This is a genomic window from Actinokineospora diospyrosa (assembly GCF_024171925.1).
In the GTDB taxonomy this organism is placed as follows: Bacteria; Actinomycetota; Actinomycetes; order Mycobacteriales; family Pseudonocardiaceae; genus Actinokineospora; species Actinokineospora diospyrosa.
This window is the reverse complement of the sequence record NZ_JAMTCO010000017.1, coordinates 1-115,343: the sequence shown is the minus strand read 5'-3', so window position 1 is coordinate 115,343 and position 115,343 is coordinate 1. Positions and strand designations below refer to the sequence as shown.

At 69.7% G+C, this 115,343-nt stretch carries 96 protein-coding genes and 1 pseudogene (1 of these 97 running past the window's edge); 46 read left to right on the top strand and 51 right to left on the bottom strand.

Going from position 1 to position 115,343, the window contains the following annotated elements:
• Both LV75_RS30270 and LV75_RS30265 read left to right on the top strand, forming a co-directional pair.
• Nucleotides 1–7,015: the 3' portion of a non-ribosomal peptide synthetase gene (locus LV75_RS30270; RefSeq protein ID WP_253890773.1), read on the top strand. 7,040 nt of this gene lie to the left of the window's left edge; the window shows 7,015 of its 14,055 coding nt (coding positions 7,041–14,055); the start codon falls outside the window, past its left edge; it ends in the stop codon at nt 7,013–7,015.
• 127 nt (nt 7,016–7,142) lie between these two features.
• Entirely contained in the window at nt 7,143–8,195 is a 1,053-nt protein-coding gene (locus LV75_RS30265) for a sporulation protein (RefSeq protein WP_253890772.1), read from the top strand.
• 98 nt (nt 8,196–8,293) lie between these two features.
• Here LV75_RS30265 and LV75_RS30260 read toward each other — a convergent pair whose 3' ends face one another.
• From LV75_RS30260 to LV75_RS30245, 4 genes and pseudogenes are all read right to left on the bottom strand, one after another.
• Nucleotides 8,294–9,145 (bottom strand): LLM class flavin-dependent oxidoreductase, encoded by an 852-nt coding sequence (locus LV75_RS30260; RefSeq protein WP_253890771.1) that lies wholly within the window; start codon nt 9,143–9,145, stop codon nt 8,294–8,296.
• Between the two features lie 40 nt (nt 9,146–9,185).
• Complete coding sequence (locus tag LV75_RS30255) at nt 9,186–9,581, bottom strand: DUF5313 family protein (RefSeq protein ID WP_253890770.1); 396 nt, start codon at nt 9,579–9,581, stop codon at nt 9,186–9,188.
• A gap of 110 nt (nt 9,582–9,691) precedes the next feature.
• Nucleotides 9,692–10,129: pseudogene (locus LV75_RS30250) on the bottom strand (MarR family winged helix-turn-helix transcriptional regulator); the annotation flags it as partial.
• A gap of 108 nt (nt 10,130–10,237) precedes the next feature.
• Nucleotides 10,238–11,200 (bottom strand): ABC transporter substrate-binding protein, encoded by a 963-nt coding sequence (locus LV75_RS30245; protein ID WP_253890769.1) that lies wholly within the window; start codon nt 11,198–11,200, stop codon nt 10,238–10,240.
• Between the two features lie 116 nt (nt 11,201–11,316).
• Between LV75_RS30245 and LV75_RS30240 the strand changes: the two genes are divergently transcribed.
• The 9 genes from LV75_RS30240 (at nt 11,317) to LV75_RS30200 (ending at nt 19,188) form a co-directional block, all read left to right on the top strand.
• Complete coding sequence (locus tag LV75_RS30240; RefSeq protein ID WP_253890768.1) at nt 11,317–12,120, top strand: siderophore-interacting protein; 804 nt, start codon at nt 11,317–11,319, stop codon at nt 12,118–12,120.
• Nucleotides 12,117–12,920, top strand: a complete 804-nt coding sequence (locus LV75_RS30235) for an ABC transporter ATP-binding protein (protein WP_253890767.1) — start codon at nt 12,117–12,119, stop codon at nt 12,918–12,920. Before LV75_RS30240 ends, LV75_RS30235 begins: the two co-directional genes overlap by 4 nt.
• A 332-nt stretch (nt 12,921–13,252) precedes the next feature.
• Complete coding sequence (locus LV75_RS30230) at nt 13,253–14,041, top strand: 2,3-dihydro-2,3-dihydroxybenzoate dehydrogenase (RefSeq protein ID WP_253890766.1); 789 nt, start codon at nt 13,253–13,255, stop codon at nt 14,039–14,041.
• Between the two features lie 53 nt (nt 14,042–14,094).
• On the top strand, nt 14,095–15,219 hold the full coding sequence (locus LV75_RS30225; protein ID WP_253890765.1) for an isochorismate synthase: 1,125 nt from the start codon (nt 14,095–14,097) through the stop codon (nt 15,217–15,219).
• Complete coding sequence (locus tag LV75_RS30220) at nt 15,216–16,793, top strand: (2,3-dihydroxybenzoyl)adenylate synthase (RefSeq protein WP_253890764.1); 1,578 nt, start codon at nt 15,216–15,218, stop codon at nt 16,791–16,793. The genes LV75_RS30225 and LV75_RS30220 overlap by 4 nt, the downstream gene beginning before the upstream one ends.
• Complete coding sequence (locus LV75_RS30215) at nt 16,793–17,428, top strand: isochorismatase family protein (RefSeq protein ID WP_301320073.1); 636 nt, start codon at nt 16,793–16,795, stop codon at nt 17,426–17,428. The genes LV75_RS30220 and LV75_RS30215 overlap by 1 nt, the downstream gene beginning before the upstream one ends.
• Nucleotides 17,425–17,649 carry a phosphopantetheine-binding protein gene (locus tag LV75_RS30210; protein WP_253890762.1) on the top strand — a complete coding sequence of 75 codons (225 nt, stop codon included), beginning with the start codon at nt 17,425–17,427 and terminating at the stop codon, nt 17,647–17,649. Before LV75_RS30215 ends, LV75_RS30210 begins: the two co-directional genes overlap by 4 nt.
• A 39-nt stretch (nt 17,650–17,688) precedes the next feature.
• On the top strand, nt 17,689–18,612 hold the full coding sequence (locus LV75_RS30205) for an HNH endonuclease signature motif containing protein (protein ID WP_253890761.1): 924 nt from the start codon (nt 17,689–17,691) through the stop codon (nt 18,610–18,612).
• Between the two features lie 102 nt (nt 18,613–18,714).
• Nucleotides 18,715–19,188, top strand: coding sequence for a ricin-type beta-trefoil lectin domain protein (locus LV75_RS30200; protein ID WP_253890760.1), 474 nt, complete (start codon nt 18,715–18,717; stop codon nt 19,186–19,188).
• 77 nt (nt 19,189–19,265) lie between these two features.
• Here the strand turns inward: LV75_RS30200 and LV75_RS30195 are convergent, their stop codons facing one another.
• Nucleotides 19,266–19,700: a hypothetical protein gene (locus tag LV75_RS30195; RefSeq protein ID WP_253890759.1), complete on the bottom strand. Its 435-nt coding sequence runs from the start codon at nt 19,698–19,700 to the stop codon at nt 19,266–19,268.
• Between the two features lie 167 nt (nt 19,701–19,867).
• Between LV75_RS30195 and LV75_RS30190 the strand changes: the two genes are divergently transcribed.
• Complete coding sequence (locus tag LV75_RS30190; RefSeq protein WP_253890758.1) at nt 19,868–21,079, top strand: helix-turn-helix domain-containing protein; 1,212 nt, start codon at nt 19,868–19,870, stop codon at nt 21,077–21,079.
• A gap of 77 nt (nt 21,080–21,156) precedes the next feature.
• Here LV75_RS30190 and LV75_RS30185 read toward each other — a convergent pair whose 3' ends face one another.
• Nucleotides 21,157–22,074, bottom strand: coding sequence for a TauD/TfdA dioxygenase family protein (locus LV75_RS30185; protein WP_308211068.1), 918 nt, complete (start codon nt 22,072–22,074; stop codon nt 21,157–21,159).
• Nucleotides 22,075–22,349: 275 nt separating this feature from the next.
• On the opposite strand from LV75_RS30185, the gene LV75_RS30180 reads away from it, so the two are divergent.
• From LV75_RS30180 to LV75_RS35215, 6 genes are all read left to right on the top strand, one after another.
• Complete coding sequence (locus LV75_RS30180; protein ID WP_253890757.1) at nt 22,350–23,582, top strand: ROK family transcriptional regulator; 1,233 nt, start codon at nt 22,350–22,352, stop codon at nt 23,580–23,582.
• 85 nt (nt 23,583–23,667) lie between these two features.
• On the top strand, nt 23,668–25,236 hold the full coding sequence (locus LV75_RS30175) for an ABC transporter substrate-binding protein (protein ID WP_253890756.1): 1,569 nt from the start codon (nt 23,668–23,670) through the stop codon (nt 25,234–25,236).
• The gene (locus tag LV75_RS30170; protein WP_253890755.1) at nt 25,233–26,192 is read left to right on the top strand and encodes an ABC transporter permease; all 960 of its coding nucleotides are present in this window, start codon (nt 25,233–25,235) and stop codon (nt 26,190–26,192) included. Before LV75_RS30175 ends, LV75_RS30170 begins: the two co-directional genes overlap by 4 nt.
• Complete coding sequence (locus LV75_RS30165; RefSeq protein ID WP_253890754.1) at nt 26,189–27,043, top strand: ABC transporter permease; 855 nt, start codon at nt 26,189–26,191, stop codon at nt 27,041–27,043. Before LV75_RS30170 ends, LV75_RS30165 begins: the two co-directional genes overlap by 4 nt.
• A 16-nt stretch (nt 27,044–27,059) precedes the next feature.
• Entirely contained in the window at nt 27,060–29,360 is a 2,301-nt protein-coding gene (locus LV75_RS30160) for an arylsulfatase (protein WP_253890753.1), read from the top strand.
• Nucleotides 29,347–30,891 carry a dipeptide ABC transporter ATP-binding protein gene (locus LV75_RS35215; RefSeq protein WP_308211067.1) on the top strand — a complete coding sequence of 515 codons (1,545 nt, stop codon included), beginning with the start codon at nt 29,347–29,349 and terminating at the stop codon, nt 30,889–30,891. Before LV75_RS30160 ends, LV75_RS35215 begins: the two co-directional genes overlap by 14 nt.
• A gap of 1,557 nt (nt 30,892–32,448) precedes the next feature.
• On the opposite strand, the gene LV75_RS30145 is transcribed toward LV75_RS35215, so the two are convergent.
• The 4 genes from LV75_RS30145 to LV75_RS30130 all read right to left on the bottom strand — a co-directional run bounded on the left by LV75_RS30145 (nt 32,449) and on the right by LV75_RS30130 (nt 36,113).
• Entirely contained in the window at nt 32,449–33,279 is an 831-nt protein-coding gene (locus tag LV75_RS30145) for a LamG-like jellyroll fold domain-containing protein (protein ID WP_253890752.1), read from the bottom strand.
• A complete protein-coding gene (locus LV75_RS30140) occupies nt 33,276–34,127 on the bottom strand; it encodes a S24/S26 family peptidase (protein ID WP_253890751.1) in 852 nt (283 codons plus the stop codon). The genes LV75_RS30145 and LV75_RS30140 overlap by 4 nt, the downstream gene beginning before the upstream one ends.
• A gap of 4 nt (nt 34,128–34,131) precedes the next feature.
• Complete coding sequence (locus LV75_RS30135) at nt 34,132–34,779, bottom strand: hypothetical protein (RefSeq protein WP_253890750.1); 648 nt, start codon at nt 34,777–34,779, stop codon at nt 34,132–34,134.
• Nucleotides 34,780–35,228: 449 nt separating this feature from the next.
• Nucleotides 35,229–36,113 (bottom strand): ArsR/SmtB family transcription factor, encoded by an 885-nt coding sequence (locus LV75_RS30130; protein ID WP_253890749.1) that lies wholly within the window; start codon nt 36,111–36,113, stop codon nt 35,229–35,231.
• A 146-nt stretch (nt 36,114–36,259) separates the two neighbouring features.
• Between LV75_RS30130 and LV75_RS30125 the strand changes: the two genes are divergently transcribed.
• On the top strand, nt 36,260–38,041 hold the full coding sequence (locus LV75_RS30125; protein WP_253890748.1) for a PLP-dependent aminotransferase family protein: 1,782 nt from the start codon (nt 36,260–36,262) through the stop codon (nt 38,039–38,041).
• Between the two features lie 56 nt (nt 38,042–38,097).
• Here LV75_RS30125 and LV75_RS30120 read toward each other — a convergent pair whose 3' ends face one another.
• The 4 genes from LV75_RS30120 to LV75_RS30105 form a co-directional block, all read right to left on the bottom strand.
• Nucleotides 38,098–38,694 (bottom strand): hypothetical protein, encoded by a 597-nt coding sequence (locus tag LV75_RS30120; protein WP_253890747.1) that lies wholly within the window; start codon nt 38,692–38,694, stop codon nt 38,098–38,100.
• A 14-nt stretch (nt 38,695–38,708) separates the two neighbouring features.
• Complete coding sequence (locus LV75_RS30115) at nt 38,709–39,410, bottom strand: hypothetical protein (RefSeq protein ID WP_253890746.1); 702 nt, start codon at nt 39,408–39,410, stop codon at nt 38,709–38,711.
• Between the two features lie 302 nt (nt 39,411–39,712).
• The gene (locus tag LV75_RS30110) at nt 39,713–40,528 is read right to left on the bottom strand and encodes a glycosyltransferase family 2 protein (RefSeq protein WP_253890745.1); all 816 of its coding nucleotides are present in this window, start codon (nt 40,526–40,528) and stop codon (nt 39,713–39,715) included.
• A 396-nt stretch (nt 40,529–40,924) separates the two neighbouring features.
• Entirely contained in the window at nt 40,925–41,461 is a 537-nt protein-coding gene (locus LV75_RS30105) for a DUF11 domain-containing protein (RefSeq protein WP_253890744.1), read from the bottom strand.
• 175 nt (nt 41,462–41,636) lie between these two features.
• Here LV75_RS30105 and LV75_RS30100 point away from each other — a divergent pair, with 175 nt between their 5' ends.
• Nucleotides 41,637–42,323: a type II toxin-antitoxin system CcdA family antitoxin gene (locus LV75_RS30100; protein WP_253890743.1), complete on the top strand. Its 687-nt coding sequence runs from the start codon at nt 41,637–41,639 to the stop codon at nt 42,321–42,323.
• A 1,119-nt stretch (nt 42,324–43,442) separates the two neighbouring features.
• Here LV75_RS30100 and LV75_RS30095 read toward each other — a convergent pair.
• Nucleotides 43,443–44,561, bottom strand: a complete 1,119-nt coding sequence (locus LV75_RS30095) for a substrate-binding domain-containing protein (RefSeq protein ID WP_253890742.1) — start codon at nt 44,559–44,561, stop codon at nt 43,443–43,445.
• Between the two features lie 47 nt (nt 44,562–44,608).
• Here LV75_RS30095 and LV75_RS30090 point away from each other — a divergent pair, with 47 nt between their 5' ends.
• Nucleotides 44,609–45,034 (top strand): MarR family winged helix-turn-helix transcriptional regulator, encoded by a 426-nt coding sequence (locus LV75_RS30090; protein WP_253890741.1) that lies wholly within the window; start codon nt 44,609–44,611, stop codon nt 45,032–45,034.
• A 355-nt stretch (nt 45,035–45,389) separates the two neighbouring features.
• Here LV75_RS30090 and LV75_RS35210 read toward each other — a convergent pair whose 3' ends face one another.
• Nucleotides 45,390–45,512 (bottom strand): hypothetical protein, encoded by a 123-nt coding sequence (locus LV75_RS35210; protein ID WP_301320071.1) that lies wholly within the window; start codon nt 45,510–45,512, stop codon nt 45,390–45,392.
• Nucleotides 45,513–45,736: 224 nt separating this feature from the next.
• Between LV75_RS35210 and LV75_RS30085 the strand changes: the two genes are divergently transcribed.
• A complete protein-coding gene (locus LV75_RS30085) occupies nt 45,737–47,122 on the top strand; it encodes an APC family permease (RefSeq protein ID WP_253890740.1) in 1,386 nt (461 codons plus the stop codon).
• Entirely contained in the window at nt 47,119–48,117 is a 999-nt protein-coding gene (locus LV75_RS30080; protein ID WP_253890739.1) for an acetamidase/formamidase family protein, read from the top strand. The genes LV75_RS30085 and LV75_RS30080 overlap by 4 nt, the downstream gene beginning before the upstream one ends.
• A 206-nt stretch (nt 48,118–48,323) precedes the next feature.
• Here LV75_RS30080 and LV75_RS30075 read toward each other — a convergent pair whose 3' ends face one another.
• Together LV75_RS30075 and LV75_RS30070 are read right to left on the bottom strand one after the other, a co-directional pair.
• Nucleotides 48,324–48,662: a DMT family transporter gene (locus LV75_RS30075; protein WP_253890738.1), complete on the bottom strand. Its 339-nt coding sequence runs from the start codon at nt 48,660–48,662 to the stop codon at nt 48,324–48,326.
• Nucleotide 48,663: 1 nt separating this feature from the next.
• Nucleotides 48,664–48,978, bottom strand: coding sequence for a DMT family transporter (locus LV75_RS30070; protein WP_253890737.1), 315 nt, complete (start codon nt 48,976–48,978; stop codon nt 48,664–48,666).
• A 78-nt stretch (nt 48,979–49,056) separates the two neighbouring features.
• On the opposite strand from LV75_RS30070, the gene LV75_RS30065 reads away from it, so the two are divergent.
• Entirely contained in the window at nt 49,057–49,662 is a 606-nt protein-coding gene (locus LV75_RS30065) for a TetR/AcrR family transcriptional regulator (protein WP_253890736.1), read from the top strand.
• A gap of 1,231 nt (nt 49,663–50,893) precedes the next feature.
• Here LV75_RS30065 and LV75_RS30060 read toward each other — a convergent pair.
• The 3 genes from LV75_RS30060 to LV75_RS30050 are packed head-to-tail and all read right to left on the bottom strand — an operon-like array spanning nt 50,894 to nt 54,559.
• Nucleotides 50,894–51,421, bottom strand: a complete 528-nt coding sequence (locus tag LV75_RS30060; RefSeq protein WP_253890735.1) for a hypothetical protein — start codon at nt 51,419–51,421, stop codon at nt 50,894–50,896.
• A gap of 43 nt (nt 51,422–51,464) precedes the next feature.
• Entirely contained in the window at nt 51,465–52,874 is a 1,410-nt protein-coding gene (locus LV75_RS30055; RefSeq protein ID WP_253890734.1) for an ATP-binding protein, read from the bottom strand.
• Nucleotides 52,871–54,559 (bottom strand): NAD(P)/FAD-dependent oxidoreductase, encoded by a 1,689-nt coding sequence (locus tag LV75_RS30050; protein ID WP_253890733.1) that lies wholly within the window; start codon nt 54,557–54,559, stop codon nt 52,871–52,873. The genes LV75_RS30055 and LV75_RS30050 overlap by 4 nt, the downstream gene beginning before the upstream one ends.
• A gap of 370 nt (nt 54,560–54,929) precedes the next feature.
• On the opposite strand from LV75_RS30050, the gene LV75_RS30045 reads away from it, so the two are divergent.
• On the top strand, nt 54,930–55,442 hold the full coding sequence (locus tag LV75_RS30045) for a helix-turn-helix domain-containing protein (protein WP_253890732.1): 513 nt from the start codon (nt 54,930–54,932) through the stop codon (nt 55,440–55,442).
• A gap of 431 nt (nt 55,443–55,873) precedes the next feature.
• On the opposite strand, the gene LV75_RS30040 is transcribed toward LV75_RS30045, so the two are convergent.
• A complete protein-coding gene (locus tag LV75_RS30040) occupies nt 55,874–58,774 on the bottom strand; it encodes an AfsR/SARP family transcriptional regulator (protein WP_253890731.1) in 2,901 nt (966 codons plus the stop codon).
• Nucleotides 58,775–59,293: 519 nt separating this feature from the next.
• Here LV75_RS30040 and LV75_RS30035 point away from each other — a divergent pair.
• Nucleotides 59,294–60,940 (top strand): MFS transporter, encoded by a 1,647-nt coding sequence (locus LV75_RS30035; protein ID WP_253890831.1) that lies wholly within the window; start codon nt 59,294–59,296, stop codon nt 60,938–60,940.
• Nucleotides 60,941–61,093: 153 nt separating this feature from the next.
• Nucleotides 61,094–62,683: a proprotein convertase P-domain-containing protein gene (locus LV75_RS30030; RefSeq protein WP_308211066.1), complete on the top strand. Its 1,590-nt coding sequence runs from the start codon at nt 61,094–61,096 to the stop codon at nt 62,681–62,683.
• Nucleotides 62,684–62,773: 90 nt separating this feature from the next.
• On the opposite strand, the gene LV75_RS30025 is transcribed toward LV75_RS30030, so the two are convergent.
• A complete protein-coding gene (locus LV75_RS30025; RefSeq protein WP_253890730.1) occupies nt 62,774–63,967 on the bottom strand; it encodes a helix-turn-helix domain-containing protein in 1,194 nt (397 codons plus the stop codon).
• Nucleotides 63,968–64,117: 150 nt separating this feature from the next.
• Between LV75_RS30025 and LV75_RS30020 the strand changes: the two genes are divergently transcribed.
• Nucleotides 64,118–64,435 carry a DUF6191 domain-containing protein gene (locus LV75_RS30020; protein ID WP_253890729.1) on the top strand — a complete coding sequence of 106 codons (318 nt, stop codon included), beginning with the start codon at nt 64,118–64,120 and terminating at the stop codon, nt 64,433–64,435.
• Here the strand turns inward: LV75_RS30020 and LV75_RS35695 are convergent.
• Both LV75_RS35695 and LV75_RS30010 read right to left on the bottom strand, forming a co-directional pair.
• Nucleotides 64,432–64,965, bottom strand: coding sequence for a M15 family metallopeptidase (locus LV75_RS35695; protein WP_253890728.1), 534 nt, complete (start codon nt 64,963–64,965; stop codon nt 64,432–64,434). The genes LV75_RS30020 and LV75_RS35695 overlap by 4 nt on opposite strands.
• Nucleotides 64,966–65,162: 197 nt before the next feature.
• The gene (locus tag LV75_RS30010) at nt 65,163–65,798 is read right to left on the bottom strand and encodes a DinB family protein (protein ID WP_253890727.1); all 636 of its coding nucleotides are present in this window, start codon (nt 65,796–65,798) and stop codon (nt 65,163–65,165) included.
• A 114-nt stretch (nt 65,799–65,912) separates the two neighbouring features.
• Here LV75_RS30010 and LV75_RS30005 point away from each other — a divergent pair, with 114 nt between their 5' ends.
• A complete protein-coding gene (locus LV75_RS30005; RefSeq protein WP_253890726.1) occupies nt 65,913–66,701 on the top strand; it encodes an META domain-containing protein in 789 nt (262 codons plus the stop codon).
• On the opposite strand, the gene LV75_RS30000 is transcribed toward LV75_RS30005, so the two are convergent.
• Nucleotides 66,694–67,221: a TetR/AcrR family transcriptional regulator gene (locus LV75_RS30000; protein WP_253890725.1), complete on the bottom strand. Its 528-nt coding sequence runs from the start codon at nt 67,219–67,221 to the stop codon at nt 66,694–66,696. The two genes, LV75_RS30005 and LV75_RS30000, sit on opposite strands and share 8 nt — an antisense overlap.
• Before the next feature lie 73 nt (nt 67,222–67,294).
• Here LV75_RS30000 and LV75_RS29995 point away from each other — a divergent pair, with 73 nt between their 5' ends.
• A complete protein-coding gene (locus tag LV75_RS29995; protein WP_253890724.1) occupies nt 67,295–67,744 on the top strand; it encodes a nuclear transport factor 2 family protein in 450 nt (149 codons plus the stop codon).
• 168 nt (nt 67,745–67,912) lie between these two features.
• Nucleotides 67,913–69,097 carry an MFS transporter gene (locus tag LV75_RS29990; RefSeq protein WP_253890723.1) on the top strand — a complete coding sequence of 395 codons (1,185 nt, stop codon included), beginning with the start codon at nt 67,913–67,915 and terminating at the stop codon, nt 69,095–69,097.
• A gap of 2 nt (nt 69,098–69,099) precedes the next feature.
• On the opposite strand, the gene LV75_RS29985 is transcribed toward LV75_RS29990, so the two are convergent.
• Nucleotides 69,100–70,527 carry a M20/M25/M40 family metallo-hydrolase gene (locus LV75_RS29985; protein WP_253890722.1) on the bottom strand — a complete coding sequence of 476 codons (1,428 nt, stop codon included), beginning with the start codon at nt 70,525–70,527 and terminating at the stop codon, nt 69,100–69,102.
• A gap of 332 nt (nt 70,528–70,859) precedes the next feature.
• Between LV75_RS29985 and LV75_RS29980 the strand changes: the two genes are divergently transcribed.
• A complete protein-coding gene (locus LV75_RS29980) occupies nt 70,860–72,443 on the top strand; it encodes a methyl-accepting chemotaxis protein (RefSeq protein ID WP_253890721.1) in 1,584 nt (527 codons plus the stop codon).
• Nucleotides 72,444–72,503: 60 nt separating this feature from the next.
• Here the strand turns inward: LV75_RS29980 and LV75_RS29975 are convergent, their stop codons facing one another.
• Entirely contained in the window at nt 72,504–73,478 is a 975-nt protein-coding gene (locus tag LV75_RS29975) for an AraC family transcriptional regulator (protein WP_253890720.1), read from the bottom strand.
• A 135-nt stretch (nt 73,479–73,613) separates the two neighbouring features.
• Between LV75_RS29975 and LV75_RS29970 the strand changes: the two genes are divergently transcribed.
• From LV75_RS29970 to LV75_RS29960, 3 genes are all read left to right on the top strand, one after another.
• A complete protein-coding gene (locus LV75_RS29970; protein WP_308211065.1) occupies nt 73,614–74,411 on the top strand; it encodes a Rossmann-fold NAD(P)-binding domain-containing protein in 798 nt (265 codons plus the stop codon).
• A 1-nt stretch (nt 74,412) separates the two neighbouring features.
• Nucleotides 74,413–74,802, top strand: coding sequence for a DUF4345 domain-containing protein (locus tag LV75_RS29965; RefSeq protein ID WP_253890718.1), 390 nt, complete (start codon nt 74,413–74,415; stop codon nt 74,800–74,802).
• Nucleotides 74,803–74,876: 74 nt separating this feature from the next.
• The gene (locus tag LV75_RS29960; protein WP_253890717.1) at nt 74,877–75,911 is read left to right on the top strand and encodes an NAD-dependent epimerase/dehydratase family protein; all 1,035 of its coding nucleotides are present in this window, start codon (nt 74,877–74,879) and stop codon (nt 75,909–75,911) included.
• 526 nt (nt 75,912–76,437) lie between these two features.
• Here the strand turns inward: LV75_RS29960 and LV75_RS29955 are convergent.
• From LV75_RS29955 to LV75_RS29920, 8 genes are all read right to left on the bottom strand, one after another.
• The gene (locus LV75_RS29955) at nt 76,438–76,920 is read right to left on the bottom strand and encodes a GNAT family N-acetyltransferase (RefSeq protein ID WP_253890716.1); all 483 of its coding nucleotides are present in this window, start codon (nt 76,918–76,920) and stop codon (nt 76,438–76,440) included.
• 287 nt (nt 76,921–77,207) lie between these two features.
• On the bottom strand, nt 77,208–78,254 hold the full coding sequence (locus LV75_RS29950; RefSeq protein WP_253890715.1) for a transporter substrate-binding domain-containing protein: 1,047 nt from the start codon (nt 78,252–78,254) through the stop codon (nt 77,208–77,210).
• On the bottom strand, nt 78,254–79,501 hold the full coding sequence (locus LV75_RS29945; protein ID WP_253890714.1) for a GlnX family signal transduction membrane protein: 1,248 nt from the start codon (nt 79,499–79,501) through the stop codon (nt 78,254–78,256). Before LV75_RS29945 ends, LV75_RS29950 begins: the two co-directional genes overlap by 1 nt.
• A gap of 67 nt (nt 79,502–79,568) precedes the next feature.
• The gene (locus LV75_RS29940; RefSeq protein ID WP_253890713.1) at nt 79,569–81,173 is read right to left on the bottom strand and encodes a dipeptide ABC transporter ATP-binding protein; all 1,605 of its coding nucleotides are present in this window, start codon (nt 81,171–81,173) and stop codon (nt 79,569–79,571) included.
• Nucleotides 81,170–82,006, bottom strand: coding sequence for an ABC transporter permease (locus LV75_RS29935; protein ID WP_253890712.1), 837 nt, complete (start codon nt 82,004–82,006; stop codon nt 81,170–81,172). Before LV75_RS29935 ends, LV75_RS29940 begins: the two co-directional genes overlap by 4 nt.
• Nucleotides 81,999–82,958, bottom strand: coding sequence for an ABC transporter permease (locus tag LV75_RS29930; RefSeq protein WP_253890711.1), 960 nt, complete (start codon nt 82,956–82,958; stop codon nt 81,999–82,001). Before LV75_RS29930 ends, LV75_RS29935 begins: the two co-directional genes overlap by 8 nt.
• Complete coding sequence (locus tag LV75_RS29925; protein WP_308211074.1) at nt 82,955–84,538, bottom strand: ABC transporter substrate-binding protein; 1,584 nt, start codon at nt 84,536–84,538, stop codon at nt 82,955–82,957. The genes LV75_RS29930 and LV75_RS29925 overlap by 4 nt, the downstream gene beginning before the upstream one ends.
• Nucleotides 84,539–84,776: 238 nt before the next feature.
• Complete coding sequence (locus LV75_RS29920; RefSeq protein WP_253890709.1) at nt 84,777–85,367, bottom strand: TetR/AcrR family transcriptional regulator; 591 nt, start codon at nt 85,365–85,367, stop codon at nt 84,777–84,779.
• Nucleotides 85,368–85,450: 83 nt separating this feature from the next.
• Here LV75_RS29920 and LV75_RS29915 point away from each other — a divergent pair, with 83 nt between their 5' ends.
• Nucleotides 85,451–86,200: an SDR family oxidoreductase gene (locus tag LV75_RS29915; RefSeq protein WP_253890708.1), complete on the top strand. Its 750-nt coding sequence runs from the start codon at nt 85,451–85,453 to the stop codon at nt 86,198–86,200.
• Between the two features lie 191 nt (nt 86,201–86,391).
• On the top strand, nt 86,392–87,588 hold the full coding sequence (locus tag LV75_RS29910) for an esterase-like activity of phytase family protein (RefSeq protein ID WP_253890707.1): 1,197 nt from the start codon (nt 86,392–86,394) through the stop codon (nt 87,586–87,588).
• An 82-nt stretch (nt 87,589–87,670) separates the two neighbouring features.
• On the opposite strand, the gene LV75_RS29905 is transcribed toward LV75_RS29910, so the two are convergent.
• The gene (locus tag LV75_RS29905) at nt 87,671–88,285 is read right to left on the bottom strand and encodes a DUF4230 domain-containing protein (RefSeq protein ID WP_253890706.1); all 615 of its coding nucleotides are present in this window, start codon (nt 88,283–88,285) and stop codon (nt 87,671–87,673) included.
• A gap of 604 nt (nt 88,286–88,889) precedes the next feature.
• Here LV75_RS29905 and LV75_RS29900 point away from each other — a divergent pair.
• Complete coding sequence (locus tag LV75_RS29900; protein ID WP_253890705.1) at nt 88,890–89,543, top strand: response regulator transcription factor; 654 nt, start codon at nt 88,890–88,892, stop codon at nt 89,541–89,543.
• Nucleotides 89,544–89,555: 12 nt separating this feature from the next.
• Here LV75_RS29900 and LV75_RS29895 read toward each other — a convergent pair whose 3' ends face one another.
• Together LV75_RS29895 and LV75_RS29890 are read right to left on the bottom strand one after the other, a co-directional pair.
• A complete protein-coding gene (locus tag LV75_RS29895) occupies nt 89,556–91,070 on the bottom strand; it encodes an FAD-binding oxidoreductase (protein ID WP_253890704.1) in 1,515 nt (504 codons plus the stop codon).
• Nucleotides 91,071–91,793: 723 nt separating this feature from the next.
• A complete protein-coding gene (locus tag LV75_RS29890; protein WP_253890703.1) occupies nt 91,794–92,258 on the bottom strand; it encodes a carboxymuconolactone decarboxylase family protein in 465 nt (154 codons plus the stop codon).
• 143 nt (nt 92,259–92,401) lie between these two features.
• Here LV75_RS29890 and LV75_RS29885 point away from each other — a divergent pair, with 143 nt between their 5' ends.
• Together LV75_RS29885 and LV75_RS29880 are read left to right on the top strand one after the other, a co-directional pair.
• Nucleotides 92,402–93,574 carry a 4-hydroxybenzoate 3-monooxygenase gene (locus LV75_RS29885; RefSeq protein ID WP_308211064.1) on the top strand — a complete coding sequence of 391 codons (1,173 nt, stop codon included), beginning with the start codon at nt 92,402–92,404 and terminating at the stop codon, nt 93,572–93,574.
• Nucleotides 93,575–93,628: 54 nt separating this feature from the next.
• On the top strand, nt 93,629–94,786 hold the full coding sequence (locus LV75_RS29880; protein WP_253890701.1) for an MFS transporter: 1,158 nt from the start codon (nt 93,629–93,631) through the stop codon (nt 94,784–94,786).
• Here the strand turns inward: LV75_RS29880 and LV75_RS29875 are convergent.
• The 3 genes from LV75_RS29875 to LV75_RS29865 are packed head-to-tail and all read right to left on the bottom strand — an operon-like array spanning nt 94,759 to nt 97,755.
• Nucleotides 94,759–95,769 (bottom strand): methyltransferase, encoded by a 1,011-nt coding sequence (locus LV75_RS29875; protein ID WP_253890700.1) that lies wholly within the window; start codon nt 95,767–95,769, stop codon nt 94,759–94,761. The genes LV75_RS29880 and LV75_RS29875 overlap by 28 nt on opposite strands.
• Before the next feature lie 25 nt (nt 95,770–95,794).
• The gene (locus LV75_RS29870; protein WP_253890699.1) at nt 95,795–96,550 is read right to left on the bottom strand and encodes an aminotransferase class IV; all 756 of its coding nucleotides are present in this window, start codon (nt 96,548–96,550) and stop codon (nt 95,795–95,797) included.
• Nucleotides 96,550–97,755, bottom strand: a complete 1,206-nt coding sequence (locus LV75_RS29865; RefSeq protein ID WP_253890698.1) for an FAD-dependent monooxygenase — start codon at nt 97,753–97,755, stop codon at nt 96,550–96,552. The genes LV75_RS29870 and LV75_RS29865 overlap by 1 nt, the downstream gene beginning before the upstream one ends.
• 158 nt (nt 97,756–97,913) lie before the next feature.
• On the opposite strand from LV75_RS29865, the gene LV75_RS29860 reads away from it, so the two are divergent.
• The 5 genes from LV75_RS29860 to LV75_RS29840 are packed head-to-tail and all read left to right on the top strand — an operon-like array spanning nt 97,914 to nt 104,869.
• The gene (locus LV75_RS29860) at nt 97,914–99,116 is read left to right on the top strand and encodes a 3-deoxy-7-phosphoheptulonate synthase (RefSeq protein ID WP_253890697.1); all 1,203 of its coding nucleotides are present in this window, start codon (nt 97,914–97,916) and stop codon (nt 99,114–99,116) included.
• Between the two features lie 21 nt (nt 99,117–99,137).
• Nucleotides 99,138–101,222 carry an aminodeoxychorismate synthase component I gene (pabB, locus tag LV75_RS29855; protein WP_253890696.1) on the top strand — a complete coding sequence of 695 codons (2,085 nt, stop codon included), beginning with the start codon at nt 99,138–99,140 and terminating at the stop codon, nt 101,220–101,222.
• Nucleotides 101,222–102,703 carry a class I adenylate-forming enzyme family protein gene (locus LV75_RS29850; protein ID WP_253890695.1) on the top strand — a complete coding sequence of 494 codons (1,482 nt, stop codon included), beginning with the start codon at nt 101,222–101,224 and terminating at the stop codon, nt 102,701–102,703. The genes pabB and LV75_RS29850 overlap by 1 nt, the downstream gene beginning before the upstream one ends.
• A complete protein-coding gene (locus LV75_RS29845) occupies nt 102,696–104,231 on the top strand; it encodes a class I adenylate-forming enzyme family protein (protein WP_253890694.1) in 1,536 nt (511 codons plus the stop codon). Before LV75_RS29850 ends, LV75_RS29845 begins: the two co-directional genes overlap by 8 nt.
• Nucleotides 104,231–104,869 (top strand): class I SAM-dependent DNA methyltransferase, encoded by a 639-nt coding sequence (locus LV75_RS29840; RefSeq protein WP_253890693.1) that lies wholly within the window; start codon nt 104,231–104,233, stop codon nt 104,867–104,869. Before LV75_RS29845 ends, LV75_RS29840 begins: the two co-directional genes overlap by 1 nt.
• On the opposite strand, the gene LV75_RS29835 is transcribed toward LV75_RS29840, so the two are convergent.
• The 7 genes from LV75_RS29835 to LV75_RS29805 form a co-directional block, all read right to left on the bottom strand.
• Nucleotides 104,846–106,036 carry an MFS transporter gene (locus LV75_RS29835; protein ID WP_308211063.1) on the bottom strand — a complete coding sequence of 397 codons (1,191 nt, stop codon included), beginning with the start codon at nt 106,034–106,036 and terminating at the stop codon, nt 104,846–104,848. The genes LV75_RS29840 and LV75_RS29835 overlap by 24 nt on opposite strands.
• Before the next feature lie 575 nt (nt 106,037–106,611).
• On the bottom strand, nt 106,612–107,223 hold the full coding sequence (locus LV75_RS29830; protein ID WP_253890692.1) for a LysE family translocator: 612 nt from the start codon (nt 107,221–107,223) through the stop codon (nt 106,612–106,614).
• Nucleotides 107,224–107,230: 7 nt separating this feature from the next.
• Nucleotides 107,231–108,505 carry an ATP-grasp domain-containing protein gene (locus LV75_RS29825; RefSeq protein ID WP_253890691.1) on the bottom strand — a complete coding sequence of 425 codons (1,275 nt, stop codon included), beginning with the start codon at nt 108,503–108,505 and terminating at the stop codon, nt 107,231–107,233.
• Nucleotides 108,498–109,457 (bottom strand): alpha/beta hydrolase, encoded by a 960-nt coding sequence (locus LV75_RS29820; protein ID WP_253890690.1) that lies wholly within the window; start codon nt 109,455–109,457, stop codon nt 108,498–108,500. The genes LV75_RS29825 and LV75_RS29820 overlap by 8 nt, the downstream gene beginning before the upstream one ends.
• A gap of 126 nt (nt 109,458–109,583) precedes the next feature.
• A complete protein-coding gene (locus LV75_RS29815; RefSeq protein WP_253890689.1) occupies nt 109,584–109,931 on the bottom strand; it encodes a Rieske 2Fe-2S domain-containing protein in 348 nt (115 codons plus the stop codon).
• Nucleotides 109,919–111,337, bottom strand: a complete 1,419-nt coding sequence (locus tag LV75_RS29810; protein ID WP_253890688.1) for an iron-containing redox enzyme family protein — start codon at nt 111,335–111,337, stop codon at nt 109,919–109,921. Before LV75_RS29810 ends, LV75_RS29815 begins: the two co-directional genes overlap by 13 nt.
• Entirely contained in the window at nt 111,334–112,476 is a 1,143-nt protein-coding gene (locus LV75_RS29805) for a class I SAM-dependent methyltransferase (protein WP_253890687.1), read from the bottom strand. Before LV75_RS29805 ends, LV75_RS29810 begins: the two co-directional genes overlap by 4 nt.
• 380 nt (nt 112,477–112,856) lie before the next feature.
• Here LV75_RS29805 and LV75_RS29800 point away from each other — a divergent pair, with 380 nt between their 5' ends.
• Nucleotides 112,857–113,654, top strand: a complete 798-nt coding sequence (locus LV75_RS29800; protein WP_253890686.1) for a 2OG-Fe(II) oxygenase — start codon at nt 112,857–112,859, stop codon at nt 113,652–113,654.
• Nucleotides 113,655–113,661: 7 nt separating this feature from the next.
• Here the strand turns inward: LV75_RS29800 and LV75_RS29795 are convergent, their stop codons facing one another.
• Nucleotides 113,662–114,168 carry a methylated-DNA--[protein]-cysteine S-methyltransferase gene (locus tag LV75_RS29795; protein WP_253890685.1) on the bottom strand — a complete coding sequence of 169 codons (507 nt, stop codon included), beginning with the start codon at nt 114,166–114,168 and terminating at the stop codon, nt 113,662–113,664.
• Nucleotides 114,169–114,185: 17 nt separating this feature from the next.
• A complete protein-coding gene (locus LV75_RS29790; RefSeq protein WP_253890684.1) occupies nt 114,186–114,785 on the bottom strand; it encodes an RNA polymerase sigma factor in 600 nt (199 codons plus the stop codon).
• Nucleotides 114,786–115,343: the final 558 nt, after the last annotated feature.

Here is a 115,343-nt window from a genome sequence, read left to right as displayed (position 1 = left end):
GTCCCGGCTGCGCGTGGCTCTCAACGCCGAAGTGACCATCCGCGATGTCTTCACTGCGCGGACGGTCGCCGGTATCGCCGCTTTGGTCGGCAACACCGGTGACACCCGCCCGGCGCTGCGACCGGTCGAGCGGCCTGAGTTGCTGCCGTTGTCGTTCGCGCAGCAGCGGCTGTGGTTCCTCTTCCGCATGGAAGGGCCTAGCGCTACCAACAACATCCCGTTCGTGGCGCGCTTGTCCGGCACAGTTGACCCTGCCGCGCTACAAGCCGCCCTCAACGACCTTGTGGCCCGGCACGAGAGCCTGCGCACGGTCTTCCCGGACCGCGATGGCATCGCCTACCAAGAGATCCTGCCCGATGCCGTAGTGCCGTTCGAGGTGGTCGCGGGCAACGGTGTCCAAGAGGCCACGGAGTACGCGTTCGACCTGTCCCGGGAGATCCCGGTCCGCGCCTGGCTGTTCCAGGAGTCGGCCGACGAGTCGGTGATTGTGCTGCTGGTGCACCACATCGCCGCTGACGAGTGGTCCACCGCGCCGCTCTTGGGTGATCTCGGCACTGCCTATGCCGCCCGCCGCGCGGGGACTACCCCGGAGTGGGCAGCGCTACCGGTCCAGTACGCGGACTACACTCTTTGGCAGCACGAGCTCCTAGGCTCCGAGGACGATCCGGACAGCTTGGTGTCACGCCAGGTCGCCTATTGGCGAGACGCTCTAGCCGGGGCGCCTGAAGAGATCGCGCTGCCCCTGGACCGTCCCAGGCCCGCTGTCGCGTCTTACCGGGGCGACGACGTGCGGTTCGAGCTGGATCCGTCGGTCGCGGTCGCGTTGCGCGACTTGGCCCGGCGTGAGGGCGTCACCACCTTCATGATCGTTCAGGCCGCCGTGGCCGCTCTGTTGTCGCGGCTCGGCGCGGGCACCGACATCCCGCTCGGCACCCCCATCGCGGGCCGTGTCGACGAGGGCTTGGACCGGTTGGTCGGATTCTTCGTCAACACACTGGTGCTGCGCACGGATGTCTCCGGCGACCCGACCTTCACCGAGCTCCTGCGCCGCGTCCGGGAAGCCGACCTGGCCGCCTACGCGCACCAGGACGTGCCTTTCGAGCGGCTGGTGGAGCTCCTCAACCCGGCCCGCTCCATGGCCAGGCACCCGCTGTTCCACGTGATGGTCACCCACACCGGGCTCGACACCGACGACCTCGGCCTGCCCGGCACCCAGACGGCCGCGCAGGACGTGGCGACGACCACCGCCAAGTTCGACCTCGCCATCGGCCTGTCCGACACTCCCGACGGCATGGTCGGCGCCATCGAGTACGCCACCGACCTGTTCGACGACGACACCGTCACCGACATCGCCACGCGGCTCGTCAGGCTGCTCACCGCCCTCTCCCGCGATCCGAACCAGCGGGTCCGCACGGTCGACCTGCTGTCGTCCGACGAACGCGACCTAGTGCTGCGCGGGTGGAACGCCACCGCGGAACCAGAAGTCACGCGCACACTGCCTGAGCTTCTCACCGACGCCTTTAGCCGATTCCCCAGCGAAATCGCTCTTGTGGCGGGCAAGACCCGTTTGCCCTACCGCGACCTGGACGTCCTTGTAGGGCAGCTCGCGACTGAGCTGCGGTCGCGCGGTGTCGACGCAGAGCGCGTCGTGGCCATCGGGTTGCCCCGTGGCGCGGAGATGGTCATCGCGCTGCTGGCGATCCTGCGAGCTGGCGGCGCGTTCGTCCCGCTCAACCCGACGTGGCCGGAAGCGCGCCGCGAGACCGTACTGCGGGACTCCGGGGCGATGCTGACCGTCACCGGACCTGGCGGGGTACCCGAGTCGGAGTTGACCGTTCCAATCGACCTGACCAGTTGGTCCTATGGCGGGAACCCGGTTGCGGCGGCTGCCTCCACTCACGGTGCGCAGCTCGCCTACATCATGTTCACCTCAGGCTCCACCGGTACGCCCAAGGGCGCGATGATCCGGCACGAGGCCATCAGCGCACGCCTGGTGTGGCAGAGCGGGCTGCTCGGCTTCGGCCAAGGCGACGCTGCCTTGTTCAAGGCGCCGCTGTCGTTCGACATCTCGGTCAACGAGATCCTGCTGCCCCTGGTCACCGGCGGCCGCGTAGTGATTGCCGAGCCCGGCGGAGAACGCGATCCGCGCTACCTGCTCGACCTCATCGACACCGAGGGCGTCACCTTCGTCTACCTGCCGTCCTCCATGCTCGACGCGCTACTAGAGCTCGCCTCGGGCACTGAGTCCCTGCGTGGGCTTAGGCACGTCTGGTGCGGTGGCGAGGTCCTGACCCCAGAGCTGTTCGAGCGGTTCCGCACCGCGCTGAACACGACGATGTACCACGGCTATGGCCCAGCCGAGACCACCATCGGTGTCTCTCACGTCGTCTATCGCGACGGTGCCGACCGCATCGCCACCTCTATCGGCGGCCCTAACCCGAACACCCAGCTCTATGTGCTCGACGACGCGCTTAACCCCGTCCCGCCCGGTATCGCGGGAGAGCTGTACGTCGGTGGTTACCTCCTGGGCCGCGGTTATGTGAACAAGCCCGATCTCACCGCGTCCCGGTTCGTCGCCAACCCCTTCGGCGCGCCAAGCACCCGCCTCTACCGCACGGGCGACCTCGTCCGGTGGGCAGGAGATGGCACCCTGGACTTCGTCGGGCGCGTCGACAACCAGGTCAAGATCCGAGGAATGCGGCTGGAGTTGGAAGAGGTCGAAGCAGCCCTCCTCAGCCACCCCGGCGTGCGGTCCACCGTTGTCACCGTCCCCGCCGGTAGTGCTTACCTGGCCGCCTACGTGGTGGCAGATGGCGACGCCGATCTCTCCGACTTGGCCGCTTGGGCCCGAAACACCCTGCCCGACTATATGGTCCCGTCTGCGTTCGTGGAGCTGGACGCTCTACCGATCACCGCTAACGGCAAGGTGGACCGGAAGGCCCTCCCGGAGCCGGTAGTGGATACGGGGGAGCGGCGCGCTGCGCGTTCCCCGCGCGAAGAGTTGGTGGCCGGGATCTTCGCGGACCTGCTCGGGGTGGACAGCGTCGGCACGGACGACAACTTCTTCACCCTCGGCGGGCACTCGCTGCTCGCCACCAAGCTGGTCAGTCGAGTCCGTTCCGTGTTGGGCGTCGAGCCGACCATCCGGGACGTCTTCGAGGCGCCCACCGTGGCTGGTCTCGTGTCGCGCTTGCCCGCGTCCGGTGTCGCTCGTCCTGCCTTGACCCGTCTACCCCGCCCGGATCGGTTGGCGCTGTCGTTCGCCCAGCAGCGGTTGTGGTTCTTGTTCCGTATGGAAGGGCCTAGTTCTACCTACAACATCCCGCTGATCGCACGCCTCACCGGCGACGTGGACTCTGCTGCGCTACAGGCCGCCCTCAACGACCTTGTGACCCGACACGAGAGCCTGCGCACAGTCTTCCCCGACCACGACGGCGTGCCGTACCAGTCGGTGTTGTCGGACGCAGTGGTGCCGTTCGAGGTCGTTGACGGTGACGGCGTCCAAGAGGCGACGGAGTACGCGTTCGACCTATCGCGTGAGATCCCGGTCCGCGCCTGGTTGTTCCGGCAGACCGCGGACGAGTCAGTGATCGTACTTCTGGTGCACCACATCGCGGCCGACGAGTGGTCCACCGCGCCCCTCTTGGGCGACCTGGGTTCCGCTTACGCTGCTCGCCGTGTTGGCGCGAGTCCAGAGTGGACTGCTCTACCGGTCCAGTACGCGGACTACACGCTGTGGCAACGAGAGCTGCTCGGCTCCGAGGAAGACCCCGACAGCGTCATCTCTCGCCAGGTCGCGTACTGGCAGGAAACGCTGGAGGGCATGCCGGAAGAGTTGACGCTGCCTACGGACAGGCCGAGGCCGGCCATCGCCTCCTACCGAGGCGGAGAAGTCCGGTTCGACCTGAGCGGTGAAGCGCTAAGCGGCCTCCGAGCCGCTGCCCGCGCCAATGGGGCAACCCTCTTCATGACTGCCCAAGCTGCGGTAGCTGCCCTCTTGTCGCGCCTAGGGGCGGGAACTGACATCCCGCTCGGCTCCCCGATCGCGGGGCGCACCGACGAAGCCCTCGACGACCTCGTCGGGTTCTTCCTCAACACGCTGGTGCTGCGCACAGACGTCTCCGGCGACCCGACCTTCGCCGAACTGCTGCGGCGGGTCCGAGAGACCGACCTGGCGGCCTACGCGCACCAAGACGTGCCTTTCGAGCGGTTGGTGGAGATCCTCAACCCGACCCGGTCTATGGGACGCCACCCGCTGTTCCAAACGATGGTCGTCTTCCACGACGCCGACGAACGCGACCTCGGCCTGCCCGGGGTTGCCACCACCGAACAGGAAACCGAGGTCACGACTGCCCGGTTCGACCTGACGTTCACCTTCACCGAGTTGTCCGACGGCATCACCGGCACCGTCGAATACGCCGACGACCTATTCGACCCCGCTAGCGCCACCCAGCTCGCGGAACGCCTAGCCCGCTTCGTTGAAGCTGTTGCCGCTACCCCGGCCGCGCCGATCAGTTCCGTCGACCTGCTTACCGGCGAAGAACGGCTTGCTCTCCTGGACTTCCCGGTAGAGCCACCGGTGACCGACACGATCCCAGCTCTATTCGCCGCACAAGCAGCACGGACACCGGACGCCACCGCTGTTGAAGCTGCCGACGGCAGGGTCACCTACCGTGAACTGTTGCAACGAGTCGAATCGTTGGCCGGTGAGCTAGTGCGTCGCGGCGCGGGGCCGGAGCGAATCGTCGCGTTGGCTCTACCGCGTTCAGTGGACATGGTTGTCGCGATGCTCGCGGTCCTGCGTTCCGGCGCCGCCTACCTGCCGCTCGACCCGGAGTACCCGGCTGACCGGCTGGAGTACATGGTCACCGACGCCAACCCCGCGCTCCTGGTGACCGCCGAGGCGCTGCGCCAGGTGCTCCCACCGATCGACCAGACAGTCACCTTCGCCGACGAGTGGCACGGCTCCGCCCCGGCGGATCTGCCCGATGTGGACAGTCCGGCCTACGTCATCTACACGTCCGGGTCCACCGGTCGACCGAAGGGCGTCGTCGTCCCGCACGGGGCGGTCGCGAACTTCGCCGAGGCCATGGCCGGTCTGGTCGGGTTCGGCCCAGGTGACCGGTTGTTGGCGGTCACGACCCTGTCCTTCGATATCGCGGTGCTGGAACTGCTGGTGCCATTGACGCGCGGGGTCACCGTCCGGGTGGCCTCCCGCGAAGAGGTGCTCGACCCGCCCGTGCTCGCCGGACTCCTCGCCGACTACGTGCAGGCCACACCGTCGCTGTGGCAGGCCATCGTCGACACCGGCGTAGCCCTGGACTCCACAACCGTCCTGGTCGGCGGCGAGGCGCTCCCGCCGTCGCTCGCGGGCACACTCGCCGTCCGCGCCCGCCGCGTCGTCAACCTCTACGGCCCCACGGAGACCACCGTGTGGTCCACCTCTGCCGAGGTCGTCGATGAGCGCGTCGTCATCGGCCACCCCATCCGCGCCACCCAGACCTACATCCTCGACACCGGCCTCGGCCTCGTCCCCGACGGCGTGGTGGGCGAGTTGTACCTCGCGGGAGACGGCGTCGTCCGTGGCTACCACCGCCGACCCGACCTCACCGCGACCCGCTTCGTCGCCAACCCGCACGGCCCCGGCCGCCTCTACCGCACCGGCGACCTCGTCCGCCGCACCCCCGTGGGCATCGAGTACCTGGGCCGGGTCGACGACCAGGTCAAGGTCCGCGGCTTCCGCATCGAACTCGGCGAGATCGAATCCATCCTCACCGCCACCCCTGGCGTCACCCGCGCCATCGTCGTGGCCAGGGAGTCCCGCCTAGTCGCCTATGTGACTCCCGAGAACATCGACCCAACCGCGGTCCGTTCCCTTGCGGCAGCACACCTACCGGACTACATGGTCCCCTCCGCCGTTGTCACACTCGACTCCTTCCCGCTAACAGCCAACGGCAAGCTCAACCGCCGCGCGTTGCCCTCGCCTGATTTCGCGGCCCTATCAACCAGCCGTGCGCCCGCCACACCTCGCGAGTACCTCTTGTGCGAGCTGTTCGCGGAAGTCCTAGGCATCGACTCAGTCGGCGCGGATGACGACTTCTTCGTACTAGGCGGCCATTCGCTGCTCCTGGTCCGGTTGAGCTCGGCAATAGAGGCCCGCACAGGTGTCCGACTGCCGATCACCGCGCTGTTCACTTCGCCGACCCCTGCGGGGCTTGCAGCGAAGTTGGACGGGGGAGTGGTGGCCGGAGCGCTGGACCCCGTGCTGGAACTGCGGTCCGGCACGGGCACCCCGGTGTTCTTCCTCCACCCCGCCAGCGGTCTGGCCTGGCAGTTCGCGCCGCTGAAGGCATGGCTGCCGGTGCCGATGTACGGGCTGCAGTCGCCACTGCTGACCGACCCCGACGCGTCCTACGCGAGCCTGGCCGACCTGGCCGAGCGGTACGTGTCGGAGATCATCCGGGTCCAGCCCGACGGGCCGTACCGACTCGTCGGCTGGTCGTTCGGCGGGAACGTGGCCTACCTGGTGGCGTGCGCGCTGCGGGCCAGGGGCCTGGAGGTGTCCTTGTTGGCACTGCTGGATTCCCGGCACTTCGACCCCGCCCTGGACGTCGTCCCCGCCGACCGGGAGGCCGCGCTGGTCGGCCTGCTGTCCGATCTGGACTACGAACTGCCGTCCGAGGTCACGCTGGAGTCCGCGGTCGAGGCGATCCGAGCACGCGGGGACGTCATGTCGCAGTTCTCCGCTGACGAGGTCGGTGCGGTCGTGGAGAGTTACCTGACGAGCCAACGCCTGCTGGCCGAGGCGCACTACCCGGCCTACGACGGGCGGGTAGTGCTGGTGGACGCCCTGGTGCCGGAGACCGGCTTCGAGGATGTGCACTACTCGGCGGGCGACGACTGGCGCGAAGTCGCGCGGCGGTTGGAGATCGTCGAGTTCGACTGCCGCCACGCCGAGGTCGTGTCCCCCCGGATGCTGCCCGAACTGGGGGACCTCCTCCGCCGCCTGCTGTAGCCGCTATCGAGGTCCCCCAACGGGTTGCGGTGGCCGTGCACGCGCCGGAACCGGACCGACACGTTGTGCTAGTGTCGGATTTGCACCTTTCCCGCCCTTGAAGCTACCTGAATCCAGGAGTCGCGTGATGTTCAAGCGGATGCTGTCGGCGTTCGGCGTTGGAGGGCCCTCGGTGGACACCGTGCTGGACTCCCCGCACGTGGGACCCGGGCAGACGATCGGCGGCCGGGTCCGGATCAAGGGTGGCAGCGCCGACGTGGAGATCGGGCAGGTCGTGCTCGCCCTGCAGACCCGCGTCGAGGTCGAGCACCACGGCGGCGAGGCCGTCGGCACCGGCGAACTGCTGCGCGCCGTGGTCGCCGAGCGGGTCAGGGTGTCGGCGAACCAGGACCTCGACCTGCCGTTCCGGCTGGCGGTGCCGTGGGAGGCGCCGATCACCGCGGTCGGCGGCAGCCCGCTGCCCGGGATGAACCTGGGCCTGCGCACCGAGCTGGTCATCGCGGGCGCCCCGGACAAGGGCGACCTCGACCCGGTCGTGGTGCACCCGCTGCCCTCGCAGGACCGGGTGCTCGACGCGTTCGGCGCGCTGGGCTTCCGCTTCGCCAAGGCCGACGTCGAGGTGGGCAGGCTGCACGGGGTACCGCAGCAGCTGCCGGTGTACCAGGAGATCGAGTTCTACGCGCCGCCGCAGTTCTCCGGCCGGATCAGCCAGGTGGAGCTGACCTTCGTCGCGACGCCGACCGAGCTGCACGTCGTGCTCGAAGCCGACCGCCGCGGCGGGGTGTTCGGCGGCGGCGGTGACGCCTTCGGCCGGTTCTCGCTGACCCACCAGGAAGCCGAGAACACCGACTGGGCCGCGGCCATCGGCCAGTGGCTTGAGCAGGTCTCCCAGCGCTCCACCCCCAACCCCGCCTTCGGCGGCGGTTACCCCCAGCAGCCCGGCTACGGCCAGCCCGCTTATGGCCAGCAGGGTTACGGCCAGCAGCCCTACGGGCAGCCCGGGTACGGCCAGCAGGGCCACTACGGCCACGACGGCCACCACCAGCGCCGCGGCCCCGGCATGGGCGCGGTGGTCGGCGGTGCCGCCGCGGGCATCGTGGGCGGCATGATCCTCGGCGACATGCTCGACGGTGGCCTCATCGACGGCGACGGCGGCGAGGACTTCGCGGGCGAGGAGTGATCGCGCTGATCAACCGGCGGGCCTAGACCCGCCGACCGGCACGTGCAGGCAGACCGTTCCCCGCGCCCGATGGCTTCCGCCGCAAGGGGAACGGTCTGTCACAGCACCGGCGGACCGCTCTCCACGCGGCGCAGCACCGCGTCCAGCCGGTCCAGCCCGGGCTGGTCTTGGAGTTTGCGCTCGTCCCACCACGTCGCCCCTTCGGCCGCCAGCGGACCGATGACCTCCGCCGCCGAGCGCGGATCCGTCTCGCCCCCGAGCACGATCTCCATCGGCGCCGACCGCAGTTCGCGCACGTACCCGATCACCTCACGCGCCAACGACACCGGCGGCACCACCCCGTGCCGCGCCTGCTCGAACAGCGGCACCACCCCGTCCCAGCGCACAGCGCGCCGGATCGGCCGTCGATGCGGCCAGAACCCGCCCACCCACACCGGGGGCCGCGGCCGCTGCACCGTCGCGGGCAGCAGCGTCACATCCCGCACCTGGTAGTGCGTCCCCTCATGGGTAACCGGCGAACCCGACCAGTACCGGTCCAACAACCCGAGCCCCTCGTCGAGCCGCTCCGCCAGCAGCCGGGGATCGGTCGGCCCGCCGAAGCTGCCGTACTCGTCGGCCACCGGACCACCCAACCCGGTGCCGAACACCACGCGACCGCCGCTGAGCGCGTCCAGCGTCGCGACCTGCCGCGCCACCTGCTCAGGCCGCCGCCGCGCCACCGGGGTCACCAAGGTGCCCAGCCTGATCCGCGAGGTCGCCAGTGCCGCCGCGGTCAGCGCCATCCACGGGTCGCTGAACGCGACGCCGCGCCGCGCTGCCTTGTCGTGCACGACGTGGTCCCAGATGAACAGGCCGTCCCAGCCCGCTTCCTCGACGGCGACCGCGAGCCGCGCCACCGCCCTGACGTCCGCGAAATCGCCGAAGTTCGGGATGTTGATCGAGAAGCGCATCCGGCCATGCTGCGCCGCGGTGCCCGGCCGGGCAACCCGGTTACCGCCGCCACGCCGCCGCGTACCGCTCGTCGCGCACCCGGTCCCGCTCCGCGGTCCGCGCCCGCCGCGCCTGCCCCGCCGACCCGTGCGGGAAGCCGTAGCGGGTCATCCGGTACTCGGTGCTCTCGATGGCGTACGACAGCATGAAGTACACCCCGACCACCAACCCCAGCCCGCCGCACGCCAGCGCCAACCCGGCAGGCGCGTCGAGGCCGAGCAGCAGCCCGAGCGTGATCGCCGTCGTCAGCGGCACCATCCGCAGCAGGGTGCGCAGCGCGAACCAGGCGAGCCAGGACGGGCGGGCCGCGTCGGCCAGCACCCACTCGCGGAAGCGGTCGGGGACACGGCCGCCCAGCAGGTACCAGGCGCGGCGCAGCGGACCGGGGGTGCTCATGGTTGTCCCTTCTCGCCCACGACCAGATCTTCTCCCGCCACGGGGTGTGCCTTCTCGCCCGCGGCTGTGTCTTCCCGCTCGCCTGCGGCTGTGTTCTCCCGCTCGCCTGCGGCTTCGATAACCCTGGTCAACGACCCGTGCAACAGCAGCAGGTCCTCGATCCGCATCCCCAGCCGCTCGACCACCGCCGACGGGATTGACAGCGCCCGCTCGCGCAGCGCGGTACCGGTCGGGGTCAGCCGGACCGCCAACTGCCGCTCGTCGGTCACCGCCCGGTCGCGGCGGATGTAGCCCACCGCCTCCAGGCGCTTGAGCAGCGGCGACAGCGTGCCCGGGTCGAGCGCGAGCATGCCGCTGAGCTCCTTGACCGACAGCGGCGTGCGCCCCCACAACGCCAGCATCACCAGGTACTGCGGGTGCGTCAGGCCCATGGGCTCCAGCAGCGGCCGGTACAGGCCGATGACACTGCGGGAGGCGATGGCCAGCGCGAAGCAGACCTGCCGCTCCAGCGCCAGGGGGTCCTCGTCGTTGCTTGGTGTACTAATCATTAGGGCACCATGTTATGCCACCCGGCGCCGCGGCGACAGTGCGAGCCCGCCCACAACGCCGAGCGGGGGCGGTCCGCAGTGGACCGCCCCCGCCTCGTGCCCGCTGCCTCAGAGCTTGCCGAGCACCGCATCGACCTGGTCGAGCACGCGCTGCGCGTCGCCGTAGTCGATGATGTTGTACTCGCCGTCGAACACCTTGCCCGCCTTCACCGCGGCGATCGAGGTGAACAGCGGGTCGGCCTTGAGCTTGGCGCCCGCGCCCGGCGCGGTCACCGGCGGCCCGAGGTCGTCGAACAGCAGCACGGTCGCGCTGTTGAGCTGGTTGAGCTGCTCGATGGAGTACTGCGACAGGTTCGCGTCGGCCACCTTCGTGGTCGCCTCGTCGAACTGGATGCCCAGGTCGACCAGCGCGGTGGACGGGCCGCCGACCTTGTCGTAGAGGTACCAGCCGGAGCCGTCGTAGGTGCCCAGCGTCGCCCACTTGCCCGCGGCGATCTTGTCCTTGTGCTTGTCCTTGATCTCGCTCACCCGAGCCTGGTACTTCTTCTCCAGCTCATCCACCACGCCCGCCTTGCCGATCGCCTCGGCGACCGCCTTGACCTGCGGCTTCCAGCCCGGCTGGTCACCGGCGGCCGGGATCAACACGGTCGGGTAGCGGTCCTTGAGCTTCTCGTACTCCGGCTCCTGGTAGTCACCGGCCAGGATCAGGTCCGGGTCGAGCTCGGCGATCTTGTCGTAGTTCAGCTCGCCCGCGTCGGTGCCGATGATCGTCAGGTTCTTGAACGGCTCGCCGTCCTTGGCCGCGGTCAGGTCGATCGCGCCTGCCAGGTTCGCCTTGAGGTCGAGCAGGATGTAGGGGATCTGGAAGTCGATGGCGACGATCTTCTTCGGGTCGCCGGGCACCTCGACCGGGCCCTTGGGGGTCTGCACGGTCCGCTTCGCCGGGGCGGCCGCCGCGGCGCTGGACTGCCCGCCCGCGCCGGAGGTCGGCTCCGTCGACCCGCAGGCGCCGACCGCCAGCAGGACGGCTGCGCCCAGTGCGATCAGGCGCGAAGGGGCTGTCGCTCTCATGTGGCTACTCCAAGTGATTTCTCGCATCGCCCGAATGGGCGGCGATGACGCGGAGATTAGGTGAGGCTATCCTATGTTGACAACGCGTCGGCTGTCACAGGAAGGGCTCGCACACCATGACCGCATATCGCGCGACAGTCGTGCGGACTACCGCGATCACCCCGCTGATGCGGCGGGTGACCCTCGGCGGTGACGCGCTGCGCGACTACCAGGGCAGTGGACTCCCGGATGAGTCCTGCCGGATCGCCTTCGGTGCCAACCTCACCAGAAACTACACGATCCGCCGCCGGGATCCGCTCGGTCGCGAGATCGATATCGACTTCGTGCTGCACGAAGGCGGCGTCGCGGCGACCTGGGCGCGCACTGTCCACCCGGGCGCGGAGATCACCATCAGCGGCGCGCCCGCGGGCAAGTACGCGCCGGACCCGGCTGTCGCATGGCGACTGCTCGCCGGGGACGCGACCGCGCTGCCCGCGATCGGCCGTGCCGTGGAAGAACTCCCCGCCGGTGCGCGCGCGCACGTCGTCGCCATCGTGGACAACGAGGACGAGCGCCAGACCTTCGACACCAGCGGTGACGTTGACATCGAATGGGTGTACGCCCACTCGGGCGAAGCGGGGAACGCCTTGCGCCGAGCCATCATCGACCGCGAACTGCCCGCGGGCGCGGGCTACCTCTGGGTCGCGGGCGAGGCCGCCGCGACCCGCGACATCCGCCGCCACCTGCGGCACACCCTGGGCCTGAGCGCGGATCGCTACGACACCATCGGCTACTGGCGCTTGGACGCCGAACGGTGGGAGGAGCGCTACCGGCAGGTCGCCGCCGAGATCGACCCCAGGCTGGCCGCCGCCGACGAGATCACCGACGACGAGCGGTATTTCGACGTGGTTGACGACATTTACGCGGAGGTGGGCCTGTGAACCGCTTGCACGCCGAAGGATTGACGCTCGCCTACGACAACCGTGTAGTAGCTAGCGCGTTGGACGTCACCATCCCCGACGATTCCTTCACCGTCATCGTTGGTCCGAATGCCTGCGGTAAATCGACCCTTTTGAAGGCGTTCGCGCGAGTGCTCAAACCCACTAAGGGCGCGGTCTATCTCGACGGCGAGGTCATCGCCTCTTACCGGTCCAAGGAGGTCGCGCGCAGGCTGGGCCTCCTGCCGCAGTCCTCCATCGCACCCAGTGGGATCACCGTCGGTGACCTGGTCGCCCGCGGCCGCTACCCGCACCAGGGCCTGCTGCGGCAGTGGTCGGCCGACGACGAGGCCGTGGTCACCGAGGTCATGGCGCGCACCGGGGTCACCGAGCTGTCCGGCAGGCTCGTCGACGAGCTCTCCGGCGGGCAGCGGCAACGGGTCTGGCTGGCCATGGTGCTCGCGCAGCGCACCTCGGTGCTGCTGCTGGACGAGCCGACGACCTTCCTCGACATCGCCCACCAGGTCGAGGTGCTCGACCTGTGCGCGGAGCTGCACGAGCAGGACGGGTTCACCCTGGTCGCCGTGCTGCACGACCTGAACCAGGCCTGCCGCTACGCCACCCACATGATCGCGCTGAGCCCCGGCGGGGTCGTCGCCGCGCAGGGCCACCCGAGCGAGATCGTCACCGCCGAGCTCATCGGCGACGTCTTCGGCCTGCGCTGCCGCGTGGTCGACGACCCGGAGACCGGCACACCGATGGTCGTCCCGCTGGCGCGGGTCGCGCAGAAGGTGTCCACCTAGGACGGTGCCTATTCCCTCCCGCCGCCCGCCCCCTCGTCCCCGCCCGGCACCGTCCCCGACCTGGCACCGTCCGCTCGGCATCGTTCCCGGCCCGGCTTCGTTGTCGGCCCGGCGTCGTTGTCCCGCTGGGCTTCGCCGCGGGTCCGGCACTGTCCCGATCGCGACGATGGCCACACCGGCTTGACCGGGCACTGCCGGAAAAAGGTAAGTTAGGCTAACCTAATGACGCGGTGATCACCTGATCCGGTGATCACCGGCGTCGCCCGCCGCCACAAGGGGTCAGCCATGGCACACCGAGCCGCCGCCGTCCCGTTATCCCCGGGAGCCCACTGATGTCCGGTCACCCAGCCCGCTTCGGTGACCGGGTCGCCGTGGTCACCGGCGCGGGCCAGGGCATCGGGGCCGCTGTGGTCGCCGCGCTGGCCGCCGAGGGCGCCGCCGTCGCCGCGGTCGACCTCGACCGGGTCCGGGTCGCCGCCGTCGCCGCCGAGCACCAGGCGCACGGCCGCCCGGTCCGCCCCTACCCCGCCGACGTGTCGCACGCCGACGCCGTCGACCGGGTGGTGACCAGGGTCGAGGACGACCTGGGTCCGATCGACATCCTCGTCAACGTCGCCGGTGTGCTGCGCCCCGGTCCGGTCCTCAAGTCCACCGACGAGGACTGGCTGGGCACCTTCGCGGTCAACTCCGACGGTGTCTTCTTCTTCTCCCGCGCGGTCGCCCGCCGGATGGTCCCGCGCGCCGCGGGCGTGATCGTCACCGTCGGCTCCAACGCGGTCGGCGTGCCGAGGATGGACATGGCCGCCTACGCCGCGTCCAAGGCCGCCGCCACCATGTTCACCCGTTGCCTCGGCCTGGAACTGGCCCAGCACGGCATCCGGTGCAACGTCGTGTCCCCCGGGTCCACCGACACCGCCATGCAGCGGTCGTTGTGGACCGGCGACGGCGCGCGGCGGGTCATCGAGGGCTCCCCGGAGAGCTACCGGGTGGGCATCCCGCTCGGGCGCATCGCCGAGTCGGCCGACATCGCCGACGCGGTGCTGTTCCTGGCCTCGGAGCAGGCGCGGCACATCACCATGCAGAACCTCTACGTCGACGGCGGCGCGACCCTGGTCGGCTGACCCTCCACTATGGACACAGAACGAGTGGACACCCGATCAGAACGGAGCAGTCTGTGCCTGTCCTGGGAACCCTTCCCGTCGAGGCCCGTCCAGAGGAGCTGACCGCGGCCTACCGGCCGGGCGCGTTCCTGTTCACCTCCCCGACCGGGGTGCTGCTCGCCGAGGGCGAGCGCGCCGTGCTCGGTTCCCCGGTCGAGGCCGCGGGCGCGCTGGCCGACGGCGAGATCGTCGTCGGCGCCCTCCCGTTCGACCCCGCCGCGCCCAGCCGCCTCGTGGTGCCCGAGCACGTGCGCCGCTCCGGCCCGCTGCCCGCCATCGCCAGGCCGGCCCCCCGCGTCGGCGCCCGCTGGCTGGCCCAGCACACCGACGCCGACGCCTACCGCACCGGTGTGCGCCGCGCGCTGGCACTGATGGAGGCCGGTGAGCTGAGCAAGGTCGTGCTGGCCCGCAGGCTCGACCTGGTCGCCGCCGAGCCGGTCCACGTGCTCGACCTGGTGCGCGCTTTAGCCGCCCGCGACCCGCGCGGGCACACCTTCGCCGCCGACCTGGGCGACCGCACGCTGCTGGGCACCAGCCCGGAGCTGCTGGTGCGCAGGCAGGGGCGGATCGTCTCGTCCAACCCGCTCGCCGGGTCCCGCCCGCGTTCCGAGGACGCGGTGCTCGACGGCCGCAACGCCACCGAGCTGCTCGCCTCGGCCAAGGACCGCCGCGAGCACGCCCTGGTGGTGACCGCCGTCGCCGACGGGCTCGCCCCGTACTGCAAGCAGCTCAGCGTGCCCGCCGAGCCCGAACTGCTGCCCACGCGGGCCATGTGGCACCTGTCCACCCAGGTCTCCGGGGTGCTGGCCGACCCGGACACCCCGGTGCTGGAGCTGGCGACCGCGCTGCACCCGACGCCCGCGGTCTGCGGGTCGCCGACCGCGACCGCGCGCCGGGTGATCGGCGAGCTCGAGCCGTTCGACCGCGGTTTCTACACCGGCGTCGTCGGCTGGTCGGACGCGCGCGGCGACGGCGAGTGGGTCGTCACGATCCGCTGCGGCGAGGTCCGCGGTGCCACGCTGCGCCTGTTCGCGGGCGCCGGGTTGGTGCCGGGGTCGGACCCGGAGGCCGAGCTGGCCGAGACGGGCGCGAAGCTGCGCACCCTGCTCGGCGCGCTGGGCGTGGAGGAATCGGCGTGACCGACTGGGTCCCGTTCCCCGACGACGTCGCCGCCCGGTACCGCGAACTGGGGTACTGGACGGGCGAGACGTTCGGGCAGTTCCTGGCCGACCGCGCCGCCCGGTTCGCCGATCGGGTCGCCGTGGTCGACGACCGGCAGCGGTGGACCTATCGGGAACTCGACGAGCGCGCGACCCGCATGGCGCACGGTTTCGTCGCCAGGGGCATCGAGCCGGGTGACCGGGTCGTGGTGCAACTGCCGAACGTGGCGGAGTTCCTATCCGTCGTGTTCGGACTGTTTCGCGCAGGCGCGGTGCCGGTGTTCGCGTTGCCGCCGCACCGTTCCAGCGAGATCTCGTACTTCTGCTCGCACACCGACGCCGTCGGGTACGTGATCGCCGACAAATTCGGCGGGTTCGACTACCGGGTGTTGGCCGATCAGGTCGGTGTGCGGGAGGTGTTCGTGCTCGGGGATCCCGGGCGGCACACCGCGTTGGACGACGTCCCGGTCGACCCGTCCGGCGAACTGCCCACTGTGGACCCATCAGGGCTGGCGTTCCTCCAGTTGTCCGGTGGCAGTACAGGTGTGCCGAAGCTGATCCCGCGCACACACGACGATTACCTCTACAGCGTCCGGGAAAGCGCCGACATCTGCGGCCTGGACACCTCGTCGGTGTACCTGGTCGCGCTGCCGGTCGCACACAACTTCCCGATGAGCTCGCCGGGGATCCTGGGCGCGCTGCACGCGGGTGCGCGGATCGTTTTGGCGTCCGCGCCGAGCCCGGACGTGGCGTTCGGGTTGATCGAGCGGGAACGGGTGACGATCACCGGGGTGGTGCCGCCGATCGCGCTGGTGTGGCTCGACGCGGTCGCCACCCGCTCGGAGGACCTGTCGTCGCTGCGGGTGCTGCAGGTCGGCGGCGCGAAGTTCGCCGAGGAGGCGGCCCGGCGGGTGCGGCCGGAGCTGGGGTGCGGGTTGCAGCAGGTGTTCGGGATGGCCGAGGGACTGGTCAACTACACCCGGTTCGACGACGACGAGGACCTGGTCGCCATCTCCCAGGGGCGGCCGATCTCGCCGGACGACGAACTGCTGGTGGTGGACTCCGACGACGTCCCGGTCGCCCCCGGTGAGGTCGGGCACCTGCTCACGCGCGGGCCGTACACGATCCGCGGCTACTACCGGGCCGACGAGCACAACGAAGTGGCCTTCACCGACGGGTACTACCGGACCGGCGACCTCGTGCGGGTCCTGCCGTCCGGGCACGTGGTCGTCGAGGGGCGGGCCAAGGACCAGATCAACCGGGGCGGGGAGAAGGTCGCCGCGGAGGAAGTCGAGAACCACTTGATCGCGCACCCCGCTGTGCACGACGCGGCCGTGGTGGCCGTGCCCGACCCGTTCCTGGGGGAGCGGACCTGCGCGTTCGTGGTCGCCTCCGGTGAGGTGACCGGACCGCAGCTGCGCGCGTTCCTGCGCGAACGCGGGTTGGCCGCCTACAAGATCCCCGACCGGGTCGAGTTCGTCGCCGAGTTCCCGCACACCGGCGTCGGCAAGACCAGCCGCCGCGACCTGCGCCGCGCGTTGGGAGGCCGGTGATGGGGCTGCCCACCATCGCGCCGTACCCGATGCCCACGTCGGTGCCGCGCAACCGGGTCGAGTGGACCCCAGACCCTGACCGCGCGGTTCTGCTGGTGCACGACATGCAGAACCACTTCCTGCGCGCGTTCGCCGCCGGGGCTCAGCCGCTGGTCGACCTGATCGCCAACATCGGCACCCTGCGCGACACCTGCAGGCGCCTGGGCGTCCCGGTCGTGTTCTCCGCCCAGCCCGGCGGCCAGAGCCCCGACCAGCGCGGCCTGCAGCTGGACATGTGGGGCCGCGGCATCGGCCCCGACCCGGCCGACGCCGAGATCACCGCCGACCTGCGCCCGGGCGGCAGCGACCGGCTGATGACCAAGTGGCGCTACAACGCCTTCCACCGCACCGAGCTCGAATCGCTGATGGACGGCCGCGACCAGCTCATCGTCACCGGCGTGTACGCCCACATCGGCTGCCTGATGACCGCGACCGACGCGTTCATGCGCGACATCCAAGCCTTCCTGGTAGCCGACGCCGTCGCCGACTTCTCCCCGGAAGACCACGACATGGCCCTGCGCTACGCCGCCACCCGCTGCGCCACCACCATGATGACCACCCGGGTCATCGACCTACTCACCCGAGGCACCCGATGACCCCCGAAGAACTGCGCGCCCAGGTCGCCGCCCTCCTCGAAGTCCCCGCCCGCACCATCGCCTTCGACGACAACCTCCTGGACCACGGCCTCGACTCCATCCGCGTGATGACCCTGGTCGAATCCTGGCGCACCCCCGGCATCGCCTTCGCCGACCTCGCCGAAACCCCCACCATCACCGCCTGGTCCGCCCTCCTCAGCGGTGACCGACACTCTCAGTAACGGCGTTACACGGTCGGGGTCGGCAACGATGACCTGACCGTGGCAGAAATTGGTGACCCCGTCGCGTGGCTGATGCTCGCGGCGGGCGACAAGCGCGAGCACGGCGGCAACGACGGCTACGACGACGCGCCCTCGGAGCACTACAGCTGGGACAGCACCGTCGCCAACCGCGACGGTCCGCAGCCCGGGCACATCATCGTGCTGCGCGACGACAAGACCCTGCTGGGCGTGTCGGTGATCGACAAGGTCGTCGTCGACACGGCCGAGAAGCAGCGCTACAAGTGCCCCCGGTGCGCGCTCGCGGACTTCAAGCCGCGCTCGACCAAGACGCCCAAGTTCATCTGCAAGTGCGGCAACGAGTTCGACGAGCCCGTCGCCCGGTCCGAGGTCGTCACCACCTACCGGACCGACCACGCCGCCTCGTGGGTCGACCTGCGCGGTGAGCTGTCCACACAGCAACTCCGCGACCTGTGCGTCAGCCCGAAGTCCCAGCTCAGCATCCGCGCCTTCCGCTTCGACGACTTCGTCGCCGCGCTCAAGGAGCAGCCGGGCATCTCCCGGTTGACCCCGGTGCGGGCGCGGATCGCAGGCGGTCACCGCAAGGCGGTCGTGCGCGTCCGCAAGGGGCAGGGCCAGTTCCGGGCCGACCTGCTCGACCGGTACGGCGACCTGTGCGCCTTCACCGGTCCGATGCCCCGCGAGGCGCTGGAGGCGGCCCACCTCTACAGCTACGCCGCCGACGGCAAGCACCGCGAGGACGGCGGCCTGCTGATGCGCCGCGACATCCACCGCCTGTTCGACCTCGGCCACATCGCCGTGGACCCGGCGGCGATGACTATTGACGTGGTCGGCGGCCTGCACAAGTACAGCGTGTACGCGCCGCTGCACGGCAGCGAGCTGCACGTGGCGCCCACCGCCCGGCAGCGGGAGTGGCTGACCAAGCACTGGGCCCTGTACCGCTGACGCGCACCCGATCGGGTGGGAAGTGCGGTCGGGGCGGGTCGTGGGGGCTGGTGGGCGGCAATGTCCTGAGTGGACCTGTGTCGAGCCATCAGGAGGAAGACCATGCGTGTGTTGCTGCTGTCTGCCGGGCTTCTGCTGCTGACCCCCGCGGTCGCCTCGGCCGGGGTGGCGGAGGGGGAGGTGCACGTGCGGTCGGTGTCGACCGGGCAGTGCCTCACCCGGCCGGTGGAGCCGGGGGTGGTTTCCGGGCAGGCGTGCAGCCCGCTGGACCGCCAAGCGTGGCAGTTGACCGCCACCGACGACCTCCGGGTGGCCATCACCGCCGCCGGGACCGACCTCTGCCTCTCCTACACCGACCTCGACGACGTCGTCACCCAACCGTGCGATGAGTTGGAGGCGCCCCAGGCCTGGCGGCTGGTGGAACAGGAAAGCGGGTACTGGGTCCAGGCCGCCAAGGACGACGCCGGGGTGAGCTGGTGCCTGTGGCACGCCGACGGCGGGGAGTACGTCGGGCTGCAGCCGTGCGCCGGGTCGGTCCCGGGCGAGCGCTGGGAACTGCCGGTCTTCGGCGAGTGACCCGTCCCCGGCTCCACCGCACCGCGCTCGAAGCAGCGCGATCGAGGTTGGTGGAGCCGGGCAGCGGGACCGATCGCTCAACCGGGAAGGGCGCCGCCGAGCTCCAGTGGCCACTGTGGACCGATCCCGGACACCTGACCCCGCAACCACTCCACCGCGCCGGACCCCACCAGCGGCCCCTCGACGGCGCCGATGTCGAAGTGCCCCACGACCACGGCTCGCGTCCCGTCGACCAGCATCCCCGACATCCGCACCGACGGCCCGGTCGAGGAGGTCGCGGGCTCCACGTACACCCACGCCTCCGCCAAGGTGTGGTGCCAGAACAACAGCCGCGCGCAAACCAGGGCTTGTTCCCCCGGCTCCACGTCAACCTCCACCTGCGCGGGCCCACGACCGGTGACGGCCACCGACAGCCGCCCCACCGAAGGTTTCCCGCTCCCGATCCAGTGTCGCCGCACGGCGGCCACCACGTCGGGCAAAGTGCCATCAGCCATGTCAAGTGCGGTGGTCATCGCAACTCCTCTCCAAGAGTGCCAACCCTGCACGGCGAGCCGCCCCGGCGACAGCGCCGTGATGCCGCCGTTTCCCGGCCCCCGCGCGGCCGGGATGCGGCCAGGCCGGGTATGACCAGTGGTGATGGTGCGTGCGCTCAAGGTGACCGCTGTGCCATGCTGCCCCCGTGGTGGCGCGACGTGCGAGGTTGGCCGGGGCCAGGCGGGCCGCGGGGTTCACGCAGGAGACCTTGGCCGCGGCCCTCGGGGTCGACCGGACGACGGTGCAGCGGTGGGAGTCGCGGACCCGGGAGCCGCTGCCGCACGTGCGGCCGCGGCTGGCGCGGCTCATCGGGGTGTCCCTGACCGAGTTGGACGCGATGATCCAGGAGGGTGCGGTGGAGCGCAGGGGATTCCTGGCCGGTGCCGTGTTCAGCGCCGCGGCCTCGTTGGGGCCCAGCCGGGAGTGGCTGGTCGCCAGTCTGGAGGAGTTCGCGGGGCCGCCCGCCAAGGTGGGTTCGGCCGATGTGGCGGCGTTGCGGCAGGCGTTCTCGGTGTTCCAGGAGCTCGACGTCATGCGGGGTGGTGGGTGTGCGCGGGCGCACCTGGGCCGGTACCTGGAGCAGGTCGTCGCGCCCTTGGTGGAGGCCACCGCGCCGCACACGCCTGTGGGCAAGGAGTTGTACTCAGCGGTCAGTGAGCAGCACTACCTGCTCGGCTGGATGGCCTTCGACGACGGGGACAACGGGTTCACTCAAGCGCACTTGCTGCGGGCGTTGCGGTTGGCGCAAGCAGCGGGCGATGTGGACTTGGGTGCTCACGTGCTGGCGGGCCTCTCCGATCAGGCGACCACCAGCGGACACCCCCAGCACGGTTTGAGACTGGCGCGCACCGGCCTCGCGGGTCAGACGCGGTCCTCCGCGTGTGTGGCTCGACTGCGGGCACTGGAAGCGCGGGCCGCCGCTGCGGTGGGGGATGAGCGGGAAGCCAGGCGGAGCGTCGAGTTGTCGCAACAAGAGTTCGCGAACAAGGGGGATGAGCCGGAGTGGGCGCGGTTCATTGACACCGCCTACCTCGCTGGCGAGTACGCGCACGTGTTCCGGGACCTGGGCCTGCCGGAGGCGAAAGCCTTTGCGCGGGAGTCCGCCGCCGCAGCGGAGCTCCAGGGTCGGGCAAGGCGAGGAGCATTGGCGGCCGCGGCCTTGGCGCGGGCGGAGATCACGGCTGGGGATGTGGAGGCGGCGGCCGGCGCGGCCGGTGCGGCGTTGCGGTTGGCGGTGAAGGTCCAGTCGAAGCGTTCTGTGGCGGCGGTACGGGATCTCGAGGTCAGGTTGCGGCCGTACCAGTCCACCGGTGCTGTCCGGGAGTTCGTTGACGGGGCCGCGATCCTCGGGGGATGAGGCCGTCCCCGGGCACGCTGAACCCGTTCCAGCGTGCCCATCGAGACCGGACCACCTCGCTCAAATCCACAAAGGACCTAGATGTTCGAGAAGTGCGACGCATCCCCCGTCCGCACCACGCTGTGCGTCCCGTCGATGCTCACCGGCACGTCACCGGCCAGGGTGATCCGGTGCAGGCGCCGGGCCTGGTCGTCGTAGTCGGCGATGGCGTAGTGCTGGGTGGCGCGGTTGTCCCAGATCGCGACGTCGCCGTCCTGCCAGTGCCAGCGGACGGTGTTCTCCAGGCGGGTGACCCGGTTCTGCAGGAGCTGGAACAGGATCTGCGACTCCACCGAGCTCACCCCGATCAGCCGCTTCACGAAGTGGCCGAGCAGCAGTGACCGCTCGCCCGTCTCCGGGTGCACGCGCACGACCGGGTGCTCGGTCTCGTAGAGGTCGGACTGGAACTCGGCGCGGTACTGCTCGGTCTTCACGTCCACGCCGCCGATGCGCAGCTCGTCGATGTTGGCCGCGTAGTCGTAGGCGTTGGTGTGCACCGCCCACAGCCCGTCGACCAAAGCCTTCAACGACAAGGGAAGCGACTCGTACGCGGCGACGGTGTTGGCCCACACCGTGTTCCCGCCGTACGGCGGCAGGGTGATCGCGCGCAGGATGCTCACCGAGGGCACTCGGTCCACAAAGGTCACATCGGTGTGCCAGCTGTTGGCCTTGCCGTACTCCGAGTCGATCGGCAGGACCTGGGGGTTGACCACCCCGCGCACGGTCGGGTGCGCCAGGGTCACCTCGCCCAGCAGCGACCCGAAGGCCAACTGCCCGGCGTCGTCGAGGTGTTCTTGGCCGCGGAAGAAGATGACCTTGTTCGCCAGCAGCGCGGCGCGGATCGCGGCCACGGTCTCGGCGGACAGGTCGCCGCCGAGGCGGACGCCATCGATGCGCGCGCCGATGTTCGAACCCAGCTTGACGACCGACACCTCGGTCTCCAGGGACTGGCTCACGGTGGGGGTCCTTTCTCCAGAGGTGGGATGGCCTGAACCTACGAACGCCACGGCGCGGCCAACAAGCTTCCGCAAAGCACTGAAATTAAGTGGGCACCACCGGTTCCATATCCCGGACGCCGTTGACATCCCCTGTGGACAATCGGATTCTTCCCCTTGTGCGCCGTTGTCGTTGATCGCCATCGCCCGCCCGCCGCAGCGCGGGTTCGTCTCCACGTGAGTTCTTTACCCGCTCGAACAAAAGCGGAAAACCCTTGCCCGGAGGAAGGTCGACCGTGCCCGACACCCCGCGCCGAACCAGCGTGCGCGCCGCCAACGCCGCCGCCGTGCTCGCCGTGATCCGCCGCGACGGCCCGCTCTCGCGCGCGGCCATCGGCGAGCGCACCGGGCTGAGCATGCCCACGGTCAGCAGGCAGGTCGGTGTGCTCATCGAACTCGGTCTGCTGCGCGAGTTCCCCGAACTGGTACCGGTCGGCGCGATCGGCCGCCCCCGGGTGCCCATCCACCTCGACGACACCACCTACGCCGCCTGCGGTGTGCACATCGGGGTGAGCACCATCACCTACGGCCTCGCGGACCTGCGCGGCACCCTGCTCGACTCCGAGGAGATCCCCACCCCGCCGGGCGGCCCCGAGGACGTCTTCGCCCACATCGCGGGCAAGGTCCGCGCCTTCCTGCGCCGCTGGCCCCGGCGCCGCGTGGTCGGCATCGGCCTGGCCAGCGGTGGTCTCGTCGACGCCGAGCGCGGCCTGCTCGACCACGACCGGCTCGGCTGGCACCGGGTCCCCGCCGCCGACCTGCTGCGCCGCGCCACCGGCTACCCCGTGCACCTCGACGGCCACGTCGCCGCCATGGCCAACGCCGAACTGCTCTTCGGCTGGGGCCCGCGCGTGTCGAGCCTGCTGTACTTCTACGCCCGCGAGGTCGTCGGCATCGCGCTGTCGGTCGACGGCGTGCTGCACCGCGGCCCCGGTGGCGGCGGCAGCATCGCCCACCTGCCCATCGGCGGCGAGGTCCGATGTCCGTGCGGGGCCACCGGCTGCCTGGAGGCCACCGTCGCCGACCGCACGGTCGCCGACAAGGCCTTCGCCGCGGGCGTCGTCGACGAACCGGACATCCGCCTGGTCCGCGCCGCCGCCACCGCCGGTGACCCCACCGCCACCGCCCTGCTCGCCGAACGCGCCGCCGCGCTCGGCCGGGCCGTCGGCCTGCTGCGCGACGCGCTCAACCCGGACCGGGTCGTGCTCGGCGGGCAGGCGATCACCGACCCGGCGGAGCGGCTGCCCGACCTGCTGCACGCCTTCGCCACCACCACGACCCTGCCCGGCACCGACATCGTCTCGGTGACCAGGTTCGGCCCGACGCTGCAGGCCACCGCCGCGTGCACCGGCCTGCTCAACCGCCTGTTCGACCACCCGCTCGACCTGCTCGACCAGGCGCCCCGACCCGACCAGGTCACCGGCGCCCCACCCGCCCCGCGCACCGCCGACCCGGTCGGCGCCCCCTGAACCACGCCCCGTGGACCACGCCCCGTGATCCAGCTCGCCCCCTGAACCGCACCAGCCGGTGAACCACCACAGGAGAACACCCCCGATGAACCCACCGTCCAGACGCCAGGCGCTCAAGGCCGCTGCCGCCGCCGTTCTGCTGCTCGCCGCGACCGCCTGCCAGTCGGCAGTGGACGCGCAGACCAGCCCGGCGGGCCCCGCCGCCGCGCCCAAGCAGGGTGGCGTCGCCGAGATCGGCGTCAACCTCGACCTGGTCCCCGCCAACCTGTTCACCAACAGCAACGTCTCCATCACCACCGTCGTCGGCCTCGTCTACGACACCCTGGTGCGCTACGACAACAAGACCCTCGAGCCCAAGCCCCGGGTCGCCACCGAGTGGAAGCAGAGCGACGGCGGCAAGACGGTCACGCTCAAGCTGCGCACCGACGTCAAGTACCACTCCGGCCGCACGCTCACCTCCGCCGACGTCAAGTTCGCGCTGGGCAACTACGCCGACCCCAAGTGGAACGGCCAGCTGATCAGCACCGCCAAGACCATCACCGCCATCGACACCCCGGCCCCCGACCAGGTCGTGCTGCACCTGGAGCACCCGGTCAGCAACCTGTTCGACCTGCTCGACACCGTGCCGCTGGTCGACTCCGAGACCGCCGCCGACATCGCCACCGGCAAGAAGCTCATCGGCACCGGCGCGTTCAAGTTCGACTCGTGGCGCCCCAACACCGACCTGACCTTCAGCAAGAACCCGGCCTACTGGGGCGGCGCGCCCTACCTCGACGGTGTGCACGTGCGGGTGATCCCGGACGCCCAGTCGCTGGCCGCGGCCGTGAAGTCCGGCCAGGTGCACCTCGCCCGCGGCGTCGGCTACCGCGACGCCGAGGCCCTCGCGAGCACCCCCGGCCTGAAGGTCACCTCCCTGGAGGGCGCCGAGCTGCAGGCCTACGTCGGCCTCAACGTCACCGCCCCCGGGCTCGAGGACCCCAAGGTCCGCCAGGCCATCGCCTACGCGCTGGACAAGGAGCGGATCATCAAGGAGGTCTTCCGGGACAAGGGCTACCCGGTGTCGCTGCCGTGGCCGCGCACCAGCCCGGCGTACGACCAGGAGCTCGACAGCCGCTACAAGCACGACGTCACCAAGGCCAAGGCGCTGCTGGCCGAGTCGGGCAAGCAGCTGCCGGAGATCCCGCTCACCTACGTCGGCAACGACCAGGTCTTCACCGCGATCGCGCAGATCATCCAGAACAACCTGGCCGAGGTCGGCATCAAGGTGGCCCTCACCCCGGTCGACTCGACCGGCTTCGTCAAGCAGCTGATCGGGGCCCAGTTCCCGGGGCTGTGGACCACCAACCACTCCTGGGCGCAGTTCTCCCCGGCGACGCTGACGGTCAGCGCGTACCCGTTCAACGCCCGCCGCAACGCCTCCAAGTACAGCTCCCCGGCCTACACCACGGCCGCCGACAACGCCTGGAAGCTGCAGTCGGTCACCGGCCCCGAGGCGACCGCCGCCTACAAGGAGCTGTCCACCCAGCTGCTCGACGGCGCGTTCCTCGCCGAGATCGGCGTCGTGTTCGAGCAGGCCGTCACCCGCGACGCGCTGCAGGGCTTCGAGTGGTCGCGCAGGCGGGAGCCGGACTTCAGCAAGGCGTTCGTGGCATGACCCGGTACCTGCTGCGCCGCGCGCCGTCGGCGCTCATCGTGCTCTGGCTCGCCTCCGTGCTGATCTTCCTGGTCATCCGGGCGATCCCGGGCGACGCGGCCGCGGCGATGGCAGGTCCGGACGCCTCACCGGAGGCCATCGCGGCCATCCGGCACGACCTCGGGCTCGACCTGCCGGTGGTGACCCAGTACCTGGACTGGCTGGGTGGCCTGTTCAGCGGTGACCTCGGCAGGTCGTACCTGATCGGCGGCGACATCGCCGATCTGGTGGGAGAGGGGTTCGCGAACACGCTGACCCTGACCCTCTCGGCACTGCTCATCGCGGTCCTGGTGGCGCTGCTGCTGGGACCGCTGTGGGCGGCGACCAGCAACCGCTGGGTGGACCGGGTACTCACCGGCTTCCACACCGCCGCGGTAGCCCTACCGCCGTTTGTGACGGGCGTTGTACTCATCATCGTCTTCGGGGTGATCTTCCGGTTGCTGCCCACCGGTGGCGTCCCGCCCAAGGGCATGTTCGACCGGCTGGACATCACCGTGCAGTACCTGGCTCTCCCCGCGGTGTGCTTAGCGCTACCGGTGGCCGGTGTGCTTACCGGCTTCCTCGCCGAGACGCTGCGCGGAGAACTGCGACAGGACTACGTGACCACCGTCCAGGCTGCAGGCGTTAAGAGGCGCGAGATCGTCGTGCGGCACGCCATGCGCGGCGCGCTTCCGGTTGCCATCACGACGCTAGGCCTGCAGACCGGTGCACTGCTCGGTGGCGCTGTCCTGGTCGAGTCGATCTTTTCGTGGCCAGGGCTCGGGTTGCTGGTCGAGCAAGGCATCACCCGGCGGGACTACCCGGTCGTGCAGGTGCTGTTGATGCTGTCGGTCGCGGTGTTCGTGTTGGTCCAACTGGTCACCGACATCGTGCACGCCGCCTTGGACCCGAGGATCCGGTTGGGAGCCCAGACATGACCGCGACCCTTGAGACGCCCGAGCCTGTTGAAGTCGCCGTTCCCGTTCGGCCTAAGACGTTCTTACGCGGTAAGGGACTCGTCGGCTTGGTCTTAGTCGGGTTGGTGATCGCAGCGGGGCTGATCGGTCCGCTGCTGGTCTCCTGGGACCCTTACGAGCAGATCCCCGGTGCCAACCTGCTTGGCCCGTCCGGCACGCACCTGCTCGGCACCGACGACCTCAACCGCGACATCCTCGCCCGCCTCCTCGCGGGCATCCGCGTCGACCTGCTGATCGGCTTCACCGCCGTGCCCTTCGGCGCGCTGCTCGGCTGCGCGATCGGCGCCCTGGCCACGGTCAACAACGTGCTGGACGTCGCCGTGCAGCGGCTGTTCGACGTGCTGCTCGCCTTCCCGCAGCTCATCCTCGCGATCGGCCTGGCCGCGGTGATCGGGCCCGGCACCACCTCGGTGGTCATCGTGATCGTCTGCGTGGAGGTCCCGATCTTCGGCAGGCTGCTGCGGACCGCGGTGCTGCGGGTCCGCGAGTCGCAGTTCGTCACCGCGTCGGAGGTCATCGGCGCGGGCAAGGCCCACGTCCTGCGCCACCACGTGCTGCCCAACTCGCTCGAACCGGCGCTTGTGCAGCTGGCGCTGTCGCTGTCGGTAGCGGTGTTCATCGAAGGTGCCATGAGCGTGCTCGGCATTGGAGTGAGCCCACCGCACCCCTCCATCGGCGCGGTGCTCACCACCTCCTTGCGCTACCTCGATCTCAACCCACTTTTCGCAATCGGACCACTGGTGGTGACAGCGGTGCTCGTGTTGGGCTTTCAGTTGATCGCCCAGGCCACGAACGCCGCGCGCGGCGCATGACCAGGAAGGGCAAGACATGAGCTCCCCTAAGAACATCCCGGACCACGCTCGCGGGTACGACGGCTTCACCGGTTCCATCGGCCGGGTCTTCGCCGAGTCGCGGCCCGGGTGGCCGGTCGAGCGGCGCGCGAAGGGCCCCAACATCGTCGTCATCCTCGTGGACGACCTGGGCTACGCCGACATCGGCCCGTTCGGCGGCGAGATCGCCACCCCGACCCTGGACGCGTTGGCCGCGGGCGGTCTACGGCTGACGAACTACCACACCACGCCGCTGTGCTCGCCCTCGCGCGCGGCGCTGCTGACCGGGCTCAACCCGCACCGCGCGGGCTTCGCGTTCCCCGCCAACTCCGACCCCGGCTTCCCGGCGTACTCGTTCCAACTGCCCGACAACGCCCCCTCGCTGCCCGAGTCGCTGCGCGCGGCCGGGTACGCCACCTTCGCCGTCGGCAAGTGGCACCTCACCCGCGACGCGGCGGGCCACGACGCGGCCGACCGGTCGTCGTGGCCGCTGCAGCGCGGGTTCGACCGGTACTTCGGCAGCCTCGAGGGCCTGACCAACCTGCACCACCCGCACCGCCTGCTCTGGGACAACAGCCCCTACGACGGCGACTTCCCCGAGGGCTACTACCTCACCGACGACCTCACCGACCGCGCGGTCCGCATGATCGACACCCTGCGGGCGAGCGACCCGGACAAGCCGTTCTTCCTCTACTTCGCCCACCACGCCATGCACGGCCCGTTGGGCGCCAAGGACTCCGACCTGCAGCGCTACCGCGGCCGCTACGCCGAGGGCTGGGACGCCATCCGGGAGACCCGGTTCGCCAAGCAGCTCGCCGAGGGCCTGTTCCCCGAGGGTACGGCGCTGGCGCCGCGCAACAGCGAACCCGGCCGCGACGTGCTGCCGTGGTCGGAGCTCTCGCCGCGGCAGCAGGAACTGTTCGCTCGGTACATGGAGGTTTACGCGGCGTCACTGGACAACGTGGACCAGAGTATCGGCCGGATCGTGGAGACCCTGCGCAAGCACGGCGAACTCGACGACACGATCATCGTCTTCACCTCCGACAACGGCGCGACGGCCGAGGGCGGGGCCGAGGGCACCCGCAGCTACTTCAGCCAGTTCGTGCACGTACCCGGCGTGCCGTCCACTTGGGACCGCGACGTCGAGCGCGAGGTGGACCTGCTCGGCGGGCCGCAGACCACGATCCACTACCCGCGCGGGTGGGCGCAGGCGTCGAACACCCCGTTCCGGCTCTACAAGTTCGACACCTACGCGGGCGGCGTGCGCACCCCGTTCATCGTGCACTGGCCCGCCGGGCTCGAGGCCGGGCTGCGTCACCAGTACGTCTACGTGACCGACGTGACGCCGACGTTGCTGGAACTCGCGGGCGTGCCGCGCCTGGACGCCCGCCAAGGGGTCGCCGCGGCCGAGGAGGACGGCGTCAGCGCGGTGCCGGTGCTGCGCGACGCGGACGCCGAGTCCGGGCACACGACGCAGTACACCGAGACCGGCGGCAACCGGGGCTACTACGCCGACGGGTGGAAGATCGTCACCCGGCACATCCCGGGCAAACCGTTCGACGACAGCGAGTGGGAGCTCTACCACGTCGAGTCGGACCCGACCGAGACGACGAACGTGGCCGCCAAGCACCCGGAGAAGCTGGCCGAGCTGGCCGCGGCCTGGGAGCACACGGCCTGGCACAACACGGTGTTCCCGCTCAACGACCACAGCCCGGCCAACCACCTGCGCCGCCCCGGCGACCAGCGCCTCGAGCGGCCAGTGACGCTGTACCCGGGGATCCCGCTGCTGGAGCGGTACCGCTCGGCGCAACTGGTGCAGTTCCGCGACTTCGTCGTCGAGGCCACTGTGGACTTCACCCCCGGCGACCGCGGCGTGCTCTTCTCCCACGGCGACCAAGGCGGCGGCTACGTCGTCTACATCGAGGACGACGCCGCCCACCTGACCTACAACGCGTACGGCGTCGTGCACCGCTCCGGCCCGGTTCCGCTCGGCTCGGCACCGGTTCGCCTGTCCGCCACCGCGTTGCCGGACTTCCAGTGGTCCTTCGTGCTGGACACCGGCGCGGGCACGGCCAAGCTGGGCCCGGTCGCCCAGCTGATCGGCCTGGCCCCGTTCACCGGCATCAGCATCGGCTCCGACCGCGGCGGTCCCGTCGACTGGGACCTGCACACCCGCGAGGCCACCTTCCCCTACACCGGCACCCTGCGCCACGTCCGCTACGAACCGGGCGCCCAGGCCGACTACGACCCCAAGCTCATCGCACGACTCTGGGCGGAGGCCGAACGTGTCTACGACTGATGTCCTGTCCGTGACGGGACTGCGGGTCGCCTTCGGCCAGGTGGAAGCGGTGCGCGGCATCGACTTCACCGTGGCCGAGGGCGAGATCCTGGCGCTGGTGGGGGAGTCCGGCTCGGGCAAGTCGGTGACCGCCCGCGCCGTGCTCGGCCTCCTGCCCGCGGGGGCCTCGGTGCGCGGTAGTGCGCGGCTGGGCGAGCAGGAGCTGGTCGGCGCCGAGGAGGAGACCCTGCGGCAGGTCCGGGGTCAGCAGGTCGCGATGGTCTTCCAGGAGCCCGCGACCGCGCTGAACCCGGTCCACACCATCGGCTGGCAGATCGCCGCGGTGCTGCGCGCCCACCAGCAACTGTCCAAAGCGGACGCCTCCCGGGAGGCCGTCCGCCTGCTGGAGCTGGTCGGCATCCCCGAGCCCGCGACCCGGGTGCGCCACTACCCGCACCAGCTCTCCGGCGGCCAGAAGCAGCGCGTGGTCATCGCCATCGCCCTGGCCAACAACCCCCGCCTGATCATCGCCGACGAACCGACCACGGCCCTCGACGTGACGGTCCAAGCCGAGATCCTGTCCCTGCTCCGCGACCTGCGCGACCGCCTGGGCACCGCCATCCTGCTGATCACCCACAACATGGGCGTGGTGGCGGACCTGGCCGACCGCGTAGCCGTTATGCGCCAAGGGGAACTGGTCGAACAGGCCCCCGTGGAGGACCTGTTCGCCCGCCCCGCCCGCGCCTACACCCAGGAACTCCTCGCCGCCGTCCCCCGCCTGGGCCACCGCGCCCCGTCGGCCGTGCCGGTGGCCGACCTCGCACTGCACCTGGACCAGGTCGTGGTGCACTACAAGGACTTCGTCGCGGTCGACAAGGTCGATCTTCGCATCGGCCAAGGCGAGGTCGTCGGCCTGGTGGGCGAGTCGGGGTCGGGCAAGTCCACCATCGGCAAAGTCGCCGCGGGCCTGCTCCGCACCTCGTCTGGCTCGGTGACCGTCCTCGGCACCGACCCGATCAGCGCCCGCCCCCGCATCGGCTTCATCTTCCAAGACCCCGGCGGCTCCCTCAACCCCCGAATGTCCATAGCGGACTGCATCGGTGAACCCCTCCGCGTCCACAAGGCAGCTCGAGGCAAGCAATACCGAGACCGCATAGCCGACCTCCTCGACTCCGTCCGCCTCCCCACCTCCTACACCCACCGCCGCCCCAAAGAACTCTCCGGCGGCCAACGCCAACGCGTCGGCATCGCCCGCGCCCTGGCCCTGAACCCGGCCCTCCTCATAGCCGACGAACCCACCAGCGCCCTCGACGTCTCCGTCCAGGCAGCGGTGCTGGAGCTGGTGACCGACCTGCAACAGACCCTCGGTTTCGCCTGCCTCTTCATCAGCCACGACCTGGCGGTGGTCGACAACCTGGCCCACCGGGTAACAGTCCTCCACCAGGGTCGCGTGGTCGAGGAGGGCCCGCACCACGAGGTCCTCAGAACCCCAACCGCCCCCTACACCCGCCGCCTGGTGGCAGCCATCCCCATCCCCGACCCCATCGAATAACGCCACCGCCGAACCCGAGAAGTAGCCCCCATCGCCTAGCGCCACTGACCTTCTTGTTCACCCGGGGCAGCGGTTGCCTCCCCTTCGCACCGCTGCCCCGACACCACTCTCTCCTCGCGCCGTTGCCCCAGCTGCAATCCCGCCCGGGAGTAGCGGCACTCTCTACTCCGCACAATGCCACCACTGAGCTCTCCGAACCCCCGCGCACCTCAGAAGTCCCTGGCGCCTGCCCATCACCCGTCAGATCTGCCCCAACCCACAGCGCCAACCCCTGGACACTCGGAACTGCTGGTGCCGCCCCAGCTCACCCGAGTCGCCCCTGTCAATTCAGCCCTCGTCAGGTCCTGCCCTAGCCCACCCACCCAGCCCCGGACACTCGGACTCGCTGGTGCCAACCCAGCCCCCCGCCAGGTGTGCCGTCCCCGGTCCACCCACTCAGCCCTGGACTCTCGGGCCCGTCGGTGCCAGCCCAGCTTCCGTCAGGTCCGCCCCAACCCACCTACTCAACCCGTGGACCCTCAGGCCCGTCGGTGCCAACTCGCTCCCCGGGCAGGTCCGCCCCAACCCACTAACCCAGCGCCTGAACACTCAGAAGTTCCGGTGCCAGCCTGCCCCCCGTCAGGTCCGTCTCCGCCCACCTGCTCAGCCCGTGGTCACTCGGACCCTGCGGTGCCAACTCGCCCCCCGTCAGGTCTGCCCCCGGCCCGCCTGCTCAGCCCCGCGCTCCTCGGAGTCGCCGGTGCCAACCCGGCTGCCGTCAGGTCCGCCCCAACCCACCTGGCCGACCACCGGACACCCGGACCTTGCGGTGCCAGCCTGCGCCCCGTCAGGTCCGCCCCAGCCCACCTACCCAGCACCTGGACAGTCGGACTCGCTGGTGCCAAGCCGGCTCGATGGGGCGGACTTGTTTTGCGTGGGGGGACAGGACCCGTAGCCTCGTTGGCGGCTGCTGGGCCGTCCCTTTGGCCCCCAGCTTTTGAGCCCAGCACGGGTTCTGTAGGGGCCCCGCGCAAAACAAGTTCGCCCCATCGAGCTTTCCGCATTGTCGCGGATCGGGCGCCGAGGTCGCCGCCAGGCGACGAGGCCGTCCACCGGAGCCGAAGGCGGAGGCCCCGAATTTCTTGCCCCGCATCCCCAGCCCGGGCATGCGCCAAGATCAACCTGATCGAAAGCCCCCAAATACACAGCCTACCGCGCAGCACCGACAACCCGGGAGCACCAAGCAAGGCCCTGTGGACAGCCAAAGCCGTTGTGGACAACCCAGCCGCCCCACAAGATCATCTGCCACAAGAGCCCCCGATATGCAGCCTACCGAGAGGCGCCGACAGAACGGGAGTAGCACGCAAGGCCCTGTGGACAAGCGAACCCGTTGTGGACAACCAATCGACCCACTGGATCGGCGCACCCAGCACCCGCCCCACACTCGCCACCCGACCGCACCCAGCCCGCCCACACTGGCCACCCAGCGCCCGCCCCACGCTCACCACCCGGCGCGCCCATCCACCCGACCACACCACACCGCGAACCACTCAGCAGCCACCCACACCGCAGGCAGCCTCAGTTCCCCGCATTAAAATGCTGCGTAACCTGCGTAGCCGTCAACGCAAACGGATAGAACGACACAAACGCCATGTAGTCCCAAAAATGCGCCGCCGCCTGATCGCTCCCAAACCCATTCGTAAACCCATTAGTATTCTCGTACCCGATCCGAAAATAAGCAGTCAACGCCGACGGATGCCCGTTGACCGACGCCCGCTGCACCCCGTCCACATACAGAATGATCCCCGAAGCTGCATCATGCACCCCCACCACGTGATGCCAAGCCCCGTCATTCAACGCATAAGACGTAGCGATCTCGTAGTTCGACGCCCCCTTCACCAGGAACGCCACCCGCCCCAGCGACGTGATGATCAGCAGATTCGTCTTGTTCGTCGACGCGCCCGTCTGCGTGCTGCCGAAGCCGTTGATGACACCTTGGCTGTTCACCGTGCGGAACCAGGCTTCCTGGCTGGTGCTGGACCCCGGCGCGATCGCGATCGTGCCCGGCGTCGAGACCCAGTGTGTTTCGTCCAAGCGCGCGTACCAGTCCTGGGGGCGCACGCAGGGGTACGGCACGGCGGCGTTGGAGTTGCGGCCGCCTTGGTAAGTGCCGTCGGCGCCGGTGGGGGAGGCGTCGTAGGCGATGACGCCGCCTGCGCCCTCGTTGAGGGGGTAGTGGCGGGTCGCGCCGTCGGCGAGGGGGACCTGGGTGCAGTCCAGGACGGCGGACTTGATCCGGTTGGTGGTGTTGACCACGCGCGCGAGGAAGGCGCTGACGGTCGAGCTCGTGCCGAGCCAGGTGACCAGCACCAGCACACCGACGAGCGCGGCCAGCCGCCGCTTGGTCATGTCGCCACCCTCCTCCCCAGCGCCAGCGAGGCTCCCAAGGGGACGCAGCACAGCCCCAGACACACTGTCCACCACAGCCACGACATGTGCGCGTCGATCGAGAGCGGCACCTCGCCCGTCGCGTCCGCCGCGTGGCTGACCAGCTCGGCGACCTGACCCGCGCGCAGGTCGGCCGACACCCCGTCCGGGTCGGCCACGCGCACCGGCAGCACCCCGGTGCCCACCACGGTCGCCGTGGTCGTGCCCTCCTCGCCGAGGGTCATCAGCAGGCTGGCGTTGACCAGCGGCCGCAGCACCAGGATCGCCGCGCACAGCACCAGCGGGACGCCGACCAGCCGCGCCGCGGTGCGCCAGCGCGGGGCGGCCCAGGTCGTCAGCAACCACACCAGCGCGACACCGGGGACCACGATCGGCAGCGACCGCACCACCCACGCCATTCCCCACCAGCGCGCGACGACCTTGCCGACCAGCTTGTCGCCCGCCACCGGCCACGGGTCCTCCGCGCCGTTGATGTCGCCCTTGGTGAACACCGCGCCGCCCTCGACCCTGGACACCCGGTGGGTGTGGATCGGGCCGCCCTCGGGCGGTTGGAACGAGATGATGTCGCCGACGCGCACCTCGCCCAGCTCGACCGGCCTGGTGAGCACCAGCGTGCCGACCGGGGCGGCCTCGCCCATCGACGGGGTGTCGACCGAGAGCCAGCGGCCGCCGGTCACCCACCAGCCGACCGCGAGCGCGATGCCCAGCAGCACCAGCGCCGTGGCCGCCAGCAACCGGACCCGGGCGCCCGGCTGCCGGGCAGCGCGGTGCTTTCCACCACGCTGCCCGGCAGCCGGGTCGATGCTCATCGGATCAGGAGCTGAACGTCCAGGTCAGTGCCTGGGACGCGGTCAGGCCCATGTAGCTGTTGCCCAGACCGGAGGGCAGGCTCACCACAAAGGTGTACGGCTGGGAGCCCGCCGGGGCCAACGCGGTCAGCGACAGCGGGGTGGTGAACGCGGACAGGAGTCCGTTGTAGATGGTCGGACCGGTCGCCGTGGCCGCGGTGTAGATCTTCAGCGTCACCTGGGCGCAGAAGTCCGACGCAGGCGTGATGCCGCTGACCGAGCCGGACTGGCTGCAGGTGCCCGGGGTCAGGGTGAAGGTCGCGGGGGTGATGCTGCCCTGGTTGGACAGGGTGACGGTCTTGGTCGCCGAGCCGCCGGGCAGCAGCGTGTTGCCGGTGTACTTGTTGATCGTGGCGCAGTTCGCCGAGTTGGTCGACGAGCTGTTGCTGGTGCAGGTGTTCGAGCCGTCGGTCTCCTGCATGATCAGCGAACCGGTGGACACGGTGTCGGTGGTGTTGGTGATGGCGGCGGTGAACGCCGACAGCGTGCCGGTCAGCGACAGCGCCAGCAGCGCGGTGCCGATGAGGCCACCCAGGATCACGATCAGGGCTGTCCTGCGGTCGCGCGAGCGCCTGCGCACCGCCCTCGGCGTGCGGCTCGTCTGAGCAGTCATGGCAAACCCTTTCTCGGTCCGGCATGGGTGGTGCCGGCTGGGCGGGGACGCGGATCTCGCTCGGGTGCACCACACAGTCCATCGCGGACCGTGGGGCATTCCTTATGCGTTGATACGTACGAGTTTGCTCCGGGTGACGACGGAGCCTGGCCCGACCGGGTGATGTGGACGGTCCAACTCGGACGCTCTGTGGCACTGAGCGTCGCCGCGTCCCCGCTCACCGCCGTCCTGGCGGCCGGAAACGGGGGTAACTACACGCTGAGTATGAAAAGTGCGCAACGGATGCGCTTGAGTCGCTGAATCGGGTGAACTTGGCCGCAGATCCGGTTACCGACCGGTTCGGGTTACCTGGCTCACACCTTGCGGTGGTTCCCATCGCGCACTCGGTTACTTCACCACCCCTGAGTGGGCGAACGTGGAGTACCTCGGGTGCGGGACGGGTGCGCAGGCTACCTCTTGATGGGCGGCAACGGCTCCCCCGTCTCCAACAGGGTCTTGAGGCTGGACAGGATCTCCGGCCACCCGTGGCTCACTCCGGCCACCAGTTCACTGCCGGGCTCGAACCCGTCGTGGGTCACCGTCAGCCGCACCCTTCCCTCCAGTGCCTCGATGTCGAAGGTCACCTTGGACCGGCGCTGCGCGGCGAGCACCGCGATCTCCGCCGGGTCGAACCCGTGCGAGTCGCGCCACTCGTCGCTGAGCGTGTGCCAGGTGTAGGACAGCCGCGTCGGCCGGTCCGCGACCAGCACGACCTGCTCCGGGTCGGTGATCGTCACGCCGTTCTCCCGCCAGCTCATCGGCGCGCCCGCGACCCACTCGGAGGTCAGCTCCACGCCCCAGTACCGGCTGGTGAACGCGGGCTCGGTCAGCGCCTGCCAGAGCTTCTCCGGGGTCGTGTCGATGTAGGTGGTGTAGACGAACTCGGTGGGGCCTTCCGCGGTCGGCTCGGCAGTGCTCACGGGGTCTTCCAGGCTCACGGGGTGCTCCAGTGCTCGTTTCAGGTCGGCGAGCGCGCGCACGCGCCCCCGGTCGTACCTTCGGATCCAGCGGTCGGCGATCGCGTTGACCGGCTCGGCGTTGAGGTGGTGCAGCTTCTCCCTGCCCCGCCACACAGTGGTGACCAGATTGGCCGCCTCCAGCGCGGCCAGGTGCTTGCTCACCGCCTGCCTGCTCATCGCCACCCCCGCGCACAGCTCGCGCAGGCTCAACCCGTCGTGCTCGTTGAGCCGGTCCAGCAGCGCGCGGCGGTGCGGGTCGGCCAGCGCGCGGAACACGTCGTCGAGGTCCCGCACGGCCACGTCCACCCCCTCGGACAGGCAACCACTTGGCTGCATGTCCAGCTTAGGCAACCACGGGGTTGCCTGTAAACCCCGGCCGGGTGGCCGCCGCCCCCGGGCGGGTGGTGTCGGGTGCGCGGGATTCAGCCCGGCCGGGTGCTCGGGTAAGCCGGGGGTGGGGCCCACGCGACGAAGGGATCGACATGACGCAGGTCGACAGCCGCCCGTCCACGCTGCGCGGCGACGTGTTCACCGAGGACCTCGCCGTCCCGGAGCAGGAGATCTGGAACCCGTACCCACCCGCGCCGCCGACCGCCGAGCAGCTCAAGCTCAAACGCACCGGGCTCACCCCGGCCGAGCGGGCCGCCGCGCTGGACCGGCTGGCCGCGCACCTGGAGTACAAGCGCGACCACCTGCTCGGCTACCAGGTCAACGCGAACATGGCGGGGTACGCCGAGGACCTGGGCCGGTTCCTGCGCACGCACATCAACAACATCGGCGACCCGTTCCAGGACGGCGGCCTCAAGGTCAACTCCAAGGTCGTCGAGCAGGCCGTGCTCAACTACTTCGCCGAACTCTGGCGCGGTAAGCCCCACGTGCCCGCCGACCGGGAGTCCTGCTGGGGCTACGGGCTCAGCATGGGCTCCACCGAGGGCAACATGTACGCGCTGTGGAACGCCCGCGACTACCTCTCCGGTCGACGGCTCCTCGGGGAAGAGGAGTCCGACAGCGCCTCGCTGACCTACGCCGACCCGCAAGACGCCACCCCGGACAACACCGCGTACCAGCCGGTGGTCTTCTACTCCGAGGACACCCACTACTCGTTCAACAAATCCGTGCGCGTGTTGAACCTGCCGACCTTCGGCGAGCTGGGCAGGAAGCTCTATCCGAAGCAGTGCCCCATCAACGACGGGATCTGGCCTGACGAGGTGCCCTCTGCGCTACCGGGCACCACCCACCGCGACGAGCAGTACTCCACCTACGGCCCCGGCTCGATAGACGTCGACAAGCTCGTCACCCTCGTCGACTTCTTCGCGGGCAAGGGACACCCGATCATCATCAGCCTCAACTTCGGCAGCACCTTCAAGGGCGCCTACGACCCGGTCCGCGAGGTCGCCGACCGTCTGCTCCCGGTTTTCCACCAGCACAAGCTGATCGACCGCGAGCTCCACTACGGACAAGGCCGCAAGACCGACCACCGGCGCGGCTTCTGGATCCACGTCGACGGCGCGCTCGGCGCGGGCTACGTGCCGTTCCTGGCCAAGGCGGAGAAGGACCCGAAGTACGGCTACACCCCCGACGTCGCCGTGCCCGAGTTCGACTTCGGCATCCGCTCCCGGTACGCGCCCACCGGCGCCGACCCGGTCGAGCTGGACATGGTGGCCTCGATCGTGGTCAGCGGGCACAAGTGGATGGGCGCGCCGTGGCCGTGCGGCATCTTCATGACGAAGGTCAAGTACCAGATGCAGCCGCCGAGCAAGCCCGACTACATCGGCTCGTTGGACACCACGTTCGCCGGGTCCCGCAACGGGTTCTCGCCGATCGTGTTGTGGGACCACATCGCCAGCAACCCCGACGGCAAGCAGATCTCGCTCGCCGTGCACTCCCAGCGGATGGCCGCCTACCTGGTCGAGCAGCTGCACAAGGTGCAGGCCTACCGGCAGCTGAAGTTCAACGAAGACACCCTGTTCATCGACCGCACCCCGCTGGCGATCACCGTGCGGTTCCGCCGCCCCAGCGCCCGGCTGGTGGCCAAGTGGTCGCTCTCGACGGTGAGCATGCGGATGAACCCCGGCGACGACGGCAGCATCCGCCACCTCGCGCACGTCTTCCTGATGGCGTCGACCACCCAGGACAAGATCGACGCGTTCGTGACCGACCTGTACGCCTACGACGCCTTCGACGCGATCGACACCCACGTCGAGCTGCACCGCGCCGCGGCGGCGGTGGCCGACACCCCGTTCGTCGACCGCGGCTTCGCCTGATCCACAGTGGACCGGGGTGCGACTCTTGGTGAGCCGCACCCCGGTCCGTTGTGGACTCAGCCGACCTTCACGGTCACGTCGTCGATGTAGTAGGTGCGGGTGGACGGCCACGCCGCGCCGATGCCGACGGCCACGTTGAGCTCGCTGGCCGACACCGTGTTCACCGTCGTGGTGAAGGTGTACTTCGCCCATGTGTTGGCAGTGTGGGTGATCGACTGGTACTGCCAGCCCGCGCTCGGCGAACCGGAGTCGCTGTGCGGGTTGGCGGTGGCGGCGTAGGCCGCGGCGTTCCACGCGTTCGCGGACCCGCCCGCCGAGGACCGCACGTAGAAGCTGATCTCGACCGGCAGCGCGGCGCTCTGCTGCGGGTTCAAGTAGTACCACTGGATCCACGGCTTGCCCGCCGAGCTGAACGAGCGGATCCGGAATCGCGCGGACTGGGTGCCGCTACGCGCGACGGTCGTGTTCTTGTCCACCCAGTAGCCCGACGAGTAGCCATCGTCGTGCTGCACGATGTCGTTGGAGTTGTCGAAGTCGTACGTGTAGGTAACCGCGCTAACCCTGTTCGGGCTTGCCGCGGCGTCGACCGCGAACACCGCGGCGCCCGCGGTGAGCACGGCTGCGGCGATGGCCGCGATCTTCCTGCTCAGCATCGTTTCCCCCAGGATCAACCGATGGTGACGGACACGTCGTCGAAGTGCAGGAAGTCCCGCTTGCTCTCGAAGTTCGCGTGCAGCGCGATGGCGACGTTCACCGTGCCGCCCGAGGCGATCGTGTTGACCGTGGCCGTGTCGGTGTACTGGTGCCACCCGCCGTAGTAGTGCTCCGGCGTGATGTCCCAGCTGCCCAGACCGTCCCACGGCGGGTTCGACGCGGTGGCGCCCAGGTCGTGGTCGGTGCCCTTGATGGACGCGGTGGTCAGCCAGTACCCGGCGCCGGGGCCGCCGCTGGCGGGGGACCAGGCCCAGTAGGTGACCGTCACCGGCACCGCGGTGCCCGACGGGGCGGTGAACTGCTTCTCGATCCAGATGGTCCCGTTGTCCCAGGTGCCATCCAGTTGGTAGTTCAGCGACTGGCTGCCGCCGTGCGCCTGCGCGGTGCTGTGGTCGATCCACCAGCCGCGGGTGTTGCCGCCGTCCTCCGGTGACCAGCCTTCCCAGTCACCGCCCTCGAAACCGCTGGTGTACGTGGTCGAGGTGACCGAGGCCGGTGCGGTTGGCGCGGAGTGCGCTGGTGGTGCTGCCAGCGCTGGTGCCGCCGCGCCGACCCCGGCCAGCAGGCCGAGGCCGACGACGAGCGCGGTGAGCGCCCCCCGCGCCGACGGCCGGTGTGGAGACTGCTCGTGCCAAGGCAGCCTTCGTGAAGACACGATTGTCCTCCCAGTGGTGTGTGCTGCTCGCCCTGCGAATCTCCGCGCGGCGACGCCCGGCATTCACGGAAATGGCCGTGCCTACCGGTCGTTGTGCCGCGGGTTTCGGTGGTTGATCTCCCCAGATGCCTTCCGAAACCCAAGCTAGCAGCACCCCACGGGGCCAGTCAGCGCCGATTGGGTGTATCCCGACAAATGGTCGCGCTCGACCGCGCTGGTAGCCGTCGGGGCGCCGGGTTCGATTCCGGTCTTCCTCAATGGACTGTTTGCCGGTCGATTCCGCTGCTCGGCACGATTCCGGGTCAGGCGCGGACCGCGGTCCGACTGGAATGGTCGGTACCCCAGCCGACCTCGCCGCGGCGCGCGCTGACCAGGACCCGCGCGAGCAGGGTCACACCGACGAACACCGCGACGTCGAGCAGGTAGGCCTGCCGGGTGCGCACGAGGCCGAGCACCGTCGCCAACCCCGCACCCGCCGCGCTGCTCTGCTGGATGCGCGTGTTGCCGCTGTGCACCCGCTGGCGCCTGCGCACCAGGCTGCGCAGGTCCCGCGGCGCGGTGACGGTGACCGTCGCGCCGTCGACGACCGCGCGGTCGGGCACCAGCCGCGAGACGTGGCCGTCGTCGCTGATGAGGTCCGGCGGCAGCGGGAAGACCCGGTCGTGCGCGTCGCGGCCGAGCACGTAGACCCCGCGCCCGGCCGAGGAGCTGTGCACCGCGGGCAGCCGCTGCCAGACCGCGTAGTAGCGGCGCACCAGCCAGGACGAGCGGCTCAGGTCCAGCCGCGCCGAGGGGATCGCCGCCTCGACGCCCGGTTCGCCCGCGGCCACCGCCAGCGCGTCGAGATCGGCGCCGTCGAGTTCGATGTCGGCGTCTACATACGCTCGCGGAAATTCGACACACACCGCGTCGCCCGCATTCAAAGCGCCTGCTTTTCCGGGTTGTTCGACCTCAATCACGATGGGCGCGCTGAAGTGCGCGCGCGCCAGTTCCGCGGTCCGGTCACCACATCCGTTCGCGACCACCACGACCCTGTTCACCTGGGTCGACCCGGCGAGTCTGTCCAGGCACGCGGTGATGCCGAACTCCTCGTTGTGCGCGGGCACAACGACATCCATGTCCATCCCCCTCGGCCATCCCCCGATGATCACGCGACTACCACTGAGTCGCCCGGAACCAGTTGCTGTTACTGGGTTCTCGGCGGCGCCACGGTAGCGCGTCGAGCCGGTCGGGGGTTGCGCTGGGCCGGATGGGGATCAAGATCAACAGACATTTCGGTCAATGTCGCACGAAATCGCCGGGTCTCTTCACTGAATGTGCGGGTGGTGGTCGTGGCATTGCTCCTGCCGTGTCCACCGACCCGCGCCCGGCTACTCACGGTTTGCCGCTTGTTCGGCTTTTCGCTGACCAGAAGTGGCAGTGTGACATTGCCGACTACGTCGTCGCCGGGAACCGATCGATGCCGCCGACCGGCGCATTCCCGAAAGTAGCAACCACGGTCGACGATCGGATGGTCAGTCGGTTTCGTCGCGCCAGGACAGCCTGCGCCTGGCGAACAGGGCGATCCCGGCGGCCACGATCAGCCCACCGGCGATGTACCAGCGGTTGCGGGTCACCCAGGACTCGGCGGCCGCGGCGACCACCCGCGCCGAGTGCGACGCGCACACCACCGGCGGTCCGTCGAGGTCGGTGCGCGCGCACGCGGTGGTCGCCACCCGGGGCCGTTCGTCGCCGACCACGGTCATGGTGGAGCGGAACACCGCCGCGCCGCCCGCGGCCAGGTCGACCGACCACTCGACCGCCGCGCCGCCCGCGGTCCCGCTCGGGTCGGCCGTGTCGAACCGCAGTCCGGTCGGCACGCTCTGGGTGAGCGCCAAGTCGTCGACCGCGGTCGCGCCGAGGTTGCGCAGGGTCAGGGTGTAGGTGAGCCGCTCGCCCGCGATCGCCGACGCCGCCGTGTTGTCCACCGTGATGCTCAGCCGCGGCCACGCCTCCGCCGGGGCGGGGAGCGCGGCCAGCAGGACGGCGGACAGTACTGCGGTCGCGATCACGGCGGCTCCTCGACTGGGATTTCCCCACGCGGGCCCCCGGCATTGTCGCGGCATTTCCACGCGGTGCGGCCCCACCCTACGGATCACCGCGGAAATCGCCCTTTCCTGCCACCCGATCGTGTGGCGGAAATGCCGTACTTGACCTGTAACCCCAGCAGGGGTTATACATGGGGGTATGCCAAAGGTGAATGTGTACCTCCCGGACGAGTTGGCCGATGCCGTGCGCGAAGCGGGCGTTCCGCTCTCGGCGATCTGCCAACGCGCGCTGGAGCAGTCGGTCCGCCGGATCGCCGCCATCCGCGCCACCGCCCTCGGCGACCTCGGCACCGACCCCACCGCGTCGCTCACCCAGTTCACCGACCGCGCCAGAGCTGTGGTCACCCTGGCCATCACCCGCGCCCGCGCCGACGGCGTCCCCGAGGTCGGCGCCGAGCACCTGCTGCACGGCCTGCTCGCCGAGGGCACCAACCTCGCCATCCAGGTCCTGCGCGCCCTCGGCACCGACCCGGCCGCGATCGCCCCACCACTGTCCACAGGCGACACCCCAGCCACCCGCTTCGGCACCACAGCCGCCGCCGCCCTGGAACTGGCCGTCACCGAAGCCCTCGCCAACGGCCACAACTACGTCGGCTGCGAACACCTCCTCCTCGGCCTCCTGGCCGACCAAGACACCCCCGCCGCTCTCGCCCTCCGCCAAGCCGGCGTCGACCTCCGCACCACCCGCACCGCCGTCCTCTCCGCCCTAGCCGGCTACGTCCACCTCCGCGCCAACACCCCAGACATCGCCGCCACCCTCCGCGCCGAACTCGCCCCCCTGTCGGCCCGCATCGCCCGCCTCGAAGAACGCGCAGGCATCGCCTAGCCCGGGCTCTCTTCCCCTCCTCGCTCCGCTGGCCTCCCTTTCGCCACCACTGCCCCCTTTCCCCAGGTCGCCACCCCCAGCCCTGGCCAACTTTCACCCATCCCAGCGACAAGAGTTATCCACATGTCGATCTTCTGGAGCCCGCTTCCAAGATCCACTGTCGGTGGGGCCTAGTAGACTGGCCCTGGGGCCGCCCCCCGGAGAGGGTGGGGGCTGCGCCCCCGACCCGCGCGCGTGGGGAGCCTGGTTGGGGCAGCTCTTGGGCTGCCGCGCGTTCTGGGTGGAATGGTCTTATCGCGGCAGTGCGGTTCCCCTGCGTTGGGCGCGTGGTCGAAGTCCGCGATCTAGGGTTGCTGCGGTCGGGTCTCATTCGCGCGGGCGCTGTTTCCGGCCGTAGTTGATCAGCTGCGGACGACTTCGCCCGCAGACCCCGCTGCGGGCGGTCCAACATCCATTCCCCCAGCTCACAGCCCCCACCCTCGCCCGCGTTTCACCCGTCCAGGCGACAAAAGTTATCCACATGTGGATCTTCGCCGCCGTCTCCCAAGATCGACTGTCGGTGGGGCCCGGTAGACTGGCACCGGGGTCGCCCCCCGGAGAGGGTGGGGGCTGCGCCCCGGACCCGCGCGCGGGGAGTGGTTGGGGTGGCTCTTGGGCTGCGGCGCGTGCTGGGCGGAAGTGGTCTTATCGCGGAGGATGCCGGGTTGCGTCGTTGAAGTCAGGTGAGGGCAGCCGTGGTCGGATCTCGCCTGCGAGGGCACCGTTTCCGCCCGTAGTTGATCAGTTGCTGGCGACTTCGCCCGCGGGCTCCCGTTGCTGGCAACCCGCACCCATTTCTCCAGCTCACAGCCCCCAGGTCTGCCTGACTTTCACCCGTCCCAGCGACAAAAGTTATCCACATGTCGATCTCCACGCCCCTTTTCGAAGATCGACTTCTGCCCCACCCCGGTAGACTGGCACCGGGGTCGCCCCCCGGAGAGGGTGGGGGCTGCGCCCCCGACCCGCGCGCGGGAGAGCGGAGAGCGGTAGGGCCGCCTGGCGGGGGAGCAAGGGCGGGCGAGAAAGCGGCGAAACAGAAGCGGGCGAGTAGAAGCTCCTGGCGGGGCGAGCTGAAGGCTGTCAGGGGAGTGGGGTGATGACGGTCAGGTCTAGGCCGGTGGCTCGGGCTAGGAAGCCGCCTGCGCGGGGTGGGCCGAGGGGGGCGGCGAACCAGGGGGTGAGGTCGCCGGAGTGGAGTAGGGCTGTGGTGGCGGGTTGGGCGAGCAGCGCGGTCAGCGAGTGGGTGGCCGCCAGTGTCGCGGCGAGGTGGACGCCGTCGTAGCAGCCTTCGGCGTAGGCGTCGAGGACGGGGGCTGTGTCGCCGAAGAGGGAGTGGTGGCGTTCGGCGAGGGCGAGGCGGCGGTCGTCGCCCTGGCCCGCGAAGGAGCGCATGGCGGCGTAGAGCTCGCCGGTGTCGTCGCCGCCCGCGGCCAGCAGGCCGTTCTCCTCGAGCGAACCCGACAGGCGCACCACCCGGCTGGCCAGGGGCGAGGCGGCGAACACGCGGTTGAACTGGGCCAGGTCCCGGCCGACCAGGCTGAGCAGGATCGCGTCCACCCGCTCCCGACCCAACCCGGCCACGATCGCCTCCGCGTCGATCCCGCTCCCCGGGAACGGCACCAGCCGCCGCGACACGACCTGCGCGCCCAACCCGCGCACGATCCCCGCCGCCGCCCGGTGCACCGCCCGTGGCCAGATGTAGTCGCTGCCCACCAGCGCCCACCGCCGGGCACCGCGGCGCGACACCAGCCAGCGGACCGCGGGCGCCAGTTGCCGGGTCGGGCTGTCGCCGAGCAGCACGACCCCGGGCCGACGGCCGCCACCCTCGTGCGGCGGGGTGAAGATGTACGGCACCCGCCCGCCGAGCGCGACCTCCAGCGCCCGGTGCACGTCGCTGGTGTGGAACCCCACGAACGCGTCGATCAACCCGACCAGCGCCCCCGCGTCCGCGGCGACCTCGGCGGGCGCCCGACCGGCGTCCAGCAGCACCAGCTGCACCGCCCGCCCGACCACCCCGCCCGCCGAGTTCAGCTCGGTCGCCGCCAGCGCCGCCGCCATCAGGCCGGACGGGCCGGTCAGGCCGAGCGCCCCGGACAGCGGCAGCAGCAGCCCGATCCGCAGCACCGCCGGGTCCGGCCCGGCGAGCGCGACCTCCACCCGGTCCCGCACGACCGCGCGCACGACCGAGGTGGAGTCCATGACCGGACAGTATGCTCGCCGAGAGGTCTCCCGGCGAAAGGCTCGTCATGGCTGGTCAGCGCGACACCCAGGTACCCGACCTGGTCGACCTGCTGACCCGCGCGCAGCGGGCGCTGGCCCGCGACCTGGGCACCGCCCTGGAAGAGGAGACCACCACCGTCGACCAGTGGCGGGTGCTGCGCGCCCTGGCCGCCGCCGACGGCCGGTCCATGGGGGAGCTGGCGATCACGGTGGAGATCCCGCACCCCACCCTCACCCGCCTGGTCGACGCCCTGGTGGACTCGGCGCTGACCTACCGCACCCAGTCCACCGAGGACCGCCGCCGGGTGTCGGTGCACATCTCCGAACTCGGCCGCGCCAAGCTCGACCGGCTGGAGGCCCTCGCGGCCGCGCACGAGCGCACCCTGGTCGAGCGGCTCAGCGCCGAGACGGTGACCGCGCTGTCGACCCTGCTGCGCGACCTGCAGCTCTGAGTCGACGCTCGCCCGCTCGAGCCAGGTTGAAGTAAGCGGGGAACCTGGGGTCCCAGGTGAACGCGATCCCGAACCACCGCCTAAGGCGAGTACACGGGTCGAGTTGGCCCGCCGAGAACAGCGAACTGGCGATCCCGGTGGTCGCGGAGATGATGGGATCGGCGCGCGGCGCAGTTCGCGCGTGGGCTGATCGAGGAAGGTGACCGAGCTGGTAGTCGTCCGTGCGTCCCGCCCGGCACTGCTCGGGCCTGTCGAACACCGGCCCTGTCACCACGGGCAAGCAGGACGCGGACGGGGTCTCAACCCCGGCGGCGCACCCCTGGAAGATCCACAGAGGACGCGGCGGGTGATCGGGTCAGAGATCGGTGCGCTGCAAGGGGTCGTCGGAGGTGGCCGGGGCGAGGGCGGGCGGTTCCAGCCTCTGCATGCCCACGGCACCGAGCATCAGCGCGAACGGGATGGCGAGCGCGATCCACATGGGATGGTCCTCTTCTCCGCCGGTCGGTCTGGTTCACCGAGCAGGTACCCCGGGCCCCGGCGACCTACACCGGACGGGTGGCGATGTGGCCCCGCTCACCACCGCCGTCACCCGGATGGCCGAGGTGGGCGACCGCGGTGGCGGAAACCGGTCGTCGCCGAACTATTTTCAAATGGAAGCAATCGCTCTACGCTTCGCGCACCACGGGCGATGTTGGAGGAACGATGAGCGAGGACGGCGGGCTCGGCCGCTACGGCTACACCCAGGAACTGCGGCGCACGCTGGGCTTCCGGGACCTGCTGGTCTACGGGATGATCTTCATGGTGCCGATCGCGCCGTTCGGCATCTTCGGCAGCGTGTTCTCCGGCTCCGGCGGCATGATCGCGCTCGCCTACGCGATCGGCATGCTGGCGATGCTGTTCACCGCCAACTCCTACGCCCAGATGGCCAAGGCGTTCCCCATGGCGGGCTCGGTCTACACCTACGCCGGGCGCGGCATCGCCTCCCCGGTCGGCTTCCTGTCCGGCTGGATGATCCTGCTCGACTACGTGCTGGTGCCCAGCCTGCTGTACTTGATCGCCGGTATCGCGATGAACTCGCTGCTGCCCGCCATCCCGGTGTGGTTGTGGCTGGTCGCCTTCGTCGTGCTCAACACGGCGGTCAACTTCTTGGGCATCGAGATGACGGCCAAGGTCAACCGGGTCATGCTGGTCGCCCAGTTGGCCATCCTGGCGATCTTCATCGTGATCGGCGTCGTGGCGCTGACCCAGGGCAAGGGCCGGGGCTTCAGCTTCAGCCCGCTGTTCGACAGCGGCACGTTCTCCTGGGCGCTGGTGTTCGGCGCGGTGTCGATCGCGGTGCTCAGCTTCCTGGGCTTCGACGGCATCTCGACGCTGGCCGAGGAGAACCGCGACTCGGCGCGCGCGATCGGCCGGTCCATGGTGGCCGCGCTGCTGGTCACCGGCGTGCTGTTCATCGTGCAGACCTGGGTCGCCGCGCTGCTGGTGCCCGACCCGGCCGGACTCATCGCCAACGGCGACGCGGCCGGGACCTCGTTCTACGACGCCGCCCGGGTCGCCGGTGGTGGCTGGCTGGCCGTGCTGACCGCCGCCGCGACCGCCGTGTCCTGGGGTTTCGCCAACTCGCTCGTCGCCCAGGCGGCGACCTCCCGGCTGCTCTACGCCATGGCCCGCGACCGCCAGCTGCCCAAGTTCCTGGCCAAGGTCCACCCGACCCGCAAGGTGCCGGTCAACGCGACCCTGCTGGTGGCTGGCGTGTCGCTGGCCCTCGGCCTGTACATGCAGTCGCGCGACGACGGCATCACGCTGCTGAGCTCGCTGGTCAACTTCGGCGCCATGACCGCCTTCCTGGTCCTGCACGTCTCGGTCGTCGTGCACTACGTCATCCGCTCCCGCAGCCGCGACTGGTGGAAGCACCTGGTCGCGCCGGTCATCGGCTTCGGCATCCTGGCCTACGTCGTGATCAACGCGAAGGTCGCCGCGCAGGCCCTCGGCTTCGTCTGGCTCGGGATCGGCGCGGTCGTGCTGATCGGCCTGCTGCTCACCGGCCGCCGACCGGTGCTCGCGGGCATCGCCGGGGAGGACAAGTGAGGGTTGAGCGCCTGCACTCCGAGCCCGCCTACGCCTTCGGTGGCCGCGCGGCCGCACTGACCGTCCAACCCGGAACGATCGTCGAACTCTCCACAGAGGACTGCTTCGGCGGCGCGGTGCGCGGCGTTGACGACCTGCCGAGCCAGGTCTGCCAGTTCCCGTACCTCAACCCCGTCACCGGCCCCATCGCGGTGGCGGGCGCCGAACCCGGCGACACGGTCGCCGTCCACTTCGTCGACATCCGCCCCCGCCGCGACTGGGCGATCTCCTCGACCTTCCCGCACTTCGGCGCCCTGACCGCCACCCACACCACCGCCATGCTGCACGACCCCCTCCCCGAGCGGGTCTGGCGCTACGAGGTCGACGTCGACCGCTGGGTGTGCCGGTTCACCGCCCGCGCCAGCGACTACAGCGTTGAACTCCCCCTGGACCCCATGCACGGCACCGTGGGCGTCGCGCCAGCCGCGCACGAGGTGATCATGAGCATCACGCCGGGGGCGCACGGGGGGAACATGGACACCCCCGAGATGCGCGCGGGCACCACGGCGTACTTCGGCGTGAACGTGCCGGGCGCGCTGATCTCCCTGGGTGACGGGCACTGCCGCCAGGGGGAGGGCGAGGTCTGCGGCACCGCCGTCGAGGCGGCGATGTCCACGGTCGTCGTGGTGGACCTGATCAAGGGCGTGCCGTGCCCGTGGCCCCGCCTGGAGGACGACCGGTACCTGATGTCGACCGGCACGGCGCGGCCGCTGGAGGACGCCTTCCGGATCAGCCAGCACGACCTGGTCGGGTGGACCGGCGACCTGCTCGGCCTCGACCCGCTCGACGCGTACCAACTGGTCAGCCAAACGGCCCTCGCCCCAGCGGGCAACGTGGTCGACACGAACTACACCATGCTCGCCAAGATCGCCAAGGACCTCGTCACGCCCCCCGCGTTCGACGGTGTCCACAACCGACTCCGCGCTGCTGCGACGAGATACCTCGCGGAGCGGTAGAGGCGGGCGGATGCGGTGGCGTCCGTGCAGGGTGACGCCACCGCATCCTTCTCAGCGCAGTTGAGCCGCGTGCTCGTGGGCAGTTGTCCACAAGGGCTCGGGCTGTCCACAGGCCCTTGTTCGCGCTCCCACCCTGTCGGCTCCGCTCGGTACCCTGTGTATTAGGGGGTCTTGCGAACGATTGATCTTGAAACCGTGCCGAGGAGTCAGCGCGGCGCGGGTGTCGGCGGCGGCTTGATGAGCTTGAGCCCGACCACCGCGGCGACGATTCCGCCCAACAGCAGCAATCGCACCGCGGTCGCCGTCTCCTCACCGGTGAGGACAGCCCAGGTCACGGTCAACGCGGCGCCGGTTCCTGTCCACACGGCGTAGGCGGTGCTGATGGGGATGTGTTTAGCGGCGAACCCCAGTCCGGCCATGCTCAGCGCCAGCGCGACGAGGAACAGCAGGATGGGTACGACCCGGGTGAAGCCGTCGGTGTGCCCCAGGGCAGTGGCCCACACCGCTTCGAGCGCGGCGCTGATCATCAGCACGATCCAGGGCATCTCAGCCCACCGCCTTGAGCCCGACGACGCACCCGACCAGGACCGCCAGCAGTGCCGCGCGTGCGGGCGTGAACCGCTCCTGACCGCGGGCCACGGCGATGAGGACGGTCAACACGGCCCCCACGCCGACCCACACCGCGTAGGCGGTCGCCGTAGGTAACCGAGTCATCGCGAAGGCCAAGCCGCCCAAGCTGGCCACCAACGCCACTGCGAACAGCGCCGTCGGTTTGCCCTTGCGGAAGTTGTCCGAGGCGCTCAGCGCGGTGGCCCACACCGCTTCGAGCACCCCGGAGACGAGCAGGACCGCCCATGCCATCGCGCACCCCATTCGTTTTCGTACGACTGTGCGAGTACGAGCGTACCCGTGTTCGCACGACTGTGCGAAAATGGCGCCGTGCCCAGGAGGATCAACCCCGAGCAACGCGACCGCGCCGTGGTCGAAGCGGCGTGGCGGGTGCTGACCCGCGACGGCCTGACCGCCCTGTCGGTGCGCAACGTCGCCGCCGAGGCCCACCTGCCGCCCAGTTCGCTGCGCTACACGTTCCCCACCCAGGCCAGCGTCCGCGAACGCGCCGTCGACACCCTCGTCGACCGCCTCCGACAGCGCGTCGCGGCCATCCCCGAACCCCCCGGCGGCCCGCGCTGGGCCCACGCCGCACTGCTGGAACTGCTCCCCCTCGACGACGAACGCCGCGTCGAGATGGAAGTCACCCTCGCCCTCGGCGCCGCCGCGATGACCGACCCGGACCTGCGCTCGTCGTTCAACTCCGTCAACGCCGTCGTCCGCGAGGTCTGCACCTCCGCCGCGGCAGCACTCGGCTCCGAGGGAAAGGTCGCCGTCGACCACCTGCACGCCCTGATCGACGGCCTCGCCTTCCACCTCGTGCGCCGAACGCACGGCGAGTCCACCGAGTGGGCCCTGAAGGTCTTGGATGCTTATCTGCCTGGTGGCGCTCGCTTTGTCGCGGGGTGGTCTGATGCTCCGGACGAATCGCGATGATGGTTGATCGGGCGTGTTCGGTTGGTGCTCGATTCCCGTTGTGAGGATGGCTTTGGTGCCGACTTGTCCACAATGGTTGTGGTTGTCCACAGGGTGCGGTTGCTGCTTCTGTTGTGTCGGGCTGTTTCGGTAGGCTGTATATCGGGGGCTCTTGGTGTAGTTGATCTTGCGGGGCTGGTTGTGCGTGGTTTGGTTGTCCACAACGGCTTCTGTTGTCCACGGGGCGTTGTTCGCTGCTGCCGTTGTGTCGGTGCGACTCGGTAGGCTGTGTATTTGGGGGCTTTCGGTCAGGTTGATCTTGGCGTGAGCCGTTGCTGGGGGTGCGGGGGAAGGGATGGGGTCGGCCTCGTCGCCTGGCGGCGACCTCGGCGACCCGGGGATCGGACGCCTCGTTGCCTAGCGGCAACATCGGGCCCGATCCGCGATTTTCGAGCTTTGCTCGATGGGGTGGACCTGTTTTGTGCGGGGCCCCTACGACACCCGTGGCAGAACCGCAAAGCAGGGGCCGAAAAGACTGGCCCTGCCGCGTGGAAACGCTACGGGTGCCGTCCCCCCACACAAAACAGGTCCACCCCATCGAGCACTTGGCACCAGCGAGTCCGACTGTCCAGGCGCTGAGTAGGTGGGCTGGGGCGGACCTGACGGCAGGCCAGTTGGCACCGCCGGGTCCGACTGTCCAGGGGCTGGGTTGGCAGGGCTGACGAGGGCGGGCTGGGATGGCACCGGACCTTCCGGGTGTCCGGGGGTTGGGTAGGTGGGCTGGGGCGGACCTGGCGGGGGCGGGTTGGCACCGCTGGGTCCGAGTGTCCGGGGCTGGCCGGGTGGTTGTCCATAACGTGTTCTGTTGTCCACAGGCCGTGGTTGCTGCCCCGGTTTTGTCGGGATCCGTTAATAGGCTGTGTATCGGGGGCTCCTGCGGCAGATGATCTTGCGGGGCGAGCAGAACCCAGCGACTTCCGGGTGTCCAGGGGGCGGCTAGGTGGGCTGGGGCGGACCTGTCGGCAGAGTCGGGCTGAAACGGCTGGGTCCGAGTGTCCAAGGGCTGATCAGGTGGGCTGGGGCAGGGCTGACGGAGGCTGGGGTTGGCACCGGCGGCTTGGGGAGCGCGGGTTGCTCAGGTGGGTTGGAGTCGAGGTGCTGGGATGGCACCAGCGATCTCCGGGTGGGCGGGCGCACCTCACCCCCGGGTTTGCCGGTGGCTGGGGTGAGGTGCGCAGGCCCGAGAATGCCGCTACGTCAGGTGGGTATAGGGCAAGAGGAGTGCGGCGCGGAGGCGGAACTGGCCTTCCGAGTGGACTACTCCGCAGCCGCCGGTGTCGGCTTGGACTACGTGGCGGGAGTAGCCGTAGTGGAAGACCAGGTCGAAGCGGTAGCCGCCTGCGAGGGTGCAGGCGCTGTTGGGGGTTTGGGCGGGTAGGGCGGGCAGGGAGTTCACTGTGGACAGTACTTCGGCTGCCTCGTCGGTGATGTCCCGTGCGACCATCTCGCGCAGGTTGATGTTGTCCGGCAGGGGGCACACCCACACCGCGTCCGGTAGGTCGGTGGGCAGCATGGGGCCGGTCTGCTCGCCGACGTATGTGGTGGGGTAGTCGGCTTCTGGGCGGGCGCAGCCCTCGGCTTCGATGAGCGTGCGCCGTGGTGGCGACGGTTGGGTTTGTGGTTCGGGGTTCTTGTTGAGCAACAGCACCGCCGCGGCGGTGACGGTGAGGATCGCGGCTACGGCGAGTGCGGGGACGACTCGCGTGGATCTGGGTGGCATGCCACTTCCTTCCCCCAGGTTGAGTGGCTCCACGGTAGCGCGATCACGGCTGGCGGAGCGGCAGCCTGACCTCGAACTCCGTGTGGCCGGGAGTGGACTCGACGCGGATGTCGCCGTGGTGCTTGTCGACCACGATCCGCCACGAGATGTCCAGCCCCAGCCCGGTTCCCTCGCCGACCGGCTTGGTCGTGAAGAACGGTTCGAAGATCCGGGTGCGCACCTCGGCGGGGATGCCCGGGCCGGTGTCGGCGATCCGGACCACGAGCCGGTCGCCGTCGAGGCCGGTGCGCACGGTCAGCGTGCCGGTGCCGCCCATCGCGGCGACGGCGTTGTCCACCAGGTTGGTCCAGACCTGGTTGAGCTCGGCGGCGTAGCCGGGCAGCGGCGGCAGGGAGCGGTCGTACTCGCGGACCACCCGGACCCCGTGGCCGATCTTGCCGCCGAGCATGACCAGGGTCGCGTCGAGCAGTTCGTGCACGTCGACCACCTGGAACGGCGCGCGGTCGAGTTGGGAGTACTGCTTGGCCGCGCCGACGAGGGTGGAGACGCGGGTGGTGGCGTCCTCGATCTCGTCCATCAGCGCCTCGGTCTCCACCGTGTACGCCAGCCACCGCACCGCGGCCTCGGTCGCCGTCGCCGGGCACCGGCCGACCGCGCCAGCCAGCCACGCCACGTCCAGCCCGTTGGTGACCAGGATCGGCGCCAGGTCCCAGCCGCCCGCGATGCCCTGCTCGTCGAGCCAGTCGGCCAGTTCGTCCTCGCGGTCGCTGGCCTCCATGGGACTCAGCTGCGGCGCCTTGGCGACCCGCTCGACGGCCTCCTCCTGCAACCGCACCAGCGATGGCAACACCGCCGGGTCGATCGCTCCGCCTGCCAGCAGTGCCAACTTGTGCCGCATCCCGGCCACCCGCTCGCGCAACAATGCCGTCGCGCGCACGGCGGCCGCCGCCGGGTTGTTCAGCTCGTGGGTCAGCCCGGCGGTGAGCGAACCCAGGGCCAGCAACCGCTCCCGTTGCCCCACCACGGCTTGCGTGTTCTGCATTCCCCAGAACAGGCCTTCGAGCAGGTGGATCCCCATCGGGAACCACGACCGGACCGCCGGGCCGAACTCCGCCGCGGGCAACTGCAACACCCGGACATCGGTGACCGCGACAACCGTCATCAGGTAAACCCGCCGCGATGCGACATCGTCCTGCAGATAAGCCTGTGTCGCGCCGAAATAGGCACCGCGGTGGTCGGTTCGCGAAATCTCCGCGCGTTCGCTGCCGACCGTGCGCAACAGTGAGACCGCGCCCTCCAGCAGTACGGAGAAACACGTGGCGGGCGCACCTTCGGTGAGCAGTTCGGTGCCCTGCGCGAAGGTCTCCTCCACCCCGTGCGCGGCCAACCAGGCCAACTGGTCGTCGTCGAGGCTCTCGAACAGGAACAGGCCGCGCAGCTCGTCGGGGGTCATGCCTTCTCCAGGTACCGGTGCACCAGTGTCACGGCCATCGCGCCCTCACCGACCGCGGAGGCCACGCGTTTGACCGACTCCGCCCGCACGTCGCCTGCCACGAACACCCCGGGCAGGCTCGTCTCCAGGTGGTAGGGGTCGCGGTCGAGGTCCCAGCCCGCGGGCCGGGCGCCGTCGACCACCAGGTCCGGGCCCGCGACCACGAAACCGTTGCGGTCGCGGGTGAGCGTGCCCTCCAGCCAGTCGGTGCGCGGGGCGGCGCCGATGAACACGAACAGCCACGACGCCTCGACCGTGCTCGTCGTGCCGGTGTCGTTGTGCCGCAGGGTCAGGCTCTCCAGGTGGTCGCCGCCCGCGCCGCCGACGACCTCCGTGCAGGTCAGCACCTCGATCTGCGGCACCTCGGCGATCTGATCGATCAGGTACCGCGACATCGACCGGTCCAGCGACTGGCCGCGGACCACGAGCACCACCCGCTTGGCGTGCCGGGCGAAGTACATCGCGGCCTGGCCCGCCGAGTTCGCGCCGCCGACGATGTAGACGTCCTGGCCCGCGCAACTCGGGCCCTCGGTCGTCGCCGCGCCGTAGAACACGCCCCGGCCTGCCAGCTCGTCGAGGCCGGGCGCGGTGAGCACGCGGTAGGACACCCCGGTCGCAAGGATCACCGTGTGCGCGGCCAGTTCCGTGCCGTCGTCGAAGCGCACCACCCGGGCCGCGCCGCGCGGCTGCAGCCCCACGACCTTGCGGGTGGTCAGCATCTCGACCTCGAACTTCGCCGCCTGTCGGCGTGCCCGCTCGGTCAACTGCTCGCCGGACACGCCGTCGGGGAAGCCCAGGTAGTTCTCGATCCGGCTGCTGGTGCCCGCCTGCCCGCCGGTCGCCATCCGCTCGACCAGCACCGTGCGCAGCCCCTCGGACCCGCCGTAGACCGCGGCGCCCAGGCCCGCCGGACCGCCGCCGACCACGATCAGGTCGTAGAAGTCGGTCGCCGGGACCGTGCTGAGCCCCACGGTGGCCGCCAACTCTGCGTCGGTCGGCTCGACCAGCGCGGTGCCGTCCTCGGTGACCACCACCGGCAGCCGCGTGCCGTCCTGGCCCGCCGCGCTCAACAGCCGGTTGCCCTCGGGGTCCTCGCCGAGGGCGTGCCAGCGGAACGGGACGCAGTTGCGCGCCAGGAAGTCGCGCACCTGATAGGAGCGGCTCGACCAGCGGTGCCCCACCACGCGCACCTGCCGCGCGGGTCGCCGAGCCGCCGCCGACCAGGAGGCCAGCAGTTCGTCGAGCACCGGGTACAACTTGTCCTGCGGCGGGTCCCACGGCTTGAGCAGGTAGTGGTCCAGGTCAACGACGTTAATGGCCCGGATCGCCGCGTCGGTGTCGGCGTATGCGGTCAGCAGCACCCGGCGGGCCAGCGGGAAGACCTCCATGGCCTGCTCGAGGAACTCGATACCGGACATCCCGGGCATCCGGTAGTCGGCCAGCAGCGCGGCCACGTCCTCGCCGCGCAGCTTGATCTCCCGCACCGCCTCGAGCGCCTGCTCCCCGGACTCCGCCCGCACCACCCGGTACGCCTCGCCGTACTGCCTGCGCAGGTCCCGCGCGATCGCCCGCGATACCCCGGGGTCGTCGTCGACGGTGAGGATGGTCGGCCGCGTAACCCGCTCGGTCGCCTCAGCAGTGCTCATGCCCGCCAGTCAATCACCCGGCGGGCGGGGTCGGTAGGGGTGCCCGGCCGCGTTCACCGGCATTCACTGGACTGGTGTGAATGCCGAGGTGGGCGCCGATTGGACTGGTGTGAATGGAATTCGCAGATAAGGTGTGGCATTGGTGAACATTAGGATCTCGATCACAAGGCACTCGCGCGCAACGGCTCCGAGCGGCAAGATCATCATGGGCGGGACCGGCAACCGCCTTGTTCGTCGAGCATTCGTCTGACGAGGCGACAATAGCTCAAATTATGGGAACCGTGTAACGGGATCGCGGGTCGTCACGACCAGTTCTTTGGCGCCGAACATGGTCATCGGCGGGCCGCGAGGTCTAATTCAGGGGGTTGGTGTGAGCGACCGCCGAGAGCGGGTCCTGACCAATCCGGCGCTGCTACGCGCCATCGGGCACGAGTTGCGCACCGCGCGCGAGGCGCTCGGCTGGACCAGGGCGCAACTGGTCGCGAAACTTGATCGTGAAATCCACTCGCAGACCATCGCCACCTACGAGCTCGGGATCCGGCAGTGCACGCTCGGTCGGTTCGTCGCGATCTGCGAGGCGCTGGGCATCCCCGCGCCGGACGTGCTCAGCACCGCGATGCGCCAAGCCGGGGTCGAGCCGCACCTGCTGGCGTGCGTCGTCGACCTGCGGCTGCTGGTACTCGACCACGCGGCCGACTTGGAACCGCTGCGCCGCTGGGCGCGCCACCGGCTCGACAACGCCGCCGAGTCCGATGAGTCCGACGAGGACGGCATCGTCCACTTGGAACCCGGGGCGGTCGCGGAACTGGCGGTCTTCTGCGGTCTGACGCACCTGCAGCTGTTCCACCGCCTGGGCGCGTTCGCCGCCGAACCGCGGCCCTGACGCCGTGAGTCCGAAGTGGACTCGCGGTCGATCCTCAGCGCAACTTCCACCACGCCAATCCGGTCTCGATGTCACCGGTGACCACGACGTAGACGACCGCGGCGACCGGGGCGAGCAGGAGTGCGGCGAGGGGCAGGACCTTCTTCAGCAAGGTTGTTTCTGACTTTCTCGAGGCGCTCGACGGCACTGGCGAGCGCGTTGATCATCCCGGCCGAGTCTCTACCACCCGTTCGTGGGGAGTCAACCCTCTGGCGGTCACCAAACCTGGAGTTGTTCGCAGCGCCGGGTAGCCGAGACGGCCCTGACCTCGAAGATCAACGCGAACGGCCGAAGGTTGCTACGAATGAGATCACACGATCGTGGCTGATATCAGCTGAGGTCGATGCCCGTGGTGGTATCTGGCGCAGTCGCCTCACCAACGGAGTAGCTCGTCAGTGGGACAGGTCGGCGATCTTGGTGTAGATCCGGTGCCGTCCGGCGGTGCTGCCCAGGCGGTGGTAGAGCTCGTCGGCCTCCAGCCAGGTGCGGCGGGCTTGGGCGTGCCTGCCCTGCTCGGCGAGGACGTCGCCCAGGACCTCGGCGGCTCGGGCGTGGACGGGGACGTCGTGGACGCGTTCGGCGAGGGAGACCGCGCGGGTGGCCAGCAGTTCGGCGGCCGCTGACGCGCCGGTGGTGAGTCGGACCTCGGCGAGCACCGTGCAGGTGGTGACGATGGCGCTGGTGTTGCGCGAGGACTCGGCCGTGCTGACCGCCGCCACCCCGAAGGCGGCGGCCTCGGTGTGCTCGCCGTGCGCCAGCGACACCGAGCTGATCCCGGCCAGGACCAGCGCCAACGCGTAGTCGTCGCCCGCCGCGATCGCGTGCTGCTGGGCCTCCCGCAGGTGCAGCAGTGCCTTGGTGGGCTCACCCGCGACCCGCAGCGCGTCACCCAGTTCGTAGTGCGTCCAGCGCCTGGCCTCGATGTCGTCGGCCGCTTGTGCCAGCTCCAGGCTCTCGCCCAGTAGCCGCACCCCGGTGGTGGCGTCGCCCACCAGCATCGCGATGCGGCCGAGGTGGAACCGGATCGCGCACTGCCCCCGCTGGTTGCCCGACGCGTCGGCGAACACCATGGCCTGGTGCAGGCACCGTTGCGCGTCCGCCAGCCTGCCCGAGGTCAGGTGGCTGCGCCCGAGGTCGGCCAGCGACGACGCCTCCGCTTCCTCCTCGCCGTCCGCGTTCGCCGAGGTCACGGCGGTCTCCATCGCCTGCCGGTAGTCCTCGTGGTAGCCGAGCTGCTCGAGGTAGGTGCTCACCGCGTGCGGCAGTCGCCAGGCCAGGTCGTGGTTGCCGGTGTTCGCGGCGGTCGTGATCGTGGCCATCAGGGTGCTGTGCTCGGTGGCGAACCAGGTTCGCGCTGCGTCCTCGTCGGCGTAGGTCAGGGGGCTCACCTGCGCGGGCAGATCGAATGGGGGACCGGCGTCGCTGTCGGGGTAGAGGGTGTGGTGGGCGGCGGTGGCGGAGGCCAGGTAGAAGGCGAGCACGCGGCGTGTGGCGGTGTGGCGGAGTTCGGTGGGTTCGTCGGTGTGGGCGAGGTTGTTGGCGCACTCGCCGATGAGGTCGTGGAAGCGGAAGCGGTCCAGGGAGTCGGTGCGCTCCAGCAGGTGGGCGCCGACCAGGGTGGCCAGGCACTCGCGGGTCTCGGCCTCGTCGCGGCCCCAGCACGACTGCGCGGCCGACACCGAGAACTCGCTGCCGGGGTGCAGGCCGAGCAGGCGGAACAGGCGTCGGGCCGCTTGCGGGAGGGCCCGGTAGGACCAGGTGAACAGGGTCTGCGGCGAGTTGTCCCCGTCGGCGTCGATGCCCAGTTCGAGCAGCAGGCGCCGGGGCGGGAGGTCGGCGTGCTCGCGGCGCAGCCGGTACTCGGCGATGTTCTGGCCGACCACGGCGATGACCAGCGGCAGCCCGCCGCACAGGCGGACCACCTCGGCGCGCAGCCCGGCGTCGGCGCGCCCACCGAGCCGGGTGCCCAGCAGCGTGGTCGATTCCGCCTCCGTCATCGGCTGCACCTGGATGCGCTGCGCGTTGTACTTGGTGGCCAGGGCGGTCAGCGAGTTGCGGCTGGTCACCACCACCAGGCACTCGGCGAGCAGCGGCAGCAGCTCCCGGACGTGGTCGGAGTTGCGGGCGTTGTCCAGCAGCACCAGCGTGTGCCGGTTGGCCAGCGTCCGGCGCAGGACCGCGGCGCGGGCGCGGGGCGCGGCCGAGGTGTCCGGTTCCTCGCCGAGGCCGAGCAGCAGCTCGTCGATCACCGAGGCCTGCGTCGCCGCCGGGGTGCCGGAGTGGCCGTGCAGGTCGACGAACAGGTCGCCGTCGGGGAAGCGGTCGCGCACCCGGTGTCCCCAGTGGACGGCCAGGCTGGTCTTGCCGACGCCCGGCATGCCCTCCAGCACGATGATCCCGCGCACCGGCACGCCGTCGGCGTCGAGGGCGTGAGCGTTCAATTCGGACAGTTGGTCGGCGCGGCCGACGAAGTTGTGCACGTCGAACCGCAGCTGCCGGGGCGGTTGGTACTCCCGCGGGGCGGTCCACGGCGCGCTGTGCGCCCGGGTGATCAGCGACTCGTGGTGGCGGCGCAGGTGGTCGGCGGCTTGCGGATCGCCCTCGGTGCGCAGTGACCGGTGCACGTCGAGGTAGTACTCGCTGGCCTCCTCGGCCCGCTCGAGCGCGTGCAGGACCGCCAGCCTGGCCTTGTGCAGCGCGAGGCTGTCCTGGTGCTCGGACTGCAGGTCGTCGAGCAGCACCAGGGCCTCGTCGGCGCGGCCGAGGTCGATCAGCGCGTTGAGGTGCGTGGTGTGCGCCGGGATGAGCTCGTCGCGCTCGAAGCGGGTGCGCCAGGCCAGCGCCCCGGCCGAGCGCAGGTCGTCGAGCGGGCGGCCCCGGCTCAGCCGCAGGGCCTGGTCGGCGTGGTGGGCGGCCTCGGCGGAGCGGCCGTCGCGGAAGTGCCGCTGCGCGGTGGCGACCAGGTCGCGGAACTGGAAGTAGTCGATGGCGGCGCGGTCGGTGTCGAGCCGGTAGGCGCCGCGGTGCCCGCGCAGGGTCGCGGTGACCGGCAACCGCTTGAGCAGCTTGCGGATCCGGGTCGCGTAGGTGTCCAGCGTCGCGGTGGTGCGGGTCGGCCGCGGCTGCTCCTGCGACCACACCCAGCGCACCAGCGCGTCACCGGGCAGCGTGCGGCCCGGGGCGACCAGCAGGGCCGCCAGCATCGCCTTGGGCTTGGGCGACTCCCAGCCCGCGTCGAGCACCCCGTCGAGCCGCAGTGCCGTCGCGCCCAGTATCCCGAACGCTGCCTCCACCAGCCTCACCCCCGACCTGGATTCCCCGGATCCGGCAGCCGCCCCCCGGCGGCGGAATGTGCGTTGGCGCAGGATTGGAGTGTAGTGAGCTCCGATCGCGGGCCACAGCGCCATTTCGGCCATTGTCAGCCGCATGGCGCAACGAGCGCGGGAAATGGGGTGCGTGCTTCCCGCGTTCGGCCTACCTCGTTGGTTCTGCCCTGTCCGACTTTTGGCAGTTCGGCCCGTGGGAAAATGTGAAACCGGGACCGCGCCGAACAACAGTCGGTTTGTCGCGGCGGCGCACGGTTTGCTTTTCGGGGGGACTCGTCGACGACTATTCGAGCGTCGTTCATTTCGTGCGGCCAGGGTAGCGCGGCCGGGGTGGGCGCGCGGGTGTGACAGCGGTCATTGCCCTGCGGCTAAGCTTTTGCTTAGCATGGCTAAGTGACTCGGACCGGCCAGGCGGCGGGCGCGGACCAGGGGTTCGCGCCGGGGCCGCGGTACAAGTGGATCGCGCTGTCGAACACCACGCTGGGCATGCTGCTCGCCACGATCAACTCCTCGATCGTGCTCATCGCGCTGCCCGACATCTTCGCGGGCATCGGGATCGACCCGCTGGAACCGGCCAACACCGGCTACCTGCTGTGGATGATCATGGGGTTCCTGGTGGTCACCGCCGTGCTGGTGGTCGGCTTCGGGCGGCTGGGGGACATGTACGGGCGGGCGCGGATGTACACCCTGGGCTTCGCCGTGTTCACCGTGTCCTCGGTCCTGCTGGCCGCCACCTGGTTCACCGGCGACGCCGCCGCGCTGTGGCTGATCGGCTGGCGGGTGGTGCAGGGTGTCGGCGGCGCGTTCCTGATGGCGAACTCCTCGGCGATCTTGACCGACGCGTTCCCGGCGAACCAGCGCGGCCTGGCCCTCGGGGTCAACGGCGTGGCCGCGATCGCCGGGTCGTTCCTCGGCCTCGTGGTCGGCGGCGTGCTGGCGCCGGTGAACTGGAACCTGGTGTTCCTGGTGTCCGTTCCGGTCGGGGTGGTCGGCACCGTCTGGGCCTATCTGAAGCTGCACGACACGGGGGTGCGCAAGCACGCCAGGATGGATTGGTGGGGGAACCTCACTTTCGCCGTCGGGCTTATCGCGTTGCTGGTCGGGATTACCTACGGCATCCAGCCTTACGGCGACTCGCAGACGGGCTGGGGGAGTCCGTTCGTGCTCGCTTGCCTGATCGGCGGTGTGCTGGTGTTGGCCGTGTTCGTTCAGGTGGAACGCCGGGTCGCCAATCCGCTGTTCGACCTGTCGCTGTTCCGGTCGCGGTCGTTCACCTGGGGCAACGTGGCCAACTTCGCGGCCTCGCTCGGTCGGGGCGGGCTGCAGTTCATCCTGATTGTGTGGCTACAGGGGATTTGGCTACCGCAGCACGGTTACAGCTACGAGCAGACCCCGCTGTGGGCGGGCATCTACATGCTGCCGATGACCGTCGGCTTTCTCGTGTCCGCTCCCGCGTCCGGCATCTTGTCCGATCGCGTGGGCAGTCGGGTGCTCGCGTCGGTCGGGCTGCTGATCACCGCGTTGTCGTTCGTGCTGCTGATAGCGCTACCGGTGAACTTCCCGTACCCGGCGTTCGCCGCGGTTCTTGTGCTCAACGGCATCGGTATGGGGATGTTCTCCTCGCCGAACCGAGCCGAGGTGATGAACAGCCTGCCACCGCACGCCCGCGGCTCCGGCTCCGGGATGATGACGACGTTCCAGAACACCGCGATGGTCCTGTCGATCGGCTTCTTCTTCAGCCTGATCATCGCCGGGTTCGCGAGCAGCCTGCCCGACGCCATGCGCACCGGCCTCCAAGCCCACGGCGTGTCGGCCGACTCCGCCGCCCAAGTGGCCTCCTTGCCCGCCGTCGCGGTGCTGTTCGCCGCGTTCCTCGGCTACAACCCGATCCGGCAACTCCTGGGCGACCAGCTGTCCACGCTGCCACCGGACCAGGCGACGTACCTGACCGGTCGGGGCTTCTTCCCCAGCCTGATCTCCGAACCGTTCTCCCACGGACTGGCGATCGCGTTCGGCTGCGCCATCGCGCTGTGCTTAGTCGGCGCAGTGGCGTCGTGGCTGTGCGGACCGGTAGCCCGTACCGAGCCCATCGGCACGGAGTTGGCTTCGGCGGCAGGGGAAAAGGTCGGCTAGTCCACTGTCGAGTTCGAACGGTGAAGGGGTCGGAGATCGTTACCGATCGCGAGTTGACAGGGGGTTGGTCAAGGCCGGACTCCTATCGGGTGGTCACGGGCGGCGCGTATACCGGGGGAGATATGTCCCGTTGACATCTGTTAGGAGGAGAACGTGGCCCGAACCCCGATCGTTGTGCTCGCCCTTGCCGTTGCGGCGGGCGGTGCGATGTTCGGCCCTGCGTGGGCTTCGTCCGAACCCGCAGCTACCGCCGCGGCACTGTCCCAGGTCGCGCCCGAGGGTGTGGTTCCCGAAGGTGCGATGAAAGTCGGTGAGGAAACGGTTCTCGGCAGAACGGTCGCCTACACGGGGACCGAGCGGCAGGAGATCCGACAGCCGGGGGCGACCTACATCAAGGTCCACTTCGACTCGCTGCGGTTGGCGCCCGGGGATTTCGTGACTGTCGCGGACCCGGCCGGTCGTGAGGTGTACACCTACCACGGTGATCCCACCGCCGGTGGGGCGCGCACGGGGGACAGCGACTTCACTCGGCACGGCCGCAAGGGCTTCGCTGCGATGTCCATTGACGGCGAGGCTGCCGTTGTCACGTTGCACAAGCGTTCCGCGGTTGCCACTCGTGGACTTGGCTTCTCGATCGACCGGTACTGGCGTGGTTACAGCCCGGACGAGGTAAGGGCTAATAATCCCAGCTTCTTCAGTGTCTGCGGCACGGACGCTAGGCGCGACACCGTCTGCTACAAGACCAGTCATCCCACCGAGTACGCGAAGTCGAACGCGGTCGCACGCCTGCTGATCAGCGGTGGCGGCCTGTGCACCGCGTGGCGAGTTGGCGCTACCAACCGCGTGCTGACCAACAACCACTGCATCGCAACTCAGGCCGCAGTGTCGTCGTCGGAGGTCCAGTTCGCCTACGACTGCGCTACCTGTGGCGGCAACAACCCCGGCGCGGGCACCAAGGTGAGCGGCGCGACCTTCTACAAGACCAGCCCCGGCGGGTCTAGCAGGCTCGACTACACGCTGTTCTCGGTGAACAACTTCGCCTCTATCCAGCAGTTCGGCACGCTGTACCTCGACGTGCGGAACCCGGTGGCAGGGGAGCGGATCTACATCCCCGGTCACGGCGACGGTAAGCCTAAGAGGCTGTCCATCTACGAGGAGGCCCAAGGCGGTCCGCTGTGCACGGTTCGCAGCGCTGCTTCGGACTCGTACAACATGAGCTACAGCTGCGACACCTCTGGCGGCAACTCCGGATCCCCTGTGCTGGCCGCCAACCACAAGGTCATCGCGCTGCACCACCTCGGCGGATGCCCCGGTAACCAGGGTGCCCGGATCAACCTGATCTACAACGAGATCAAGGACCTGATCGACAACAACGACGGCGGCACCACCCCGCCGACCGGTCCCCGGTTCGAGAGCACCGCCGACGTCACCATCGCTGACAGCGGCACCGTCGACGCGCCGGTCACCGTCACCGGTGTCACGGGCAACGCCCCGGCGGCACTGAACGTCGAGGTGAACATCATCCACACCTACCGTGGCGACCTGGTCTTGTCGCTCGTCGCCCCGGACGGGTCGGTCTACCTGTTGGAGGACTTCACCAACAACGACAGTGTCGACAACGTGAACAAGACCTACACGGTCAACGCCTCCGGTGAAGCCGCGAACGGCACGTGGAAGCTGCGCGTGCAGGACATCGCCAACCAGGACACCGGAAAGGTCGACTCGTGGGCGCTGCAGTTCTGAGGACCATCCGCCGCCCCTGAGGACCTGGCCGGTGCCGACGTTCCGGCACCGGCCAGGTCTGTCTGAAAGCCAACGTGTTGGGGCGAGCCACTAGTTCGGCAGGTGAGTCCGCACCAGGTCGGTCAGTTCACGCACAGCGCCCACCGTTGGCCAGTGTTCGGTGAGCTGGGTGTGCACGACCCGCATCTCGGCTCTTACGCGCGCAGACCCGTGCGGGCCAGAAAATGGGCTCAACAGGGTGGTCAACACTGACGCCGCCTCATCGGGCTGGCCAGCGTGGGTGTGGGAACTCGCGAGGCGAGTCGCCACTACCGCGCGGTCGTGCTCGTTCATGGTGGGTACGGCTGCCAACGAACGGGTGGTGTGATCGACCGCTGTAGTCGCCAGGGTCGCGTGGTTGTCTCGGGCTGCTAAGTCGCGATAGCAGGTACCCATGGCGAGGGCGAGCACGGATTGAGCTGCCCAGGGTTCCGTGCGGGGGTCGGCAGCGGCTAGAAGCGACGCGGCGTCATCTAGGCGTTGTTCGCAGGAGTGGCGATCACCGGCAAGAGCGTGACCGCGTGCCTCGGCCAGGCAGGCCCATGCGCGGACGCCGGGTCTGGTTCCTTCGACGAGGCGGGCACGCTCGGCCAGTGCGATAGCTCCGGCAGCGTTACCGACGGACCAGTGGACCGAGCTTTGGCGAGCCAGCAGCCTGCTCATCAGGTCGCGGTCGTCGGCGAGCGTCGCCCAGTGCAGGCCGCACGTGTACCAGAACTGGGCGGTCGAGTAGTCCGCGCCATCGAAGCGTGCCCAGCCCGCGAGTTGCGCGAATCGAGCCGCGAGCCGCCCGAGTTCCGGCTCAGGTGATCCTGCCTGCCACTGCACGACCGCCCGTGCGTGGTGTTCTAGTGGCACCACCAAGTCTCGGCTCCCCAGCTGGGAGCCCACCTCGTGATAGGCGGCCAGCAGGGCTTCCATCGCCTCGGGTGCGGTAGGGCTCGACGGAGTCGAGGGTGGGATTGCCTCGACTTGCCGGGCTCCGGGCCCCTCTTGCCGTTCCCGCTCGACCAGTGGCCACAGCGCGGCAAGCTCGCCGCCGGTGTCCAGTACCCGATCGGCCCGGTCGGGTAGATCCGGTGGTGGCCACCGGTCACCGCTCTCGACCTTGCTCAAGTGGGAGTCCCCGTAGCCGAGTCGAGCACCGAGCTCGGCCTGGGACAACCCTCGCGCGCGCCGCCAGTGGCGTAGTCGCCACCCGAAGTAGGCACGCAACGAACCGGCGGGCTGCAGTCGCCGCGACATGCCCGTCCTCCTCGCTTTGTCCGCCCGCCCGAGGGTTCGCCCAGCATGGTCGCTTTGACCGTCAGTGGACAAGAGCAGCACAGGACGAGTGCGTGCCAATTACCGGATTTGTCCGGGAACTGTGATGGCCCTACCGGTCGTTGGAGCGTCATGGGCTTGCTGTGGGCGATGAGCCTGCCTGGGTTGGTCGTGCTGCTCGTGGTGCTTGCCGCTCTGGAGCGCTTCGGGCTCTGGATGCACGAGCGCAGCTGGCTGCCGTGGCGCCGCGACCGGACCGGCACGCCAGTCTCCGCCGCGGGCTTTGACGAGCTCGGCGCCGCCTTCTCCGGCTCCAAGCGCGAGGAGCTCGAGTACCGCAAGACCGAGTTGATGCTGCGGGACGACTCGGACGACGGCGCGCCACCCCACACGACCGTTGACCTCGACGGCTACGGCGTGCGGGTGGTGCTGCCGAAGAAGCAGGTCTAGGGCTTCTCGAAGTGCTGGTAGTCGATCGGCGTCGTCCAGTAGCCGCCCCAGTCCCAACCGCGGCGTTCGAACGTGCGGACGGTGGCGTCACCTGCGTGGATGAGGCCCGGGTCGGTGCGTGTCCGGTCGACGTAAGGCGCGCCGTTGGGCGGGTAGACCGTGCCCGAGCCGGAGATGTACGGGTTCACCACCGGGTTGATGTCGATCGCGCGGCCGTAAGAGTGATTCGACCACTCCGTGCCGCCGGTGATGGGGCGGCAGTTGAAGGCTGACGTGTTGTTGGCCGCCATCGACTTGTCATCGTCGGCGTCGTACTTCTCCACGGTCAGCATCCGCTCGATGGGATACCTCGCCCGGTAGAGCTCACCGAACGCGGTGACGACCTCTAGCGCGACGGCTCGGGCGACCACGAGTTCACCCCGGTGCGCCCGACCGTCGAATCCGACGACGCTGAGTGTGACCAGTGCTAGAGCATCGGGGCCGACTGGGCAGCCTGGTCGCCAGCTCTTACCCAACCGTTCGGCGGTCACCGGTCTTATGACCGCTACATACGGTGGTAGACCCTCGACCTGGCCGCCCCCAGGGGGAGCCGCGGAAGCCTGTTGTGCCCCACCGGCCACGGTTGTGGCCAAGAGGAGAGCTGTCAGGAGAACGCGCATGGCTGCCACCTCCGCCAGCGAGTCTATCCACCGCCGCAAGTGTCCTTTATGGAATGTCCATAGTGGAACTAGCGCGGCGTGCCATCCCACTGCCACTTGGTCAGACGCGGCCTGCCGGGTAGTTCGATGCGGCCCGTGCACCACTGCAGCGCCTGCCATCCGTGCACGTCATCGGGTGCGTAGGCGAACAGCCGCGCCAGGATCCGGTCGCACAGCTCGTCCGGCGGGTTCCAGTCGATCCCCAGTCCTTCGGCGAGGTCGAGCCCGTGCACCAGCGTCTCCACCACGCCCATGGCCGCGAATCCCTCGGGGTCCGACTTGCCGTAAGAGTGGTGCGCGAGACCGGTAGGGCGGACAGTGGTGACAATCGAAGACAGGATCGTCCCGCAAGCCTCTAGGACCTGCATCAGGCCATCGGTCCCGGCGGCGCGGTCCGCGAAGATGATGCCGGTAGGGCCGCCTTCGCGCCGGGTCGCCCAGTCGAACGGTTGGGTGTCGGTCGGTGGGACGCGGGTGGCCAGTTGCCCGCCGTAGTAGAACAGGCAGTCGGCGATATGTTCAGCAGTCTCCCAGCAGGTCCAGTCGAGGGATCCCGCTTGTCGCTCCCACTGCTCGGTAGGCACTTTGCCGAAGACGGAGATGACGAGGTCGACAGCGTCGCCGACATCGGCGGGCGTGACGGGGCCGGGATGCGTAGTAGGCATCGCCGCAGCCTAACGACCGTGCCGACGGCGAGTCGTCCGATTTTGCCGGCAACTGGGATGATGAATCCGCGCGATCCGGACAACCCGCCGGGCCGGGAGTTCCGTCCCCCTGGCATGCGCACACGACTGCTGACCTCGACGCTGGTCGCCCTGCTCGCCCTCGCTGGGTGCGCCCAGGGCGGGACGACGCCCGCGAACCAGGGCGAGTCCCCGCAGAGCGGGCCCACCCCCTCGGGCAAGACCTTCACGGCGAACTCCGCCTCGGACAAGGGCACGCCGCACGCCCTGGTACCCGGGTCGTCGGTCAGCCTGAACTTCCACGAGGACGGCAGGCTGACCGCGAACGCGGGCTGCAACACAATCGGCGGCACGGTGTCCTTCTCCGGCGGCACCCTGCAGCCCGGCGAGCTGAGCATCACCGAGATGGCCTGCGACGCCCCGCTGCACGACCAGGACCAGTGGCTGGCCAAGCTGCTGGAGGCCAAGCCGACCTGGCGCCTCGACGGCGACAAGCTGACCTTGGCGTCGGCGGAGACGGAGTTGGTGTTGACCGAGCCCAAGAAGGCCGCCCTGGCCGGACCCACCTGGACCGTGGAGTCCCTGCTGGTCGGGGAAACCGCCGCGTCCAACCCCGCGGCGGGCCAGGCGTCGCTGACCTTCGCGGCCGACCGGGTCAACATCCAGACCGGCTGCAACAGCGGTAGTGCTACCTACACCGCGGCAGGGTCAACGCTGAAGTTCGAGCCGCCTCTGTTGACCAAGATGGCTTGCGCCGACGGTAGCTCCGAGGTGGAGAACGCCATCGTCGCCGCACTTGGGCAGGCCACCGAGTACAGCATCGAGGGCCAGACCTTGACTCTTACCAACGGTGACAAGGGTCTTCGCCTGCGCGCGTCTAGCTAAGCAACTCCTCGGCGGCCTGGCGTGCGTGCTGGGCCGCCGAGGGCTCTCCTCCTACAGCGGCCATCGAGATCGCCCCCTCGACGAGTAGCGCGAGATGCGAGCCGGCGATCCCGGCTCTATCAGCGAGTTCCCCCAGGTAAGACCGCAGAGCCCTCTTGTGCTCCAGCGCAACGTCGACCACTGCCGGACAGGTCGCCCCCAGCTCGCCAACAGAGTTGACGAACGCGCACCCGCGGAAGCCCGGCTCCCGGAACCACCGGTCGAGCCAGTCGAACACCGCGAGGACGTCCTGCCCGTGTTCGGCGACGTACGCGCGCAGCGACCCCATCCACCACCCGTGCCGCCGCCGCAGGTACGCGACGACGAGGTCCTCCTTCGACGGGAAGCACTGGTACACCCGCTTGAGCGACACCCCGGCGGCGGACCGCAGGTCGTCCATGCCCACGTTGTGCACACCCCGCTCGTAGAACAGCCGCTCAGCGGTGTCCAGCAGCCGAGCGGCGGCCTCGTCCACGTCCACGGTGCCCCCTTGCGGCGGAGAACGGTCGTTCTCTACGGTACCCGGAGAACGCACGTTCTCCGAAGGGGTCGCCATGCCGCTCGTGCCGCCGTTCACCCTCGACACCGCCACCCGCAAGGTCCAGGCCGCCGAGGACCTGTGGAACACCCGCGACCCCGAGCGGGTCGCCCTCGCCTACACACCGGACTCGGTGTGGCGCAACCGCGACCGGCTCCTCACCGGCCACGCCGAGATCATCGCCTTCTTGCAGGAGAAGTGGGACACCGAACGCGACTACGCGCTGCGCAAGGAGCTCTGGGGCTTCCGCGGCAACCGCATCGGCGTCCGCTTCCAGTACGAGTGCCAGGACAGCACCGGCCAGTGGTGGCGCTCTTACGGCAACGAACTGTGGGAGTTCGCCCCCGACGGCCGCAACGCCCGCCGCGAGGCCAGCATCAACGACCTGCCGATCGATGCCCGCGACCGCCGGATCCGCGGCCCCCGCCCCACCGCCGAGCACGGCCTGCTCATCCCCATCCACTGACGCCCATCCACTCCCATCCCCTGACGCCGATCCGCTGAAGCCCGAGCCCCTGGTGCCGGATCTCACAGGCCAGGTCCACGTGGATCGCCATCGTCGTGGCCGATTGCGGCGTTGAGCCGACTGGTGGCCGGGTCGCGCCGCTATGGTCACGAGGGCTGAGGGAGTTCAATGACAGCGCTGGCGCCACCGCGGGTGGGCAAGCCGGTGGCGGCGGTCTGGTTGCCGTTGCTGGCCGCGCCGATCGCGATGGCCAACAACGCGCCCGGGCTGCTGTTCGCCCAGTTGGCCACCGACCTCGGCACCTCGGTCGTCTCCGTCGCGTGGGTCATCACCGCGTTCGGGCTCGGGCTCGCGGTCGGCACGCCGCTGGCGGGCCACCTCATCCGCGGCCGCGGTGCCCGCGCGGCACTGGTGGTCAGCGCGCTGTTCTTCCTGCTCGGCATCCTGCTCGTGCTCGTCGCGCCGACGGTGCAGTGGCTCATCGCGGGGCGGGCCATCCAGGGGTTCGGCGGTAGCGGGTTGATGGTCGTCGCGATCAACGCGGCCGGGACGGTCGCCCGAGCGGGCCTGGTGACCGCGGGCGCGGGTGTCGGCGGTGCGCTGGGCCCGGTGGTCGGGCTGTTGGTGACCTCGGTGTCGTCCTGGCACCTGGCGTTGGCGGTGGGGGCCGTTGCCTTGATCGCTGTCCCGTTCGTGGCACCACAACTGCCTACCGCAGCGCCTGAGCGCGTCAAGTTCGACACTGTGGGCGCTGCCTTGTTCTTGGGGCTGGTGCTCGCGTTGGTGCTAAGCACCCGGTTCTCGATCGCCGCGGTGATGGTGGTCGTGACCCTGGTGCCGCTTGTGCTCTGGATCCGCGTAAGGCCCGAGGGATTCGTGCCCGTCGCACTGGTTCGCAGTAAGCGCTACCTGATGGCGTGCGCGCTGATTCTGGTGCTGTCCGTCGGCTACTTCTTCTTGCTCTACCGCGTCCCGGCAGAGCTACGCAGCGCCGAGTGGGGCGCTATAGACATCGGTATCGCCCAGCTCGTGGTGTTGCTGGCGGGCTCCGCGCTGTCGATGTTCCTCGCCGCCAACTTCGAGCGGTTCGGTCGCGCGCGCGTGCTCGCCGCGGTGCTGGTGCTCGCCGTGATCGCCCAGGTCCTCGGTGAACTGGTGGGCCTGGACCCGCTGCTGCCGCTGGCCGGTCTGGGGCTGGCCGTGCTGGCCATGGTGTCGGCGCAGGCGGGTCTCATGATCATCGGTACCGAACGGCTCAGCCAGGCCCACCGACCGGTCGCGGTGGGCCTGTACTCGCTGTTCTTCCAGCTCGGCGGCGCTTTCGGGCCGCTGTTCGCCGCCCTGCTCTACTGAGCTCAGCCCGCCTGGATCGGGATCGGGCTCATCACCGACTGCAGCAGCAGCGCCTCGGCGAGGGTCATGTGCTCCAGTTCCGACTGGCTCACGCTCTCGTCGGCGCCGTGCGCGTGCGCGACCGGCTCCTCGCAGCCCCACAGCACGATGTCGGCGTCCGGGTTGGCCACCTGGAACGCGTTGACCAGCGGGATCGACCCGCCCTGACCCGCCTTGGCCACCGTGCTCGCGTGGTAGGCCTCCAGCAGTGCCCGCTCGATCTCCTTGCTGTGCTCACCGGTCGCGGCGATGAACCCCGAGCCGGACGCGGTCCGCTTCACCACCGGCTTCAGCCCCCACGGCGCCGCGGCCATGATGTGCGCCTCCAGCGCGGCGTAGGCCGCGTCCGGGTCCTGGTCCGGCGCCAGCCGCATGCTGATCTTGGCCTTCGCCTTCGCGCACAGCAGGTTCTGCGCGCCGCTGACCAGCGGGAGGCCGCTGAGGCCGACCACGTTGATCGACGGCTTGCCGTAGAGCAGCTTGGCGATCGTGCCGGAGCCGATCAGGCTGGTCGCGGGCAGCACCCCGGCGTCGCGCCGGTAGGTGGCCTCCGACACCGTCGGCCAGGTGTGGTCGTACTGGGTCAGGCCCGCGATCGCCACGTCCCCGGTCTTGCGGTCCTGCAGCGTGGCCAGGATCTGCACCAGCGCCATGAACGCGTCGGGCACCGGGCCGCCGTACATGCCGCTGTCGACCTTGGCCGCCAGCGTCTCCACCACGACGTCCGCGGCGATGATGCCGCGCAGGGTCTCGGTCAGCGTCGGCGCGCCGCGCTCGACGTTGCCGGAGTCGGCGATGATGACCAGGTCGGCCTGGAACCGCGGGTCGTCGGGGTTGGCCGTCAGGTACCTCTCGAGCACGCTGGTGCCGGACTCCTCCTCGCCCTCGAGCACCAGCTTGATGTTGAGCGGCAACTGGCCGCGGTCCCCGCGCAGCGCCTTGATCGCGCCGAGGTGCATCACCACGCCGGACTTGTCGTCGGCGGCGCCGCGCCCGTAGAGGCGCATGTCGTGGTGCTCGTCCATCTTCTCGATGGGCTCGAACGGCTTGGTCGTCCACTGGGTGAGGTCCGCGGGCTGCACGTCGTAGTGCCCGTAGAGCAGCACGGTGGTGACCCCGGGGTGGGCCACCTCGTCGGCCAGCACCAGCGGCGCGGAGGTCTTGTCGCCGTGGGTGATCGTGTCCACCTTGGCCGTGCTCAGCCCCGCCTGCTGGAACAGCTTGGCGATCGTGTGCGCGGTGACCGCCAGCGGCGGGTCGGGGTTGGCCGCGACCGACCGGTGCCGGACCAGGTCGGCCAGCGTTCCCCACAGTTCCGGCACGAGCCGGTGTACCCGTTCGCGCACCTGCTGCTCGGGTAGGACCATCGTCATGGGGGAGTCCGGACGCATCGACGGCTCCTCTCGCCGAGGGGGCACGGGTCGGCCGACCCGTACCGCTCACCACAGCACGCGGCGCCTGTGGGGGAAACCGGTATGCCCTGATCAGGCGACATGCCGGGCGCGGCGCGATTCTCACTCGAACGGGTGGTCCGATTTGGTCAGGTGCCGCTCGGGTGCGCCGATGAGGTCCGTTGACGCTGGAACCAACGCGGGTTGGGCCATGCTCGCAGCGGCCGGAACCCGGTCTGCGCGAGCGGTCCCCGCGGCAGGACTCGACGAAGGGCGCGAAGGCTATGACCCAGTCCACCACCGCAGACCCCGTGACCACGGGCCCAGGGGGCGTGCGAGGGGTGTTCGCCAACCGCTCCCTGACCACGAAGATCCTCTCCGTTGTCGTCCTCTCGACGCTGGTCACCATCGCGGTGGGCCTCGTCGGCGTGTTCGCGCTGAACTCCGCCGCGGACGCCACCAAGCGCATCGACAACAACGTCGCCGCGCTCACCGACCTGAACACGCTGAACTCCGCGGGTTCCGGCGGCACCCTGTACATGCTGCTGGCCACCGCGATCGGCAACCCGACCGAGGCGCAGAAGATCCTCGGCGAGGCCAACGCCAAGATCGACGTGTCCTTCGCGGCGTACGAGAGCTACCAGAAGCGCGGCACCTTCGACCAGAAGCTGATCGACGAGTGGAACGCCGCCAGCGCCGCGTTCGGCGAGGTCCTCGGCAAGAAGGTCATGCCCGCCGCGATGAGCGGTGACGCCGCGACCGGTGTGCAGGCCTTCTACACCGAGGCCCTGCCGCTGCTGGTCAAGTTCAACGAGGTCTCCGCCCGCATGCTCGAGGCCGAGCGCCAGCGCACCCTCACCGAGATCGAGTCGGTCAGCGCCGAGCGCGACAGCAGCATCGCCATCGCCGTCGGCCTGCTCGGCGTCGGCCTGGTCGTCAGCTTCGGCGTCGGCCTGCTGATCACCCGCTCGATCACCAAGCCGATGCGCGGCCTGTCCGCCGCCCTCGAGGCCGTGGCCGACGGTGACCTCACCCAGCGCGTCGAGGTCCGCTCCAAGGACGAGGTCGGCCGGATGGCCGCCGCGCTCAACAAGGCCACCGACGGCACCCGCGCCATCGTCGGCACCATCTCCCGCGGTGTCGGCTCGCTGAAGGCCTCCACCCAGCAGATGGCGGACATGTCCAGCCAGGTCACCGCCTCCGCCGAGGAGACCTCCGCCCAGGCCGGTGTCGTCACCGCCGCCGCGGACCAGGTCGCCCGCAACGTGCAGACGGTCGCGACCGGTGCTGACGAGATGTCGGCCTCGATCAAGGAGATCGCGCAGTCTGCCAACGAGGCCGCGGGCGTGGCCGGTCAGGCCGTGTCGGTTGCCGCTGCCACCAACGGCACCGTGGCGAAGCTGGGCGAGTCGTCGATGGAGATCGGCAACGTCGTCAAGGTGATCACCAGCATCGCCGAGCAGACCAACCTGCTGGCCCTGAACGCCACCATCGAGGCCGCCCGTGCCGGTGACGCGGGCAAGGGCTTCGCGGTTGTCGCGAACGAGGTCAAGGATCTGGCCCAGGAGACCGCGAAGGCCACTGAGGACATCTCGCGTCGTGTGGAGATGATCCAGGCGGACACGGCGAACGCGGTGAACGCGATCGACGAGATCTCCGAGATCATCGGTCGGATCAACGACTTCCAGCTGACCATCGCCTCGGCGGTGGAGGAGCAGACCGCGACGACCACCGAGATGAACCGCAACGTCGGCGAGGCTTCCGCCGGTGTCTCCGAGATCGCCGCCAACATCGGTGGCGTCGCGGAGAGCGCGGGCAACACCACCGGCACCGTCACCAAGACCACCGACGTGCTCGACGACCTGTCGCGCCTCTCGGCTGAGCTGCAGAGCCAGGTCAGCCGGTTCCACCTCTGATCTGGGCGCCCTCCCAGCCTGAACGGCCGGATCCCTCGCGGGATCCGGCCGTTTGGCGTCTCAGCCGGTCAACTGTCCGGGTAGGACGGTGCGCGGCTGGTGCCGGGCCGCGCCGGGGGCGATGCCGAACTCCCGTTTGAAGGCCCGGCAGAACGCTGCTTCCGAGGTGTAGCCGAACCGGCGGGCGATGGCGTGCAGGGGTTCGGTGGACTCGCCGAGGTGCAGGCGGGCCTGTTGCAGGCGCCAGAGCGCCAAGTAGCGCATCACCGGTTCGCCGACCAGTTCGGTGAACCGGGCGGCGAACGCCGAGCGCGACATCCCCACCGCTGCGGCGAGGGAACCCACCGTCCACGGGAGTTCCGGTGCGCGGTGCACCGCCAACAGCGCGCGACCGATGTGCTCGTCGCGCAACGCCGCCAACCAGCCGCGACGGGCCTCGGCCGCGGTGTCGAGCCAGGCGCGGATGGACTGGATGACCAGGACGTCGGCGAGTCTGGTGAGGACGGTCTCGCCACCCGGCCGCGGCGCCTGGGCCTCCCTGGTGATCAGGTTGAGGGTGCTGTGCACCCAGTCGTCGTCGAGGGAGCGCAGGTAGAGCACCGGGGGCAGTTGCGCGATCAGCCGGTGTGCGGCGACGTGGTCGAAGCGCATCACGGCGTAAGTCACCTGGCTGCGCGCGCCACCGCCGCCATAGGTCATGGTCTCGAAGCGTTCGCTGACGCGGGTCACCGCGAGGTCGAACAGCGGCTCGGTCGGCGCGTCCGGGGCGCTGCGCAGCCGGTGCCGCGAGCCGTGCGGCAAGAGCGTGAGGCTGCCCTGGGGGAGTCGGACCGGGTCCCCGTCCTCGACCTGCAGCCACGCCTCCCCGGCGGTCACGACCTGCAAGATCATGTACTCGCTCAGCTCCGGCACGTCCACGCCCCACGGCGCGCTCAACTCGGCGCGGCAGTAGAGCGTGCCGGTCAGCCGCAGCAGGTGCAGGGCCTCCCCGAGCAGGTCGGTGCTGCCGGGGATGTCGCGGGTCGGGCTCGGCATGCGGCTACTCTAACCGATCGTCCAGCATCCGTGGACGATCGGCATAGAAGGCCGGACTTGAGGTCATTGAGCGTCCAGAGATCTGCCAACAGACTGGACGCCATCACCAACTGTGCGCCTACCCGAGGAGTGACCGTGTCCATTCTCGTCATCGGATCCACCGGCAAGACCGGCGTTCGCGTGCTGCGCGGCCTGGAGCGCCTCGGCGTCGAGGCGACCGGCGTGTCGCGCGGCACCACCCCCAGGTTCGACTGGTCCGACCCCGACACCTGGGCAGGCGCGCTCACCGGCGCCGAGTCCGTCTACCTCACCTACGCCCCCGACCTGGCCGCGAGCAGCGCGCCCGCCGCCATCGAGCGGTTCGTCACCCTGGCCACCGGGGCGGGCGTTCGGCGCCTGGTCCTGCTGTCCGGGCGCGGCGAGCACAACGCAGGCGTGTGCGAGAAGATCGTCCTTGAGTCCACATTGGACGTCACGGTGGTCAGGGCGAGCTGGTTCGCGCAGAACTTCAGCGAGGGCGCGCTGCGCGACTCCGTGCTCGACGGCGCGTTCGCGCTGCCCGCCGGGGACATCGCCGAGCCGCTGATCGACGCCGACGACATCGCCGACGTCGTGGTCGCCGCCCTCACCCAGGACGGGCACACCGGCAAGGTCTACGACGTGACCGGGCCCCGGCTGCTCACCTTCGCCGAGGCCGCCGCCGAGATCAGCGCCGCGTCCGGCCGCCAGGTCGCCTACGTGCCGGTGACCCTGGAGGAGTTCCACGCCGCGCTGGTCGAGGCGGCCGGCCCGGCTTATGCCGAGATCGTCACCGCCCTGTGCGCGGAGGTCTTCGACGGCCGCAACGCCTCGGTGACCACCGGGGTGCGCGAGGCGCTCGGCCGCGAACCGCGCGACTTCGCCGACTTCTGCGCGTCCGCGTTCGGGGCCTGAGATGGCGAACCGGATCATCCTCGGCCTCGCGGGCCTGGTCGCCGTCGCGATCGGTGCCGCGCAACTGCTCGCCCCGGCCGCCTTCCACGAGGCCAGTGGGCTGCCCGCGGTTCACGACCCGGGGGCGCTCGGCGAGATCAGGGCCGTGGGCGCCGCCATCCTCGGCATCGGGGGCGTGATCACCGCAGGCGTGTTCCGACCGGGGCTGAGCAGGCTCTCGGCGCTGCTCGGCACCGGCTTCTACCTCGCGTTCGGCGCGGGCCGCGCCCTCGGCGTCGCGGTCGACGGTGTCCCGCCGGGTTCTCTGCTGGGGGCCATGGCCGCCGAGATCGTCCTCGGGCTGGCCTGCGCGTACGTGTTGGCGCGGACCAGGGTGCCGGTCGCGGCCTGACCCGGGTTTCGCGGCGATCACCGGCCGATGGTGCGAGGGTGGTCGGGGATCGAGCGAACGGGGCGGTGGGTGTCGTGGCTGGTGAACTCGTGCTGGTGACCGGCGGGTCCGGGTTCCTCGGCGCGCACGCGGTGGTGCGGCTGCTCGCCGACGGCTACCGGGTGCGCGCCTCGGTGCGGTCGCTGGACCGGGTGGCCGACGTGCGCGAGATGGTGCGGGTCGGCGGCGTCGACCCGCACAGCGCCCTGTCGTTCGTCGCGGCCGACCTGACGGGGGACGCCGGGTGGGGTGAGGCCGTCACAGGGTGCTCCTACGTGCTGCACGTGGCCTCGCCCTTCCCACTCGCCACGCCCAAGGCCGAGGACGCCCTCGTCGCGCCCGCGCGGGACGGGGCGCTGCGCGTGCTGCGGGCCGCCCGCGACGCCGGGGTGCGGCGGGTGGTGATGACCTCCTCCTTCGCCGCCGTCGGCTACGGGCACCCGCAGACCGAGCGGGTGTTCACCGAGGAGACCTGGACCAACCTCGACGGCCCCGGGATCACCCCCTACGTCAGGTCCAAGACCCTGGCCGAGCGCGCCGCCTGGGAGTTCGCCGAGGGGTCGGCGGTGGAGTTGGCGGTGGTGAACCCGGTCGGGATCTTCGGGCCGGTCCTGGGTCCCGACTACGCCGGGTCGGTCGACCTGGTCCGCAGGCTGCTCGACGGTGAGCTGCCCGGGGTACCCCGCCTGTCCACCTCACTCGTCGACGTCCGCGACGTGGCGGACCTGCACGTGCGCGCCATGGTCGACCCGGCGGCCGCCGGGCAGCGGTTCATCGCCGCGGCGGGGGACTACGTGACCATGCCGGAGATGGCCGAGATCCTGCGCGAACACCTGGGCCCGGCCGCGGCGCGGGTGCCGACCAAGGTCCTGGCCAACTGGCTGGTGCGGGTATCCGCCCTCATGCACCGCTCGCTGCGGCCGATCGTCCCGCTGCTAGGCCGCCACCGCCGCGTCTCGCACGAGAAAGCGACCCGACTCCTCGGCTGGCACCCCCGCCCCAACGAGGACGTCATCATCGCCACCGCCGAAAGCCTCCTGCGCCTAGGCCTAGTCGCCGCCGGCCACTAGACATCGGACTACCAAGAGCCGCTTGGCCCCTGCCCACCCCTCACCCCACTTCCACCCCTCGCCCCACCCTCATCACCCCTGCCCTCACCCCTCACCCCTCACCCCTCACCCCTCACCCCTCACCCCTCACCCCTCACCCCTCACCCCCCACCAACCCCACCTTCTGCCACTGCTTGATGGGGCGGACTTGTTTTGCGTGGGGGGACAACACCCGTAGCGTTTCCTCGCGGCAGGGCCAGTCTTTTCGGCCCCTGCTGTGCGGTCCTGCCACGGGTGTTGTAGGGGCCCCGCGCAAAACAAGTTCGCCCCATCGAGCCAACCGCACTACCAACCCCCTGCGGCCACACGGATACCCGCCCCATCGAGCCCACCGCACTAGCAACCCCAGCACGAACACACGGAAACCCGCCCCATCAAGCACCCCCACCCCAAGCACCTAACGCGAGCATGCCCCGCCAACCGCCCCCAAGCGCGGCTTTAGCGCAGCACCTAGAAGAGGCACCTAGAGCAGCACCCAGAGCAGCGCCTAGAGCAGCGGCTGATCCAGGAACGACCGGTGCGCCGCGGCCGCGATGGGTCGGCTGGCCAGTCCGAGCTTCGTGTACAGGGTCCGCGCCGCGTCGTTCCAGCTGTCGACCATGAGCGCGGCCCGGCCGGTCTCGGTGACCAGGGTGTCGATGGCCAGCCCGCACACGGCGACGGCGTGACCGCGGCCCCGCGCGGCGGGTGCGGTGATCACCCCGGCGAGGAATCCGACTTCCGGCGCCGACCACGCGTCGGCCGCCACCGCGACAAGCGCCCCGTGCGCATCGCGGACTCCCGCCCAGCGGCGCACGCCGGTCCCGCCCGGCTTGGCGTAAGAACCGGGGTACTCGCTATCGATCAACCCGCGCACCTCGTCGGTCGCGTCTTCCGTCAGCCACCGCGCCGTACCAATGACCCCAGTTGGGTCTACCGTGTCCATCCACCAGAAGTTGTCCAGCAGTTCGATTTCGGCGAACTCAGCCACCACTTCCGCGACTGTCTTGTCGTCACCTAGCGGCCGGTAGTCCTGCCCGACGACTGCTAGCGCATGCCGTACCAGCCCGAGTAACTGCCCGCCGGTCCCGTGAACCAACAGTCGGTGCCTACGGGAGAGATCCGGGCAGGCCACCACCACAGCGTCGCCGTCGCGCCACGCACGGACACCTGGACGCAGACCCTGGGCTCCCCACCGCACCAACGCGTCAGACGGAAGAGAGGTGATGTCGGTCAGTTGGGTAGGCGCCACTGTCACATCATCTCAACACAGTGCCGCTAGTCGACGTAGCGGGAAGGGGGGATGGGGCGACGGGTGTCGACGGTTTTGAACCACTTGTCGTAAGACGCCTGGAGGCTGCCGTCTGCGCGCATCTTGTCTAAGACGCCGTTGACGAACCGGACCAGGTCGGTGTCCTCGTCGCTGATGGCGATGCCCGCCTCACCGGCGCCCGGGTCGCGGTAGGGGAGCAAGACGGTGGTGGGGTCCTGCAGGAGGAAGCCCGCCAGGATGAGCACGTCGGTGTAGATCGCGTCGACCTGGCCGCGCTGCAGCAGCATCAGGCACTCGCTGGTGTCGTTCACCGAGACCGGGATGACGGGGGTCTTCTGCTCCGCGCGTTGCCGGTCGCGGATCTCGATCATCTCGTCGCTGTTGGTGGTGCCCGAGCCGGAGCAGACCTTGCGGCCGCCGAGGTCTTCGGGGGAGTGCACGTCGTGGTCGCCTTGGCGGACCATCAGGCCGGTGTTCGTGGTCAGGTACGGCGCCGAGTAGCGCAGCCCGTAGGTCTGCACGCGGGCGCAGGTGATGCTCACGTCCGCGATCACCATGTCGACGACCGGGATGTCCTTGAGCTTGGGCGTCGCTTCGCGGGCAGCGCGGTTCTTCGCGGTGTCCAGCGCGTTGAGGCGGCCACCCGTCGGGAGGGACACCAGTCGCAGGCGGGGGTCGTTGGTGTCGATAGGTTCGCCGAACAGCTCCTGCGCTAGCCGCCGCACTATGTCCACCTCGTAACCGGTGGCCTTTCCCGTTGTCAGATCGCGACGGCTGAACAGCGGGGCCGTCTGGCTCACGCCCACCACGAGCCGCTTGTCGTCGTTGCGGATGCGGTTCACCGTCGGCGTCTGTATGCGCGCGAGGCCCGCGGGGTTGAGGCTCCTACCGGGATCAGGGCACTGCTCGACCGGCGGTGACGGCTTGGGGTCGGCGACGAAGTCGAGTGGCTCGACCGTGGGGGGTGTGCGGTTCGGTCGCGCTACCGGCTCCGGCGCGGTGCAACCGCTGAGCACCAACATCATGGCCATGACGGCTAAGAGGACGCGCATCAGTAGTACTCCCGGATTCTCTCCCACATGCCCCACCCGGCCGCCAGCAAGGCTAAGAACACCGCTAAGCCCGTGATGACGTCCACGCCTGACAGTGCTTCCTTGGCCGCGACGGTGGAATCCGCGGCGTGGTCGAGGTGCCAGCTGATCGTGTCGCTCAGCGCCTCGTCGAACTCTTGGGCGTGCGCGGCCTCGACGGTGCCGATGACCAGCCCGGACGCCACTTGGTAGGGCAGCGGCGGATTGGTCGCGTTCAGCGAGGTCACCGTGGTCTGCCACGCCCGCAGCGCGGTCGCCACCCGGTCGATCCGGGTCGGGTCCGCACCACCCGCTCGCCCCGCGGCGACCTCCTCCTCGATGGCGGTGAGCGTGTCACGCAGCTCGCCCACGTCACCGACCTTGGGGAACACCAGGATCCGCACCTCGCTGCCGTCGGCGTTGCGGCCCAGGTTGCGCGCTGTGGCCAGCGGGGCGACGACCTCGTCGAACTCGTGCACGCTGTCGTCGGCATGCCCACCGGCGATGCCGACGGTGACCCCGACGGTGATCAGCGAGCCCAGGATCAACGCCGTTGCCATCACCAAGCCGCGGTTGAACCGCCTACGGGTAAGACGGGACACGTAGAGCTGGGACGCCACCAATAAGGCGAGGGTGACGCCACCGAAGATGAACATCTCCCAAGGTTGCTTCCCGGCCCTCCGCTGGGTGTCGGACAGCGCACCGGCTTGCTCCTTATGCAGCTCCTCCGCCTTGGGCAGCATGGTCATCCGCACCAGGAAAGAAGCCTGCGAGAGGTAGGAAGTGCCTACCGGTTGGCTAAGCACGCTGTTCGCCCAACCGGCCTCGACAAGACGGGAGTATTCGGGCAAGTAGTCCGTCAGCGTCCGCACGTGCTCGGCTGATTGTCCCTCCGGCGCGAGGGATGCCGCGGTCCGCAACGCGTCCGCGACGTCGAACAGATCCTTTCGAAACCGCGTCCGTTCATCGGAGGCCTTGCGCGCTTCCACGACAACGGCGTTGAGCGAGGTCGCGTCTGCGTCGGCCAACGCCCTATAGACGTCCAACGCCGCCGCAGTCAGCGCACCCCGGCGATTGACGGCGTCGTCCAACCGCCCGTCCCGCTCGCGCAACGCGGCCTGCCCGAGGAAGCCGAGCAGCACGATCGCGCCACCCAGCGCGGCGGCGATCACCACCAGCCGCCGCTCGGTCCGCTCGAACCGCCTGCCCCACCACGCCCAGGCCGCCACCGCGCCTCCCCCGGCCCGACCGACGGATGTCGATCATCACTTGCAGTCGCCGCGCGGGGCCCGCCCGTTACGCCGTGACCGGAGGTGGGCTCGCCGACACCTGCCCCGGGATCGCCGCCAGCAGTTCGCGCGTGTACTCCTCGGTGGGGCTACCCAGTACCGCGTCCGCGGGCCCGTGCTCCACGACCCGCCCGCCGCGCATGACCGCGATGTGATCGGCGATCTCCCGGACCACCGCCAAGTCGTGCGTGATGAACAGGTACGCCAGCCCCAACTCCTCTTGCAGGCGCACGAGCAGACGCAGGATCTGCGCCTGGACCGACACGTCCAGCGCCGACACCGGCTCATCGCAGACGAGCAGGTCGGGGTTCAGCGCGAGGGCACGGGCGATCGCCGCGCGCTGGCGTTGTCCGCCGGACAGCTCCGCGGGCTTGCGGGCGAGCATCGTCGAAGGTAGGGCTACCTGGTCGAGCAGCTCAGCGGCCCGCGTATGGCGCTCCGCCTTGGTGCCGACATCGAACGCGCGCAAGGGCTCGGTGACGACGTCCTCGATGGTGAATCGCGGGTTCAGTGACGCGTAAGGGTTCTGGTAGACGAGTTGGAACCGGCGGCGCAAACGGCGTAGTTCTTCCCTGCCGAGGCGAGTGATGTCGTTGCCGTCGAACGTCACCGTGCCCGCAGTGGGGGTCTCTAGACCTACGACCATCCGTGCGGTGGTTGTCTTGCCGGATCCAGATTCCCCTACCAACGCCAAAGTGCGCCCGCGAGTCAGGCTGAACGAAACGTCGTCAACGACGCGGGTGCGCCCATCGAACGACTTAGCGATACCGCTGACAGTTAGCAGTACCTCGGGACCCGCGTCCCTCCTGGGGCGCAGCGGTTCGCGCGCCAGACTCGGCGCCGCGGCCAAGAGTTCGCGAGTGTAGGCGTGCTCGGGCGTGGCAAGCAGTTCCCGAGCGGGCCCGGTTTCGACCACCTCACCCCGCGACATCACCACGATCCGGGCCGCGCGGTCGGCCGCCACACCCAGGTCGTGCGTGATCAGCAGCACCGCGGTCCCGGACTCCGCCGCCAGCCCCTCGAGGTGGTCGAGGATCTCCCGCTGCACGGTCACGTCCAGTGCGCTGGTCGGCTCGTCGGCGATGATCAGCCGCGGCCGCCCGGCGAGCGCGATGGCGATCAGCACCCGTTGCCGCAGCCCACCGGACAGCTCGTGCGGGTACTGCTTGGCCCGCCGCTCCGCCTCCGTGATCCCCGCCCGCCGCAGCAGCTCCACCGCCTCGGCAGCCGCCGCGCGCCGTGTGGCCAACCGGTGCACCAGCAGGACCTCGGCGACCTGGTCGCCCACCCTGCGCACCGGGTCCAGCGACACCGTCGGGTCTTGCGGTACCAACGCGATGTCGGTGCCCCGCACCTGTTGCCACTGCCGGTCCGATAGCCCTGTCAGCTCACGGCCCGCGAAGGTGATCGAGCCTGCCTCCACACGACCACCGCGCGGCAGCAGCCCGATCGCAGCGTGCGCCGTGGTGCTCTTACCCGACCCGGACTCGCCGACCACGGCGACGATCTCGCCTGCGGCCACCGTTATGTTCGCCCCGCGCACGGCAGGCACAACACCCGTCTTGGTGTGGTACGACACCGTCAAGTCGCGGATCTCCAGCAGGGCGGTCACAGCTGACTCCGTTCACCGTCGAGCGCCCGGGAGATCCGGTTCGTCGCCAGCACCACCGCCGCGACCGTCAACCCCGGGAAGGTCGTCATCCACCACGCGGTGGCCAGGAAGCTGCGCCCACCGGCCACCAGCGAACCCCACTCGGGGGTGGGCGGGGTGGCGCCGTAGCCGAGGAAGCTCAGCGCCGACACCTCCAACACCGTCGTGCCGAAGGTCAGCGTCGCCAGCACCAGCACCGGGCCGATCGAGTTGGGCAGGATGTGGCGCAGCAGCACGCCGCTCCACCGCACGCCCGCCGCCCGCGCCGCCTCCACGTACACCCCCGAGCGCACGCGCAGCACCTCGGCGCGCATCAGCCGGGCGAAGGTCGCCAGGTTCGCGATCCCGACCGCGATCGCCACATTCGTCGTGCCGAACCCGAGCGCGGTCACCAGCGCCAGCGACAGCAGGATCGAGGGAACCGCCTGCAGCACGTCGACCACGCGCATCACCAGCGAGTCCACCCATCCGCCGCGGCCCGCCGCGAGCAGGCCGAGCGCGGCGCCCGCGACCAGCGACACCAACACCGCCAGCGTCGTGGCCCGCAGCGACAGCGCGGCGCCGTGCACGACACGGGCGAACACGTCCCGGCCGGTCTCATCGGTGCCGAACAGGTGCGCCGCGGACGGACCCTGCAACCGCTCGGCCGGTACGCCCGCGATCGGGTCTTGGGCGGTGAACAGCTCAGGTGCGACCGCGCACAAGAGCACGAACACCACCACCGCGACCGACAGCACCAACCCGGGGCGGCGCAGGGCGAACCCCACTTCTCGGCGCAAGACCACACTAGACACCCGACACCGCCTTCGCCGTGACGCGACCGGACAACCGTGGGTCGAGCACCGGGTAGAGCAGGTCGACCGCCAGGTTGATGAGCACGAAGAACAGCGCGGCGAGCACGATCACCGCCTGCACCACCGGGATGTCCTGCGCGGTGACCGCCGAGGCGGTCACCCGGCCGATGCCGTCGCGGGAGAACACCGACTCGGTGATGACCGACCCGGCCAGCAGGTTGCCCGCCAGCACACCGACCAGGGTCAGCGCGGGCAGCGCGGCGTTGCGCAGCGCGTGTCCCCAGTGGACCCTCGCCCTGCTCGCGCCCTTCGCCAGCACGACCTCGATGTAGGGCTCGGTCAGCTGCGTGCGCAGGCTCTTGGCCAGCACCTGCCCGATGATCGCGCCGGTCGGGATCGCCAACGTCACCGCGGGCAGCACCAGCGTCGCGAACCCGTCCGAGCCCATCGCGGGGACCAGTCCCAACTGGAACGAGAACACCTGGATCAGCAACAACCCCACCCAGAACGGGGGCAATGAGTTGCCCAGCGGGGGCATCGCCGCCAGGAGTTGGCTTAGCCACCGCGATCTCGTGTACGTGCCGACGATCGCGATCGCGCCACCGAACACGATCGCGAACACCAAGCCGAGGCCGGTGATCGCCAACGTGGACGGCAACGCGTTCAGCACCAACTCCGTCGCGTCCTCACCGGTCGCGATAGACCTGCCGAAGTCGCCTTGCGCGGCGGCCAGCAAGCGCTTGCCGTACTGCAGCACGATCGGGTCGTCTAGGCCGTACGCGGCGCGCTCGCGGGCGATGTCCTCGGCGGTGACGGTCGTGCCCGCCTCACCGCCGAGCTTGGCGAGGACCGCGTCGCCCGGCAACAGGTAGAGGATCACGAAGGACAGCGTGAACGCCGCCCACAGCACGACCACCGCCTGGGCCAGGCGACGCGGGACCCCGTTTGTCATCCGGCGATCCAGGCGTCGAACAGCTGCATCCGCGACGACGCCTCGAACCCGACGCCGTGCGTCTTGGGCCCAAGACCCCACACCTGGGTCAACTCGAACACCGGGATCGAGTACGCCTGCTCGACGACCAACCGCTGCGCCTCCTCGGCCGCGGGCTTGCGCGCGGCCTCGTCGACCGTCGCGGCCTGCTTGTCCAACGCGGCGTCGAGCGGGTTGCCCGGGCTGAGCTTGCTGCGGTTGCCCGCCTTGGTGGAGAACAGCTGGCGCAGGATGTCCGGGTCGGCGCGGGTGGTGTTGTACCAGATGAAGTCGTAGTCACCGGCCAGCGTCAGCTGCTGCGTCTCCGGCGTCGTGCGCTGCTCGATCTGCAGGTCGAACCCGATCTTGCGCAGCTGCTGCTGCACGAGCTCGAGCACGCTCTGGTTCTGGTTGAACACCAGCGAGAAGATGATTTTCGCCGAGAGCCGCTGGCCGTCCTTGACCCGGATGCCGTCCGGACCGGGCAGCCACCCCTGCTCCTCGAGCAGCTTCTTGGCGCCGTCGGGGTCGTAGGCCAACTCCTTGGACAGGTCCAGGTGCAGCGGGGTCGCCGAACCCAGGACGCTGGTGGCAGCCTTGTAGTTCTTGGTGAGCACGGTGTCGGTGACCTCTTGGCGGTTGACGCCCTTGGACACCGCCTGCCGAACCTTCACGTCGGTGAGGACACCGCGCGTGGTGTTGGCGGTCAGGTTGAACACGATGCCCGGGTTCGCCCGCACCGGCTCGGTGAACCCGTTGCCCGCGAACTGCGGCTCGTCGACCGGCTGCACGTCGGTGATCGCGTCGAGCTGGCCGGAGGCGAGGCTGCCGGTGCGCACACCGGGCTCCGGCACGATCCGGAACTCCACCTTGTCCAGGTAGGCCTCACCCTGGTGCTTGAACTGCGGCGAACCCCAGTTGTAGCCCTTGCGCTTGGTGATCACGACCTGCTGGTTGGACTTGAAGCTCTCGAACACGAACGGCCCGGACCCGATCAGCCCCTCGCCCTGGCAGCGCTGCTCCGGCGACTTCTGGTACGCCGCGGGCGCCAGGATCCCCAGCGACATCGTGGAACTGGCCTGCAGGAACTGCGCGCTCGGTGCGGAGAAGTCCAGCCGCACGGTCTTCGGGTCCACCACGGTGGCGCTCTTGTACGCGGCCAGGTAGCCGTTGCCCAGCTGCGCCTTCGGGCCCAGCGCCTTGATCCCGTCGTAGCTGGTCTTGACCGCGGCGGCGTCCACCGCGGTGCCGTCGGCGAAGGTGGCGCCGGTGCGCAGGGTGAAGGTGAAGCTGGTCGAGTCGGGGTTGACCTCCCAATTCTCGGCCAGCCAGGGGATGATCTTGCCGGACGCCTGGTCCTGGTCGGTCAGCGAGTCAACCAGCTGGCGGCCCACGTTGAGCGCGGCGTTGGTGCCCCACTGCTGCGGGTCGATGCAGTCCGGGTTGGACGAGATGCCCAACCGCAGCGTGCCGCCCGGGCGCGGCGGTCCGGCGTCGCCGCCACCGCTGCCGCCGCCCGCGGCCGTGGTGGTGCCGCAGGCGGCCGCGAGTCCGAGGACCACGACGAGACCGGCCGCGCGTAAGGGAAGTGTGGACACGGGTGTGCCTCCAGCGGGGTGGAACAGGGGATCAGCACCGCCACGCTAACCGCGATCCCGCGACGGCTCCCACCCACTGAATGGCACTCCCACATCGCGGACGGTGCTGAACACCCCTTGACCTGTGCGCCAAGAGAACCGGTCGCGCCAGTGGTTACCACGCCGTGGAACGAGTGGTTCCACCATGTGGTCGGCAGCCCGTTTACCTGCGCGTCAACGGATCCCACGAGGTCATCGCGGTGTCGACGACCCGGGTCAGGTCAGCGACCGAGGCGCCGTCGCGCGCCAGCACGGACATTCCATAAAGGACTGAAAGGAAGAAGTCGGCGACCGGGACCGGGTCGGCGGCGATCTCGCCGTCGGTGCGCGCCCGCTCGAGCCGGGTGATGAGCGCGTGCCGGTCCTGGACCCGGATGGCGCGCAACATCGCCCGCACCCGCTCGTTGTCGGCGCTGACGTTGGTCGCGGCGAGCACCACCATGCAGCCAGCCGGGGTGTTCGGGTCCGCGTAAGTCGCCGCCCTGGACCGCAGCATCCGCTCGACCGAGGCGCGACCGGTCGGCAGCTCGTAGAACTCGGTGCCGTCCCCGCTGCTCTCGTAGAGCGCCACCGCCTCGCGGAACAGCTGTTCCTTGCTGCCGAAGGCGGTGTAGAGGCTGCGCGTGCCGATGCCCATGGCGGCGGTCAGCTCGGAGATCGCGGCGCCCTCGTAGCCGCGCTCCCAGAACAGCCGCATCGCCGCGGTGAGCGCCCGGTCGCGGTCGAACCCGCGCGGTCGCCCGGGTCCCGGCATGACGCCTCCCTCCGGTTGACAAAGCCGATGGTACTGGGGCAGGTTAATTATGCAACGTTCGATGCACAATCTTGGGGGAGTCGATGGGTGAGCACGGCCCGCTCGCGGGGAACACGGCGCTGGTGACCGGCGGCAGCCGGGGGATCGGCGCGGCCACCGCCCGCCACCTGGGCGCCCTCGGCGCCGACGTGGCGATCACCTACAACACCGCGGGGGAGCGGGCCGCCGCCGTGGTGGCCGACCTGACCGCGCTGGGGGTGCGCTCGGTCGCGGTGCGGGCGCCCGCCACCGAGCGCGGCGCGGTCGAGGCGGCCGTGCTCGAGGCGGCCGAGGCGCTCGGCGGGCTCGACGTCCTGGTCAACAACGCGGGCATCGCCCGCTACGGCACCGTCGGCGAGGTCACCGACGAGGACCTCGACGCGATCATCGACGTCAACATCCGCGCCGTGGTCACCGGCACCAGGGCCGCCATCGGGGTGCTGCGCGACGGCGGCCGGGTGATCACCATCGGCAGCAACCTCGCCGAGCGGGTGACCAGCCCCGGCCTGGCCGTCTACGCGATGAGCAAGTCCGCGCTGCTCGGCTTCACCAGGGGGCTGGCGCGCGACCTGGGCCCGCGCCGGATCACCGCGAACCTCGTGCAGCCCGGCTCGACCGACACCGACATGAACCCGGCGGGCAACCCGACCGCGGCCGAGCAGCTCAGCACCAGCGCGCTGGGGTACTACGGGAACGCCGCCGACATCGCCGCGACCGTCGGCCACCTCGCCGGACCCGCGGGCGCGCACATCACCGGAGCCGTGCTCACCGTCGACGGCGGTCAGAACACCTAGTGGCTCGACGTCCTGAGTCGAGCCACTAGAGCTTAGGCACTGACGGGCGCCCGTGCCGGGGTACCGCCATCGGTGGCGGGCTCCCGGCGGTGACGTGCGGTGTTGCGCGCCGTGCGAGCGGCGGCCACGTGGCGTTCACCTGCGCTGCCTAGCGTCGCGCCGGGTCGGGGGCCACGGGAGAGGGAGATCGCATGCGTAGGTCGTTGGCCATTGGTGCCGCTGTGCTCGCCGCGGGGGTGTTCGCGGGCGTGCCGAGCGCGGCGTCGCCGGACCACGAGCGGGGCCGGGGTTTCGGGCAAGCCGCGCTCACCGGGTTCTCGGCCCTGCCCGCCGAGACGTTCGTCTCCGCCAGCGACCCCTCCGGCGGGGCGCTGGGCACCAACCCGATCAACGGGATCGTCCCGCCGTTCGCCGACCAGCCGGTGCAGGGCTTCAGCGGCATCGTGCGCAACGCTGACGGCAGCTTCGAGGTGCTGTCGGACAACGGGTACGGCAACAAGGCCAACAGCGGCGACTTCGTCCTGCGGATCCACCGGATCGCCCCGGACTTCCGCACCGGCGCGGTGGACGTCGTCGGTGGCATCAACCTGACCGATCCGCACCGCAAGGTGCCGTTCGCGCTGACCCGCCCGGACCGGGTGCTCACCGGCTCCGACTTCGACGTCGAGTCGATCGTGCGCGCCGCGGACGGGACGTACTGGATCGGCGACGAGTTCGGTCCGTACCTGCTGCACTTCGACCGGGCGGGCCGCCTGCTGGCTCCGCCGGTAGCGCTGCCGGGCGTTTTCGCGCCGGAGAACCCGGCAGGCACGCCGAACCTCAACAGCAGCAAGGGGTACGAAGGCCTTGCGATCTCGCCGGACAAGCGGACCCTCTATGCACTTCTTGAGGGAACGGTCGTTGGTGACACTCCCGGTAGCTTGCGGCTCAACGAGTTCGACCTGGCTTCCGGTAGCTATACCGGCAAGCGTTGGACCTACCAGCTCGACCAGCCCGCGCACGCCATCGGTGACCTCACCGCGGTCGACCGCGACAGGTTCCTCGTCATCGAGCGCGACGGTGGCCAGGGCGTGGACGCCAAGGTGAAGAAGATCTACCTGCTCGACAAGCGGGACCGCGACCACGACGGCAAGCTCGACAAGACCTTGGTGGCAGACCTGCTGAACCTGTCCAACCCCCGGCACCTCGGCGGCTTCGCCGACCCGTTCACCTTCCCGTTCCAGACCATCGAAGACGTCGTCATCCTCGACGACCGCACCCTCGCGGTCCTCAACGACAACAACTTCCCGTTCTCCTCCGGCCGCACCCCGGGCAAGCCGGACAACAACGAGTTCATCACCATCCGCCTCACCGAGCGCCTCAACGCCGACTCCCGCGTGCTGCGATGACGCTGTAGTTCTTGGACATAGACATGTGAGTGCCCCCAACCTGGACTCCGGTTGGGGGCACTCACATGTCTAAAGCTGTCTGCTAGGGCTGCGGAGCCTGCACGACCCGGTAGCCCAAGGCGTCGAACATCCCGGTCAGCATCGACAAGGTGTTCTTCTCCGCGCGAGCGGTTAGACCGGACTTCTGTGCCGCCTCGGAGATCCGCTTCTCCGCGGCGACATAGAACTCGCGCTGGTCCTGCGGCGCACTGACCAACGCGCTCAGCTGGTCGAAGAGGCCGCGTTCTTGGCGGTAGAGGTAGCTGCGCTGGTTGTCCAGGTTGGGCTTGGACAGCTGCGCTTTCGGTAGGCGTATCTGCACGGTCTTGGCCTGTTGGTCGACGGTGAGCGCGTTGTCCGCGAGACCGCGGAAGTCGATGAACGCGTCGACGCTGCCCGCCGCGACGAACAACGTGCGCTCACCCGCGATCTCCGCGGGCACGTACCGGACGTCCTTCTCGATGTCGACGACCACCTGGTAGTCGCCCGCCGCCGCGTGGTACTCGCTGAGGTCGCGCACGGCCTGCAGCACGGCGGGTTGGCTGCGGTCGACGGTGTCCGTGCCCGGCGCCAGCCAGCCGGACGCGCCGACGCCCACGGCACCCGCCGCGACCACCAGCACGAGCACGCCGACGATCCCGATCCACTTCTTGCGCACCAGCTATCACCCCACTCGGTATCACCCACTACGTGCCACCGGGGCCCGGCGCTGAACCGCCAGCGACGATGTTGCTCCAATCGGGTGAATGCACAGGCGAAGCGGGACAATCCGAACGAAGCGGTGTTGTCCGGCCGCTCACTTTCCCGCGAATGGTGATTCGCGGTCGGTTTAGCGCGCGCGAAACGCGGGAGCGCGACCGGACGCGCGCAGTGACCGGATCTGGTCTGGCTACCCCCGTTCGGGGGTTCTTCGATAGTGTCCGCCACACGGACGAGTCGGTTCGGGTATCGGCGCCGCCGCGCCGTTGTGGCCGAACGGCCACGCGGCTGATCGGGCCACGACGGCGCGCCGATCCGGTGCGTCCGCGCAGGTCAGCGCGGTGGCGCGGACACAAGCGACGGTGCGGAATGGATGGAGTAGACCATTCCAACAATGGGAGCAAGCGGTGTGGCACATCACTAAATGCGAGCATTACCGGCGCTCCTTTCCGGTGTTTCACTAACCGTCTGGCGTTGTTGACCGGGATGTGCCGCCGTGCCACCATATGCGTCGGGGTTTACCCGCACGCGATGAGCCGGTTGGGTCTTCAGTTGGGGGATTGATGACGAATGGGACGTTGTCGTGCCGTCGGGATGGCGCGTTACCCGCCGCGCCCCGGGGGGAGCGCGCCGAGGACGTCGTGCACTGCGCCAAGCAGCACGTCGCCGTGCTCTGGCGCGACGGGGTGCTGCCGCTGACGCCGAGGGCCACCATCTCGCTGTTCGCCGGTGTCGCGGGCCGGGGCGTGTCGGTGCAGGTGCTGTGCGCGCGGGAGAACCTGTGCGCCGCCGCCGAACTGGGCATGGTCGAACTGGCCCAGCCCACCATCGAGGTGCAACTGGTCGACCGGGCGATGCCGGACGTGATCATCGTTGACCACCGAGCGGTGGTGTTCCCGCCGGGGCACGCCGACGACACGCCCGCCGCGGTGCTGCGGCACGGCGGGGTGGTCGCCGCGGCCAAGGAGCTGTTCACCCTGGGCTGGCAGGCGGCGTTGTCGCGCTACCAGGGCCCGCTCGACGGGGTCACCGGCGCGCAGCTGCAGCAAGAAGTGCTCACGTTGCTCGGTCGCGGCCACACCGATGACACCGCGGCCAGGAAGCTCGGCATCTCCGTGCGCACCTACCGCCGCCATGTCGCGGCGATCATGCGCGACCTCGGCGCGGACTCCCGGTTCCAAGCCGGGATGCTCGCCCAGGAACGCGGTCTGGTCTAGGAGTCCAGGCTCTTACGTGATGGCATGGGGGAGGCGGAAGAGGCCGTGTGGGTCGTAGTGCCGCTTCGCCCGTGCCAGACGCCGGTAGTTCGCCCCGTAGTAGGCGTCGCGCCAGTCAGGGAGAGAGATGTCGGGGTAGTTCAGGTAGGTGTGCCCCGTGGAGTGTGGGTCTATCGCCGCGAACCCGCGGTCGACCCACGCCGTGGCTGCTGCGCGTTCCTCGGCGTTGGGGTCTGGCACGTTAAGACCCACTGAGTAGACACTGAAGAACGACGCGTCCCGGTGCACGTAGGCGGTGGCATCCGCGGGGACACTGTTGGCGTTGCCGCCCAGTGCCAACATCCCTAGCCACCGGTACTGCCCGGCGCGGCGGTTGGCGTCGAAGGCGGCGAGAGCGTCCTCTATGCCCGACCGCGGCCAAGGTGAGCTGAACATGCGGCTGCGGTGGTGGATGTATTGCTGACGCGGCAGGGTCGCCTCGGGGTTGTGATCCACCAGGTCGCACTGCGCGGTGGTCTTGTCAGCGCAGCCGAACAGTCGCATCAACGCCTTGTCGTAGGCCATCTCCTCGACCCGTCGCGCGATCGGCGCCACCCCCACGGCGGACACGAACGCGGACACCGCGGCCTCCGCTTGCTCCAGGCTGCCGAAGTACGCGCCCGAGGCGACGGTGATCGGCGCTGACCCCGTGGCCGCGTCGTTGAGCAGCACACCCATCCCGGTCGCGAGTTCCGGCGGGCTGTGCTCGATCCACTCCTGCCACGCCGCGATCACCCGCTGTGCCGCGTCCCACGGCCAACTGAGCGAGAACGTCGCCACCCGGGTGACCGCGGTGGGCGCCAGCTCGAATTCCGTGACCACACCGAAGTTCCCGCCACCACCGCCGCGCAGCGCCCAGAACAGCTCCGGCTCCTCGTGCCGGGACGCGCGGACGACCCGGCCGTCGGCGAGCACGACCCTGGCCGACACCACCCGGTCGCTCGCCGGGCCGACCAGACGCGTCTGCCACCCGAGTCCACCGCCGGAGACGAACCCGCCCTGCGCCACGGTCGGGCACAGACCCGACGCCACGGACAACCCGTGCGGTGCCAGCGCCGCGGTGGCGTCGACCGCGGTGGCCCCCGGCCCGATCCGCACCGTGCGCGGCCCCGCCGACCCGGCGCGCACCGACACCGAGTCCACTCCGGACACGTCGATGACCAAGCCGCGGCCGCTGGACCAGCCGGTGAAGCTGTGCCCGCCGCTGCGCACCGCGAACCCGGTGCCCTCGTGCGCGGCGAACCGCAGGCACTCCTGGACGTCTCGGGAGGAGGCGCAGTAGGCGATCGCGCTCGGGTTGAGGCTGTCGAACTGGGCCGCGGCCAGCCGCTTCGCGACCGGGTACCTGGCCTCACCTGGCAACACCAGCGGACCGGACAGGGCGCGCCGCAACCGGTCCCACCGGGTGCTCGCCCGGGCCGGACCGGGAAACCCGGTGGCGAGGGCCGCGACCCCGGACGCGCGCAGGAACACTCTTCTGGACAGCACGGAATCCCCCAAACCCCGTGAGCGGTGGCCAGTGCTCACCGGCCCAGCCCCGGACACTCGGAACGGCCAGTGTCAGCCCAGCCCCGCTCTCGTCGGCCCTGCCAACCCAGCCCCTGGACATTCGAACCCAGCGGTGCCAACCCGCCCCCGTCAGGTCCGCCCCAACCCACAAACCCAGCCCTTGGACACTCGGACTCTGCGGTGCCAGCCCGCGCCCCGTCAGGTCCGCCCCAGCCCACTTACCCAGCGCCTGGACACTCGGACCCTGCGGTGCCAACTGGCCTTCCGTCAGGTCCGCCCCAGCCCGCCTACTCAGCGCGTGGACAGTCGGAGTCGCTGGTGCCAGGCTGGCTCGATGGGGCGGACTTGTTTTGCGTGGGGGGACAGCACCCGTAGCGTTTCCGCGCGGCAGGGCCTGCTTTTGGGCCCCTGCTTTGCGGTTCTGCGTCGGGTGTTGTAGGGGCCCCGCGCAAAACAAGTTCGCCCCATCGAGCTCGTCGCATTGTCGCGGATCAACGCGATGTTGCCGCTAGGCGACGAGGCGTTGATCCGGTTGCCGAGCTCGCCGCCAGGCGACGAGGCCGTCCGATCCCGGGTCGCCGAGGTTGCCGCCAGGCAACGAGGCCGACTACTCCCCCAGCCAGATCAGCAAGGCCAGCGCCAACCCGCTCCCGCACCGACCGGGCGGACCCGGCCGGTGACTCGCGGTGAATCCCGCTGCGGTCAGTCCTTCTTCTGCGGGGTGTACTGACCGGCGGCCTTGCGCTGCGTGACGCCGGTGCGGTTCCACGCGTTGATCAGGACGATGGTCATGACGACCTTGGCCAGGGTCTCCTCGTCGAAGACCGCTGCGGCGGCGTTGTAGACGTCGTCGGGCACGTGCGTGCCCGCCACGTCGGTGACCGCCTCGGTCAGCGCGAGCGCGGCGCGCTCCTCGTCGGTGTAGAAGTCGGTCTCGCGCCAGGCGTCCAGCAGCAGCAGCCGCTGCGTGGTCTCACCCGCCGCCAGCGCGTCCAGCGTGTGCATGTCCAGGCAGAAGGCGCACCCGTTGATCTGCGACGCCCTGGTGAAGATCAGTTGGATGATCTTCGGGTCGAGCCCGGAGTCGACCACCGTGCTGTGGAAGGCGAACAGCGCCCGGTAGCCCTCGGGCCACGCCTTGCCCAGATTGATTCGAGCATCGGTCATGGTTGGAAACCTACCGGAGCGCGTCGCGGCCGGTTTCTCGGGTGACAGGAAGTTGTCAGGCCTGGTAGCGCCTATCGCGGGTCGTCGACCATGCCAGTGGATGGCACTCGCGGGCCGGTAGCCGAAGAGGGGACTGGTGAGCTGTGGAGGCGCGGCGAACTCAGGTGGGAATCGTGGGGGCTGGTCCCGCAGGACTCCTGCTCGGCCGGCTGTTGCACCTAGCGGGCATCGACTCGGTCATCGTCGAGCACCGCAGCCGTGACTACGTCCAGAAGCGCGTTCGAGCTGGCCTCTTAGAGCAAGGGACCGTGGAACTGTTGCGGGAAGCCGGGGTCGCGCACCGGTTGGACCAGCTCGCGGCGGTGCACACCGGGTTCGAGCTGCGCTTCGCCGAGGAATCGGTGCGGATCCCGTTCGCCGACCTGTCGGGGCGCTCGGTGTGGATGTACGGGCAGGCGGAGGTCGTGAAAGACCTGATCGCCGCCCGGGAAGGCGTTGCCGAGCTGCACTTCGACGCGCGGGACGTGGTTGTCGACGAGGCGGGCGGCGAGCGGCCGGTGCTCCGGTACTCGCTCGACGGCGAGCGGGTCGAGCTGCGGTGCGACATCGTCGTCGGCTGCGACGGGTACCACGGTGTCACCCGTTCGAGGATGCCCGGCTTGCGCACCTACGAGCACGCGTACCCGTTCGCCTGGTTGGGCATCTTGGTGGAGGCGCCGCCTATAGCCAAGGAACTGATCTACGCCTGCCACGAACGGGGCTTCTCCCTCTACAGCATGCGCTCGCCGACGGTCAGCAGGCTCTATCTGCAGGTCGATCCGACCGACACGCTCGACCAGTGGCCCGACGACCGCGTGTGGGCCGAGTTGCACACCCGATTGGGTACCGACCTCGGGTACGGGCTCAACGAGGGCCCGATCCTCGAACGCGGCATCACCTCGATGCGGTCGTTCGTGGCCGAACCCATGAGCCGCGGCAACGTGTTCCTGGCCGGGGACGCCGCGCACATCGTCCCGCCGACCGCCGCGAAAGGGCTCAACCTGGCCGTTTCCGACGTCCGCGTGCTGGCCGAGGCGCTGGCTGACTGGTTCACCACCGGTGACCGGAAAGCGCTGGACGGCTACTCGGAGCGCTGCTTGCGCCGGGTGTGGCGCGCGGAGGAGTTCTCGGACTGGATGACCGGTTTGCTCCACAGGTTCCCGGATGAGCGGAACATGCAGTTTCGCTTTAGGGAAGCCAGGTTGCGCTACCTGGCTGGTTCCGAGGCGGCCATGTCCAGCTTCTCCGAGAACTATGTAGGATCGGCCGTCGCTTAGGTGGGGGAGCACATGCAGTCGGACTGGGCGCCGTTTCGGCGCACGGTAGCCGTGATGACGGTTGCCGGCCTTGTCATCGTCGGACAGCTCTACGCCGTGATCCCGCTGCTGCAAGCTCTCGCCGCGGACTGGGGTACCACGGTCGGTGCGGCCACAGCGACCACGACGCTGTTCGGGATCCCTTACGCCAGCGGGTTCCTGCTCACCGGCCCGTTGGCCGACAGGTTCGGCAGGCGCACCGTCATCACGGTAGGCCTGACAGTGATGACCGTGGCAACCGTGCTGGTGGGCTTATCGGACTCGCTGGTGCTTGGTGGAGTGCTGCGCGCCGTACAAGGGCTCGGCGCGGCGGCGTTCTCGCCCGCGGCCTTGGCCTACCTGACCGAGCGAATCGAACCGCGTCGTAGGCCGAGTGCACTGGCCTGTCTCATCACTTCCTTCCTCGCGGCGGCTGTGGTCGGCCAACTGCTAGCGCAAGCGCTGTCCGGTTTGGGCGGGTGGCGATTCGTGTTCTATGGCAACGCCGTGCTGCTACTGGTGCTGACTATCGCCCTTCGCAAGGTGATGTCACCTGATGGCGCTAGCGGCACGTTGACGTTGCGGGGGTCCTTCAAGGCCATGGGCGCCTTGGCGGCCAAGCCAGCTCTGGCTGTCCTGTACTTAGCGACCCTGCCGGTGCTAGGCGGCTTTGTCGGTGTCTATACAGCTCTGCAGGTCCTAGCGCCCGAGGATCTGGTCGGCGGGTCCCACGAGCTGTTCCTGCTGCGGGCCAGTGCCTTACCCGCGATGGTGTTGATCCCGGTCATCACCGCCTGGTTGAGTCGCTTCCGCGCGACCCGCCGCACCGCGCTGGCGCTGTTCGTCGCGGCGGCGATCCTCGGCGTGCTCGCTGCCCTGGGCTCCGCCGATGTGCTGGTGCTGGGTGCGTTCCTGCTGGTCTACGTCGCCGCGATCACCCTGATCTCGCCCGGTCTGACCGAGCTGGTCGGGTCGATGGCCGGGGCGGCGCGGGCCACCGGGATCGCCCTCTACACGTTCGCGCTGCTGATGGGCGCCAGCCTGGGACCGCAGGTCGTGGTGTTGCTGCGGTCCCAGGGGCTGGCGGGCGTGCTGGTGGTGCTGGGTGTCGCGCAAGCCGTCGCGGGCCTGTTGGTGCTGCTCGCCGACCGGCTCATCGTTCGGACTCAGGCGCGGGTCGCGACCAGCACGTGAGCGTCGAGCGGCAGCGAGTGGGTGGTCTCCAGCCGGAACCCGGTCTGGGTGAGCAGGTCGGCGAACTCGCCGCGCGTGCGCTCCCGGCCCTGGCCCATGACGGCGAGCATGTGCATGTTGTAGCCAGGGGTCAATGACGGACCCCCGTCCTCGGGGAGCAGCCGCTCGACGATGAGCAGCTTGGCGTGCGTGGGGAACGCGTCCCGGCAGTTGCGCAGCAGCGCTAGGCAGCCCTCGTCGTCGAAGCAGTGCAGCAGCCGCGACATCAGGTAGAGGTCACCGCCGCTGGGCGCTGTCTCGAAGATGTCGCCCGCGACGAGCGCGCACCGGTCCGTGAGGTCGGCGAGGAAGCCTTGCTCCTTGGCTTCCGCGATCACCTGGGGGCGGTCGAACAGCATGCCGCGCAGAGCCGGGCGCTTGCCCAGGATCTGCCGCAGCAACAAGCCGTGCCCGCCCGCGATGTCCACGACCAGGCCGGTCTCGGGGAACGGGTGGACGCTGTCGACCTCGCTGAAGAAGTTGGCGCCCGCGATCATCGCCCGTTCGTAGCGCAGCGAGGTCTCCGGGTGCTTCCGCAGGTAGGGGAAGAGTTCCTCGCCGAACGCGGCGGAGAACCCAGACTTGCCCGTGCGCACAGCCTCCTCGAGGTTGCCCCATGCTTGGTAGAACTCGGCGCCGTAGATGGTGGCGTAGTGGGCCATCGTGCCGGGGTTGTCCGACCGCAGCAGCTCGCCGACCTCGGTGACGGTGTAGCCGGTGTCCTCGTTACCCGCCAAGACGCCCAGAGTGACCAGGAACAGCAAGAGTCGGTGCAGGCTGTCGTGGTCGACACTGAGTCGTTCAGCCAAGGCGGCACTGCCTAGCGGCTCTTGGGTCAACTGGTCGGCGATGCCGAGGTTCGCGGCGACGCTGATCGCCTGGGTCTTCCAGTACCCGGTCATCAGGTCGTTGAGCCGGTAGGCCGGAGAGTGCTCTGCGGTCATGGCTTGCCTTTCTGCGAACGGGCTGTCAGACGGGGAGCGGGACGCGGAGAGAGTCCAGGACGGTCTGCCAATAGGGCGCCTTGGTCGCCGGTACGGCGGGACCGCTGGGCCAAGCCACGATGGGTCTTAGGCCGTGCAGGGCGTTGACGAGCCAGGCTTCCTTGTCGACCAGTTGGTGCGGTTGACGCCGCCTCCGGCCGATGGAGATACCGAGCCCGTGAGCGTGTTCGATGATGACCCGTGTGGTTACACCGTCGAGCACGGGCAGGTCCTCGTCTGGGATACATAGGGTGTCGTTCTCCCACCAGAGCAGGCTCGCTGTGGCGGACTCCAAGACGTGCCCTTGGCCGTCGACGATAAGAGACTCGTCCGCACCCGCAGCGCGTGCCTGCTCGCGGATCTCACCCAGCAGCGCCAGGTCGGGCCCCTTGCGGCGGGGAAGCTTCCGCTCGTCCAAGTGGTCGACACGATGGATCCTGATGCTCTTGCCCAGAGGAGGTGACGGTCGTACCCGCAGTTGGAACTTGCCCGCCGACGTTAGCTCTACCCGTGGAAACAAGATGCCCTCGCTAGGCAGCGCGGCAACGACGGCCGCCCAGAACGAGGTGGTGTCACCGTGTCCGGTCTCAGTGCTGGCCTGCTGAAAGCGTCGGTGGTGCCAGTGCAGGCCACGTACCGTGCCGTCGAGCACTAGCCACGAGTCCGCGGCCAAGAGGTCATCGGACTTGAGTTCGCTGCGCTGGAGCGCACCGTCAGTGAAGAGATACTCCACAGTAGACATCAGTACCGACCAGACTGCTTAGGGGCCGTGCGGGGGCCGTAGGTGGCGTTCTCCAGCCAGGTGCCGAATCGGGGGACAACCGGAGACAGCGCTGCCGCAGCGCGTTGCCTTGCTGAGGCGTGCCACTGCTGCGGTCGCAGGTGAGCCAACGCCTGGCTGACGGCGGCGTTGTTGCGTAGGGCGGCTGCCCGGCGGCGGTCGGCGTAACCGACGATGGCCGCTGCTTCGCGGATGGGATTGTTCGCCGATCGTGCTAACGCGATCGCGTCCGCCGCGTCGAACGCGTCCGCGATCCCGCTGTTCATCCCGCGCGCGCCCAGCGGTGGGAACAGGTGCGCCGCCTCGCCCGCGAGCAGCACCCGCCCGTGCGGATCGGCGAAGCGGTCGGCGATGACCTGGTTGAACCGGTAGCTGGAGATCCACAGGACGTTCTCCAGGTGCCGCCCGTCGACCACCTTCGGCAACCACCGCCGCACGGCCTGCGGGGTGCTGAACTCCGCCTCGGTGTCCGTCGGGGCGCATTGCACATCGATCTGGAACCCGCCCGCGAACGGCACGGTCATCACATGCCTGCCGCCCAGGGCCGGGTGGTGGTAGTGGAACAGCCGCTCCTGCGGGAAGTCCGGGTCGGCGATGTCGACGGTCGTGTGGAATCCCTCAGATCTACCGCCGGACATGGTGATACCCACCGCCCGCCGCACGGTGGAGCGGGCTCCGTCGGCCGCGATGACGTGGCTCCCGCTGAATGTCTGGCCGTCCCCGGTGACCACATCGACGCCAGTTGGGTCTACCCGCACCTGCTCGACCCGGGTGCCCCAGTACACGATTGCGCCTACCTGCTCGCAGGTCTTGCGGAGGAACCGTTCCGTGTCCACCTGGCGCAGACTTGTGAACGGTGCCTCACTATTCGCTGCTGGCTTGGGATAGGTCTTCGCGAAGACCTCCCGGCCGCGATAGAGCGTCCGTTTGGTGTGCCACACCACGCCGAAATCGGTCAATTCGGCCGCGAGCCCGGGTGCGCCGGAATCCAGGAGGCGTAACGACTCCCGGTGCACGAACAGCGCGCGGCTCCCCGGCCTGGCCTGGTCCTCCGGGTCGGCCTCCAGCACCGCCACGGGTAGGCCGAGCGAGCGCAGGGCGATCGCGGCGGATAGGCCCACCGGGCCCGCGCCGACGACGAGGACAGGGTTCTCCTGGGTGACCACGTCCTCATCTTTCGGATTCGGCCGCGTGCCGAGAGCCGTTGACAGGAACATGCCAACGCGACGGGGTCGGCGCACTCGGTGTCGACACTGGAGGGCGCGGCAGTGGGTCAGGTGAATGTGGAGAGTCGTACCAACGCTTCTTGTTACGGGGGACGAGCGTGGAACGAACGCGGTGGCATCCTGGTTCGTGGCAAGGGTTGACGGTCGCCCAACGCCCCCCGTGGCCAGATCCGAATGAGGTGGCCGCGGCTGCGCGACGGCTGCGCGGGCTACCCGGTCTGACGACGGCTGGCGACGTTGCCGCGCTGCGCGCCCGGCTCGCCGAGGTGGCCGCGGGCCGTGAGTTCATCTTGCAGGGCGGCGATTGCGCCGAGCCGCTGGGTGCTGAGGGGATCGTGGCCGCCCGCGCGCGCCAGGCCGCACTGCACGAGCTGGCGGACCGGCTGCAGGCCTGGCTCGGCGTTCCCGTGGTCCGGATCGGCCGGTTGGCGGGGCAGTACGGCAAGCCGAGGTCCGCGCCGACCGAATTGGTCAACGGGCGCGAGCTGCCCAGCTACCGGGGCGACATCGTCAACGGCGTGGAGCCGACTGAGGCCGCGCGCCGCCCGGACCCGAGGCGGCTGCTGCGCGCTTATGACTCGGCTGCGGCCGTAGTCGCCGAGTTGCGCCGATTACCCGCTCCGGACCGGCTGTGGACTAGTCACGAAGCCCTGGTCCTGGAGTACGAGCAGGCGCTCACCCGGCACGACCCCGAGACCGACACCTGGGTCCTGCGGTCCACGCACTTCCCCTGGCTGGGTGAACGCACCCGGAACACCGACGGCGCTCACGTCGAGTTCCTCTCGGGTGTGGCCAACCCGATTGGCGCCAAGGTGGGGCCAACTGTCACGCCGGACGAGCTGCTGCGCCTGTGCCAACGGCTGGATCCGCAACGCGAACCAGGCAGGCTCACCTTGATAACCCGCATGGGGGCAGGGACTGTCGCTACCGCGTTGCCTCCGCTGGTGGCGGCCGTCCGCGCCGCTGGTCACCCGGTCGTGTGGATGTGCGACCCCATGCACGGCAACACGATCCGGGCGTCGAGCGGGGTGAAGACCCGGCTGGTCGGTGACATCGTCTTCGAACTCGCCCGGTTCACCGAGGTGCTGCTCGAGCCGGGGGAGTGGCCCGGTGGCGTGCACCTGGAGATCGGCGACCACGACAGCACCGAGTGCCTCGGCGCGGGTGGGCCTACCGACCCCTCCCAGCTGCTCAAGGCGTACCGGACGTTGTGCGACCCGAGGTTGAGCGTGCCACAGGCGCACCAGGTGCTCACCGAGATCCAGCAACTGCTTGCCGCGCCCGCGCCGGTCACCGCGTAGGCCTCACCGCCGGAGCTGCCCATGCGAACCCTGTTGATAGACAACTTCGACTCTTACACCTACAACCTCTTCCAACTCATCGCGGGTGTGAACGGTGTTGAGCCCACCGTGCGCAGGAACGATGAACTGGCGGGAGTTGACTTCGCCGACTTCGACAACATTGTGATCTCGCCAGGGCCAGGACACGCGGGTAGGGATCGGGACTTCGGTGGTTGCGCCCGAGTTCTGGCCGAGACGCACCTACCAGTGCTGGGCGTGTGCTTAGGCCACCAGGGTCTCGCGGTGTTAGAGGGCGCAACTGTCGACCTCGCTCCTCGCGCACGGCATGGCTTTGTGTCGCGGGTCGAGCACGACGGTAAAGACCTGTTCGCGGGACTACCGCAGAAGTTCGAGGTGGTGCGCTACCACTCGTTGGCGGTCGTAGAGCCGCTGCCATCGTCGTTGGAGGTGACTGCCCGCGCGGAGGATGGCGTCGTCATGGGGCTTCGGCACCGACACCGTCCACTGTGGGGCGTCCAGTTCCACCCAGAATCGATATGTAGCCAGTTCGGACATGAGCTAGTCGCCAACTTCGCCGGTCTGACTCGTCGCGGCGGTAGGCGGGAACGCGTCACGGCAGCGCCTCAGCCCACGGTAGCGGCAACTCCGTCCGCAACAAGGAAGTACTTCTTGCATGTCTCGGTCGTGGACGAGCCGGTAGACACAGAGGCTGCGTTCGCTGCCTTGTACGGCGATTCGGAAGAGGCATTCTGGCTCGACAGCTCGCACGTGGAGACAGGTCGGTCCCGGTTCTCCTTCTTCGGTGACGCTGCCGGTCCGAACGCTGAGTCCGTGTCCTACCGGGTCGGGGGGCCGGTCCGGGTACGAGCAGGCGGTGTGGAACGCGAGGAGCCAGGCACGATCTTCGACTACCTGCAGCGCGAGTTGGCGGCGCGACAGGTTGTGTCCGATGTCGAATTGCCGTTCGACTTCCAGTGTGGCTATGTGGGGTATTTCGGCTACGAGCTCAAGGCAGACCTAGGCGCACCAGGGCCGCATCGGCCGAGCACTCCAGACGCCTACTGGCTGTTCGCCGACCGACAGGTGGCCGTGGACCATCAGGCTGGTCAGTCCTATGTGCTCGCTCTTAGCGACGGTGGTGCTGCCTCCGAAGCGTCTGCGAAGGCGTGGGTGGAGTCGGTAGCGCTATCGCTACGCGGTTTCACCGGGCCCGCGCCGCTACCTGTTCAGCGGCGGCGAGTGCAGGTCGACGTCGAGCCGTGGCTGCGCACTGACCGCGACCGCTACCTCGACGACATCGCCGAGAGCCAGCGTCAGCTGATCGCGGGGGAGAGCTACGAGATCTGCCTGACGAACCAGGCCACCGTGCCCGCGACGACCAGCGGGTTCGAGCTCTACCGCAGCCTCCGCCGCGGCAACCCCGCTCCGTACGCGGCCTACCTGCGGCTGGGGCGGACTGAGGACGGTGTGGAGATCGCCTGTTCCTCGCCGGAGCGGTTCCTCAAGGTCGACGCCGACCGGGTCGTGGAGACCAAGCCGATCAAGGGCACCGCGCCGCGCGGGCAGACCCCGTCGGAGGACCTGCTGCTGCGCGCGGAGCTGGCGGGCAGCGCCAAGACCCGCGCGGAGAACCTGATGATCGTCGACCTGCTGCGCAACGACCTCGGTCGGGTCTGCGAGGTCGGTTCGGTGCACGTGCCCCGGCTGATGACCGTGGAGAGCTACGCGACGGTGCACCAACTGGTCAGCACCGTGCGCGGGACGCTGCGCGCGGACACCGACGTGCTCGACTGCGTGCGCGCCTGCTTCCCCGGCGGGTCGATGACCGGGGCGCCGAAGTTGCGCACCATGGAGATCATCGACCGGCTGGAGACCGGACCCCGCGGGGTCTACTCCGGGGCCATCGGGTTCCTGGCCTGCAACGGCACCGCGGACCTCAACATCGTCATCCGCACCGGCGTGCTGCGCGACGGGCAGTGGCAGGTCGGCGCCGGGGGCGCCATCGTGCTCGACTCCGACCCGGCCGAGGAGTTCGCCGAGATGGAACTCAAGGCGGGCGCTTGGCTGGCGGCCCACACCCGGCACGACACGGAGGCGGTGGCTTGATGAACTTCGCGGCACGATTGCGCAGGCGGTCCCGGGAGGCCGGGTGGGACGAACTGACCGCGTTCCACACACCCGATCGCGACTACACCCACGGCGAGGTGCACGACTTGGCCGCCAAGGCCGCGTCAGTGCTATCTGAGCGCGGTGTCGGTGAGCGTGATCGTGTGCTGATAGCGCTGTCGGACTCCATCGCGTGGGTCGTGACGTTCCTCGCGGTAGCGCGCCTTGGCGCGACAGCGGTACCGGTGAACCCCGGCCTCACCGCCGACGACCACAGCTTCCAGCTCGACGACTGTGCCGCGAAGCTGATGGTGGCCGATGAGTCTCTGCGAGACAGGTCACCGTCTTTCCTGTCCTCACAGGACCTGTTAACTCTCGCTGATGGAGCTACCCCGGCAGACTCGGTGGACACCGATGCCCCGCTCTACGTCTACTACACCTCCGGGACCACGGGACGTCCTAAAGGCGTGGTGTACGGGCAGGACAGCCTTGAGATCTACCACCTCGCGGTAGGGCAAGGCGCGTTCGCGATCACCTCAGCGGACGTGACTCTGTCGGTGTCGAAGATGTACTTCGGCTACGGGTTCAACAACACGTTTGTGTTCCCGCTGCACACGGGTTCGTCCGCCGTGCTGCTAGAGGAGCGCCCGACGCCCGAGGTCGCGCAGGACTTGGTGTCCCGCTACGGAGTGACGCTGCTCTACGCGGTCCCGTCGTGGTACGCCCGCCTGATCGCGGAAGCAGACTCAGGTGCTTTCGGGTCTGTGCGCGCGGCGGTTTCAGGCGGCGAGGCCCTGACAGCGGACCTCGCGGGCAAGGTGGGCAAGTTCCTCGACGCTCCTCTGCTGAATCAGCTGGGCGCGACCGAGGTCGGGTGCGCCATCACGGCCAACACCATCCACCACGACCGACCAGGGTCAATCGGCAAACCGGTCGGCTCGCTGGAGGTCGAGGTCCGCGACTCATCCGGACAGGTGGTCGCAGACGGCTCGCGTGGCGAACTGTGGGTGCGGCCGGTGCAGATGCGGGAGTACCTGAACCTGCCGACCGAGACCGCGGAGGTACTGCGGGCGGGGTGGTTCCGCACGCGGGACCTCGTGGTGCGAGAGCCGGACGGGACGTACACGCACTTCGGGCGAGCCGACGACATGGAGATGGTCGGCGGCATCACTGTGGCCCCCACAGAGATAGAGGCCGTGCTGAGCAGCCACCCGGAGGTACGCGAGGCCGGAGTGGTAGCCGTACCGGACGAATTGGGGCAGACCAAGCTGCGCGCGTTCGTCGTGCCCTACGCCGCTGATCCGCCAGGCGGCCTCGCCGAGGACCTGATTGAGCTAACTCGGGGTCGGTTGGCCGCGTTCAAGGTGCCACGCAGCGTTCACACGGTGCCGAACCTGCCTAGAACGCCCAGCGGGAAACTCCGCCGCTACCTGCTGCGCCAGCAGGCCGCCGAGCTGTGGAAGGGTGCCAGCGATGTTTGAGACCAGCCGGGTGTTCCACATCGGCCAGATGTTCCAGGACGCGGCGGTGCGCTACGGCCACGTCACCGTCACCCTCGACCAGCCGCTGGAACTGGCGCCCGAGCTGGGCGTCGACCTCACCGTGGGCCAGCTCGCCGAGCTGGTCGACGAACTGGCGGCGCGGTTGGCGGCCGCGGGCGTGCGGGCCGGGGACAAGATCGCGATCTACAAGACGGACAACTTCGACATCGCGGTGCTCGCCTGCGCCGCAGCGCGCATCGGCGCCGTCCCCGCGATGCTCTCACCCGCCTTGGACCCCCAGGTCGTCGCCGCTCTGCTCGCCCGGCTGGACCGGCCGTGGCTGCTCACCGACCCGGCCAAGCTCGACACCACGGCCCTGGACACCGACACCGTGCGCGGTGTGCTGTTCTCCACCGGTGCGCAGGACGGTTCCCTGGACCGGTTCGCGGGCGCGCCCCGGCAGCGGCCCGTGCGCACCGGCCCGCTGGAGCCCGCACTGATCACGCACAGCTCCGGCACCACGGGCCTGCCCAAGCTCGCCGTGCACTGCGCTCGCGCCATGTGGTTCCGGCTGCTGCCGCAGAAGCTGGTCGCGCTGCCGATCCGCCGGGTGGAGACGGTCGCGTTCTGCATGACGTTCGTGCACTCGCGCTTCTACCACGCGCTCGGGGTGTTCCTGGCCTACGGCAACCCGCTGGTGGTCGCGGTGTCCCCGGACCCGGCGACCATCGGGCCGCTGTTCACCCGCACCCGCCCCGGGCTGCTGGAGACCCAGCCGAACACCTTCATCGAGTGGGAGTACATGGACACCGCGCCGGGGCGGCCGCTCTCGAGCGTGCGGTACTACAGCGCCACCTTCGACGCCATGCACCCGCGCACGATCCGCAGGCTGCTCGACGCCTCTGACCGGCGCGACCCGATGTTCTTCCAGTTCTACGGCCAGTCCGAGACCGGCCCGGTGTCCTGCCAGTGGTACACCCGCGCCTCCGCCGAGAACGCCGACGGCCGCTGCGTCGGCCTGCCGCTGCCCGGGTTCGTGCGGGTCCGCATCACCGACACCGACGGCAGGCCGGTGCCGCGCGGGCGGATCGGGTACATCGAGGTCCGCAACCGCAGCCGCGCGCTGACCTACCACGGTGAGGACGACCGCTGGCTGGCCCAGTTCAACGACGGCTGGTGGCGGATGGGCGACATGGGCAAGCTCGACGGCCGCGGCCGCCTGCACCTGATGGACCGCGAGGTCGACCAGATCGACGACGTCGACTCGAACCTGGAGATCGAGGACATCCTCATGTCCCGGCTGGCCGACCTGCGCGAGGTCGTCATCATCCCCGGCACCGACAACCGCCCCACCCCGGTCATCTGCACCCGCGACGAGGCCCCGTTGGACACCGCCGCGTGGGACGCCGCCGTCCGCGACCTCGGCAACCTCGCCGACCCGATCCACCTGCCGTTCCACGAGGTGCCCCGCACCTCGACCTGGAAGGTCCGACGGCCGGAGCTGATCCGCAAACTCCGAGGGGCCTGATGGACGACAGCTTCCTCGCCGAGACCCGGTCCTCCTACGACAAGGTCGCCGACTCCTACGCCCGCCTCGTGCCCGGCGTGGAGGCGAGCGTCATCGACCGCGCCCTGATCCGCGCGTTCGCCGACGTCGTGGCCGGCCCGGTGGTCGAGGTCGGCTGCGGAACCGGCCGGGTCGCCGCCTACCTGGACGCCCTGGGCCTCGACGTCACCGGCATAGACCTCTCGCCCGGCATGCTCGTCATCGCCCGCCGCGACCACCCGGGCCTGCGCTTCATCGAGGGGTCCATCCTGGACCTGGAGCTACCGGACTCCTCGGTGGCGGGGGTGATCGCCTGGTACTCGATCATCCACCTCCCGCCCGACCGGCTACCGATGGCCTTCGCCGAGTTCGCCAGGATCCTCCGCCCCGGCGGCCACCTCCAACTCGCCTTCCACGTCGGCGACCAGCGCAACCGCAAGACCGAGGGCTACGGCCACGAGGACATCACCCTCGACGTCTACCTCCTCCCCGTCGACCGCGTCGTGACCCTGCTGGGCGAGTCGGGCTTCGAGTTGTGCCACACCACGCTGCTGGAACCGGGCACCTACTTCACCAGCACCCGCCCGCAAGCCCGACTACTGGCCCGCCGCCCTGGGTAAGGCGGCCCACCCCGCGAGTCCACCGAGGACGGTCACCGCCCCGGCCAGATAAGCGGCCCAGGTCAGCGAAAGCGCTTGCGCCACCGCTGGCCCCACGACCGCGCCGACCACCGTGGCCACGGCCTCCCCGGTGAACACGACCGAGCTCACCCGCCCCAGCCCCTCATTCGGCGTGACCCGCTGAACCACCGTCTGCGCGGTGCCCAACGCCACCGACCCGACCACCCCGATCCCGACCGCCGCGGGCACAGCGGCCACGACCGTGGACGCCGAGAACAGCGCGATGAACCCGACACCCGTGGCCGCCACCGCCCCACCCAGCAGCGGCCCCGGTTCCACCCGGTCGACCAACCCCCGCATCACCGGCGCCCCCACCAGAAACCCGACGCCAAGCGCCGACAGCACGATCCCGATTTGCCCGCCGCCACCCAGGACGGTCACGCCAAAGGGGATCAGCAAGGCGCTCAAACAGGCATTGGCCCCGAGGAACAGCGATGTCACCGCCAATACCCCTCTGGCGGTCTTGTTCGAGCGCAAGAACTCCAACCCCCACCGCAGGTCCACCCACACCCTCCCCGTGCTGCCAGTACCTCCCCCTCCCCGGGCGGCCGTGCTCAAGATGGCCACCGCGGAAACCACATAGCTACCCGCATCCAGCACCACCAACGCCTCAAACCCAACCCACCCGAGCAACGCCCCGCCCGCCGCCGCCCCCACCAACCGCACAACACCATCAGTCGCCGCGTTCAAGGCGTTCGCACTGCTCAACCTCGACCCGGTCCCCACCACCACGGGCGTGTGCGCCTGCGCCGCCGGTCGGAAGAGGACAGTTCCCGAACTCTCCACCACCAACACCACGTACACCAGCCAAAGCTCCCCCACCCCCTGCACCACCAACAGAAGCCCCACCGCCACACCCCGAACCAGATCGGCGACCACCATCACCCGCCGCCGATCCCACCGGTCCACCCAAACCCCCACCACCGGCCCCAACACCACCCCCGGCAAGAACTCCGCCGCCACCGTCAGCCCAGTAGCTGTCACAGAGCCGCTAAGCACAAACACCTGCACCGGCACCGCGACCACCAACAACCACGACCCGAGCTGACTGACCAACCGGGCGAACCACAACAACCGAAAGTCCCGAACCCCAAACGCCTCGAACACCAGCCCCCCTTTCAACTCACCCTGAAGCCCTGCGCTCACCTCCGCGCCACGAGTCGTGGTCGACCCGTTGTCCGCTGGTTGTTCGCCACCGTCCGGGTGTCGATGTGTTGATGCGACGCCGATCCTCAGCGACTTCGCCGATGTCGCCACCCGGGAGTACAACGGGCGCAAGGGCACCCGGTGGAGCTACCGGCGCGTCTTCGGCAACGTGCGGCTGCTGGTCATCGACACCCGCTCATCGGCTCGTCGCTGCCCTGGCTGCAGACCCGCCGCGACTGGTCCGGCGCCGATCTGATGTCGCTCATGCCGCACCCACATCCAGCGCGGTCAACCTGTCACGCGCGCCGTAGTGCGGAGACCAGCTGGTCTCGCGCCGTCAGCGCCCGCCAGGAAGCGGCCGAATAACCACAACCCAGCCCGTCTGACCGCATGTCAGGACCCGTAGACCACCTGTCAGGGCCTGCGCGTCCACATCCACCACCGCGCCGTCCTGCGCGGTGTCGACGACGTCGATGTAGACGCCGTGCCCAGGATCATGCGCAGGTGGCGCATCACAGGAGCCGAGCAGCGGCCCGTCAGGTGGTCAGCAGCGTCCGCACGGCGAAGGTGGTGAACACCAAGGCGACAATGGTGTCGATGAGGCGGAGGGCCAAGGGGGTGCGTAAGAGCGGCGATAGCTTGCCGACCAGGGTAATCCAGACCAGGAGCCACAGCATGACCAGTCCCAAGTAGACGGCAGCCAGGGGAGTCAGGCCGGTGAGGGGGTCGGTGTCGTGTGGGATGAACTGGGGCAGGAAGGCGAGGAGGAAGAGGCCCACCTTCGGGTTGGTGCCGGTGCAGAGCAGGCCTTGGAGGAACGCTCGGCCCGCGGGTGGTGGCGTGAGGTCGAGCGCGGGTTGTGCGGGGGAGAGCGCGGAGCGGAGCGCTTGGACGGCCATGTAGAGCAAGACCGCCGCGCCCGCCCAGCAGAACGCCTTGTACAGACCGGGCTGGGCCGCCATCAGCGCCGCCAAGCCGAGTGCGCCGATCACCAGGTGGGCCGCGCCCGCGGTGACCATGCCGAGGGCGGCGGCCACCGCGGGGCGCGGGCGTCGGTGGGTGAGCAGGAGCCGGGTCAGCAGGGCCAGGTCGGGGCCCGGGGTGATGATGACCAGCAGCGAGCTGATCACGAAGGTTGTGCTGACCACGGCTCGCTCACCCGATCGCGGCTGGCTGGTCGGTCGGGGTGATCACCAGTTCCCGCTCCAGGTCGCGGACCACCCGGTGGTCGGCGTCCACCTGCGCGGCGTCGGGGTGCGACAGGATGGCGAAGCCGAAGTCCAGGCTGTCCACCAGGTTCCCGGTCGCCCGCACCGGCCCGCCCTCGACGAGGTTCTGCACCGAGAAGTGGTGGCTGGGCAGGTCCCGCACCTTCTCCAGGGCCGACACCCCGTGCACGGTGCCCGAGCTGGGCGCGATGTGGAAGACGCACAGCTGGTGCTGGACCAGCCGGTAGTCCGCCGACACCGGTTCGCCCGCCAGGCTGCGCACCGTGCGGTCGATCTGGCTGTCGCCGGTCGCCACCCGGTTGAACCGCGGCTGCCCACCACCGTGCGGCCGTGCCCCGAGTTCGATCAGCAGCGGGCCGTCGGCGGTGTTCATGATCTCCACGTGCGCGGCGCCGTAGCGGACCCCGACCGCGTCGAGCACCTGCCTGGCGTAGTCGAGCAGCGCCGGGATCGCCGGGTCGGTCTCGGGCAGCCAGCGCATGGTGTCGTAGACGGCCATGTACGGGCCGTTGTCGACCTTGCTGTACCGGCAGACGTCGACCAGGGCGTGCACCCCGTCCTGGGTGAAGGTGTCGATGACGTACTCGGTGCCGGTGACCAACTGCTGCACCAGCAGCCGGTCGTCCACCTCGCCGAACTGGTTCACCCGACCGAGGTTCGCCGCGAACACCCCGGCCCAGTCCGCGCCACCGGCCACCTTGACCACACCGTCGGTCGAGGCGCTCTTCGGCGGTTTGATCACCAGGTCGCGACCGGTCAACCCAGCGCGCAGCAGCCAGTCGCGCACCTCGTCGGCGTCGTCGGTGCAGATCTGCGGGATGATCGGCAGCCCCGCCGCGGCGACCGCCTTGGCCATCGCCCACTTGTCCCGCCGAGCATCGGCCAGCTCCGCCACGTTGGACCGCCACGGCGCCACCAGCGGCGCCAACCGCTCGGTCAGCTCCACGCCCGACTCGCACCCCGCGATGACGCAGCGCGGATCCAGCGGCCGCAGCCGGTCCGCCACCTCGGCAAGGTCGCCGCGGAACACGATCGGATCGGTGTAGTCCTGTGGCCGGTACGACGACGCGTACGCCTCGGGCGGCTTCTCGGAGCTGAGCACCGCAACCACCTCGATGCCCCGCTCCGCCAACGCCGAGGCGAACAGCGCCCCCGATGAGTACGGGTCGACGACGACCGCGGGTCCAGCCTGCTCAGACACCGGGCACCTCGGTGATGTCGCCGCCGTCGGCGAGGGTGACCACGGCCGCGCAGAACCGGCGGACCATGTCGGCGGCGGGCTCGCTCACGCCACGGGCCCGCACCGGCGCGTGCACCATGCCGGGCTCGAGCACGTACCGCACGGGGGTGTTGTTCTGCTCCAACAGTTCGACGTAGCGCTCGGCGTCGACCCGGAGCGAGTCCTTCTCGCAGCCGACCACGTAGGCGGGCGGCAGGCCGTGGAACTTGCCCTCCAGCAGCGGCGAGACGTACTGGTCTGCTGCCTGCCGCGCGTCCGGGCAGTAGCAGGCGACGAAGTACTCCATCTCGCCACCGGAGAGCAGCGGCGCGTCCTCGCCACCCTGCCGCCACCGGGTGAAGTCCAGCACCGGGCTGATCAGCGCCTGCCCGCGCAGCGCGGGGCCGCCCCGGTCGCGGGTCAACATGGACAGCACCACCGCCATGTTCGCCCCGGAGCTCTCCCCGGCCACCACCGCGGCCGTCGGATCGATCGCCAGGCCGAACGCGGCCGGGTCGGCCAGCACCGCACTGACCCCGGCGTAGCAGTCCTCCACCGGCCCGGGGGCCGGGTTCTCCGGCGCCATGCCGAAGTCGAGCGCGATGGTCACCAGCCCGGTCCGGTCGGCGATCTCGGCGACCAGGCTGTGGTGGCTGTGCAGTGAGCCGATCACGAACCCGCCGCCGCGCACGTAGAACACCACGGCGTCACCGCTGGTGGTCGCGGGCTGGTAGATCCGCAGCCGCACCGCGCGGCCGCCGTGCTCGGCGGTGGCGTCGCGCCAGGTCACCGTGTCCGGGACATCGATCGGCAACGCCGTGGTCAGCGAGTCGTAGAGCTCGCGTTGGCGCTCCACCGGGTAGGTGTAGTAGTCGGGGGGCAACGTGGCGTTCACCGTGTCCACGAACTCCTTGATCCCCGGTGCGTACGACATTTCCGCGCCTCTCGTGCTGTGCTGGTGGGACTGGGTCCCGGTGGTCTGGTGGTGCTTCGGCGGCGGTGGCCGGGCGGCCGATGCCTTCACAATGAGAGAACACCGGAGCGCCCGGCCGTGTTGCACTCAGTCCGCGCGGCGGGGTCCGCACAGGTCGGGGGACAGGGGTCGGTGGGTGGTCGCGGTGTCGGTGCCCGCGTCGACCGCGAACACGGCGGTGACCCGGTTCCCGCTGCGCACGGCCGGTATCCCCTTGCGCAGCAGACGCGTCATGGAGGTCGGTTGCTCGTGCCACGGGCACAGCAGGCGGTTGCCGCTGGCGTCGATGCTCGCCAGGTGCAGCGGCCCGCCCCGGTGCGAGCACCGCGCCGGGGCGACGAACGAGCCCCGGCTGGTGCGCGCGTACACGTAGGCCACCCCGCCGACCTCGGCGCAGTTGCCCACCCCGGCGACGGCGAAGGTCAGGACAAGCATGCGCGGTAGTCACCGACCGAGTGGATCTCGTACACGCACTCGTCGGACTCGATGATCGCGCCGTGCAGCCGGTTGCGCCAGATCACCGTGCCCTGGCCCGCCTCCAGGATCTGGTGCGAGTCGTAGCCGCTGACGAACTTCATCGTGCCGGACACGATGTGGCACAGCTCGTCGCCGTCGTGCTGGTGGGTGTTGGACAGCTCGCCGTGCGGCTCCACGATGTGCGCCACCGGCGCGGTGACCTCGCCCGCCTCGACCCGGCCCCACACCGGCTCGTGCAGCCGCTTGTTCTCCGGGCCCGCGTCCATCCAGGCCACCTGCGCGGCGAAGTCCTCGTCGGCGATCCGGTTGACCACCTGGAACTCCTCGAACCCGCGCACGATCTCCGGGATCACCGACTCGCCGCAGTAGTCCACGATCGGCAGGATCAGCTTCTCCAGCGCCATCCGCCCGTGGTGGGTGTCGATGTGCACGTGCTCGGTGAAGTACCGGACGTCGGCCTCTCCGTCGAAGACCTCGGTCAGCAGGTCCGCGGCCCGTTTGCACCATGGCACCAGGGTTGTCTCGGTGTAGTAGAGCGCGCCGAGGTAGCGGAAGAAGTTCTCGTGGTTCTTGCCGAGGTAGTGGAAGTAGTTGCTCAGCATGAGGCTGCTGGTCAGGTAGTACTGCCAGTACCGGTGCAGGTCCGCACCGAGCCCGACCGAGGTCAGGGTGTCCTCGAACAGGGTGCTGTGCTTGGTCTCGTGCACGCCGTAGCCGTACTCGTCGATGATCACCTTGAACCACTCCGACTGCACCGGGCCGTAGTAGCCCAGCACGTTGCGGATCATCGGCGAGGCCTCGGACAGGAAGTCGGGGGCGAACTGGATCAGCCAGTTGCGGGCGGCGCGCTGGGGGTCGCTCGACTCGCGGATCGCCCGCTCACCGGCCGACGGGGTGTCCGGCTCGTCGGCGAGCTTGCCCAGGTAGGCCGCCAGCGACTCCTTCGTCCACGACCCGGTGACCTCCACCTCGTCGTCGAGGAAGCCGAACACGTGCCGCTCGAGCGCGGGCCGGATCATCTCGCCGCGGGCCCGGTTGGTCGCACCGTAGAACGAGCGGAAGTCCGCCCAGGTCTGCTCGGTCATGCCGTTCTTGGGCAGGAACACCAGGTCGGCCTCGTAGATGGTGGCCAGGATCCGGTTCGCGGCCAGCGCGGAGTACTCCAGCACCTGCCCGGCCCGCAACGGCTCGCTGAAGTCGAGGTAGGAGATGATCTGCGGCCGCAGCTGCCTGCGGTACGGGTTGTCGGTGTTCTCCCATTCCTCGTTGTCGAGGTAGATGGGGTTGCTCGCGAAGTCCAGGGTCAACTCGCGCAGCCGCTCCGGGGATAACTCGAAAGGCGTGTGATTCGGGACGAAGTTCACGATATTCCTTCCACCGCGTTCGCGAAGTCGAGCTGCCGTGCCGAAAGGCGGCCGCCCGTCCAGCAGAAGTCGATCCGAACCCGCTCACCGGCGGCGTGCCGGACCGGTTCGGCAAAGGGGACGAATGCCTGCATCCAGTGCGAGGCGAGGTTGTCCGGCGCGTTGCGCAACGCGATACCGCCGCCCAGGCGCAGTTCGAACCACACCGCCAACCCGTGCGCGACGCCCGGCTCGGCCACGTCGAAGGCGACCTCGACCGCCTCCCGCTCCAGCGCCCCGTGGGCGAAGTCGAACTCCGCGATCTCCGTCGGCGCTGACAGCAGCCGGTGGGGCCAAGTGGGCAGGCGGACCGGGAAGTGCCCGCGCGTCGCTAGAGCGTTGAGCAGCCGAACATCCAAGCCCGCCGCCGAGTGGACCCGGTTAAGACCGTCGACGGTAGGACTATCGAGGAGCGCGCCGAACAGCACGGCGGACTCCGGCAGCAGTACCCCGCCCGGGGCGAGCAAGTGCTCTCTAGCGTGCCGCACGGTCGGCAGCACACCTTCGCCGACAAGACCGCAGTCGACGATCTCGGACACGATGACGTCCGCCCTGCCCGGCAGGTCGACGCCGACGACGAGGTCGGTGGACAGCTTCGGGACCACGGTGATCACATCGGACAGCCCGTGCTGGGCGATGATCCGCTCGGCCACCGCGGCCAGCACCGGGTTCTGCTCGCACGTGGTCACCGCGCCCGCGCCCGCCTTGGCCGCCATCATCGCCAGCAGCCCGGTGCCGGACCCGATGTCGAGCACGTGCGACCCCCGGGGCACCACCCGCTCCAGGGCGACCGCGAACGCGTCGTTGCGCTCCAGGTCGTTGAGCATGGCGAAGTGCCAGCGCGGCACCGACTGGATCGCCGCGCCCAGCAGCGCGTCGGTGGCCGCCCCGGTGACCTCGGTGCCGGGCAGCAGGGCCCGCGCCGTGCTCACCGATCGGGTGGCCTGTTCCAGCGCGACTTTGATCGCCGCGGTGGCCAGCGCGCCGTTCACATCCCGTTCTGGCAGGTTTTGCGGGATTAGTCCCAGCGCATTGTCGGGACCGTTCAACGGCGCCGAGTTGACGCCTTCTGGTAATCGGTTGACAGGAGGTGAATTCATCGACCATCCCCCCAAAATTGATTGACTGTCCGTGATCGCGGGCAGGTCCGGGGTAGTGAAACAGGTTTGGCAGATGTCGTCAACCAACGTCCAAGTCGAGCAATTGTATTGAATTCAGGAATAGGGGTATCCGGTATTGGGCCGGACGAGTGGCCCGCTGGTCGCCCACACGGCGCAGCCGGTGCGCGGCGCCGGTGCGCCCGATCGACCATCCGGCGCACCGGTCTGCGACCGGGGACCGCGCCCGCGGCGGCTGATCGGCACCGGGTACGGGGATCGGGTGAATGTGCGCGCGCCGACCGCGGCGTGGTACTGGTTGTGCTCGCGGCCGTGTGGGTAGGGTTGGGCCCGCACCCCCATTCGAGTGAGGCGCCTTCTCCATGAACTCTCCGCTCCAGGGCCAACTGGCGATGCCGGGCCTCGCCGAGCTGTCCGGTCCCGCCCCGGCAGCCACCGCTTACGACCCGAACGGCACCGAGGTGGTCGCCGCGTCGGGGTTGGACTGGGCGGCGGTCGGCGCCGAGCTCGACCGCAACGGATTCGCCCTGACGCCACCGCTGTTGACGCCGGCGGAGTGCGCGGGTGTGCGGGCCATGTTCGACGAGCTCGACCTGTTCCGCAGCACCGTGGTGATGGCCCGCCACCAGTTCGGCGAGGGGGTGTACCGCTACTTCGACCACCCGCTGCCCGAACCGGTCGCCCGCCTGCGCGCCGAGTTCTACGCACCGCTGGCCGACATCGCGAACACCTGGTCCCGCAGGCTCGGCGTCGAGGAGTTCCCGGCCGACCTGGCGGGGTTGCACCGCCGGTGTGCGGAGGCCGGGCAGCACCGCCCGACCCCGCTGTTGTTGCGCTACACGGCAGGCGGCTACAACTGCCTGCACCAGGACCTCTACGGGGACGTGGTGTTCCCGCTGCAGCTGGCGGTCATGCTCAACGCGCCGGACGAGGACTTCACCGGCGGCGAGAACGTGTTCGTCGAGCAACGCCCCCGCGCGCAGTCACGGCCGCTGGTGGCCCGCCCCCGCCTGGGCCAGGGCATGATCTTCACCGTCCGCGACCGACCGGTCCCCTCGGTGGCCCGGGGCTGGCGCAGGGTGGTGCTGCGGCACGGGGTCAGCGAGATCCACAGTGGACTCCGGCACACCCTCGGCATCATCTTCCACGACGCCACCTGAGGGCGGGTCAGAAGAGCAGCAGGTCCTCCGGCGTGCCGGTCTCCAGGTCCAGCAGCGCGCGCTTGACCGGCAACCCACCCGCGTACCCGGTGAGCGCCCCCGACGCGCCGACGACCCGGTGGCAGGGGACCAGCACGAGGACCGGGTTGCCCGCCAACGCCTTGCCGACGGCGCGCGACGCGGTCACGGGCAGCCCCATCTCCTTCGCCAGCCACCCGTAGCTGACCGTCGTGCCGTACCCGACGCGCTCGGTCAACGCGGCGAGCACGCGCTGGTCGAACTCCGAGACCCCCAACCGCACCGGCGCGGTGAACTCCCGCACCGCGCCCGCGAGATACCCGGTGATCTCCTCGACGGCCCACTCCGCCACCCGAGAATCCCCGTCGTCAGCACCCCCGAATCGCTGCGCCAACCGCTCGGCGGCCATGAACTGGCACCCGACGACCGCACCCGCCCGAGCGGCCACGGACAGCTCCCCGAACTCGGTCCGCGCGGTCCGCACAGTCACACCCATGGCGCCTATTCATACACTCACGCCGCTTGAGCCTCCCCGAACCCCCTCTCCACCCCCTGCTCGGCCACCAACTCCCGCAACCGCGCCAACCCCCGCGACGCGTACGACCGCGCAGTCGACTCGGCGCAGCCCATAGCAGCGCTCACCTCACCGATGCTCAACCCGCACCCATGCCGCAACACGACGGCCATCCGCTGGTGCTTGGGCAACAGCGCGGTCAACCGAGCCAACCACGCCCGCAAGTCAAGCCGCTCCACAACATCGTCAAACGCGTCCCACTGGCATCTTGGCTCAACAACCTCCTCAAGCCCCACCACCGCAGGCGCCCGCTGCCTTCCCCGAGCCTCGTTCCGACACAGGTTGACCGCGATGGTCACCAGCCACGCCCGAAGCCGCAACCCACGAACCTTCGCGGGCGCGTACCCCAGCAGAGCCCCATACGCCCGAACAAACACCTCCCCCGCCAAGTCCTCCGCATCGTGACGTCCCGCTCGCCGTAGCAGTGCGTGTATCAGTCCCCGGTACTCCCGCACCAATTCAACAAACCCAGCCTCAACATCGCGGACAAGCAACTCCCGCACCCACTCCGCCCGCGCCCCCTCACCATCGTCAACCACTTCGGCCCCCCATGTCGCTGCCGCGCCCCCTCTCCTGCCTGATGACCTCCGTTCTACCGACCCGCATCGCCCTCTGGGCCCGCCATCGCTCGCCTGTGGATACCTGAGCCCCCTGTGGACAACTCGTGCCCGACAACAACCTCGAAGGCACACGGCTCTCTCGCCTGCCCAGTGGCTTTAGTGCCAACCACCGGACACTCGGAAGCGGTTAATGCCAACCCAGCACCCCGCAGGTCCGCCCCAACCCGCCTGCCCAGCCCGTGGACACTCGGACCCAGCGGTGCCAACCCGCCCCCCGTCAGGTCCGCCCCAACCCACATAACTCAGCCCCTGGACACTCGGAACCTGGCGTTGTCAAACCAGCCCGCCCTCGTCAGCCCTGCCAACCCAGCCCCTGGACACTCGGACCCGTCGGTGCCAACCTGCGCCCCGTCAGGTCCGCCTCAGCCCACCTGCTCAGCGCGTGGACAGTCGGAGTCGCTGGTGCCAGGTGCTCGATGGGGTGGACCTGTTTTGTGTGGGGGGACGGCACCCGTAGCGTTTCCGCGCGGCAGGGCC

Coding starts and splice junctions, on each gene's coding strand:
- LV75_RS30265 (WP_253890772.1), top strand. CDS start 7,143: ATGTTCAAGCGGATGCTGTCGGCGTTCGGCGTTGGAGGGCCCTCGGTG.
- LV75_RS30260 (WP_253890771.1), bottom strand. CDS start 9,145: ATGCGCTTCTCGATCAACATCCCGAACTTCGGCGATTTCGCGGACGTC.
- LV75_RS30255 (WP_253890770.1), bottom strand. CDS start 9,581: ATGAGCACCCCCGGTCCGCTGCGCCGCGCCTGGTACCTGCTGGGCGGC.
- LV75_RS30245 (WP_253890769.1), bottom strand. CDS start 11,200: ATGAGAGCGACAGCCCCTTCGCGCCTGATCGCACTGGGCGCAGCCGTC.
- LV75_RS30240 (WP_253890768.1), top strand. CDS start 11,317: ATGACCGCATATCGCGCGACAGTCGTGCGGACTACCGCGATCACCCCG.
- LV75_RS30230 (WP_253890766.1), top strand. CDS start 13,253: ATGTCCGGTCACCCAGCCCGCTTCGGTGACCGGGTCGCCGTGGTCACC.
- LV75_RS30215 (WP_301320073.1), top strand. CDS start 16,793: ATGGGGCTGCCCACCATCGCGCCGTACCCGATGCCCACGTCGGTGCCG.
- LV75_RS30210 (WP_253890762.1), top strand. CDS start 17,425: ATGACCCCCGAAGAACTGCGCGCCCAGGTCGCCGCCCTCCTCGAAGTC.
- LV75_RS30200 (WP_253890760.1), top strand. CDS start 18,715: ATGCGTGTGTTGCTGCTGTCTGCCGGGCTTCTGCTGCTGACCCCCGCG.
- LV75_RS30195 (WP_253890759.1), bottom strand. CDS start 19,700: ATGACCACCGCACTTGACATGGCTGATGGCACTTTGCCCGACGTGGTG.
- LV75_RS30175 (WP_253890756.1), top strand. CDS start 23,668: ATGAACCCACCGTCCAGACGCCAGGCGCTCAAGGCCGCTGCCGCCGCC.
- LV75_RS30170 (WP_253890755.1), top strand. CDS start 25,233: ATGACCCGGTACCTGCTGCGCCGCGCGCCGTCGGCGCTCATCGTGCTC.
- LV75_RS30165 (WP_253890754.1), top strand. CDS start 26,189: ATGACCGCGACCCTTGAGACGCCCGAGCCTGTTGAAGTCGCCGTTCCC.
- LV75_RS30160 (WP_253890753.1), top strand. CDS start 27,060: ATGAGCTCCCCTAAGAACATCCCGGACCACGCTCGCGGGTACGACGGC.
- LV75_RS30145 (WP_253890752.1), bottom strand. CDS start 33,279: ATGACCAAGCGGCGGCTGGCCGCGCTCGTCGGTGTGCTGGTGCTGGTC.
- LV75_RS30140 (WP_253890751.1), bottom strand. CDS start 34,127: ATGAGCATCGACCCGGCTGCCGGGCAGCGTGGTGGAAAGCACCGCGCT.
- LV75_RS30135 (WP_253890750.1), bottom strand. CDS start 34,779: ATGACTGCTCAGACGAGCCGCACGCCGAGGGCGGTGCGCAGGCGCTCG.
- LV75_RS30130 (WP_253890749.1), bottom strand. CDS start 36,113: ATGCAGCCAAGTGGTTGCCTGTCCGAGGGGGTGGACGTGGCCGTGCGG.
- LV75_RS30125 (WP_253890748.1), top strand. CDS start 36,260: ATGACGCAGGTCGACAGCCGCCCGTCCACGCTGCGCGGCGACGTGTTC.
- LV75_RS30120 (WP_253890747.1), bottom strand. CDS start 38,694: ATGCTGAGCAGGAAGATCGCGGCCATCGCCGCAGCCGTGCTCACCGCG.
- LV75_RS30110 (WP_253890745.1), bottom strand. CDS start 40,528: ATGGATGTCGTTGTGCCCGCGCACAACGAGGAGTTCGGCATCACCGCG.
- LV75_RS30100 (WP_253890743.1), top strand. CDS start 41,637: ATGCCAAAGGTGAATGTGTACCTCCCGGACGAGTTGGCCGATGCCGTG.
- LV75_RS30095 (WP_253890742.1), bottom strand. CDS start 44,561: ATGGACTCCACCTCGGTCGTGCGCGCGGTCGTGCGGGACCGGGTGGAG.
- LV75_RS30090 (WP_253890741.1), top strand. CDS start 44,609: ATGGCTGGTCAGCGCGACACCCAGGTACCCGACCTGGTCGACCTGCTG.
- LV75_RS35210 (WP_301320071.1), bottom strand. CDS start 45,512: ATGTGGATCGCGCTCGCCATCCCGTTCGCGCTGATGCTCGGTGCCGTG.
- LV75_RS30085 (WP_253890740.1), top strand. CDS start 45,737: ATGAGCGAGGACGGCGGGCTCGGCCGCTACGGCTACACCCAGGAACTG.
- LV75_RS30075 (WP_253890738.1), bottom strand. CDS start 48,662: ATGCCCTGGATCGTGCTGATGATCAGCGCCGCGCTCGAAGCGGTGTGG.
- LV75_RS30070 (WP_253890737.1), bottom strand. CDS start 48,978: ATGGCATGGGCGGTCCTGCTCGTCTCCGGGGTGCTCGAAGCGGTGTGG.
- LV75_RS30060 (WP_253890735.1), bottom strand. CDS start 51,421: ATGCCACCCAGATCCACGCGAGTCGTCCCCGCACTCGCCGTAGCCGCG.
- LV75_RS30055 (WP_253890734.1), bottom strand. CDS start 52,874: ATGACCCCCGACGAGCTGCGCGGCCTGTTCCTGTTCGAGAGCCTCGAC.
- LV75_RS30050 (WP_253890733.1), bottom strand. CDS start 54,559: ATGAGCACTGCTGAGGCGACCGAGCGGGTTACGCGGCCGACCATCCTC.
- LV75_RS30035 (WP_253890831.1), top strand. CDS start 59,294: ATGCTGCTCGCCACGATCAACTCCTCGATCGTGCTCATCGCGCTGCCC.
- LV75_RS30025 (WP_253890730.1), bottom strand. CDS start 63,967: ATGTCGCGGCGACTGCAGCCCGCCGGTTCGTTGCGTGCCTACTTCGGG.
- LV75_RS30020 (WP_253890729.1), top strand. CDS start 64,118: ATGGGCTTGCTGTGGGCGATGAGCCTGCCTGGGTTGGTCGTGCTGCTC.
- LV75_RS30010 (WP_253890727.1), bottom strand. CDS start 65,798: ATGCCTACTACGCATCCCGGCCCCGTCACGCCCGCCGATGTCGGCGAC.
- LV75_RS30005 (WP_253890726.1), top strand. CDS start 65,913: ATGCGCACACGACTGCTGACCTCGACGCTGGTCGCCCTGCTCGCCCTC.
- LV75_RS29995 (WP_253890724.1), top strand. CDS start 67,295: ATGCCGCTCGTGCCGCCGTTCACCCTCGACACCGCCACCCGCAAGGTC.
- LV75_RS29990 (WP_253890723.1), top strand. CDS start 67,913: ATGACAGCGCTGGCGCCACCGCGGGTGGGCAAGCCGGTGGCGGCGGTC.
- LV75_RS29985 (WP_253890722.1), bottom strand. CDS start 70,527: ATGCGTCCGGACTCCCCCATGACGATGGTCCTACCCGAGCAGCAGGTG.
- LV75_RS29975 (WP_253890720.1), bottom strand. CDS start 73,478: ATGCCGAGCCCGACCCGCGACATCCCCGGCAGCACCGACCTGCTCGGG.
- LV75_RS29965 (WP_253890718.1), top strand. CDS start 74,413: ATGGCGAACCGGATCATCCTCGGCCTCGCGGGCCTGGTCGCCGTCGCG.
- LV75_RS29950 (WP_253890715.1), bottom strand. CDS start 78,254: ATGCGCGTCCTCTTAGCCGTCATGGCCATGATGTTGGTGCTCAGCGGT.
- LV75_RS29930 (WP_253890711.1), bottom strand. CDS start 82,958: ATGACAAACGGGGTCCCGCGTCGCCTGGCCCAGGCGGTGGTCGTGCTG.
- LV75_RS29920 (WP_253890709.1), bottom strand. CDS start 85,367: ATGCCGGGACCCGGGCGACCGCGCGGGTTCGACCGCGACCGGGCGCTC.
- LV75_RS29915 (WP_253890708.1), top strand. CDS start 85,451: ATGGGTGAGCACGGCCCGCTCGCGGGGAACACGGCGCTGGTGACCGGC.
- LV75_RS29910 (WP_253890707.1), top strand. CDS start 86,392: ATGCGTAGGTCGTTGGCCATTGGTGCCGCTGTGCTCGCCGCGGGGGTG.
- LV75_RS29900 (WP_253890705.1), top strand. CDS start 88,890: ATGACGAATGGGACGTTGTCGTGCCGTCGGGATGGCGCGTTACCCGCC.
- LV75_RS29890 (WP_253890703.1), bottom strand. CDS start 92,258: ATGACCGATGCTCGAATCAATCTGGGCAAGGCGTGGCCCGAGGGCTAC.
- LV75_RS29880 (WP_253890701.1), top strand. CDS start 93,629: ATGACGGTTGCCGGCCTTGTCATCGTCGGACAGCTCTACGCCGTGATC.
- LV75_RS29875 (WP_253890700.1), bottom strand. CDS start 95,769: ATGACCGCAGAGCACTCTCCGGCCTACCGGCTCAACGACCTGATGACC.
- LV75_RS29870 (WP_253890699.1), bottom strand. CDS start 96,550: ATGTCTACTGTGGAGTATCTCTTCACTGACGGTGCGCTCCAGCGCAGC.
- pabB (WP_253890696.1), top strand. CDS start 99,138: ATGCGAACCCTGTTGATAGACAACTTCGACTCTTACACCTACAACCTC.
- LV75_RS29850 (WP_253890695.1), top strand. CDS start 101,222: ATGAACTTCGCGGCACGATTGCGCAGGCGGTCCCGGGAGGCCGGGTGG.
- LV75_RS29845 (WP_253890694.1), top strand. CDS start 102,696: ATGTTTGAGACCAGCCGGGTGTTCCACATCGGCCAGATGTTCCAGGAC.
- LV75_RS29840 (WP_253890693.1), top strand. CDS start 104,231: ATGGACGACAGCTTCCTCGCCGAGACCCGGTCCTCCTACGACAAGGTC.
- LV75_RS29820 (WP_253890690.1), bottom strand. CDS start 109,457: ATGTCGTACGCACCGGGGATCAAGGAGTTCGTGGACACGGTGAACGCC.
- LV75_RS29815 (WP_253890689.1), bottom strand. CDS start 109,931: ATGCTTGTCCTGACCTTCGCCGTCGCCGGGGTGGGCAACTGCGCCGAG.
- LV75_RS29805 (WP_253890687.1), bottom strand. CDS start 112,476: ATGAATTCACCTCCTGTCAACCGATTACCAGAAGGCGTCAACTCGGCG.
- LV75_RS29800 (WP_253890686.1), top strand. CDS start 112,857: ATGAACTCTCCGCTCCAGGGCCAACTGGCGATGCCGGGCCTCGCCGAG.
- LV75_RS29795 (WP_253890685.1), bottom strand. CDS start 114,168: ATGGGTGTGACTGTGCGGACCGCGCGGACCGAGTTCGGGGAGCTGTCC.